Genomic DNA, 87,943 nt, shown 5'->3' with positions numbered 1-87,943 from the left:
GGGCCTGGGGGGGGCCGGCCGGGGGCGGCCACGGGCGGGGGGGGGGGTCGTGGGGGGCGCCGCCCCCCGCCCGCCACTACCGGTGGCGGGCGTGGCAGCAGCCGGCGTTACCCCGCCGGGGTCAGCATCTGCCGCAGCATCGCCTTCAGCCGCCGCCCTTCGAGCTGGAAGTAATCCCGCTCGGCGTGCCACGCCGGGAAACGCTTCTCCACCTCGGCCCAGAAGGCCGGCGAGTGGTTGGCCTGGATCAGGTGGCAGAGCTCGTGCACCAGCACGTACTCGAACGCCGACGGCCGCCCCAGCACCAGGGCCAGATCCAGTGCCATGCTGCCGTCCGGGGCCAGCGAGCCCCATTGCGAGGACATCACCTTGAGCCGCAGCCGCGCCGGTGCGCGCGGCAGCCCCGGCAGGTAGCGCGGCAGCCACTGGCCGACATCGGCACGGGTCTGTGCTTCGTAGAACTCGCGCAGGGCACGGCGCAGCGTGGCGTCGGTGCCCCGGCTGGGCCAGTGCAGGCAGGCGCCGTCGGCGTCGATCGCCATATGCGCATAACGGCTGGTTTCCCAGCGCAGCGGCAGCAGCTCACCGCGCAGCGGCAGCACGCCCGCCTCGCCGATCACCAGCGGCGGCGGCAGGTTGGTCGCCTGGTAGCTGCGCAGCTGTTCGGACAACCAGCCACGGTGCTGCTCCAGGAAGCGCTCGCCCATCACCAGGCTGGCGCGCGGTGGCAGGGTCAGGCGCACGCCGCGCTCATCGACGCTGAGCTTGATCCGGCGCGCGCGCGGATCGCGTACGCGCAGCACATCGATCTCGGCATCCTCCAGGCGCAGCCGTACCGTATCGCGCTGCAGCGTGCTGACAGCCGGCGAAATCAGGCGGCGGAGGAATCCGGACATGGGTACAGCATAGCGCCGGCCGTGACCGGCGCATGACTGGGGACTGATCGGATCCGGTCAGTCCGCCTTGCTGAGCTTGAAGGCCTCTTCCAGCAGCAGGAACAGGCGACGCACTTCGCCGCTCTGCAGGGCGAAACGGGCGTCCAGTTCGGCGCGGCGGCCGTCATCGTCGGCATGCTCGAGCTGGTCCAGCGCGCCATCCAGGAACTTCAGCTTGCGCACGATCAGGTCGTCGCCGAGCACGAAGGACAGGTTGTCCTCGAACACCAGCGCCAGCTTGGTCACCTGCTTGCCGGCATCCAGGTGCTTGTCGATCTCGTCGCAGCGCAGTTCCTGGTGCTGGCACTTGACCACCGCACCGCCCTCGGCCGGGTCCTTCATCTCGCACTCTTCGCCCAGGCTCAGCCCGGTCGGCAGGGGTTCCCCGGCGATCCAGCCGGTGAGGATCGAGCGCGGCGCCACTTCGGCATTCAACGGCATCGCCGGGAAGCTGCCGAGCAGGCCACGGATGTCGGACATCATGTTCTCGCCCTTCTTGCTGCTCGAGCAGTCCACCGCGACGTAGCCGTGGGTCAGGTCGATCAGCGCGTCGGTACGCGAGCTCTTCACGAAGGCACGCGGCATCAGTTCGTGCAGCAGGTCGTCCTTCATGCGCTTGCGCTCGCGGCCGCCGGGCTTGCGGCCTTCCTTCTCTTCGATTTCCTCGAGCTTGCGCGCGAGCAGGTCGTTGACCACCGCGCCCGGCAGGATCTTGTCCTCACCGCCGACGGTGAGCCACAGCGCATCGCCGACGCGGTGCGAGAACACGGCCTTTTCTTCACGGCCGAACGGCGAGATGAAGCCACGGGAATTCATTTCAAGCGGACCGACCGGCTTGAGCAGCACCTGCGGCAGCAGGGTGTCTACGTCGGAGAAATCGGTGGCGGTCGGGAAGCGGAACAGCGTCAGATTGCGAAAGAACATGGACGTCCAGAGTAAGAGCGTGAAAGGGAGGGCGGGCGCGCCGGCGTGGCTCAGGCCGGGCCGGGGGCGTCGCCGGGGTCGTGGGCAGTGCCGGCCCAGGCCGGCGGGTCGGGCAGCGGGGCCGCCGCGGCGCGCCCCAGTGCCATGAAATCGAACAGCGCCGGATCGGCCAGCTGCGAGGGATGGATGTTGCCCAGCGCGCGTGCGATCTGGTCGATGCGGCCGGGCTGGTCGCGCTCCCACTGCTGCAGCATCTGCTCGACCTGGCGGCGCTGCAGGGTGTCCTGGCTGCCGCACAGCGTGCAGGGAATGATCGGGAACGCGCGTGCCTGGGCGTAGGCGCTGATGTCCGCTTCGCTCACGTAGGCCAGCGGGCGGATCACGATGTGCTGGCCGTCGTCGCTGCGCAGCTTGGGCGGCATCGCCGAGAGCTTGGCGTGGTGGAACAGATTGAGGAAGAACGTGGCCACGCTGTCGTCGCGGTGGTGGCCCAGCGCGATCCTGGTGAAGCCGTGTTCGGCCGCATGCCGGTACAGCGCACCCCGGCGCAGGCGCGAGCACAGCGAACACATCGTGCGGCCTTCCGGGATCACCCGGCTGACCACCGAATAGGTGTCCTGCTCGATGATCTGGAACGGCACGCCGATCGAGGCCAGGTAGGTCGGCAGCACCTGCTCGGGAAAGCCGGGCTGCTTCTGGTCCAGGTTCACCGCCACCAGCTCGAACGGCACCGGCGCTTTTTTCTGCAGCTGCAGGAGGATGTCGAGCAGGGTGTAGCTGTCCTTGCCACCGGACAGGCACACCATGACTTTGTCGCCGGCCTCGATCATGCCGAAGTCGGCGATCGCCTGGCCCACCTGGCGGCGCAGCTGCCGCGCCAACCGGTCCTGCACGCCGCCGGGCGCGCGCGGATCGCGGGCGCGCGGGACGGGATCGGGCAGGCGGATGACAGCGCTCATGGGGTTCATTCTACCGGCTCGCACCCGCCGCCACGGAGTCCGTGAGGTGACTGCGTTCACTCCCGGCGGTCATCCGGGATGTGTATGCTCGGAGCCTGTGGAAACCATGACCCCCAGCGATATCAGTGCCCGACTTGCCACGCTCCGGCAGGAGCACCGTGCGCTCGATGACCAGATCCTGCGCATGGCCGCCAACGGCGACGACGAGCTCGAAGCCAAGCGGCTGAAGCGGCGCAAGCTGCAGTTGAAGGACTGCATCGCCAAGCTGGAAGACATGCTGATTCCGGACGAGCCGGCGTAGCCTTGTGCCGCGCTGGCGCGCGGGTACCGACCAACGGTCGGTACCTACGGATTGCTGGCGGACGTGGTGAGATCCGGATACGCCCGGATTGACGACGTGCCGTCGTCAATCCTGGGCTACCGGTTCCTCTGGCTTCGCTGCTTCCGGGCTGACCCGCTCGATGGTGTGGCGCAGTTCGCGGCCGAGGATGAATTTCGCATCCTTGGCCCACGCGTCCAGGCGCGCGTCGAACAGCAGCTTGCTGTTCTCATCCGGCCACACCAGGCGCAGTTCGCGCAGCTTCTGGATGAAGCCGCGGAACAGCGTGCGGTCGAAGAACTCCGGCGCGGCCGGCGCGTAGAGCAGGCTCAGGCGCTGCGCCGCCTGCTGGCAGAGGCTTTCCAGCTCGGCCGCACCCAGCGTACCCGGGCCGTTCTTCACCAGCACCGAGATCGCGATGTAATAGCGCTCGAACGCCTGCTGCAGCGAATGGCCGATCGCACGCAGGCGGAAGACTTCGTCGGTCTGCCCGGTGTTGCGCGCCAGGATGCCACCGTCGTCATCGTTGATGTTCTGCAGCAGCCCTTCGCGCACGAACACGTTGATGGTCTGCTCGATGCGCTGGGCGAACTCGTCTTCCGTCCACGGCAGGAACAGCTCGGCCTGCAGGAACGGGTACACGGTGCGGCCCAGCTGGACCAGCCCGGTGCGGCTCATGCGGCGGTTGTTCTGGAAGCAGCAGGCCACCCACGACGAGGCCGTGAACAGGTGGATGACGTTGTTGCGGAAGTAGCTCAGCAACACCGCGGTGTCGCCGCTGACGCTGAGCACATCGCCCAGCGGGTGCTTGATGCGGGTGAGGACGTTGATCTCCTCGGCGTGCGCGATGATCCGCTCCGGCGAGTGCGGGGTCACCGTCACCCGGTCCGAGTAGGGCATCTCGACCAGCAGGGTCTTGCACAGCTCGATCTGCGCGATCAGGTCCGCCTCGCCCATCGCATGCTTGGGCGTGGACAGCAGCGCCAGCGCGAGCAGGTTGATCGGATTGACGTCGGCCGCGCCGTTGATGTGCACCTGGATGCGTTCGGCCAGGTGATCCACCGTGCCGGACAACCATGAAGGCTTCTCGTCTTCGCCCACCGGCTGGCCATTCCAGTCCGGCGCACGCTGGGCGAGCACGTCGTTGAGCGCGATCGGCTCGCCGAAGTTCACGACCACCTGGCCGTAGTTCTGCTTGAGCACTTTCGGGATCGACCACAGCAGCGACCAGATCGATTCCTTTTCCTTCGGCCGGCCGGACAGTTCGTCCAGGTAGCTGCCGCCTTCCATCAGCTTTTCATAGCCGATGTAGACCGGCTGGAACAGGACCGGCTTGCGCGGCTGGCGCAGGAACGCGCGCAGCGTCATCGAGATCATGCCGCCCTTGGGCTGCAGCAGGCGCCCGGTGCGCGAGCGGCCGCCTTCGACGAAGTACTCGATCGAGTAGCCGCCGGCGACCAGCTGCGCCACGTATTCGCTGAGCACCGCCGAGTACAGCGCGTTGCCGCGGATCGAGCGGCGGATGAAGAACGCACCGCCCTTGCGCAGCAGCGTGCCGACCACCGGCAGGTTGAGATTGATGCCGGCCACGATGTGCGGCGGCACGATGCCGCGGTCGTACAGCAGGTAGGACAGCAGCAGGTAATCCATGTGGCTGCGGTGGCTGGGCACGTAGACCACTTCGTGCCCGGGCGCGGCCGCCTTGAACTTGTCCAGGTGATGGACCAGCACGCCAGCGTAGATGCGGTTCCAGACATGGCTGAGCATGAAGCTGGCCGAGCGCACCACCGGACTGGAGTAATCCGCGGCGATTTCCCACGCGTAGGCGTGGGCTTTCTTCCAGGCATCGGCCGGCTTGGAGTTGTCGCGCTTGGCCTGGGAGGCGATCGCTTCGCGCACGGTGTCCGCGTCCAGCACCTTGTCCACCAGCAGGCGGCGGGTCGACAGGTCAGGACCGATCACCGACTCGCGGATGCGGCGGAAGTGGGTGCGCAGCACGCGCTGCAGCTTGCGCACGGTGCGCTCGGGGTCCAGCCCCTCATCGACCGTGGTGCGCAGCGAGATCGGCGGGGCGAAGCGCACGATCGTGCTGCGGCCGTTGAGCAGCACCGCCAGCAGGCGACGGAAACGACCCACCAGGGCCCAGTTTTCCGAGAACAGCACCGCGAACCAGCCGCTCTGCTTGTCCGGCGCGCGGCCGACGAAGATCGATACCGGCACCAGATGCACGTCCAGCTCACCACGGGCGCGGTGCGCCTGCAGGACCTTGGCCAGCGAGTCCGAGTGGGTCTTGGCGCCGCGCTGCTCGGGGATCAGCGAGTTGCTGCTGCTCCGGCGCGACAGCGCCAGGTAGGCGCGCTTGCGCCCGGTCGGGTCACCCGCGATCGGCACCAGCGGCGAGGGCAGGCCGGCTTCGCGGCAGGCCTTGTCCAGAATCAGCGCGTTGGACAGACCGTAGTCCTCCAGCACGTAGACCACCGGGCGGCCGTCGTTGTACTGGCCAGGGTGTTCGGGCTCGATCTTCAGCGACAGCCACGGCTCGACCAGGCGGCCGAGCAGGCGCGCCCACCACGGCGGGCGGCCACTGGGCGGACGCGTGCCGGGCACGATCGCGGACGGCACGACGGTGGACGGCTCCGCATCGACCGCAACGGCATCCACCGGCGCGCCAGCGACCGGCGGGACCGGGGCAGCGGCACCGTCGGACGGCACGGTAGCGGGCGACGAGGACGTGGCGTCCGGCGTCTTGGGCGGCTCTTCGCCGGGGAAAGGCAGGGGATTCTGGTTCGGCATCGGCTTCATTATGGCTTAGCCGGTGCAGAAGCACCGTCCTTGACCGTCGCGGCGGCCTCTGCTTCGGCCGCCTGCCGGGCGTCATGTTCAGCTTGCGCGGCGTCGGCGGCCTGCAGCAGCGCATCGGTGTCTTCCAGCGTACGGGTCACATACCAGTGGCCCTCGCGGCGGGTCATCCGCACCTGCGCTTCGATCTGCTCACCGGCCAGCGTGTACTGGATGCGCACCACCGCGTCGTCGCCCAGTTCGGAGGTCAGTTCGCCGCGCAGCTCGGTCAACGCGCCGTCCAGCGACAGCCCGTAGCTGGCCAGTGCAGTCTTGAAGGCTTTGATGAAGGGGCCCAGCCGACGCAGGCTCTCTTCCATGCCTGCCGCCTGCAGCTCGGCATCGGTGGACAGCCCGGCGGTGCGCGCGGTGGCGGTGAGCAGGGTGATGGTGGTCTTCGCCCGCTGCTTGTCCGTCAGTGGCGCCGCGGCGGCCCAGCGGCTGAGCGCGTTCACCACCTGGGTGTAGTGGGCGCGCTCGCTGTCGCTGTACTCGCTCTGGTTGCGCAGGTACTGCTCGCCGAACAACCCCATCGAGTGGGCCGCCTGGCGGACCTGGGAGGCCTGGCCGGCGATCTGGGTATCGAACGAGCGCTGCAGCCGCTGTGGCGCATCCGGCCGCGACAGCGCCGCCAGCATCGGCAGCAGCTGCCCATCCAGCGGCAGCTCGGTCAACGGCCAGCGGCTGTGGCCCTGGTTCCAGGCGCCCTGCAGGCGCGCGTACTGGGCCGGTGGCACCGCCGCCTTGGCGTAGCCGACCAGATCATTGTCGGCGACCCGCTGCGCCAGCTGCTGCAGGGCAGCGACCGGCTCGGACGCCGGTGCGTCCGGATCGATCCGCTTGTCCTTGCAGGCACTGAGCAGCACCACCCCGCACAGGGCCAGCGCCAACGCCTGCCCTCGGTACTGCCACGGCTTCAACGACATGGACATGAATTCGGACTCCCCGGACCGGTCCGCATCTTGCGGCCTGTTCAGTGACAGCGGCAAGCCGGCAACCCCGCCGACCTCGCGCCATATGCGCAAGCCGTTGAATGTACAGAAAAACCGGTTGTGACGGGGCAGCTCCGCCCCGTCGTCGCCTCAGCGCGCGGCCAGGGCCTGGGCGATCTCGGCCTGGATGGCGCGCGCGGCGGCCTGCGGGTCGCTGGCCAGCCGGATCGGGCGCCCGACCACGATCGCATCGGCGCCGTCGGCAAAGGCCTGGGCCACGCCGACGGTGCGCTTCTGGTCATCGCCGACCGGGCCGCCGGAGCGGATGCCCGGGCACACGATCGAGAAGCCGGCACCCGTGGCGGCGCGGATCGGCCCGGCCTCCTGGCCGGAGGCGATCACGCCATCGATGCCGGCCGCCTGGGCAGCCAGCGCGCGCTCGACCACCACCTCGACCGGTTCGCGGTCGATGCCCATCCGGGCCAGGTCGCTGCGCCCCATCGAGGTCAGCACGGTCACCGCCAGCAGGCGCATGTCGCTGCCGTTGGCGGCCGCGCAGGCTTCCATCATCGCCGGGTGCCAGCCATGGATGGTGGCGTAGCTCACCGGCCACTGCGACAGGCGCTTGATCACCGCCGCGGCGGTGGCCGGGATGTCGAAGAACTTCAGATCGACGAACACGCGCTTGTCGCGCGCGGCGAGTGCGTCGAGCACGTCGAAGTACTCGCCGGAGGCCAGCAGTTCCATGCCGATCTTGTAGAACGACACGGCATCGCCGAGGCGATCAACCCAGGCCAGCGCGTCGTCGCGGCCGGGCACGTCCAGCGCGAAGATCAGGCGTTCCTCGTCACGCAGCGGCAGCGGCGCGCGGCTCACGGTGCGTAGTCCAGCGCAGCGCGCTTGGCGTCGTGGCGGGCCTGGCGCGACTGGCTGTAATCGTTGTTGAACTGGGCCGGCTCGAAGCCGCCGTAGGTCGGGTTGGGCAGCATCCACCAGCGCTCGCCGAACCAGTCGTGGTACTCCTGCAGCAGCGCGTCACGGCCATCGTTGGTGTTGGCGGTGACTTCCACGAAGTCACCCAGCTGGTCACCGAACTGCATCAGCACGCGGTACTGCTGGCCGGCCAGGCGGCGGCGGCAGTTCTTCTCGCTGCCGGCCTGCTCGCAGCCGTCGACCACGGTGCCCAGGCCGAGGAACACGCTGTCGTCGGCCACCGGCAGGCCCTGCTCGCGCAGGTTGGCAAGCGTGGCGTCCTTGAGGTGCACGGCGCGGTTGGAGATGTACAGCAGGGTGACGCCCTTGGCGTTGGCGGCCTTGGCGAAATCGACCACGCCCGGAATCGCCTTGGCCTTCTTCTCGGCGACCCACTGGTCCCAGCTCAGCTCGTCGTATTCCTTGCCATCGCGCACCAGGCGCGCCTGGTACGGCGAGTTGTCCAGCACGGTTTCATCCACGTCCAGCACCACGGCCGGCTTCAGGCCCTTGGCGGCGTTGCCGCGTTCTTCCGGCACCAGCGCGTCCCAGTTCGGTTCCTTGAGGGCCTTGTCCAGGTGATCGGCGGCGGCGCGGTAGGTCTGCTCGGTGATCGCGCGGTATTCCTGCGCGCGCTGCATCCACAGCACCGCATTGAGGTTGTCATTGGCGGCCACGGCGGCATCGCCGGTGGCAGCCGGGGCGCTCGCCGCGGCAGCGGCTGCCGGCGGGGCGGCATCGGCCGGGGTTTCAGTGCGCTTGCAGGCACTCAGTGCCAGTACGGCACAGGCAAGCACGGACAGGGAAACAGCACTACGACGCATGGCATTCACCGGCAACAGATTCGCGCCAGTTTACCGGCTTGTCCCGCGGCATTCATGTGGCCGGCGGGGCTCGGCTATGCTGCACGCCCCTGAAACACCGCGGAGCGCCCTATGACCGACGACACCCAGACCCCTGCCCTGCCCGTGCTCAGCGCGGCCCAGGCCCGCGCGTTGGGCTGCCTGATCGAGAAGGAGGCGACCACCCCGGACGCCTACCCGCTGACGGTCAACGCTGCGCAGGTGGCCGCCAACCAGAAGACCGCCCGCGAGCCGGTGATGGCCCTGTCGGCCGGCGATGTGCACCACGCGCTGCGTCAGTTGGAGACGCTGGGCCTGGCGCGCCAGCAGTATTCCTCGCGCGCCGAGCGCTACGAGCATCGCGCCGGTGCCGCGCTGGACCTGACCCGCCAGCAGCTGGCCATCCTGGGCCTGTTGCTGCTGCGCGGCCCGCAGACCCTCAATGAGCTGCTGACCCGCAGCGAGCGCCTGGTCCGTTTCCAGGACGTGGACGAACTGCGTCATCACCTGGAGCGCATGATCCAGCGCGATATGGCGGTCCAGCTGCCGCGCGCCAGCGGCCAGCGCGAAGACCGCTACATGCACCTGCTGGCGGGCCCGGTGGACGTGCAGGCCCTGGCGGAGCAGTACAGGTCGGCGCCGTCGGGCGCTGGCGGTGGCGGTGGCGGTGCCGCCCATCCGGCGCTGGAGTCGCGCGTGCAGCAGCTGGAAGCCACCGTGGCCGAGCTGCAGGAGCAGCTGGCGGAGTTGCGCGCGCAGTTGGGGGGGTGAAGTGCAGCCACGCATGGCGTGGCTCTACCTGGTCGGATGGCGTGGCTCTACCGGATCAGACGGCGGGCGCGCCCGGGGTGGCGAACAGCAGCACCACATCGCCGCCATGCGGCGGCGGCAGCAGCAGGTCGCCGCGATCCTCCATGCCGAGCTTGCGCAGCAGCGCGGCCGACCGCACGTTGTCCGGCGAAACGATGCCGTACAGGTCGGTGTAGCCCAGCACGTCGCGCGCGTAGTGCATCACCCCGCGCGCGGCTTCGAACGCGTAGCCGTGGCCCTCGTACTGCGACAGCAGCGCATAGCCGATATCCGGTGCCGGCAGTCCGTCGCGACGGACCAGGCCGGCGTTGCCCAGCCAGGCGCCGTCTTCGCGGCGGATGATCGCGTACATGCCGAAGCCGTTGAGGGTATAGCTGCCCAGCACGCGCTCGGCGGTGTAGTCACGCGCCTGCGCCAGGGTACGCACGCCGCGGTCGGCGATGTTGCGGATGAAGCCGGGCTCGTTGAGCAGGGCCAGCATGTCGGCCGCGTCATGGTCGGGGTCGATCAGGCGCAGGTGCAGGCGGTCGGTCTGGATCACGGCGGACATGCGGGTACCGGCTGAGGAAGATAGCCTGATTGTGCCGTAGAGCCACCCATGGGGTGGCTCTACCTGGCGACGCTCAGTCGAACAGGGCCTGGATCGCCGCCAACCCGGCGCTCGCGCGCTCTTTTTTGCGCGCGGCATCGGCGACCGGATCGGCACCATCGCGCTGCATTTCCTCGGCCGGAATCTCATCGAAGAACCGGCTGGGCTTGAGCCGCACGTGCTCGCCGAACTTGCGGGTGAGCTTGCTGTAGCTCATCCACAGCTGCACCTTGGCGCGGGTGATGCCCACGTACAGCAGGCGCCGCTCTTCCTGCAGGTTGCCTTCGTCCAGGCTGACCTGGTGCGGCAGCACGCCGTCCTCGCAACCGATGATGAACACGTACGGGAATTCCAGGCCCTTGGAGGCGTGCATGGTCATCATGCGCACCTGGTTGCCGCCGTCGTCCTTGTCGTTGCGCGACAGCAACGCCAGCTGCGCGGCCAGATCCGCCGTCGATGCACCCCGCGGGCCGCCTTCGAACCATTGCGCCAGTTCTTCCAGGTTGCCGAGGCGACGCTGGTAGACGGACTCTTCCTTGCACGCGCTGCGCAGGTCCGAGACCAGCCCGGAGTCCTTCACCAGCTTGCGCACCAGGTCGCCGGAGCTGAGCTTGGGCATCTCCGCGCGCAGGTCGCGCAGGATGTCGGTGAAGCGGCTCAGGCCGTTGGCCGCACGCGGTGGCAGCTGCGAGAGTGCGCCGATCGCTTCGGCGGCATGCGCCATCGGCAGGTCTTTTTCCGACGCCAGCTCGGCCAGCTTGGCCAGCGTCCCGGCGCCCACTTCGCGCTTGGGCGACTGCACCGCGCGCATGAAGGCCGTATCGTCGTCCGGGTTCACCAGCAGGCGCAGCCAGGACAGCGTGTCCTTGACTTCCTGCCGTTCCAGGAACGCGGTACCGCCGGTGATGTGGTACGGCGCGCGCACCAGCTGCAGCGCTTTTTCCAGCGGCCGCGACTGGAAATTGCCGCGGAACAGAATGCAGAAATCACTCCACGGAATCTTCTTGGAGGTGGCCAGGAAGGAGATTTCCGCCGCTACTTTTTCGGCCTCGTGCTCGCTGTTGCGGCACTCCCACACGCGGATGCGCTCGCCGTCGGCCTGGTCGCTCCACAGCTTCTTCAGGTGTTCGTGCGGGTTGTTGGCGATCAACGCATTGGCCGCGCGCAGCACGCGGTTGGAGCAGCGGTAGTTCTGCTCCAGCTTGATGATTTCCAGCGCGGGATAATCGCGCGCCATCTGCTGCAGGTTTTCGGGATTCGCACCGCGCCAGGCGTAGATCGACTGATCGTCATCGCCCACGCAGGTGAAGTTGCCCTTGCTGCCGGCCAGCTGCTTGAGCAGCCGGTACTGCGCATCGTTGGTGTCCTGGCATTCGTCGACCAGCAGATAACCGATGCGTTCGCGCCAGGCGATGGCGATCTCGGGATTCTCTTCCAGCACCTGCACCGGCAGCCGGATCAGGTCATCGAAATCGACCGCGTTGAACGCGGTCAGGCGCAGCTGGTAGCGCTCGTAGACGCTGGCCGCTTCCTTCTCGCGCGTGCTGCGCGCGGCCGCCATCGCCTGCTCGGGCGAGAGGCCGGCATTCTTGGCCCGTGAGATCAGGTTCTTCACGTCCTCGATGTCGTCCGGCTTGGCCCCGTACATCAGGTCCTTGACCTGCGCGGTCGAATCGTCGGCATCAAAGATCGAGAACCCGCGCTTGAGCCCCACCGCGGCGTGCTCGATCTGCAGGAACTTCAGGCCCAGCGCGTGGAAGGTACAGATCGTCACTTCATCGGCGTCGTCACCGCGCAGGCGCTTGGCCACGCGCTCGCGCATTTCCTTGGCCGACTTGTTGGTGAAGGTGATCGCCGCGATCCGCCGCGCCGGGTAGCGCTTGCTGGCGATCAGCTGGCCGATCTTCTCCACGATCACGCGCGTCTTGCCGCTGCCCGCGCCCGCAAGCACCAGCAGAGGACCTTCGCAGTGCATCACTGCCGCGTGTTGGGGAGGATTGAGACCGTGCATGCCATCTCCAGGGGAGGGGCATTGTAGCGGGCCGCCCGGCCGGAGCGTGGTGATCGATGGCAGCGGACGAAAGCGTCCGCTGCCATGGGCCCGGCAGCCACGAGAGGCGGCCGGGCGTCTAGAATTGGCCGATGGCCAAGCTCTATTTCTATTATTCGGCGATGAACGCCGGCAAGACCACGACCCTGCTGCAGTCGGCGCACAACTACCGCGAGCGGGGCATGCGCGTGGCCATCCTCACCCCCCGGCTGGATGATCGCGCGGGGCGCGGCGTGGTCGCGTCGCGGATCGGCCTGAAGGCCGACGGCATCGCGTTCCAGCAGGACACCGACCTGCAGCAGCTGATCGCCGACGACATCGGCACGCACGGCCCGTTGGGCTGCGTACTGGTCGATGAAGCGCAGTTCCTGACCCGCAGCCAGGTCTGGCAGCTCAGCGAGGTGGTCGACCAGATGCGCATCCCGGTGCTCTGCTACGGCCTGCGCACCGATTTCCGCGGCGAGCTGTTCGAAGGCAGCCAGTACCTGCTGGCCTGGGCCGACGAGATGCAGGAGATCAAGACCATCTGCCACAGCGGCAAGAAGGCCACGATGACGGTCCGCGTGGACGAGCACGGCCACGCGGTGCAGGACGGCCCGCAGGTGGAGATCGGCGGCAACGAGCGCTACGTGTCGGTGAGCCGCGCGGAGTTCAAGAAGATCACGCGCGGCGAGGGAAGAATCGACCCGGCACAGGTCCCATTGCCGCTTTGATCAGTACAACGTGCGTTCCGGCGCGCCCTTCGGCGGCGGGCTGTACTGGTACAGCCAGGTTTCGGTGAGCGTCTTGCCACCACTGCGCAGGTACAGCCGGATGTCGATCTGCTCGGTCGAGTCATCCGGTGGCACCACGTCGAACATGGCGCGGTAGCCCTTGATCTCGCGCAGCGGGCGCGCCGAGACGATCTCGGTGCGGCCACGGCTGACCTGGACCACGGCTTCCACCTCGCCCTTGTCGATCAACGCCGCCAGCTCGCCGCCTTCGAAATCGACCGCGAAGCGCCATGAGAAATACGCGCGCTTCTTGCCGATCACCCCGCCCAGGCCGGTACGGCTGGCCACGCAGTGCGCCAGCGGCGTGCGGGCCGGCGGCTCGGCGCCCCAGTACAGGCGGTAGCCCAGCAGCAGCTCCTGGCCCGGCTGCGGCTTGGCCTCGGGATTCCAGAACGCCACGATGTTGTCGAAGGTCTCATCCACGGTCGGGATCTCGACCAGCTGCACCGAGCCCTTGCCCCACTGCCCCTTCGGTTCCACCCACAGGCACGGCCGCTTCTCGTAGAAGACGCCGTCGTCCTGGTAGTGATCGAAGTTGCGGTCGCGCTGGAGCAGGCCGAAGCCGCGCGGATTGTTGTCCACGAACATGTTGAAGCGCAGGTTGTACGGGTTGCACAGCGGGCGCCAGATCCATTCCCCGGCCCCGGTCCACATCGACAGGCCGTCGGTATCGTGGATCTCCGGGCGCCAGTCCCAGGCCATGCGGCGGTCGTTCTCGCCCACCTGGTACATGCTGGTGCACGGCGCGATGCCGAGCCGCTCGATCGCCTTGCGCGGGTACAGCGCGCAGTCGATGTCCATCAGCAGCACGTCACCGTTGGTGATCGCGAAGCGGTAGGCGCCGGTGGTGCTCGGCGAATCCAGCAGGGCGTACACCACCAGCGTGTCGGAGTCCGCCGCCGGCTGCTCCAGGTAGTAGGCGATGAAGTCCGGGAATTCCTCGGGCTTGCCCATGCCGGTGTCGATCGCCAGGCCGCGCGCGGACTGGCCGTACTGGCCTTCCTTGCCGACCGCGCGGAAATAGCTGGCACCGAGGAACGCGGCGAAGTCGCGGTTGGTGTCCTTGCGCGTGTTGAGGCGGAAACCGGCGAAGCCGAGGTCGGCCGGCAGGTGGCTGCCCTTCAGGCCGCTCTTGCCGTAATCGAACGCCGCGCCGTCATAGGCCAGCTCCTGCGCCTTGCCGTCGGTCACGTCGAACATCCGCACTGGCGAGTGGAAGTACAGGCCGAGGTGGAAGAACTTGGCCTGGTAGCGGCCGGGCTGGTCGGCCCACAACGCATGGTCCTGGCGGTACTGGATCGACTGGTACTGGTCCCAGTCCAGCGCTTCGACCGGGCCGGGCAGCGTGCGCTTGTGGCTCTGATAAGCGGCCTGGGACAGCGCGCGGGCCTGCCCCTTCAGCGAGGCGAAGTCGAACGGCTGCGGCTGGCCGAGCCGGCGCAGGCCGACCTGGTTGCCCTGCGCGGCGCAGGCCGGCAGTGCGGGCAGGCCGAAGGCGGCCAGGGCCACGGAGGCATTGCGGAGGAAGTCGCGTCGTTGCATGCAGGCAGCGATGGCAGGGAAGGGCCGGCCATCATAGGCACGCAGACGTTAATTCGCCGAGGTGAATACGGCGCAGCGTTCAGCCAGCGCGCTCAGGGAGTGGCGGCTACCTGCGCCGATGCGCAGGCCTGGCGTGCCCGCTCCACCTCCGCGACCAGCTGTCCCCCCTGCGGGAACTGCGTCTTCAGCGTCTGGTGGAGCTGCCCCAGCGCCTCGCGGGCACGCGCCGGTGCACCGCGGCAGTCGAGTTCGGCCATCGCCGCCCGGGCGCGCCAGCGCAGCGCGCGGCTCTCGGGGTCGGCCGTGTCGCCCACCAGCAGGGGCGCCAGCGCGCGGCGGGCTTCCACGGTCTGGCCCATGCGGCCCAGGTTGCGCCCCCAGGCCAGCTGCAGCGCACGCTGCAGGGTCGGGCCGGCGGACCCGGCCCGGTCCACCCGGGGCATGAGCGCGGCCAGCTGCTCCCCGGCCTGGCGCGGGTCGCCGTGCGCGCTGACCAGCTCGGCCATGCGGCGGTCGGCCTGCTGCACCGAGGCATCGTCATCGCCGCGCTGCGCGGCCTGCCACTGCCGCCCCTCATGCAGGGCGGCCAGGGCGGCCTGCCAACGCCCGGCCAGGGCCAAGGCCTCGCCCTGGTCGTACAGGCCCTGCGGCAGCAGTCCCACGCAATCGGGCTGCCGCCAGATCGCCACGGCCCGGGCGAAGTCATCGAGGGCGGTGGCGCTGTCGCCGCGCTCCATGGCCAGCCGACCCAGCGCGTGCCAGCTCAGCCCGGTATCGCGGTGTTGCTCACCCAGCGCCTGCCGGGTGAGGCGATGGATCTGCTGCAGCTCGGCCTGTGCCTGCTCGAGGTCGCCCCGCTGCATCGCCAGCAGGGCGCGCAGGCGGCGGATCGAGAGGGTCTCGGGATGGTCCGGTCCATACAGCGTCACCGCATCGGCAGCTGCCAGCCGCAATGCCTGCTCGGCGGCGTCCAGGTCCCCCTGCGCGGCCAGGCTCTCGCCCATGTGCCGGCGCAGCGCGATCAGCTGCGGGTACCGCATCGTGGCATCGGCCTGCAGCAGCTGCAGCGCCTGCCGGTAACCGGCCAGCGCCGCCGGGGCGCGGCCATCGTCGCTGTCCAGCGCGGCAAGGTCGGCCAGGCTCTCAGCGGTGCCGGGCGTATCGCGGAGGATGTCGCGGCGCAGGACCAGCGCCTGGCCGAAAGCGGCGCGCGCGTTGTCGCGGTAGCCGAGGAGTTGCTGGCAGCGGCCGAGCTGGGTGTGGTACGCGGCCACGGCCGCCGGCAGCCGCAGGCGGTACTCCGTGGCCAGCGACTGCATCGGGGTGAGGTGGGTCACGCAGTCGCGCGAGCGGCCCAGCATGCGCAGCGCACGACCGCGTTGGGTCACGGCCTCCAGCTGCAGCGTCGGCGGGACCTCGCCGACCTCCTCCAGCAGCGCGCGCTGGCGGTCCAGCGTCTGCAGCGCCAGCTGGTAGTCGCCCATGCCGATCCGGAGCCGGCCGATCACCCCTTCCAGCTCGGCCAGCGACAGCGGCTGATCCCGCAGTTCGGCCTCGCCGCGTTGCTGTCCGGTCGCCAGCAGCTGGCGAAGATCGAAGCTGCCGTGGCGCACGCCGGCGGCGCGGTCGAACAACCCCACGGTGAAATCCTGCATGGCCTGGGCCCGCGCGATCTCGCGGCGCGCCTGCTGCATCTGCCACAGCGCGGTCAGCGCCAGGGCAAGCAGGGCCAGCACCGCGACGCTGCCCAGCGCCACGCCCCACCGATGCCGGCCCAGGTATTTGCGCAGCCGGTAGCCCACGTGCTGCGGACGCGCATGGATAGGCCGGCCTTCGAGGAAACGGCGCAGGTCCTGGGCCAGTGCTTCGACCGAGGGGTAGCGCTGCGCCGGCTCCTTCTGCAGGGCTTTGAGCAGGATGGTGTCGAGGTCGCCCCGCAGGCGCCGTGACAGGCGCCGGGCGGCCACCGCGTGCTCGCCACCGGCGGCGGCCAGGCGCGCCATCACCGACGAGGCACGCGGTGCCTGCACCTCCAGGATCGAGCGTTCCCACTCGGCATCGCTGTGCCGGCGCAACCGGTAGGGTTTCTGGCCGGTGATCACTTCGAACAGCACCACACCCAGCGAGTAGACATCGGTGAGCGTGGAGACCGGCTCGCCACGTACCTGTTCCGGCGCGGCATAGTGCAGGGTGAAGGCGCGCGCTTCGGTGGGCGGATGCGCGGGCGGCTTGCCGTCGTCGTCGTCCAGCAGCTTGGCGATGCCGAAGTCCAGCAGCTTCACCTCGCCATCGGCGGTGACCAGGATGTTGGAGGGCTTCAGGTCGCGGTGCACGATCAGGTTGGCGTGCGCGTGGCTGACCACCGCGCACACCTGCAGCATCAGTTGCAGGCGGCGCTCCAGCGGCAGCGCCAGCCGCTGGCAGTGGTCGGTGATCGGCTCGCCTTCGACATAGGCCAGCGCCAGGTATGGTTGCCCCTGCAGGTCCACGCCCGCATCGAACAGCTGGGCCAGGTTGGGATGCTGCAGCCGGGCCAGGATCTCGCGCTCGCGGCTGAAGCGCTGGCGCAGGCCGGGGTCGGCGTAGCCGCTGCGCAGCAGCTTCAGGGCGACCTGGCGCTCGTACAGACCGTCGGCGCGCTCGGCCAGCCAGACCTCGCCCATGCCACCCTCGCCGAGCGGACGCAGCAACCGGTAAGGGCCGACGCGGGTGCCGACCCGGCTGTCTTCGGGCGCGGCGGTCCACAGCGGCTGCGCCAGGAACTCGTGGCTGTCGCGCTCGTGGGCGAGCAGGCGCTCCACGTCGTCGGCCAGGCCGGGATCCTCCGCGCGCAGGCGCAGCAGCCGCTGCTCACGCGCCGGTTCGGGCAGTTCCAGCAATTGATCCAGCAGGCAGGACAGCTGCCGCCAGCGTGACGCCTCCATCGCTCCTCTCCCCGGACGATGCGTGGCTGTTCAGGACTCCCCGACCGAGGCCAGCAGGAACATGCGCGCCTTCTGCCAGTCGCGGCGGATGCTGCGCTCCGAGCGCTGGCACAGATCGGCGATCTCCTGTTCGGAGAGGCCGGCGAAATAACGCAGTTCCACCACCTTGGCCAGGTGCGCATCCACCGCATGCAGTTGTGCCAGCGCGACATCCAGCGCGAGCAGGTCTTCATCCAGGCGCACGCCGCTGCTGCTGTTCTCGGGCAGTTCCACCCGTTTGAGATCGCCGCCGCGCTTGCGGGCCAGCCGGTTGCGTGCGTAATCGACGACCACGCTGCGCATCGCCGAGGCCGCATAGGCGAAGAAGTGCGCACGATCCTCGAAGCGCGCCGCGCCGCGGGAGCCGAGCAGCTTCAGGTACGACTCGTGCACCAGCGAGGTGGCATCCAGGGTGCGTCCCTGCTGCCCGGCCAGCTGCCGGCGGGCCATGCTGTGCAGCTCGTGATAGAGCAGGGTCAGGACCCGGTCGAGCGCGGCGCGGTCGCCCGCCCGGGCCGAATCCAGCCACACGGTGATATCCGGTCCTTCGTCCATCGCACACCCCCGCCGGTGATGTTGGGCGGACTATACCGCCGGGGGAGCGACAGGCGCGCGACGATTCAGCGCTGGCAGTGCCCGCACCAGACGCTGGCACGCTGGCCGATGGTGGCGTGGCGGAGCAGCCGGCCGCACTGGCGGCAGGGCTCGCCTTCACGCCCGTAGACCAGCAGTTCCTGCTCGAAATACCCCGGCGCCCCGTCCGGATTGATGAAATCGCGCAGGGTGGTGCCCCCGCGGGTGATGGCGTGGGTCAGGATCTGCTTCACCGCGTCGGCCAGGCGCTGGTAGCGCTCGCGCGAGATCCGCCCGGCCTCGCGCAGCGGGTTGATCCCGGCCATGAACAGGCTCTCGGCGGCATAGATGTTGCCGACGCCGACCACGATGGCCTGGCCCATCAGGAAGGTCTTCACCGAGGCGCTGCGGCCGCGGCTGCGGGCGAACAGATAGTCGCCGTCGAACGCCTCATCCAGCGGCTCCGGGCCGAGTCCGGCCAGCAGCGGATGGGTCTCCCCGGCGGGCTGCCAGAGCAGGCTGCCGAACCGCCGCGGGTCGTTGAAGCGCAGCAGCCGGCCGTTGTCCAGGCTGATGTCCACGTGGTCGTGCGCCCGCACCGGGGTATCGCCGGGCAGCACCCGCAGGCTGCCGGACATGCCCAGGTGCAGCACGGCGCTGCCGACGGCGGTATCCAGCAGAAGGTATTTGGCGCGGCGGCGCACGCCCTCGATGGCCTGGCCGGGAAGCTGCTCGCTGACTTCCGGCGGGATCGGCCAGCGCAGATCCGGGCGGCGCAGGATCACACCGTGGACGCGACGGCCTTCCAGATGCGGCGCAAGGCCGCGGCGGGTGGTTTCTACTTCGGGGAGCTCGGGCATGGCGCAATTCTAAGGCGTCCCCCGATGAACCGCGGTAGAGCGGCGCGCTGCCCCGCTACGGTCCGAGCGCGAGGCTCAGCGCGGCGGTGCCGCCAGCTCGCGCGCACTCAGATAGCCATCGCCATTGGCATCCTGTTTGTGGAACCGCTGGACCAGCGTCTGCCGCTGCTGCGCCCGCGTGATCGGCGGGCCCTTGCCACCGGGCAGCTCATCGGCGCCGAGCACGCCATCGCCGTTGCGGTCCATGCGATCGAAGGCGTACAGCAGCCACTGCACGTACTCCTCCACACTGACCCGGCCATCGCCGTCGGTGTCCATGCGCTGCAGGTAACTGCCGGTGTCGGTGACCTGCGCCTGTGCCGTCGCGCCGAACAGGCCAACGGCCAGGCCCAGACACGCAGAACGCCGCACAAGGCGGCGTTTCGCGGACACGTTCCCGGGCGGGAGGCGCATCGATCAGTGTGCCGTCAGTGCGTAGCCCTTCAGGCGCGCGGCGTAGTTCTGCAGCGCGGCGATGCCACTGGCTTCGGCTTCGTGGCACCACGCCTGGAGCAGCTTGAGGCGCTCGGCGGCGTCGTTGCCGCGGGCCTCGAGCAGGGCGGCCAGGCGCGCGCGGTGTTCGACCAGCACGCGGATGCGCGGGCGCTGCTCGACCCAGGTGCTGAGCTGGGCGCGGCAATCCGGCTTGAGCCAGCGGCCGTCGTTGACCAGGCCGCGGCGCATCCGACGCGGCAGCAGCTTGCGCAGCTTGGCGCCGGCCATCGCGGCCTCTTCGCGCAGGGCCGGCACGAACACGTTGCGCTGGTAGTCGGTCATTGCCTGGAAGCGGTGCGACAGCAGGGCCTTGAGGGTTTCAGCATCGGGCACGGCGATGTTCGGGCGCACGTCCATGCTCGGTGCCACGCGCAGCACCTTGGCCAGGCGCAGGGCCTGCAGGCCACGGATCACCGCCCAGCCGATATCGAACTCCCAGCGGCGCATCGAGAAGCGCGCCGAGCTCGGGAAGGCGTGGTGGTTGTTGTGCAGTTCTTCACCGCCCACCCAGAACGCCCACGGCGTCAGGTTGGTGGAGGTGTCGGCCGATTCGAAGTTGCGGTAGCCCCACCAGTGGCCCAGGCCATTGATGACGCCGGCGGCCCAGAACGGGATCCACGCCATCTGGATCGCCCAGAGGGCCACGCCGGGCAGGCCGAACAGCACGCTGTTGATGACCAGCAGCGCGACCGGGCCGAGATTGGCGTGCGGCGTGTACAGGTGGCGCTCGATCCAGTCGTCCGGGGCACCGCGGCCGTACTGCTCGATGTCCGCGCGCATCGCGCGGGCCTCGCGGTACAGCTCCACGCCGCGCCAGAAGACCATGCCGATGCCCTTGGTCACCGGGCTGTGCGGGTCTTCATCGGTTTCGACCTTGGCGTGGTGCTTGCGATGGATCGCCACCCACTCCTTGGTGATCATCGAGGTGGTCAGCCAGGTCCAGAAGCGGAAGAAGTGCGCGATGACCGGGTGGAAATCCACGCCCCGGTGCGCCTGGCTGCGGTGCAGATACAGGGTCACGGCGAAGATGGTCAGCTGGGTGAACACCAGCAGCACCAGGCCCATGCCCCACCAGCCGAGGCCGACGACACCGCCGGTCAGGAAGTTGAGGAGCGTATCGAACATCGCAGGACTCCGGGCCGCAGTCGGCCGTCAAGGAAACAGGGCTACCTTCGGACATGATGGGGCCTGACGTTGCAAACTTCATCCCTCTGATGCCATTTTTGCGCAGTCATTCAGTTCTTCCCTTACCTTCGTGAGCATGCCCCCGCATTCATGACAGTCGCAGCCTCGCCGGTGGTGCCGGCCTCCCCCGTCCCCCTGATCGAGCTCGACCGCGCCTGTGTCATCCGCGGCCAGGTCCGGGTCCTGCACGATCTCAGCCTGCGCATCGAACAGGGCCAGCACACCGCCCTGCTCGGCCCCAACGGCTGCGGCAAGTCGTCCTTCATCAAGCTGATCACCCGCGAGCTCTACCCGCTGGCGCATGGCGATGGCACGGTGGCGGTGCGCGTGCTCGGCCAGAACCGCTGGCAGGTCGACCGGCTGCGCTCGCAGCTGGGCATCGTCACCGGCGATCTGAGCAGCAACCTCTCCGACATGCCCGGGCTGACCGTGGAAGAAGCGGTGCTGACCGGCTTCTTCGCCAGCTTCGTGGTGCCGGCCTTCCGTGAAGTGAGCGCGGAGATGCGCGACCGCGCGCGTGAAACCCTGGCCATGACCGGTGCCCTGCCCCTGCTGCAGCGTGGCTATGCCGAGCTGTCTGCCGGGGAAGCCCGGCGCGTGCTGATCGCCCGCGCGCTGGTCAATCGGCCGCAGGCCCTGCTGCTGGATGAGCCCTCCACCGGGCTGGACCTGATCGCCCGCGAGCAGCTGATCGCCACCATGCGTGATCTCGCCCGCCAGGGCATCACCCTGGTGCTGGTGACCCACCACATCGAGGAGATCATTCCCGAGATCGAACGGGTGGTGATGCTGCGCGGCGGCAAGATCCTCGCCGATGGCGCGCGTGCCGAGCTGCTGCGCGATGCGCCGTTGTCCGAGCTGTTCGGCGGCCCGATCCGGGTGGTGGAACAGGCCGGCCGGTTGAGTGCGTTCGCGGGCTGAGCGCTGCCCGAGGGCACGCCATGCCGGATCTGGCCGGATGACGAACGGCCGCTGTCGTTGAAGGATGAAGCTGCGATCATGCCGCTCCCCTCTTCTTCGAGACCTGCCGATGTCCTCGTCCCTGCGCTCCGCTGCCGTTCGCCCGATGCTGGCGACCGCCCTGCTCGCCGCCCTCGCCGGCTGTTCGTCGACGGCTGCGCCGCGCACCACGGCGGTGGAAGCCTCGGTCACCACCAAGGCCGTCGGCTACCTGCAGGGCGCTGCCGTGCCGGCGAGCCTGGCGCTGGTACCGGCGCCGCCGGCCGCCGGCTCGGCCGGCTTCGCGCTGGACGAACAGGTCAGCCGTGAAGCCCGTGCCCTGCGCGGCAGCCCGCGCTTCGAGCAGGCACACCGCGACGCCGAACTCGCCTTCCCGGCGGGTGCCAACCAGTTCTCGTGCGCGATCGATGTCGATGTGGACGCGGTGAAGACGCCGGCCCTGTACCGCCTGCTGGAACGCAGCCGGATCGATGCCAGCGCCGCCACCCGCACCGCGAAGAAGCACTACCAGCGCGCGCGGCCGTTCATGGTCAATGGTGAGCCCACCTGCTCGCCGGAAGACGAGCAGGACCTGCGCGGCAACGGCTCGTATCCCTCCGGCCACACCTCGATCGGCTGGGCGTGGGCGCTGATCCTGTCTGAGATCGTTCCGGACCGCGCCGATGCGATCCAGGCACGCGGCCGCAACTACGGCGAAAGCCGTCTGGTCTGCAACGTGCATTGGCAGAGCGACATCCTGGAAGGCCGTTTCATGGGCGCGGCCGCCGTGGCACGCCTGCATGACAACGCCGCGTTCAACAGCGACCTGCTGGCGGCGCGCAAGGAGATCGCCGCGGCACGCAGGGCGGGGCTGCATTCGGCACGGGATTGCGCGGCTGAAGAAGCGGTGTTGAAGGTGCGGCCGGCGAGCGCGTTGTAAGGCGACACCTGTCGATGGCATGGCATTGTGGGTAGACCCGGCCGCTGGCCGGCTCCTCGCGGTGCCCAACAGGGTGCAGAGCCGGCCAGCGGCCGGCACTACCGATACGGCACTACCGATACGGCGGTACCGATTGGCGATACAGCGGTCGGCGGTCGGCGGTCGGCGCGACGATGGCGGCACACAAGATAACGGCGCGGATTTCTCCGCGCCGTTTTCGTTTCAACAGCGTGCCCACCATCGGTGGGCACCTACCGCATGACGTGCATCAGAACTTTGCGGTGAACTCCAGGCCGAACGTGCGCGGCTCGTTGAGGAAGCCGGTCAGGTTGTTGAAGTCGATCGCGCCGACCACGCGGACCTGGTCGGTCAGGTTGCGGCCGTATACGGCGACGTCGTACTGGCCGTAATCCCAGTTGTAGCCCAGGCGCAGGCCACCTTCCAGCGAGGAGCGGCTGCGGAACTCCGGCGACTCGTACAGGAAGAAGTTCACTTCGCTGCGGTAGGCCCAGTCGGTGTAGACGTAGAACTCGCTGGCATCGTTGACCGGGAAGCCGGCGCGCAGCGTCAGGTTGTGGATCCACTTCGGCGCCTGCGGCAGCGGGTTGCCGTTGACCAGCGCGTAGGTGCCGCCATCGATGACCGTGGTCGGGTCGGTGATGGTGCAGCCACCGCCACAGATCGCCACCGCCAGATCCTTGTCCTTGATCTCGGTGTCGTTGTAGCTGCTGCCCAGGGTCAGCAGGACGTGGTCGGTCAGGTAGGCTTCGAAGTCGAGCTCGGCGCCCTGGCCGAGGGTCTTGTCGGCGTTGAGCAGGGTCGCGGTGTTGTTGGTGCCACCCACGGCGATCAGCTGCTGGCCGTCGACGTTGTAGCGGAACACGTTGAAGCCCAGGCGCGCGCGGCGGTCGAACAGGTCGGCCTTGATGCCGGCCTCGTACGAGATCACCTTCTCCGAATCGGCCTGCGAGACGCCGCCGAAGGCCAGGCGGCCCTGGATCGACGGCGCGCGGAAGCCCTTGGCCACGCGGGCGTACGCGTTGAGGTTGTCGGTGATCTGGTAGACGCCGCTCAGGTCCCAGCTGACGTCGTTGACGTCGGTCTTGGCGATGTACGGGCCGCTGACCGGGGTGCCGAACGGCACGGCCTGCAGCACGCTCGCGCTGAAGTCCTTCTTGTCCTGCGTGTAGCGCACGCCACCGCGCAGCTTGAAGCGCTCGGTCACGTCGAAATCGCCGGAGGCGAAGGCGGCCCACGCCTTGTTGCGCTGCTGCTGCACGGCGTGACCGGTCTGCGGATTGCCCGGGGTCAGCGAGTCGTAGTTGAAGCTGTCGATGGTGACGTCTTCATCGAAGTAGAAGACGCCGGCCTGCCAGTCGAAGCGGCCCCACTCATTGGATTCCACGCGGAATTCCTGGGTCCACTGGCGATGGTGCGGCAGGCCATCGGCCGATTCGGAGGCGAACGGGATGTTGCCCGGGCCGTAGTTGCCGGCGCCCAGGAAGCTGGCACCGTAACCGCCGTCGATGTCGCCGTGGTTCAGCGATTCGGCAGTCTCGTAGCCGGTGATCGAGTGCAGCGTCACGCGGCCCAGGTCCCACTTCAGGCGCGCACTGCCGCCCCAGGTTTCCAGGTCGGAGAAGTTCTGGCCATCGGTCGAGACTTCATCGCGGTCGAAGTTCTCGACCAGCTGGTTGGTACCCGGCTTGAGGATGTTGGCGCGGAACAGGCGCGCGGTGCCGTTGAGCTTGCGCTTGTGCAGGTTGAACAGCGCTTCGACATCATCGCCTTCGTACAGGAACTGCACGCGGGCGGCGGCTTCGTCATAGCCTTCGAAGCCCTGCGCCGGTGCGCCCTGGCGGGTGTTGGTGACCCAGTCGTCGCGGCGCTGGTACAGCGCGGAGACGCGGGCCGACCAGCGGTCGGTCAGCGGGCCGCCGTAGGCGCCCTGCGTGTTCCAGGTGTTGTAGCTGCCGTAGGCGACCTTGATGTACCCGTCGGCATCCTGCGAGGGACGCGCCGAATCGAACTTCACCACGCCGGCCGGGGTATTGCGGCCGAACAGCGTGCCCTGCGGGCCGCGCAACACTTCCACACCGGCCAGGTCGAACAGCGGGAAGCCCTTCAGCAGCGGGCTTTCCTGCACCACGTCGTCATACACCAGCGACACCGGCTGCGAGGCATTGAGGTCGAAATCGGTGTTGCCCAGGCCGCGGATGTAGAAACGCGGGAAGGCACGGCCGTAGGACGATTCGATGTTCAGGCTGGGCACACGCGCCGACAGGAAGCGGATGTCATCGCCGGCCGAACCGAGCACGTCGAGCTTTTCACCCTGGATCGCCGAGATCGAGACCGGCACGTCCTTGGCGTTTTCGACGCGGCGTTGTGCCGTGACCTGCAGCGTATCGAGGGCAACCGGATCCTTGGTGGCGGGGGCATCCTGGGCTGCGGCCGTCAATGGCAGCAGGGCGGCAAGAGCGACAACGAGCGGGTGCACGGACGGGAAACGGCCGTGGGCAGTGCGGTTCGGGAACATGGCGTTTAGGCTGTGTTGGGAGGGGTGGTGGACCGGCGCTACCAGACAATTGTTGCAGTACAGCAACAGAGCCGCAAACAACCGCTATTCATTACCCCCTTCCGGGAGCGCGCGTTGTGACGGCGGTCGCGGCCCGGCATCCCCCGTCACGGCCTGAATGCCCTACTCCGCTGTCCTGCCGGTCCCGACAACGCTTCGGTATGCTGGCGGCCCTCGATGCCCATTCAGTTGCCACGCCGATGACTTCACTGCGCCGTACCCGCCTGACGCTGTCCGTTGCCCTGCTCGGCCTGCTGGCCGGCTGTGGCGGTGATCCCGTGCGCCCGACCCCGCCGCCGGCGGCCGTTCCGGTGACGCCGGCCAAGCCGGTCAAGATCGGCATCGCGCTGGGCGGCGGCGCGGCCAAGGGCTTCGCCCACATCGGCGTGATCAAGATGCTGGAGGCCAACGGCTTCGAGCCGGTGGTGGTGTCCGGCACCAGCGCCGGCAGCGTGGTCGGCGCGCTGTATGCCAGCGGCATGGACGCGTTCCAGATGCAGTCCAGGGCGGTTGCCCTGGATGAAGCCAGCATCCGCGACGTGCGCCTGTTCTCCGGCGGCCTGGTCCAGGGCCAGAAGCTGCAGGACTACGTCAACGCGCAGGTCGACAACCGCCCCGCCGAAAAACTGAGCAAGCCCTTCGCCGCGGTCGCCACCCAGCTGGAAACCGGTGAGCGCACGGTGTTCGTGCGCGGCAATGTCGGCCAGGCGGTGCGTGCGTCCAGCAGCATCCCGGGCGTGTTCGAACCGGTGAAGATCGGCAAATACAACTACATCGACGGCGGCGTGGTCAGCCCGGTGCCGGTCGATGCGGCGCGCCAGCTCGGCGCGGACATCGTGATCGCCGTGGACATCTCCAGCAAGGCCAGCGGCAAGGCGCCGACCGGCATGCTCGGGATCGTCAACCAGTCGATCTCGATCATGGGCCAGCGCCTGGGCGAGCAGGAGCTGGCACGCGCGGACGTGATCATCCGGCCCAAGGTGCTCGACATCGGCGCCGCCGATTTCGGCCAGCGCAACAACGCGATCCTGGAAGGTGAGAAGGCCGCGATGGCGGCGATGCCGCAGATCCGCGCCAAGGTCCAGCAGCTGCAGAAGGCGCGTGCTGCCGCGCTGGCCCCGCCGCCGCCCAAGCCGAAGTGCGATGAGCCTTCGCGCGTGGGCCGGCTGATGGGGCGCAAGGAAAAGTGCGAGGGCTGAAGCCCCGCCACCGGTAGAGCCGACCGTTGGTCGGCTGCTCCTGGCTCTGGTCTCCACGAAGCCGACCAACGGTCGGCTCTACCGTGCGATCGGGAGGGCGATCCGCGTCATTCCAGCTGCGACAACGGCAGCGCGCGGAAGTCCTTTACGGTGCGCAGCACGAAGCTGGAATTGACGTCGGCCACGCCGGCGGCATTGAGCAGCTTGTCGAGCAGGAAGCTGGAGAAGTGCTCCAGGTCGCGCACATAGATGTGCAGCAGGTAGTCCATGTCGCCGGTGAGCGCATGGCAGGCCACCACCTCATCCCAGATCAGCACGCTGTCGGCGAACACGCCGATGGCGTGCTGGTCGTGCTTCTCGAGCTGCACCCGGACGAAGGCCTGCAGGCCGAGGCCGATCTGGCGCGGCTCCAGGCGCGCGCCATACCCGGCGATGACGCCCTCGCTCTCCAGCCGCTGGACGCGCCGCAGGCAGGCCGACGGGGACAGATTCACCCGTGCAGCCAATTCGGCATTGGTCGCGCGGCCGTGTTGCTGGATTTCCGCCAGCAGGCGCAGATCCGTGCGGTCGAACTGGGCAATTCCGGTCATTGCTGCCCCGCAACATGAGGTGGACGCAATGATCTTGCGCCAGAAGGCCATATCCGCGCAACTTTGCAAACCTCTTGCGCGCGCCCTGCCCTAGGATCGTTAGATGACTTCCCAGGAGACCACCACGATGGAAACCGCCACCGCCCCGCGCCGCGTCGAACACCAGCAGACCGACAAGGGATACGTGCCGGTGTATACCACCGCGATCGTGGAACAGCCCTGGGACACCTACACCGCCGACGACCACGCCACCTGGAGCACGCTGTACCAGCGCCAGCGTGCGCTGCTGGAAGGCCGCGCCAGCAAGGAGTTCCTGCACGCGCAGGACGAGATGGGCATGAGCGCGCACATGATTCCGCGCTTCGACCAGCTCAACGAGGTGCTGGGCGCCGCCACCGGTTGGACGCTGGTGGGGGTGGAGGGGTTGCTGCCGGAACTGGATTTCTTCGACCATCTGGCCAACCGCCGCTTCCCGGTGACCTGGTGGATCCGCCGCCCCGACCAGATCGACTACATCGCCGAACCGGACATGTTCCATGACCTGTTCGGGCATGTGCCGCTGCTGATGAACCCGGTGTTCGCCGACTACATGGCCGCTTACGGCCGCGGTGGCGTCAAGGCGCATGCGATCGGCCCCGAGGCGCTGCAGCACCTCACTCGCCTGTACTGGTACACGGTGGAGTTCGGGCTGATCAACACCGACGAAGGCCTGCGCATCTACGGCGCCGGCATCGTGTCGTCCAAGGGCGAATCGCTGTACTCGCTGGAATCGGCCGCGCCCAACCGCATCGGCTTCGACCTGCAGCGGATCATGCGTACCCGCTACCGCATCGATACGTTCCAGAAGACCTACTTCGTCATCGACAGCTTCGAGCAGTTGATGGAGGCGACCGCGCCGGACTTCACCCCGATCTACGCGGCACTGGAGGCCAAGGACCATCTGGCCGCCGGTGACGTGCAGGACGGCGACACGGTGTTCCAGAAGGGCACCGGTGAAGGCTGGGAAGACGGCGGCGACGTCTGATCGGTAGAGCCGACCGTTGGTCGGCTGCCGTTCGCGCGCCATTGCCGCGGGCGGGTTGGATGTGGAGCAGCCGACCAACGGTCGGCTCTACCCGCTGGTGTGGCCTGCTTCAGAAGGAAGCAGGCGAAGGCTGGAAGACGGCGGCGATGCCTGATCGGTGGAGCCGACCGTTGGTCGGCTGCCGTTCGCGCGACAGTGCAGCGGGCGGCATGGATGTGGAGCAGCCGACCAACGGTCGGCTCTACCGGGGGATGGATTGAGCTCTGTTAAGGTCTTGGACCTTCACGTGCCGCTGTCCAACGCCATGCCCCTGTCCGCGTTCCGCATCCAATCCATCCACTTCGACGCCACCCACGTGTACCTGCAGCTGGCAAGCGGCGCGCAGGTGGGTGAGTTCCTCACGCGCAACCCGCGGCTGGAGAAGGCGTCGGCGAAGCAGCGTGCACAGTGGGTGTTGACCGACGACGGCCTCGGCACGAACTGGCCGGCGCTGTCGCCGGCGTCGGCCACCGGCATGGTCTACGTGCTGGACCTGCTGTGGGATGCGCGCTACGAGCACGCGATGCAGCGGCTGCACGCTCTGGACTGGAGACTGGATGCGCTGTCAGCGCAGGACCAGCTGCTGGTGGCGTTGTGGCGGATGGAGGCGGACATCAACAACGGCGGCTTCATGCAGTTCCTGTGCAACTGGGGCGACCCCACCTGCCAGCTGGCCCTGCAGGGGCTGCGTGCCATGGGTGCGGACCAGACCCATGCGGCGCTGGCCGGCATGCGCGGGCTGCTGGATCGTTTTGAGGATGATCCGGCGGTGACCGAGTTGAGCGATCTGTACGAGGCGATGACGCCTGCGGAGCAGGACGCGCTGGAGCAGTTTGAAGAGGCGTACTACGCAGGGCCCGATGACCTGGCCAGGCTCGGCGTGCTGCATTTCGGGCCGGAACCGGATGCAGGCCCGCAGCCGTGAGTACGCCCGGTGCCGACCCCCGGTCGGTACCTACCGGGGATAGGCCAGCAGCACCACCAGGTCATCGTCGCCCACCTGCTGCAGCGCGTGCAGGCTGCCGGTGCGGGTCAGCAGCGCGTCGCCTGCCGCCACGTCGTGTTGTTTGCCGTCCAGCACATAGCTGCCACGCCCGCTGACGATGTAGTAGATCTCGTCCTTGTGCTGCGGGTGCAGGCCGATGCCGGCGCCTTTGTGCAACACGCGCTTGCGCAGCACGAACGGCAGGTCGGTGTCGTCGGCGAAGAACGGATACGCAGTGGTGGGGCCGGCGCCACCATGCGGACCAGGCTGGGTGATCGCGATGTCGCGCTCGTGCACCACGCGCGAGGGTTTGGATGCATCCGCGCCCTGCCCTGCACTGCGCACGTCGCAATCGATATCGCGTTTCAGCGCGGGTTTCAGCGTGGGCTGCGACGCAACCCAGTCGCGCACGACCAGGCATGCCACGGCATCCGCACCGGCGGTGCTGAAGTGCGTGCCATCGGCCTTGTTCTGTTCGGGCACGAACAGGAAGTACGGCCGCGCGCCCTGCTCGCCCAATGCGCGGATCCAGCGCGTGGAGCTGTCGTTGAGGTCGATCAGCGCGACCTGCTCGCGCGTGGCCAGCTGCTTCATCGCCTGGGTGTACAGCGCATGGGTGTCCAGCAGTGAGCCGAAGTCGTACAGCAGGCGCGCAACCGGGGTGATCAGCACCGGCGTGGCGCCCTTGTCGCGGGCCAGCTGCACGTAGCGCAGGAGGTACTGCGGGTACGCACTGCCGGGCTCGGCGTAGCGCGTGGGGTCTTCGAACTTGGCGTCGTTGTGGCCGAACTGGATCAGCAGCACATCGCCGCGCTGGAGCTCGGCGGCGATGGCGTCCAGGCGTTTCTCGTCGATGAAGCTGCGCGTGCTGCGGCCGCCCTTGGCGTGGTTGCGGACCTCCCACACGGTGGGATCGAGATAGGTCTGCAATGCCTGCCCCCAGCCGGCCTGTGGCGCGCGCTCCGGGCCGTACGCGGCGGCGGTGGAATCCCCGGCAATGAAGATGCGGTGTGGCGCGCACAGCGCGCTGGGGGCGGCGAGCAGCAGCGACAGGGACAACAGCAAACGCAGCATGGTCATGCTCCTGGGTGGAGAGCTGCCGGCCAGCGGCCGGCACTACCGGGCAGATGGGGTGCCTGAATGACAGATGGGCGCCCAAGGGCGCCCATCGTCTGCCCGCGTGGGCGCATCGTTCGGTGGTGTCGCTTACCGAGCTAGCCAACCGCCATCAACCGGCAGCACCGCGCCGTTGACGTAATCCGAGGCGCTGGAGGCCAGGAACACGGCGGTGCCGCCCAGGTCTTCCGGGGTGCCCCAGCGTGCGGCCGGGATGCGGTCGAGGATGGACTTGTTGCGGTCCTCATCGGCGCGCAGCGCGGCGGTGTTGTCGGTGGCCATGTAGCCCGGGGCGATCGCGTTGACGTTGATGCCCTTGCTGGCCCATTCGTTGGCGAGCAGTCGGGTGATGCCGGCGATGCCGCTCTTGCTGGCCGTGTACGACGGCACGCGGATACCGCCCTGGAAGGACAGCATCGAGGCGATGTTGATGATCTTGCCGCGGCCCTGGGCGATGAAATGCCGGCCGGCGGCCTGCGAGATGAAGAACGCGGACTTGATGTTGACGTTCATCACGTCGTCCCAGTCCTGCTCGCTGAAATCCACCGCGTCGGCGCGGCGGATCAGGCCGGCGTTGTTGACCAGGATGTCCAGGCCGCCCAGGCCTTCGATGGTTTCGCGGATGACGCGCTCGACCGGCTCGATGCTGATCAGGTTCGCTTCGATCGCCAGGCAGCGGCGGCCCAGCGCGGTGATGGCCGCGATGGTCTCGGTGGGCGGCTGGATGCCGGCCACGGCGACGTCGGCACCGGCCTGCGCCAATGCGACCGCGATGCCCTGGCCCAGGCCGGTGTTGCCACCGGTGACGAGGGCGACCTTGCCTTCCAGACTGAACGGATTAGCCATTGCGTATGTAGTCCTTGTCCAATGCGTAACAGACGCCGACGGCGCGATGCCGACGGCGCGTCGGGGTCACTTGAGCTGGCAGATGTCCAGCACGTGCATGTCGGTGTAATCCAGGTTCTCGCCGCCCATCGCCCAGATGAAGGCGTAGTTGCTGGTGCCGGCGCCCATGTGGATGGACCACGGCGGCGACACGACGGCTTCGTTGTTCTGGATGACGATGTGGCGCTGCGCGTCCGGCTCGCCCATGAAGTGGTACACGCGGTCGTTCTGGCCCAGGTCGAAGTAGAAATAGACTTCGCTGCGGCGGTCGTGCAGGTGCGGCGGCATGGTGTTCCAGACGCTGCCCGGCTTGAGCACGGTCAGGCCCAGCAGCAGCTGCGAGGACTGGCAGGTCGCCGGCACGATGTACTGGTAGATGGTGCGCTCGTTGCTGGTTTCCAGCGCGCCACGGTCCAGGGCCACGGCGTCCTTGATCGACAGCGCCTTGGTCTCGAAGCGCGCATGCGCCGGGGTCGAGGCCAGGTAGAACTGCGCCGGGGTGGCGGCGTCATCGGACGCGAACACAACGTCTTCGCTGCCCATGGCCACGTACAGGCCATCCTTCGGCCCGAGCTTGAACACGGTGCCGTCCACGGTGACGGTGCCGCTGCCGGCGCCGACGTTGATCACGCCCAGCTCGCGGCGCTCCAGGAAGGCATGGCCAGCGGCCGAGGCGGGTTCAGTCTGCTTGGGCAGCGAGACCGGGCCGTTGACCGGGGCCGCACCGCCGAGCACGAAGCGCTCGTAGTGGGTGTACTTCAGGGTCACCGCATCGGCGTTGAACAGACCATCGAGCAGATACAGATCGCGCAGGTCGTCATTGCTGGCGCCCTTGATGGCGTCGGGATGGGTGGCGTAATGGGTCTTGCAGTACATGGCGTCTCCAGAGCAGGGGTGGGGCGATGCGTCGGCCCCGGCACGATTTCAGGTGATTGTAGCCAGTTGGTAAACCGGTGTCATTTTGCAGCGCACGATAGGCCGGGTGGCCCGCGGACGGGAGTCGGGACGGGAGGCGATACGACCGGGGGAGGCGACACCACAGAACAAGGGTGACGACAGAAGAAGCGTCACGACCGAAGAAGCGTCACGACCAACGGTCGTGACCTACCGGGGATTGACGCCTTGGGGGTCAATCCTCGGGCGGCTGGCAGGAATCGCGCACGATCAGGTGCGGGCGCACGCTGGCGTGCTGCATCACGGCCTGGCCATCCGGCTGGATCAGCATCGCGGCGGCGGTCCGGCCGGTGTCGCGGGTATGCCGGCGCACCGAGGTCAGCGATGGCCACAGGCGCGAGGCCAGCGGGCTGTCGTCGTAGCCGATGATCGAGAGCTGGCGCGGGATGTTGATGCCCGCGCGCAGCGCGACCTTGTAGATACCGGCGGCCATTTCATCGTTGCCGGTGAAGATGGCGGTCGGGCGCTGCTTGCCCAGCAGCAGCTTCTCGGCCGCGGCCACACCGGATTCGAAGGTGTAACCGGCCTCGACGATGCGTGCCGGCGGCAGCTCGATGCCGCGCTTGGCGAGCGCATCGATGAAGCCGGCCGTCCGCTCGTGCGCCGAGCGGTACGCGCTCGGGCCGGTCACCAGGGCGATATCGCGGTGGCCCAGCGAGAGCAGGTAGTCGGCTGCTTCGGCGGCACCGTCGCGGTCGTGGGTGACCACCATCTGCGAGGTATCGTCCAGCGGCAGCGAGGCGATGCGGGTGAAGCGGCAGCCGATTTCATCGAGCATGTCGACCAGCGCCTGGTCTTCGGAAGCACGCGGCACCAGGATCACACCGTGCAGCTTCTGCTGCTGCACGAAGCGGCGCACGCCGTCGATGTAGCCGGGGCTGCGCGAATCGCAGGGATGCACGACCAGCTCGAAACTGGAGCCGCGCAACGCATCCAGCGCACCGTACTGCATGTCCACGATGTACTGCGCGGTCGGGTTGTCGTACACCATCCCGATCAGGAACGAGCGCCGGAACGCCAGGCCGCGGGCCAGCGGGTCCGGCGTGTAGCCGACCTCGCGCATCAGTGCTTCGACCTTCTCGCGCGTGTCCTTACGCACCAGCGGCGAGTTGTTGATGATGCGCGAGACGGTCTTCTTGGATACCCCGGACAGACGCGCGATGTCGTTGATCGTGGCGGCCTTGCCTTTGGTCAATCCGTGCGGCGACGGATCGGTTTTGCTGCGCAATGACATGTCGTTCAAACCGGGGATGAGTCAAGGGATTCTAGCGGGGAGCTCAATCGAGGGCGCGGTAGCGGAAATTCCGGAACTGGACCTTGCCGTCACCGGCAGCATAGAGCGCCGGCTTCAGGGCCAGGAACTTGCCCGCGACATTGTGATGGTAGCCGGAGACTTCCATCTGAACCGGGTACTTCTGCCAGGTTCTGCCGTCGGTGCTGGAGTGGATGGTGACGATGTGGCGGTTGTTGGTCACCCGCAGCCACAGCTTGCCGCCGGTGGCGCTGGGGGCAAGCCGGGTGGGGCGCTCCTCGCCGTAGCGGTGCATGATGAACTTCTCGCCATTGCTGCCCACGCCCACGTACAGGCGGTCGCTGTAGTAGAGCAGGGCACCGCCCACCGCGCCCGGGGCGATCTCCATCTCGACCTCGAACTGGTAAGCCTTGTCGCCGGCGATGGCCGTCAGCGGCGAGCTGTCGCGCGGGGTTTCGCCCTTGCCCTGCAGCTCCATGCCCTTGCCGGTGAAGGCCAGGCGCTTGTACTCGTCCTGGGCCGGGTTGAAGAACGACCACTGCGCGCCGAGGGTCTTGCCGCGGAAGTCATCGGACAACGCCATGCCGTGCTGGCCCACCGAGGTACCCGACGGCTTGGCGAGCGGCTGGCCGAGGTCGCCGCCCTTGGCCACGAACCAGCCATCGGCGGTCCATTCGATCGGCTCCAGCAGCGCTTGGCGGCCCAGCGTCCAGTACCCGTTCTCGTAGCCGTGGTACATCATCCACCAGCGCCCGTCGGTGCCTTCGATCACCGTGGCATGGCCGCGCGACCACCACGGCTCGGCGGCCGACCGGGTGCGCATGATCGGGTTGTTCGGCGCATTCACCCACGGGCCGTGGATCGAGCGCGAGCGCGCGGTGATCACCATGTGCCCGGTCGGCGGGCCGGCGGTGCCACCCACGGCGGTGGTCATGTAGTACCAGCCATCGCGGAAGTTGATCTTCGGGCCTTCCTGCGCATAGGCCTCCACATCCCAGCTTTCCGGGTATTTCCAGCCGTCGTAGACGTGCCTGGGCGTGCCGACCACGCTCAGGCCGTCATCGGCCAGCTGCACGTAGTCGCCGCCACTGAGGAACAGGTAACGCTTGCCGTCTTCACCCACCGCGTGGCCCGGGTCGATATAGCCGCCCAGGCTGATGTCGATCGGCTCGCTCCACGGGCCCTTGATGCTGTCGGCCCAGACCACGAAGTTGCTGCGGGTCTCGCCGGTACGGGCGGGGAAATAGATGTAGTAGCGGCTGCCGTGCTTGACGATGTCCGGGGCCCAGATCGCACCGACATTCCTGGTGATGGCATGGCCCAGCGGCTGCCAGTTGACGAGATCGCGCGAGTGCCAGATCGGCAGGCCGGGGTAGGCATCGAACGAGGACAGGGTGAGGTAGTAGTCCTCGCCATCCTTGAGCACCGAAGGGTCCGGGCGATCACCGGCGAACACCGGATTGAGGAAAGTGCCGTTGCCCAGATCGGCCTGGCGCTGGTTCTCGATCCCGCGCTTCCAGTTGGTGGCCGGCTCGGCGGCGTGGCCGGCGCCGGCCAGCAGCAGGCAGGCGGTGGCGAAGCTCGCCAGGGTCTTCCTCAGGTGCATCGTCTCTCTCCCTTGAACGTATCGTGGGCCAGGCGCGCTCAGCGCGCCCCGGTCCCGGCAAGACGCTGTTGCCAGCGTGGGTACTCGGTGGTGATCAGGGCCTGCGGCCAGGTGCCGTACCAGTGGTAGCCGGTGCGGCGCTCGCGCGGAATCTCGTCGAACGTGGCCACGCGCTCACCCTCGCGGTTGGCCAGCAGCACGGCGCTGTCGTGCAGGTCGTGGAAGCGACCCCACAGCAGCGGGGCGCCGGCGTCGGCGACCAGGCGGCGGTCGACCGTGGTGCGGTGGAACTGGAACTGCGCCGGGGTGGTTTCGAAGGTCTCCAGCCGCCACCCGGTCAACGCATGCGCCTGGAACCACGCCATCGCGGCGTTGACCGAGGCGACCACCTCCGGCGCGGGATCCGGGATCGACATCAGGTAGCGGACCACGCCGACACTCTCGTCGGTGACCAGCGCCGGCAGCTCGAACGTCCGGCCCTGCGCGGGCAGCAGGGTGGTGCGGTCGTACTGGCCGGCCCAGATCGTCGGCACGCCGTCCTGGCGCACCTGCAGTCGCAGCAGGCAGGCATCGCCGGCGGTGACGGCGGCGTCCACGCGGGCACGCTGATCGGCAGTGATGAACCCGAACACCGGCTCGCGCTGGATGCGCCGCAGCGTGGTCAGCACGCCACGGGTGACATCGTCGGCGAAGGTGACGTGGCCGTGGTACGAGGTGCGCGACGGCACCGAATGCGGCCAGCCGCCACAGGTCGGGATCTGCTCGGCAAGGATGAAATCCAGGCCACGTACCGCTGCGTCGCGGTAGCGCGCATCGCCGCTGCGCGCGAAGGCCTCGGCCAGGTAGTCGACCTGGGTGTAGACGTTGCGGTTGTCGAAGCTGCCGCCGGGCGTGGCCTGGTCGGCCAGCACCTGTGTCTTGGCGGCATCGTCGAGGATCCGCTGCGGATCCTGGTTGACCGCCCAGCCGCCGCCATGGCGTTGCAGGGCGACCAGGTTGTCGGCGATCTGCCGGTACTGACCGGGGGACCAGCGCGGGTAGTCCGTGCCGTGCCCACTCTGCCAATGGTTGATGCCGTCCTGGAAGCCCCGCAGCGGGATGTCCTGGCCCTGCGCCATGACGGCGCAGGGCAGGGCGATCCACAGCAGGGCTGCCAGCCGCCGCACGCTTACGCGCGCAGCAGGGCGGGCAGCCACAGCGACATTTCCGGGAAGAAGGTGACGATCAGCAGCACGCCCAGCGCGGCGAACCAGAACGGCCAGATCGAGCGCATGCTCTCACCGACGCTGATCTTGCCGATCGCGGTACCGATGAACAGCACCGAGCCCACCGGCGGCGTCACCAGGCCCAGGCCACCGGTCAGCACCAGCACCAGGCCGAAGTGGATCGGATCGATGCCGTAGGCCTTGGCCACGGGCAGGAAGATCGGCGTGCAGATCAGGATCATCGGCGCCAGGTCCATGAAGGTGCCCAGCAGCAACAGCATCACCACGATCATCAGCAGCACCATGAACTGGCTGTGCGCGAACGACTGCAGGAAGTTGACCGCGGCCGACGGCACTTCCAGATACGCCAGCAGCCAGCCGAACACGGCTGCGGTGGCGATCACGAACAGGATCACGCCCGTGCTGCGCGCGGCATGGGTGACCGTGCCGAGGAACTCGCGCCAGTCGAGCTGGCGGTACAGCACGGTGGTCACCAGAAGCGCGTAGACCACGGCGATCGCCGCACTCTCCACCGCGGTGAAGATGCCCGCGCGGATACCGATGAAGATCAGCGCGACCAGGCCGAGGCCGGGCAGGGCCGAGACCAGCCGCAGCAGCACCGCGCGCCAGCCCGGGAATATCTCCACGCCGTAACCGCGGCGGCGTGCCACGAGATAACCGGTGATCATCAGGACGACCGTCATCAGCAGCGCCGGCACGATGCCCGCCGCGAACAGATCGGCGATGGACAGGCCACCACCGGCCGCGGCCGAGAACAGGATCAGGTTGTGCGACGGCGGCACCAGCAGCGCGACCAGCGCGGCGGTGATGCTGACGTTGACCGCGAAGTCACGGTCGTAGCCGCGCTTGACCATCTGCGGGATCATCGTGCCGCCGACCGCCGAGACGTCGGCGATGGCCGAACCGGACACACCGCCGAAGAACAGCGAGGACAGGATCGAGACCTGGCCCAGGCCACCGCGCATGCGCCCGACCAGCGAGGACGCCAGTGAGATCAGCCGTTCGGAGATGCCGCCGCGCATCATGATTTCGCCGGCGAAGATGAACAGTGGAATGGCGATCAGCGAGGCCGAACCGGTGCCGGCGGAAATCTGCTGAACCAGCACCAGCGTCGGCAGATCGAGGTACCACAGGGTGGCCAGGGCGGCGGCGGCGAGCGCGAACGCGACCGGCACGCCGAGCAGCAACAGCACCGCGAACACGGTGAAAAGAATCGTAATACCCATGACTCAGCGATCTCCCTCGGCAACGGCATCGGCCGGCCGTACGGCCAGCGCCATCTGGTTCACGGCGAAGATCGCCATCAGGGCGCCACCGATCGACAGGGGCAGGTAGTTGATGCTCTGCGGCAGGTGGGCGCCGGCGGCCTTGATGTCCAGGCCGTCCATGAGCAGCACGGCTGCCCACCAGGCGATGACCACGCCCAGCACGGCCACCACCAGCGCGGCGAATACATCGACCGCGCGGCGCAGGCCCGGTCCCATGTGCGCGGCCAGCAGGAAGAAGCCGAAGTGGCGGCGGGTATGCACGCCGGTGGCCGCGCCCAGGCTCATCGCGGTGGCGAGCAGCAGCAGCGTGACCGGCTCGGTCCAGCTGGGCGAATCATTGATCACGTAGCGGGCGAACACCTGCCAGCCCTGCACCACCACCAGGCCCAGCAGGGCGATGACGGCAATGTAGATCGCCACATCGGCGATGAGGTTGAGCAGGCGCTGCGGCGCGGTGGGGGTGATGACGGTTTCGGAAGTCGAGTCGGACATCGCGTCGGGGCCTCAGGCGAAGTCGCGGATGCGACGGGTGAGGGCGGCCAGCTCCGGCTGCTGCAGGTAACGCTGCAGCAGCGGGTCGGCGGCCTTGCGGAAGGCCGGCATGTCGACCTCGTTGAACGTGATGCCGAAGTCGGCGACGGCCTGGCGCGCGGTGCTTTCCGAGGCATCCCACTGCTCGCGCATCACCTGCACCGATTCACGCGCGGTCTCGATCACCAGGGTGCGGTCGGCCGGGCTCAGCGCATCGAAGCTCTGCCGCGACATCAGCAGCACGTCCGGCGCGTAGGAGTGATCACTCTGCGACCAATAGTGCGCGGCCTCGAAATGACGGCTGGAATGGAAGCTGCGCATGTTGTTTTCCGCACCGTCGATCATGTGCGTTTCCATGCCCGAGAAGGTATCGCCCAGCGACATCGGGGTCGGGTTGGCACCGAGCAGGCGCATCAGCTGGATGAAGATGTCCGAAGACGCCACGCGCAGCTTGAGGCCGTGCAGGTCCTTGGGTTCCACGATCGGGTGCTTGGTGTTGTAGAAGCAGCGCGCGCCGGAATCGTAGATCGCCAGACCGACCAGATCACGGGTTTCAAAGCCCTGCAGCACCGTATCGGCGACGCCACCATCAAGGGCGCGGCGCATGTGCGCCACCGACTCGAACACGTACGGCAGGCACAGGCCCTGGGTCAGCGGAAACGCGTTGTTGAGCGCGCCGGAGTAGACGCGGGTGATGTCGATGGCGCCAAAGCGGGCCATGTCGATCGCCTCGGACTCACGGCCCAGCTGGCCGGAGTGGTACTGGCGCAGCCGCAGCCGGCCGCCGGTTTTTTCTTCCAGCGTCTGCCCGATCCATTTCACCGCAGTGACGGTGGGGTAATCGGCGACGTGGACGTCGGTGGCGGTCAACAGCTGCGCACCGGCCGGTGCGGCGTTGGACGACCGCGAACAGGCCGTCAGCGCGGGCGCGGCAAGCGCGCCCAGACTGGTAGCCAGGAAACTTCTGCGAGTGAACATCTGCGCCCTCCCAAGCGTGCTCGCCATGTCCGCGCGGTCAACCGGCGGCGATGGCCTTGCAGGTAATGTCGCCGTAACCGACGAAACGGATCAATGCTTCCTGGCCCACGGCGATGTCGTGGATGCCGGTGGCGTTGCCACTGGCGATCAGATCACCCGCCTTCAGCGGTCGGCCACGCTGCGCCGAACGGGCCAACGCGAACGCGTAGGCAGTGCGCAGGCCGCCGGGCAGCAGGGTGGCGCCACCGGTACCGACCACCTGGCCTTCGATGCGGGTCTCCGCACGCAGGTCGGCGTCGTCCAAACGGGTCCAGTCCGCGATTTCGGTGCCCAGCACCAGGCCGTTGTTGTTGCCGAAATCCGACACCACCACGCGCGGGCCGAGCTTGTTGATCGTCGCCAGCGGGCTGCTCGCGACCTCGACGCCGATGAAGAGCCTGGCGGGCAGTGCCTCGGCTTCTTCCGGCGTCCAGTGCAGCTTGTCCGCCGGAGCGTCTTCCTGCAGCTGGATCACATACTCGGCTTCAACCGCGCCGAAGCCACCGACGAACACAGGAATCTCGACTGTTCCACCGGTAGCATTCCAGAGCTGGCGCGCGAAGATCGGGCCCAGCAGGCGGTCATCGCCGGACCCGTCGCGGCGTTCGGCAGCGATGTAGCCGACCTTCCAGCCGACCACCTGGTCGTCCCACAGCGCGATGGCCTGGTCCTGTACCTGATAGGCGGTGACGAGGTCTTCCGGGATGGTTCCCGGGAAATCCGGCAGGGATTGGCCGTGTTGGCGGGCGCTGACGAAGTGCCGGGCGATCTCGCCCAACCCCTGGTCGGGCAGGTCCTGTTTGCCGTGGTCGTTGCTCAAGCGGGTCTCCCGGAAAAATTGTTGCACTGCCAATCGACAGCGGTTGGATGAGCTGTATATGGTAAACCGGTGTCATTGGCAATGTGCAGCGCATCAGAAGCGCTGCCGGTCAGGCACGATGCCTGTTTCCTCTACCGGAAGGACGTCCCCGGATGCGCCGTTGCCTTGTGTTGCCTTCGTTGATCCTCCTGCTGCTGGCCAGCGGCCTGGCGCCTGCGGCCGAGCGCGCCGTCCCGGAGACCGAACCCGCCGCCGGGGCACCGGACCGCATTGCACTGTGGCCGGAGGGCCAGGTGCCGGGCGAATCGGGCCCGGCCACGGTCCCCCACGTGATCGAGCGCAGCACCGATCCCGCACTGCCGGACCGCTACATCGACAACGTCAGTGCGCCTTATCTCGTCGTGTACCGGCCGGCACGCCCGAACGGCAGCGCCCTGCTGGTGGTGCCCGGTGGCGGCTACCAGCGCATCGTGCTGGACAAGGAAGGCACCGCCCTGGTGCCGGCCTTCGTGGAGCAGGGCGGCGTGACCCTGTTCGTACTGCGTTACCGGCTGCCTGCAGGCCGCAGCGATCGGCAAGCGGCACTGGCCGACGCGCAACGCGCGATGCGGGTGATCCGCGCGGATGCCGCCCGCTGGCAGATCGATCCGGCACGCGTCGGGGTCATGGGCTTCTCGGCCGGCGGACACGTCGCCGCGCGGCTGAGCAACGGCTTCGATGCCCCGGTCTATCCCCACCGCGATGCCATCGATGCACTCAGCGCACGCCCGGATGTCGCCCTGCTGATCTACCCGGTGATCGACATGGGCACGCATGCGCATACCGGCTCGCGTGCGCGCCTGCTCGGACCGCATCCGGATGAGGCGCTGCAGCGGCAATTTTCGATGCAGGAGCAGGTCCGCATCGATACGCCGCCGACCTTCCTGGTGCATGCGCAGGACGACAACGTGGTCCCGGTGCACAACAGCCTGGTCTACTACCAGGCGCTGCTGCGCGCCGGCGTCTCCACCGAAATGCATCTGTTCCCGTCCGGCGGCCATGGCTTCGGCGTCCGCATCCCGGCCGGTCTGACCGTCGCGCAGTGGCCCGGGCTGGCCCTGCGCTGGATTCCTTCGCGCCATACGGAGCCTGCGCGCCATGACTGATTCCCCCGCCGATCTGCAACGGCGTCGTTTCCTGCGTGACAGCGCGCGCTATGCCGCGATGCTGGGTGCGGCCAGCCTGCCGCTGCTGCCCGCCTTCGCCGGCGTGCCCGGCCCCCGCCACGATGCCGCGCCGCTGGCACGCGTGCGCAGTGGTCGCGTGCGCGGACAGCTTGAGCAGGGCATCCACGTGTTCCGCGGCATTCCCTACGGCGCCGATACCGCCCCCCGGCGCTTCCAGCCGGCCGTGCAGGAATCGGCCTGGCGGGGCGTGCGTGATGCGCTGGCGTACTGCCATGCCGCGCCGCAGGGCGGCAGCGAAGGGCCGGGCAGCGAAGACTGCCTCTACCTCAATGTGTGGACCCCGGCGCTGCGCGATGGCGGCAAGCGCCCGATCGTGTTCTACATCCACGGCGGCGCCTACAACAACGGCTCCGGCAGCGACCCGCTGTACGACGGCAGCGCGTTGTGCCGGCGCGGCGACGTGGTCGTGGTCACGGTCAACCATCGCCTCAACGTGTTCGGCTATCTGTACCTGGCGCAGCTGGGCGATGCGCGGTTCGCCGATTCCGGCAACGTCGGCCAGCTCGATCTGGTCCAGGCGCTGCAGTGGGTGCGCCAGCATGCACACGAGTTCGGCGGCGATGCGGGCAACATCACCGTGGTCGGCCAATCCGGCGGCGGCGCGAAGATCGCCACGCTGATGGCGATGCCCGTCGCGCGCGGCCTGTTCCAGCGCGCGTGGACCATGAGCGGGCAGCAGGTGACCGCCGCCGGCCCGCGTGCGGCCACCCAGCGCGCGCAGATAGCGATGCAGGCGGTCGGCGCGGCCGACGCCGAGGCGTTGCGCACGATGCCGATGGAAGCGCTGCTGGCCGCCACCCGTGCGCGCGACCCGTCGCGCGTGGAGAACAGCAGCCTCTACGTCGGGCCGGTGCTCGACGGGCGTTCGCTGCCGGTGCATCCGTTCTGGCCGGAGGCGCCCGCGCAGTCCGCCGGGATTCCGATGGTGATCGGCAACACCCACGATGAAACCCGCGCCTTCCTCGGCAACGACCCGGCCAACTTCGCCCTCACCTGGGAGACGCTGCCGGCCAAACTGGAGAAGGAACAGTACGTGGACCTGCTGCCGTCGGTGGTGATCGCCGAGTACCGCCGCCTGTATCCGCACTACACGCCGTCGGAGGTCTTCTTCGCGGCCACCACCGCGGGCCGCTCCTGGCGGGGCGCGGTGGAGGAGCTCGAGGCGCGTGCGCGCCAAGGCGCACCGACCTGGGCCTATCAACTCGATTGGGGCTCGCCGCTGGACGGCGGCAGGTTCGGAGCCTTCCACACGCTGGATATCCCGCTGGTGTTCGACAACACCGACCGCCCCGGTTCGCGCACCGGTGACGGTGAAGAGGCCACGCGCGTGGCGGCCACGATGAGCGAGGCGTTGATCGCCTTTGCCCGCCATGGCGATCCGAATCATGGCGCACTGCCACGCTGGCAGACCTATTCGCTCGCCCGCCGCGAAACGATGGTGTTCGATGCCACGTCGCAGCAGGCCGACGACCCGCGCGGTGGCGAGCGCCGTCTCTATCAGCAGGCCCCCTTCATTCAACGAGGCACGTTCTGATGCGGTGTACTTCCTGGCTGCTGGGCAGCGCGCTGTTCGGCCTGATCAGTGCGGCGCAGGCCGCGGTCGACCCGGCGGTACTGGATCGACCCGCACCGACGCCGATCCGGGCCAGCAAGATCGTGCTGGTCGGCGATTCCACCACCGCCGTGCAGGGCGGCTGGGGCCCGGCGTTCTGCGCGCGGCACGTGACCTCGTTCCTGACCTGCACCAACCTGGCCCGCGGCGGCCGCAGCACCTACAACTACCGTGCCGAAGGATCGTGGGCGTTGGCCGGGGCGGAGATGCGCACGCCCGGCTATGCCACCACCTGGGTGCTGGTCCAGTTCGGCCACAACGACCAGCCCGGCAAGCCGGGCCGCTCCACCGACCTGCAGCGCGAGTTCCCGGACTACCTGCGCCGCTACGTGCGCGAGATCCGTGCCGCCGGTGCGCAACCGGTCCTGCTGACACCGTTGACCCGCCGCCAGTTCGCCGATGGCGTGCTGATCGATGACCTGGCGCCGTGGGCCGAGGCGGTGCGGACGGTGGCGCGCGAGATGGAGGTGCCGCTGGTCGATCTGCACGCGCGCAGCCGTGCGGTGGTGCAGGCGCTGGGGCCGGTCGCCGCCATGCCGCTGGCACAGGCGGCCGCCACACCGGCGCAGGTCAGCGCGGCGCTGGGCGGTACCACCGTGGGTGCGGCGCCCGTGGCGGGCGCACCCGTCGCGCAGAACAACGCGGTCGCCGAGCCGATGGGGCAGGCCAAGCTCGCTTTCGATTACACCCACCTCGGCCCCGACGGCGCGGCGCTGTTCGCCACGCTGGTGACCGAGGAACTGGCCCGGCAGGTCCCGTCGTTGCGGCCGCTGCTGATCCCCTGATCGATAGGCGAACGCGAAGATTTCTTTCGAATGGATTGCTACGTCGGCGATCGTGGGTCGATTGGATGTGATTCAGGTCAAACACGCTGTTCACCAGAATCGCCTAGACTCGAGGCATGCAAGACCAATGCAACCCGTTTCCGCCGTTCCATGGTCGTGATCGATTGATCGCTGCGGTCGACCATGCCGTCCAGCACGAGCACGCGCACCAGATCGCCGCCACGCTGCGGGCGGCGTTGCGCGAAGCAATCGCCGACAGCCGCATCCAGCTACCGGCCTGCGTGCACCACCCGATCGAGGATCACTACGCCCGCCGCGAGCTGTACCGCAGCCCGGTGCACGGCTACAGCATCGTCGCGATGAGCTGGGGACCGGGCCAGGGCACGCCGCTGCACGACCACAGCGGGTTGTGGTGCGTGGAGGGGGTCTGGCTGGGCCAGCTGGAGATCACCCAGTACCAGCTGCTGGAGCGCGACGGCGAGCGCTTCCGTTTCCGCCCGGAGCCGCCCGTGCTGGGCGACTGCGGCAGTGCCGGCAGCCTGATCCCGCCGCACGAGTACCACACCCTCCGCAATACCAGCGATGACGACCTGGCGATCTCGGTGCACGTCTACCAGGGCGAGATGACCCGCAGCGCGATCTTCGAGCCCGAGGCCGACGGCTGGTACCAGCGCCGCGTGCAGGTGATGGAAACCGACGCGGCCTAGCCCTCCGCTCGACCGGGCGGCGGCGTGGCGCGCATCATGCGCGTTCCACCCGTTCCCGATGGTCCGCCATGCCCACGCTGCCGTTCCAACAGGTCAATGTCTTCAGCCAGGATCCACTGCGCGGCAATCCGCTGGCCGTGGTGCTGGAGGCCAAAGGCATCGACGACACGCGGATGGCCGCATTCGCACGCTGGACCAACCTGAGCGAAACGACCTTCCTGCTGCCGCCGACCGATCCCCGGGCGGACTACCGCGTGCGCATCTTCACCACGCTGGAAGAGCTGCCGTTCGCGGGGCATCCCACCCTGGGCAGCTGCCATGCCTGGCTGGCGCATGGCGGCATGCCGAAGGGCGAGGACATCGTGCAGGAGTGCGGGATCGGCCTGGTACGCATCCGGCGCAGCGAGACGGGTCTGGCGTTCCTGGCGCCGCCGCTGCTGCGGGGCGAGGCGTTGACGCCGGACCTGCGCGAGCGCGTCCGGCGCGGCCTGGGCGTGGCGACGGAGGACGTCGTGGATGCGCGCTGGGCGGACAACGGCACCGGCTGGCTCGCGCTGCGGCTGCGTGATCGTGCGGCGGTGCTGGCCGTCCAGCCGGACTATGCGCGGCTGGAAGGCCTGAAGGTCGGTGTGTTCGGACCGTGGCAGCCCAGCGATGGCGAGGAGGCCCAGTACGAGAGCCGCGCCTTCATCGCGGGCGACGGCGCGCCGGAGGACCCGGCCACGGGCAGCCTCAATGCGGGCATCGCGCGCTGGCTGCTGGCCACCGGCGAAGCGCCGGACCGCTATGTGATCAGCCAGGGCACGGCGATCGGCCGCGCCGGGCGGTTGCGGGTGGAGCGCGTGGGCGATGCGCTGTGGATCGGCGGCGACTGCGTGACCTGCATCGAGGGGCAGGTCACGCTGTGAGCCAGGGCGGCCATGCCTGGCATGGTGCTACCGGTCCAGCGTCACCACGTTGTTGCGCTGGGTCACCTCGGCTGCGCCGTCGGCCTGCACGACGCGCACCTGCCAGCCGTTGCGGTTACCGGCCGGCAACGGCAGGCGCACGGTGGCGGTCTTCGGCACCAGATCGCTCGGCGCGGCCAGGCCCGGAATCTCCACCCGGGCCAGCTCACGGCCCCTGGCATCTTCCAGCACCGCCACGCCCACACCGGTGGCGACATGGCCCAGGCTGTGCACGGTCACCTGCACCTGGCCGTCCTCCACGCGCACATCGCCCCGCCCGATGCCGAGGTCGGCACGCTGTTCGACCGGTGTCCCGGCCTGCACCAGCTCGAACTCGAACACCTGGCTCTGGCCCGGCGCGAAGCGCAGCGTGGTGGAGGCACTGCGTTCCAGGGTGAGATCACGCGTGGTGGCCTTGCCGTCGATGGTGTCATCGCCGTCGCGGTCCACGCCGCTGGTCATCCGCCACTGCCCGGCGGTGACATTCCAGGCGCTCATCTCCGCGTCCACCGCGTGCCTGCCCAGGTTGTAGGCGATCACCTTGAAGCGGTCCGGCGAGGGCGCATGCACCAGCAGCGCGACCTGCTCGGCCGCGTCCGGCTGGGCGAAGCGCCAGCTCACGGTGTGGCCCGGCCAGCTCTGGTTGCGTTTCAGCGCGATGCCGCCCAGCCGCGCACGCTGCAGGAATTCGCTGGGCGCTTCGACACGGTCGGACCACCAATGACCCTCGGTGTTCATGTACTCGCGCTGCGCCTTGGCCTGGATGCCGTCGGCGTGCAGGGCTTCCAGGTATTTCTTGTCGCCGGTGGCCTGCCATGCCATCAGGCTGGCGAAGCCGGTGCTGCCACCGTCGGCATCACGGATGAAACGCGGGTTCCACTCGGCACCGCGGCCCAGGGCCTCGACATAGTTCTCGCCCAGGTTGGACAGCGCCCCCGGCCCGCCACGTTCGACGCGGTAATCCAATGCCTTGAGGTACTTGTCATCGCCGGTCCAGCGCCATGCCGCCCAGAAGGTATGCATGATGTCGCCGCTGCCCGAGCCGTTGTTCAACTCACCGCCGCGGGTCTTGCCGGTCGCCCAGTGGATCTCGTTCGGCAGCGCCCAGCGGCCCTTGTCGTCGGTGTAGGCATGGGCGAGGTAGCCATCCGCCAGCCCGGTGACCAGCTTGCGGCCGGTCGGATCGGCGTTGTACTGGCCGATCAGGAACGCCGGGTGCAGCACCGGGAAGGAATACGGCTTCTGCCACTGCCAGTTCGGTTCGCGGTAGACCTTGTTGCCGCCGAACCAGTTGCTGGAGAACAGCAGATGCCCCTGCGGGTTGGGCAGGATGATGCGTTCGTCGAAGGCCTTCACCGTTTCCATCAGGCGCTCGACGGTGAGCGGATCGCCCCAGTTGAGGTAGAGCATCGCGCTGTTGGTATTGATGCCCTCCTCGTAGGAATGCAGCTCATCGGTTTCGATCGTGCTCAGGCCGTTGCTGAACATGCCATTGCGGTAGACCGCATCGGACAGCGCGGTCAGCGAGGCATTGAGCTTGTCCGGCTGCACGCCCATCAGCGCCAGGCCCGGCCACTGCTGGGTCAGGTCGGAGTCGTCGGAGATGCCGCCACCGAAGTCGCCATAGGCGATCTGGCGGTTGTCGATCCACCAGTCGATGAAGCGGCGCACGTACTTGAGGTCTTCGGTCTGCGCGAACGCCCACTGCGGCACGCCCTTGGGGGCCTGCGGCGGGGTGAACGACGGTTTGCCCTGGCTGTTGTAGCTGATGTAGTTCCAGTACAGCCGGCCGAGTTCGTGGTCCGGATCGACCCGCAGCAGGTCGCTGAGATCGGCGTACACGCGCGCGTACAGGCGCTGGCGCTTGGAGGTGGTGTGCTCTTCGACCAGGAAGCCCCAGTTGTCGCGGACCTGGTTGAAGCGATCGGCCAGATGCTCTTTCTTCGCCTCCTCGCGATCCTTGTAGACCATGCGGATCTCGGCACCGTCCAGCGAGGTGGCGTTGAACCCGGGGGCGGCCGAGGCGATGGAGATCCACAGGCTGTCGGCGGCGAGGATGCGGTCGCGCAGGTCCAGCCACAGGGTGCGCTTCTGGCCCGGCTTGACCGAGACCGACACATCGATCATGTCGCGCGCCGGCCAGATCGGATCCTTGATGCGGATGTTGAGCGGGATCAGGCCGTCCTGCGTGGCCGGCAGCTCAAGCGCGGGCAGATCGATCGCCACGCCGTCCAGGCCGTCGTGCATGTTCTCCCAGCTGTGCGCCCAGCTGCGGATCAGCGGCTGCGCGGCCGGTGCGTCGCTCACGCCGGAGGGAATCAGCACGTGCACGATCGGCAGCGGCTGCGCGGGCAGCGTGTCGGCCGTGCGCTTGCGTGAGCCGGCGCCCTTGGGCAGCGCCATCACCGTGCTGCGTTCGGCCGCCGGGTAGCGACCGTCGATGTACGCGCGCAGTGCCGCGATGTTGGTGTAGTCCGGCAGCGCCTGGCTGTCGATCAGGTAGCGCTGCTTGACCGTGCCTTCCGGTTCGGCCGCATCGCTGACCTGGTAGGCCCAGATTTCCTGGATCGGGGTTTCCTGCGCCGTGTTGCGGAAGTGCAGCACGCCGCCCGCCTGCGCGGGAATCGCGTTGACGCTGCGGACGACGCCCTGCGGACGCTCGAACAGCGCCTGCGCCGGCTGGCCATCCACGCTGTGGCTGAGCCCGCCGAAGGCGGCGCCGCGCACTTCGATGCGGTTGACGGTCTCACCGGCCGGCAGGGTCAGGTCGAGCTGCTGGCCGCCGTCGACATAGGTGTTCCAGTCCGGCAGCTGGAAGTAATCATTGCGCCCCGGCAGGCGCGAGCGGTTGTAGACGCCCGGCCAAGTCGTTTCGGCGATGCCGTCGGTGGCCTTCCACATCCACTGCTTGTGGTCCTTGGTATCGGCGAACTCGACCTTGCGGATCGTGGTGATCGGTGCGCTCAACGCCGGCGGCGGGGCAGCGTCCCAGCCGTGGCGATGGCGCCAGGCGCGCATCGGGTCCGGCCCGGCCACGGCGGTGGTGGGGGCGGCATTGCGGGCCAGTGCGGCCATGCCGGCCGGATCGAGCAGGCGGTCGTAGACGCGGATCTCGTCGAAATCGCTGCCGCGCAGGAAGTTGTAGCGGCTCTGCACCTGGTAGGGCGCCATCACGCGCGCGGCCAGGCCGAGCTGGTCGAGCGCGGCGTCGTAGTCGGCCGTGGTCTCCTGGCGGGCGACCTCCCTGCCGTCCACGTAGAGGCGCACGCCGTGGTTTTCGTCCCAGCCGAAGGCGATGTGCTGCCACTGCTGCGGGGAGGGGTTCTTATCGAGTTTGAACGACACGCGCGTGCGCGCCAGGTTGGCATCGGTGACGAAGGCATCGAAGCCGTGGCCGTTCCAGTCGATGCGCAGCCAGGCCATGTCCCAGCTGCTGTGGTCGGCATAACCGACCCGGAAGATCACGAACGGCGCTTCACCCACCGCGTAGCGCGCGCGCCAGAAGAAGCCGAGCGTGCCGCGCTGGGCCTGGATGTTGCCCGGTGCGTTCCAGGACAGCACGCCGTCGTCGGCCCATTCGATCGCACTGCCGTGGGCGCCGTCGGGCACCCGCTTCACCTTGTCCACGAAGTTCGGGACCGGGTCGCCCGCGGCAGTATCGGCCTGCAGGCCCTGGTCGGCCGACACGTGGAACAGCAGCTGCGGCGCGGTCTGCGCCCAAGCGGTGCCACTGCCCGCGAGCAGCAGCGCCAGCAGGCTGGCGGACAGGCGGGAGGGGCGGATCGAGGCGGCGACAACGCGATGCATGAGACCTTCCTTTCGACAGCAGAAACAGTACAGCGGAACCAGCAGCGGGGGTCAGCCGCTCACGGTGGCCTTCCGCCCCGGCACCGCGCCCGCCATCCCGGAGAGAAGGACGGGGACGGGCCCGATGGCGGTGGCGGAAGACGCAGCACGGTCAGAACTTGTAGCGCAGGCCGAGGTAGTACTGGCGGCCGGTGTGGGTGTAGCGGTCCGGCAGCGACAACGCCGAATCGACATAGCGCTCATCGGCGGTGTCGAGCAGGTTGATCGCCTCGAAGGTCAGCGAGAGATTCTTGTTGACCTTGTAGGACATGTTGAAGTCCACGTTCTCCACGCTGTACTTGCCCTGCACATCGGCGGTGGCGAGCGGGTTGCCGTCCAGGTCCCACACGTTCTCCTGCGAGAGGATGGTGCTGATGTATGCGTCGCGGTAGCTGGTGGAGACACGGGCGCTGAAACGGCCGTCGTCGTAGTACAGCGTGGCGTTGTACGAGTTCGGCGAGAGATTCAGCAGGTCGTTCTCGGTGTACGTGGTGACGATCGTGCTGCCGGTGCCGGAGCTGAACATGTACTTGATCTTCGACTCGACGTGCGTGTAGTTCAGCTGCACGCCGAAGTTCTTCCAGAAGCCGGGCAGGAAGCTGAAGGGCTGCTGGTAGGACACCTCATAGCCCTTGAGTGGGCCGCCCGGGGTGTTGAAGTAGCTCTGCACGTTGAACACGGTGTCCGGGCTGAAGCCGGTCGGCAGCAGATCCAGCGAGTAGCCCATGTCCGCCCACGTGGTGAGCAGGCGGGTACGCTGGACGTAGCTCTCGATGTCCTTGTAGAACAACGCCGCCGACAGCAGCGCGCCTTCGTCGAAATACCACTCCGCGCTCAGGTCGTAGTTGGTCGAGCGGAACGGGTCCAGCTTGGGGTTGCCCAGGTTGATCGAGTAGCTGCGGTCGTCATCGAAATGCGCGGTGGGACCACCGCTGACGCTCGGCGACAGGTTGGACAGGGTCGGGCGGGCCATGGTCTTGGCCGCGCCGAAGCGCAGCACGAAGGTATCGCTCAGATCCCAGGCCAGGTTCAACGAGGGCAGCCAGTCGTCGTACTTGTGGCCGACCCGGGTGCCGACCTGCAGGCGCTCGCCGGGATCGGCGGTGGCGCTGGCCACCCCGAAGAATGGTTCGCAGGCCGAGGACAGATCGTTCGCGTTGGTGGCGGTACACGGCGCATAGCCATCGGCGGTGATGCGGGTCTGCACGTAGCGCACGCCCAGGTTGCCGCGGAACGCGCGGCCCAGCAGGTCGGTGTTGAAGTCCAGCTGCAGGTAGCTGCCGTAGCTCTTCTCGTTGACGTCGAAGTTGTTGTTGGACGCACCGAAATGGCCGACGCTGGCCAGGCGGTAGTCGCCGCCCAGCGCACCGGTGTCGCAGTTGCAGTAGATGTCCAGCAGCTTGGCGATCTGGTTGAAGTCCGGCACCAGCCAGGCGTTGGGCAGGTTGCCGTCCATGCCCTTGCCGAAGCCGCTCAGCGTATCGCTCAGGTCCCCCACGGTCACACCGCCCGGCAGTGCCTGCGACAGGCGCCCGTAACTGATGTTGCGGTATTCCTGCGTGCTCATGTCGTAGTCCTTGTAGGCCAGACCGCCGCGCAGGGTGAAGGTGGGATTGATGTCGAAGGTCAGGTCGACCTTGGCCGTGTCGAAGGCGTTGTCGACGTACTGCGGGTTCAAGCGCACTTCGCTGATGTTGCCGCCGCGCGCGGTGCCGTTGGCATTGACCGGGGTGCTGCCGTAGCCCAGCCACTTCCAGTTGTCGACCGCATTGAGATCGAACGGGAAGGACATCGCCGGCACCTTGCCGTTGCGCATGTCCAGCACGAAGCCATCCAGGTTGCTGTTGTCGAAGCTGACCATCGAGAAGACCGGCCGCTCGTAGTTGGACTCGGAATGGCCGACCACCGCATCCAGGCGCACCGCATCGTTGAAGCGGTGTTCCAGGTTCAGGCTGAACTGCTTGAACTCGGTGCTCTCTTCGATCGCGGTGGATTCGGTGCGGAAGTCGACGTTGTCGAACACGCCGTAGGTGAGGCGGTTCTGCTCATCGGCCTGCGCCTCGCGGACCACGATCTGGGTCTTGCCGCCGTACTGCGCGGTGCGGTGCAGGTTGGCGCCGATCGAGTCTTCGCGCACGTTCTTGTCGAGCTTGGAATACAGCATGTCCAGGTTCAACTGCGTGTCGTCGCTGACCTTGAACTGCAGCGCGCCGGTGACGCCCAGCCGCTCGATCTCGTGTTCGGTGCGGATGTAGCGCGGGTAGCGCGGAATCCACGCGTTGGTCGCGGTCTCGTAGGCGGCGATGTTCCCGGCGGTCGCCGCGGGGCGATCCAGGCCGGGGCCGCAGTGGGTCGCATCGATGCCATAGCTGCCCCAGCCGTTGCTGCGCGCCTGGTTGGCGGCGCTGCCGACACCGGCAGCGGTTTCATTGGCCAGCGGATTACGCGGGGTCTGCGGGTCGTAGCCGGCCGGGCTGCAGAAGCCGTAGGTGCCGTTGTTGGCCGCGGTGCTCTGATTGGAGTTGCGGTAGTTGCCGTGCTCCCAGCGGACCGGGTTGTAGCCTTCTTCGAAGATGGTGCGCTTGCTGTAGGCCACCGACATCAGCGCGCCGACCCGGCCATCGGCCCAGGTGTTGCTGATCAGGCCGGAGATGCGCGGGTCCTTGTTCCTGGACAGCTCGTTGTAACCGTACTGGCCACCGAGCGAGGCCTGGAAGCCCTCGAAATCGAACGGGCGCGAACCGCGCAGATCGACCGTGGCGCCCAGCGAACCCTCGTCGGTCTGCGCCGACTGGGTCTTGTTGATCTTGACCCGGCTGAACAGCTCCGAGGCGAAGGTGTTGAAGTCGAAGCCGCGGCTGCGGTTGACCCCGGTGGTGCCGCTGCCGGCGGTGGAGAGTGCTTCCAGGCCGTTGATGCGCACGCGGGTGAAGTCCGAGCCCAGGCCGCGTACCGAGATCTGCTGGCCTTCGCCGCCTTCGCGGTCGATCGAGACGCCGGCGATGCGCTGCATCGACTCGGCCAGGTTCAGATCAGGGAACTTGCCGATGTCCTCGGCGTAGATCGCATCGACCTGCTCGACGCTGTAGCGCTTTTCATCCAGCGACTGCTGCAGGCTTTCGCGGTAGGTCGCTTTGACTTCGACCTTGTCCAGGTCCACCGCGTTGAGCGCGGCAGCCTGTTCGGGTGTCTGCTGGGCAGCGGCGCTGCCGGCCGCGCCCTGCAGCGCGAAGGCGATCGAAACCGCGAGTAAGGTAACCGGTGTCTTCCTGCGGATGTCCTGTCGTTCCATCGTGTGTAAGCCCCTCCCAGGGTTCGCCGCCATGCGACCGTGATGTTGATGAGTCATGACGTCCGGCCTCCTCCGGAGCGTCCATCGCGCGTGGCCGCGGTGACACCGCTGGTCATCCGAAACGTAACAAACCCTTCACGCGGCGGCATCTTGCGCCGCAGCAGCGCGTGCATGTGTTGGCGAGGGTCGGGATGGCAACGATGGCGTCGCGCGCGCAGCCGGCGGCGTGATTGCTCACGCCGCCGGTGGGTACTGCCGTTGAATCAGAACTTGTAGCGCACGCCGAGCAGGAACTGGCGGCCGGTTTCGGTGTACTGCAGCGGCAGCTGACCGGTCGCCGGCGAGTAGACCCACTCGTCGGAGGCTTCGTTGGTCAGGTTGATGCCTTCCAGGCTCAGCTCGAGCTGATCGCTGATCGTGTAGCGGATCGACGCATCCAGGACCGTGGTGCCGGTCATGCCGTGGTAGCCATCGATGTTGAAGCCGGTTTCGGTACCCGGTGCCTGGGTCAGGTAGTCATCGCGGTTGGTCGCCGAGACGCGGCCGGAGAAGACCTTCCCTTCGTAGAACAGGGTGGCGTTCCAGGACGACTTGGACAGACCGGTCAGGTCGGTCTTCATCACCGGCTGGCCGGCAGCATTGAGGTACTGGATCTGCGATTCCACCCAGGTGTAGTTCAACTGCACACCGAGATTGGACCACTTGCCCGGCAGGAAGGTGAAGGGCTGGGTGTAGTTGGCTTCCACGCCGTGCAGTTCGCCACCGGGGGTATTGACCGGTCGGCTGTAGGTGAAGTCATCGGCCGGCGAGGCACCGGTGCCGATCAGCAGCGAGGCGGGCAGGCCGCTGTCGGAGTACGGACGCACTTCGCGGGTGGTCTGCACGAAGCTCTCGATGTCCTTGTAGAACAGGCCGATGCCGGCCATCGCGCCTTCGGCGAAGTACCACTCGAAGCCGAGGTCGACGTTGGTCGCGCGGATCGGTTCCAGGTCCGGGTTGCCGCTGGAGATGGTGCGTGCACCACCGGCCACGGCCACCGTGGCGCCAGGCGTCAGGCTGCCCAGGCCCGGGCGGCTCATCACCTTGGCCGCGCCGAGGCGGATCAGGAAGTCCGGGCTGACTTCGGCCACCAGGTTGAACGAGGGCAGGGTGTCGTTGTAGGTGCGGTTCTCCGTGGTGGAGACCGTGCCGGTGGCCAGCGTGGACAGGCCGGTGGAGCTCTGCTTGGTGCGCACGTACCGCACGCCCACGTTGCCCGACAACGGCAGCGCGCCGATCTCGGTGGAGAACTCGCCCATCAGGTAGGCGCCGCGGTCCTTTTCTTCGACGCTGCGGACGTTGTTGGCGCGCGGGGCGACGGCGAAGATGCCGCTGTTGCTGTAGATGTCGAACTGATCGGCGATCGCGTTCAGATCCGGCACCACCCAGTTGGACGGGCTGCCGTTGATGCCCTTCAGGCCGGCCTGCTCGGTCATGTCCACCGGCACGATCTTGGTGCCGTCGGCGAAGTTGGGCACGGCCAGTTCGCTGGCGCGGCGCAGTTCGGTGGTCTTGAAGGTGTAGTCCTTGGCGAGCACGCCGCCCTTCAGGCGGAAGCCGGGGCTGATGTTCCAGTTGAAGTCGATCTGGCCGGTATCGAAGTCATTGTCCACGTACTGCGGACGCAGGCGGATTTCCGCCAGTTCCCAGCCCGCGGGGTTGGTCGGGTCGATGCCGTAGTTCAGCGTCGGGAACCGGCTGTTGCCCCGGTAGTCGTAGCTGTAATTGTCGACGTCGTACTTGTCCATGATGATCGTGGTCTGCACCGGGTTCTCGTGCTTGGAGCGCGAGATGCCGACCTTGCCGGACAAGGTGAAATCATCACCGAAGCGGTGCTGGCCGTTCAGGCTGAGCTGCTTGAACTCGGTGCTCCACTCGTCATGGCGGTTTTCGGTGCGGATATCGACGTTGTCGAACTCGCCGTAGACCAGTGCGTTGTTCTCGATCACGCCGTTCTTGACGATCATCGCCGGCTTGCCGACCAGGCGCGGCGTGGTGCTGGTGCCACGGCTGAAGGAGATCGCCTCGATGTAGTGCTCGTCGCGGGTGGCGTCGATCTTCGAGTACAGCGCGTCCAGCGAGATCTCGGTGGCGTCGCTCGGCTTCCACTGCAGGGTGCCGGTCACGCCCAGGCGCTTCTGCTCATGCTCCATCTGCACATAGCGCGGGAAGCGCGGGTGGTAGACGTCGGCCGAGCGCGCGGCGGCGAACGGCGAGGCGGCGTTGAAGTTGCCGTTGCTCGGGCCGTTGGCCCAGCGGCCGGTGTTGGAGCCTTCTTCCAGCGCCTGGCGCTCGGAATAGGCGACCGACAGCAACGCACCGAAGGTGCCGTCTGCAAAGGTATTGGAGATCAGTGCGGCCATGCGCGGGTCGGCCTTCTCGGCCATCGCGTTGTAGCCGGCCTGGCCGCTGGCGGCAAAGGTGAAGCCGTCATAGTCGAACGGGCGCGCGGTGCGCAGGTCGACCGTGGCACCCAGCGAGCCTTCCTCGACGTCCGCCGAGGCGGTCTTGCGCACCATCAGCTGCGAGAACAGGTCCGAGGCGAACACGTTGAAGTCGAAGCCACGGCCACGGTTGGTGCCGCCGCTCTGGTCGCCGGCGCCGACGGTGGTCAGCGCTTCCATGCCGTTGATGCGCACGCGGGTGAAATCCGGGCCCAGGCCGCGCACCGAGATGTTGCGGCCTTCGCCGGCTTCGCGGGTAATGACCACGCCGGGGATGCGCTGCAGCGACTCGGCCAGGTTCAGATCCGGGAACTTGCCGATATCCTCGGCGACGATGGCGTCGACCACGCCGGCTTCGCCACGCTTGATGTCCAGCGCCTTCTCGACACTGGCGCGGTAGCCGGTGACGGTGACGGTATCCAGCTCGGTGGGGTTGGTGGTGCCCGCATCCTGGGCCAGCGCGGTACCACTCAGCGCCAGGCCGATCGACAATGCGAGCAAGGTAACCGGTGTCTTTTTCTGCGTGTTCTGGACTTGCATGTTTTCCCTCTCCCAAGGTGCTACATGAAACAGCTATCCAACGACATGTCAGTGCAATGACACCGCTGGTCAGGGCGGACGTTAACAGCCCGTTACTGATCCGGCATCTTGCACCGCAGCAGACTTTCAATGTCCCGCAGACGCTTGCAGGACAGTGGTTCCGACATTCGGGACAGGTGGACGGGGCGACGTCCATCGCTAGAATGACACCGCTAGCCATTGCTGCTGGACGTCCTCGCGGCGTCCGCGGCCCTCACAAGGATCCAGGACCATGAGTCGTGTTGTCTGTTTCGGAGAGTTGTTGCTGCGCATGAGCGCCCCCGGCCGTGAGCTGCTGCTGCAGCACCCGCAGTTGATGGTCCACGCCGGTGGCGCGGAAGCCAACGTCGGTGTCTCGCTGGCCCACCTCGGGCATGCGGTATCGGCGGTCAGCACGGTGCCGGCCAACCCGCTGGGCGAGTACGCACTGGGCGAACTGCGCCGGCATGGCGTGGACACCACGGCGGTGCGCCGCACCGACGGCCGCATGGGGCTCTATTTCCTGACCACCGGTGCGGTCCAGCGCGCGAGCGAAGTGGTCTACGACCGCGCCGACTCGGCCTTCGCCAACAGCAGCGCCGCCGATTACGACTGGGACACGCTGCTGGCCGGCGCCGACTGGCTGCACCTGTCCGGGGTCAGCCCGGCGCTCAACCCGGCCATGGCCCAGGCCACGCTGGCGGCGGCGCGTGCCGCCTGCGCGCGGGGCGTGAAGGTGTCGTTCGACGGCAACTTCCGGCCGTCGCTGTGGGCGCGCTGGCAGGGCGATGCGCCCGGCATCCTGCGCGAACTGTTCGCCTGCGCCGATCTGCTGTTCGCCGATTACCGCGACATCGGCGTGGTGCTCGGCGGCGAGTTCGAGCAGGCCGATGTGCGTGAGCGTGTCGATGCGGCCGCCGCACAGGCCTTCGCCGCGTTCCCGCGTCTGCAGTGGATGGCCTGCACCCAGCGCACCCCGCACAGCGTGGACAACCATGCACTCGGGGCGATGCTGGTCGGCCGCGATGGCACCCGCGCCGTGGCGCCGACCCGCGAGATGATCGGCATCGTGGACCGCATCGGCGGGGGCGATGCCTTCGCCGCCGGCATCCTGCATGGCATGATGCGCGGCTTCGCGCCGGACATGATCGTGCGCTTCGGCCTGGCCGCAGGCTGCCTGAAGCACTCGATCCCCGGCGACTTCAACCCTGTCAGCGAGGCTGACATCATGGCCCTCACGGGCGAGGAGCGATTCGATGTCCGGCGCTGATCCGCGCGTACGCGCAGTCCTGAAACTGGCCCCGGTGATTCCGGTGTTCACCCCGGAAAGCGTCGAGGACGCCGTCGAGGTCGCGCGTGCACTGTTCAACGGCGGCCTGCCGGTGATCGAAGTGACGCTGCGCACGCCGATGGCGATGGACGCGATCCAGGCGATGGTCGAGGCCGTGCCCGATGCCGTGGTCGGCGCCGGCACCGTGCTGACCGCCGCGCAGATGGAGAAGGTCAAGCAGGTGGGCGGGCGCTTCGCGGTGTCGCCCGGCGCGACGCCGCGGTTGTACGCGGCCGCACGCGATACCGACCTGCCGTTCCTGCCGGGCGTGGCGACCTCCTCGGAGCTGATGCTCGGCCTGGAGCACGGCCTGGATACGTTCAAGTTCTTCCCGGCGGTGCAGGCCGGCGGCGCGGCCATGCTGTCGGCCTGGAACGGCCCGTTCGGCGATGTGCGGTTCTGTCCGACCGGCGGCATCAGCGCGCAGACCGCGCGCGATTTCCTGCACCTGCCCAACGTGCTGTGCGTGGGCGGTTCCTGGCTGACCACGCGGGCGCTGCTGCAGGCCCGGGACTGGGCCGGCATCGAGCGGCTCGCGCGCGATTCGGCCGCGCTGGTCGGCTGAGTCCGCATCGCCTGCCGCCTCAGTGGCGGCGGGCGGTCGCGCCGACGCGGCGATACAGGGTGCTGCGGCTGATGCCCAGCGCGCGTGCCGCCTGGGCAACATTCCCATGGCTGGCCCGCAGCGCGTCGCGCATCGCGGTTTCCGTCATCGCCTCCAGGCCCTCGGCCGTGGACGGCAGCACCGGCGCGCGCACGGTCTGCAGATAGGCGGGCAGCATCCCGTGCCGGATCTGCTCACCTGGGTCACTCAGCGCCACCAGGGTACGCAGGCAGGAACACAGCTGCCGCACATTGCCCGGCCACGTGTAACCCGCCAGCGCGTCGAGCGCGGCGGCCTCCAGCTGCCGGCCCTGGCCGAGCCTGTGCCACAGACCACGCACCAGTGCCGCACGGTCGGCGTGCTCGCGCACGGCAGGCAGACGCACGCTGTGGTCGGCGATGCGGTAGTACAGGTCGCTGCGGAATTCACCGGCGTCCATGGCCTGGTCGAGATCGCGGTGGGTGGCGCAGATCAGGGCGAAATCCAGCTGTACCGGTTTGCCGCCGCCCAGCGGTGACAGCGTGCGCTCCTGCAGTACCCGTAGCAGGCGCGGCTGCAGCGCCAGCGGCATGTCGCCGATTTCATCCAGGAACAGCACGCCGCCTTGGGCCTGCCGCAGCAGGCCGGTGTTGCCGCTCTTGCGCGCACCGGTGAAGGCACCTTCCTCGTAACCGAACAGTTCGGCTTCGATCAGGCCTTCGGGCAGCGCCGCGCAGTTCACCGCGACGAACGGCTTGTCGGCGCGTGCACTGCGCCGGTGCAGCTCACGCGCGAAGACCTCCTTGCCGGTGCCGGTCTCACCCTGCAGCAGCACGGGCAGCTGTGCGTCCAGCACGCGGCAGGCGCGGTCGAGCACCTGCTGCTGGGCCGCGTCGAACAGGGGCGTGGCATCGGCACGCACGGCGGCGGCGGCGGCACGGCCAGGGGCTGCCGGTGTCGGGCGGGCAGGCAGGGCCGAACGCACGCGGGTGCCGCCCGCCGGCCCCAGGTGCCCGTACAGCGCGCGCCCCTGGCGATCGACCAGCGCACCGTCATCGTGCAGCCGCGACAGCGGACCATCGAACAGCGCCTCGTAAGGCGCCCTGCCGATGTCGCCGTGGTCCAGACCGAACAGGGCCAGCCCGGCGCGGTTGGCGGCCACCAGGCGGCCATTGCGGAAGCCCAGCACCCCTTCGCGCGCGGTGCCGAGCAGGCCGGCGTCATGATGCAGGCGCACGACCTCGCAATCGCCCAGCCCCGCCTCGAAATAGCGGTGCTCGATATGCGCCACCGCCTGCCGCGCCAGCACGCGTGCATGCAGGTGCTGCTGGCGCGCGTCGCCGGAGATGTCGAGCACGCCGACGCGCTGCCCGTAGGGATCGAAGATCGGCGTCGCCGAACAGGTCAGGATCGCGTGCGGGGCGAAGTAGTGCTCGCCGCCCCGGACCTCCACCGAGCGGCCTTCGACGATGGCGGTGCCGATCGCATTGGTACCCACCGTGGTTTCATCCCAGCGCACCCCCGGCATCAGCGCCACGCGCCCGGCCTTGTCGAGAAATCCCGGGTTGCCCTCGGCATCCAGGATCCAGCCGGCCTCGTCGGTCAGCAGCGCGATGCTGCCGGTCGCCGCGATGTCGGCCGCCAGCCCGTCCAGCTCCGGCCGCGCCAGCCGCCACAGCGTTTCCTGGCGCTGGCGCAGCTCGCGCAGGCGTGCGTCCGGCAGCGGCTCGACCTCCGGCTGCGCGTCCACCGACAGCCCGCCGCGCTGGCAGCGCTGCCAGGACTGCAGGATGGTGTCGGGCACGATCCCGACCGGCGCCGCGCCACGCTCGAAGAACGAGCGTCGCGCAGTGCCGACACGGTGCTGGAGCGGACGCTGGGACACCTGGATTCTCCAGTGTCGCAATCTGCGACAGTTGTAGCGGGGCCTGTTCCGATAAACACCACACCCGGCGTTACCGCGCAATGACCTGCCGTGGTGCACCGCATCAGTTTGCGGCCCGCTTTCCAATCGGCGCGCCGGGTCATGCCTTGCCGCACTGCACCACACCGAACCTGGCATCGTCCTTGCGGCAGGGGACAGACCCTTACCGGGCCTGTCCACTGCCATCCGGAGATGCACCCATGAATGCCGTCACGTCCGCCAAGCCGCACGCCACCGATCCGCAGTCCATCTTCAAGCCGCGCTACGGCAACTACATCGGCGGGGAGTGGGTGGCGCCGCGCAGCGGCCAGTACTTCGAGAACACCACCCCGGTGACCGGCAAGGTGTTCACCGAGGTCGCCCGCTCCAACGCCGAGGACATCGAAGCGGCGCTGGACGCTGCTCACGCGGCCAAGACCGCCTGGGGCCAGACCTCGACCACCGAGCGCGCCAACATCCTCAACAGGATCGCCGACCGCATCGAGGAGAACCTCGAGCTGCTCGCCCATGCCGAAACCTGGGACAACGGCAAGCCAATCCGCGAAACGCTCAACGCCGACGTGCCGCTGATGGCCGATCACTTCCGCTACTTCGCCGGTGCGGTGCGCGCGCAGGAAGGCAGCCTGTCGGAGATCGACAAGGACACCATCGCCTACCATTTCCACGAACCGCTCGGCGTGGTCGGGCAGATCATCCCGTGGAATTTCCCGATGCTGATGGCGGCGTGGAAGCTGGCGCCCGCGCTGGCCGCCGGCAACTGCGTGGTGCTCAAGCCGGCCGAGCAGACACCGGCCTCGATCCTGGTGCTGATGGAAGTGATCGGCGACCTGCTGCCCAAGGGTGTGCTCAACGTGGTCAACGGCTTCGGCGTGGAGGCCGGCAAGCCGCTGGCCTCCAACCCGCGCATCGCCAAGATCGCCTTCACCGGCGAGACCACCACCGGCCGCCTGATCATGCAGTACGCCAGCCAGAACCTGATTCCGGTGACGCTGGAACTCGGCGGCAAATCGCCGAACATCTTCTTCGCCGACGTGATGGCCGAGGACGATGATTTCCTCGACAAGGCCGTGGAAGGTTTCGTGCTGTTTGCCTTCAACCAGGGCGAGGTGTGTACCTGCCCCTCGCGCGCGCTGATCCAGGAATCGATCTACGATGAATTCATGGAACGTGCGCTCAAGCGCGTGGCCGCGATCAAGCAGGGCAATCCGCTCGATCCCACCACCATGGTCGGTGCGCAGGCCTCCTCCGAGCAGCTGGAGAAGATCCTCTCCTACTTCGACATCGGCCGGCAGGAAGGCGCCGAGGTACTGATCGGCGGCGAGCAGGCCATGCTCGAGGGCGACCTGGCTGGCGGCTTCTACGTGAAGCCGACCGTGTTCAAGGGCCACAACAGGATGCGCGTGTTCCAGGAAGAGATCTTCGGGCCGGTGGTCTCGGTGACCACGTTCAAGACCGAGGAAGAAGCCCTGGAGCTCGCCAACGACACGCTGTACGGCCTCGGTGCCGGCGTGTGGAGCCGGGATGCCTCGCGCCTGTACCGCATGGGCCGTGGCATCCAGGCCGGGCGCGTGTGGACCAACTGCTACCACGCCTATCCGGCCCATGCCGCCTTTGGTGGCTACAAGCAGTCGGGCATCGGCCGCGAGAACCACAAGATGATGCTCGACCACTACCAGCAGACCAAGAACCTGCTGGTCAGCTACTCGCCCAAAAAGCTGGGCTTCTTCTGAGCCCCGGGCTTGATCCCGATCAAGGCGCCGGCATGCAGCCGGCGCCACAGTGCAGTCATTGGCAATCCACGGAGATCCACGCATGAACAAGACCATGAAGGCCGCTGTCGTCCGCGAATTCGGAAAGCCGTTGCGCATCGAGGAAGTCGAGGTGCCGCGTCCCGGCCCGGGCGACATCCTGGTGAAGATCGAAGCCTGTGGCGTGTGCCACACCGACCTGCATGCGGTTGACGGGGACTGGCCGGTCAAGCCCAACCCGCCCTTCATTCCCGGCCATGAAGGGGTCGGCCACGTGGTTGCGGTGGGTGCGGGTGTCAGCCACATCCGCGAAGGCGACCGCGTCGGCATCCCGTGGCTGTACTCGGCCTGTGGCTATTGCGAGCACTGCCTGGGCGGCTGGGAGACCCTTTGCGAGGCGCAGCAGAACACCGGCTACTCGGTGAACGGTGGTTTCGCCGAGTACGCCCTGGCCAACGCGGCGTACGTCGGGCTGCTGCCCAAGAGCGTGGGCTTCATTGAGGTCGCGCCGATCCTGTGCGCCGGCGTCACTGTCTACAAGGGCCTGAAGGTCACCGATACGAAGCCGGGCCAGTGGGTGGTGATTTCCGGCATCGGCGGGCTGGGCCACATGGCCGTGCAGTACGCCAAGGCGATGGGCCTGAACGTGGCCGCGGTGGATATCGACGACGGCAAGCTCGCCCTGGCCGAGCGGCTGGGTGCGACGATCACCGTCAACGCGCGCAACACCGATCCGGCCGCGTTCCTGAAGAAGGAGATCGGCGGGGCGCATGGCGCACTGGTCACCGCCGTCTCGCCGAAGGCCTTCGAGCAGGCACTGGGCATGGTCCGCCGCGGTGGCACGGTCTCGTTGAACGGCCTGCCGCCGGGCAACTTCCCGCTGGATATCTTCGGCATGGTGCTCAACGGCATCACCGTGCGTGGCTCGATCGTCGGCACCCGCCTGGACCTGCAGGAATCGCTGGAGTTCGCCGAGCAGGGCAAGGTGGCCGCCACGGTCACCAGCGATTCGCTGGAGAACATCAACGACATCTTCGCGCGCATGCAGGCCGGCAAGATCGAAGGCCGCGTGGTGCTGGACATGAGCGCGTAAACGGCGCCGCGTTGCCGTCCTGCGCCGCTTCCCCTCTCCCGGTGGCAGCAGGACGGCAGCGCCGGTTCTTCCGTCCTGCCGGCCACTCGCCGGCGCCCAGGGTGCCCCCGATCATGACCGACCTACCGCTCCAGGTAATGGCCACGCTCCCGGCCCTGCAGCTGATCGAGACACTGCAGGCCCGCCACGGCGATCTGCTGTTCCACCAGTCCGGTGGCTGCTGCGACGGCTCCTCGCCGATGTGTTTCGCCCAGGGCGATTTCATCGTCGGCGACCGTGACGTGCGCATGGGCGAGATCGGCGGGGCGCCGTTCTACATCAGCCCCTCGCAGTTCGAGTACTGGAAGCACACCCAGCTGATCATCGACGTGGTGCCCGGCCGCGGCGGCATGTTCTCGCTGGAGAACGGCGAGGGCGTGCGCTTCCTGGTCCGCTCGCGGCTGTTCAGTGATGACGAGTTCGCCCAGCTCAAGGCGGCCGGCCGGGTCTGAAACACGCCGCGGCAACCCGTCCATAATGGCGGCTCTCCTGCCGTGATGTCGCCGCCATGCCTGTGTGGTCCGCCCTGAAGAATCCGCTGCTGTCCGTGCTCGCCGTCCTGTTCGCGTTCGCGGTGATGGTGCTGGTCAACAGCGTCGGTTCCTGGCTGGTGCCGTTGCTGCGCATTCCACCGGGCGGCGAGCCGCAGCTGGCCTGGGACCTGGCCTGGACGATCCTCAGCGGCATCGCTGCGATCGCCTTCGCCAGCCGTTATGCGCCCACCTGGCCGCGTGTGCACGGCGGCGTGGTGTGGTCGGTGATCGCGGCCGCATCGATCTACACCGCCTGGGATTTCGGAAGCGATTTCCCGTTCTGGTTCGTGGTGATCCTGCTGGTCTCGCTGCCGGTGCAGGCCCTGCTCGGCCTGTGGCTGGGCACACGGTTCCGGCCAGAGCGCGCCTGATCAGCTGCCGGGCAGCACCTGCTTCACCTGCCCGATGCCTGCCCACGGATCCTGCTTCAACCGCTCCGCGCGCTGCAGCGCCTTCGCCAGCGGGAAAGCGTCCGGTGCCGCGATGCGGCCCAGCTCTTCCCAGCGCAGCGGCACCGCTACGCCGGCACCCGGCCGCGCCCGCAGCGACCACGAACTCACACTGGTGGCGCCGCGCGCATTGCGCAGCCAATCAATGAAGATCACTCCATCGCGCTTGGCCTTGCTCATCGTCGCCACGTAGCGGTCCGGTGCCTGGGTGGCCATGGCCTGCGCGAAGGCCTCGCAGAAGTCCTTGGCCTGCGCCCAGTCGGCCTTGGGCTGCAAGGGCACCACCACGTGCACACCCTTGCCGCCGGAGAGCCGGACGAAACTCTCCAATCCGGCTTCCTGCAGGCGCGCGCGCACGTCGCGTGCGGCGGCCTTGATCTGCGTCCAGTTCACGCCTTCACCCGGATCCAGATCGAACACCAGCCGGTCCGGATGTTCGGGGTCATCGACGGTCGCGCCCCAGGGATGCAGCTCCAGGGTGTTCATCTGCACCAGCTGCAGCAGCCCCTCCACATCCTCGATGTAGAGGTAATCCTCGCGCCCGCTTTTCTGTTCCAGCGGGATCGCCTTGACCGCGCCGCCCAGGCCGGTGCCATGGTGTTTCTGGAAGAAGCAGGGCTTGTCCACGCCGTCCGGGCAGCGCAGTACCGACAGTGGACGGTGCGCGACCTCGGGCAGTATCCAGCGCGCCATGCGGCGGTAGTAGTCGGCCACCTCGCCCTTGGTGATCTTCGCCTTGGCGAACACCACGCGTTCGGGGTGGCTGATCGTCACGGTGCTCTCTTCCTTCGCAGCTGCGGCCTGCTTCCGGCCGCTGGTTTTCGCCGCCGGGGCGGAGGCGGACGCAGCGGCGGTCGTGACGTTGGCTGCCGCGCCCAGATCCTTCGGCTGTTTGTCTTCGCGCAGGCGCTTGAAGCTGGCCTGGCGCAGCAGGCCTTCCTTCGCCCAGCCTCGGAAGGCGACTTCCGCGACCAGCACCGGCTTCACCCAGTGCACGCTGCGCGCGGTGAACGGCACGTGCGAGGGCAGTTCGACCACCGCGTCCTTCACGGTCAGCGGCGTCAGTTGCTTCGTCAGCGCGCGCAGCGCCGCATCATCGAAACCTGTGCCGACGCGGCCGACATAGCGCAACCCGCCGTTGTCCGGCGTGGCCATCAGCAGCGAGCCGAAGCCACTGCGCGATCCCTTGGGCTCGGTGTAGCCGACAATGAGGAACTCATCGGTGTTCTCGTGCTTGATCTTGATCCAGTCGCGCGAGCGCGCGTTGACATAGGGCGCGTCGATCCGCTTGCTGATGATGCCTTCGAAGCCGGCCTCGCCACTGGCGGCGAACACCGCCGGGCCGTGGTCGCGCACATGGTCGCTGTAGGCCAGGGTGTCCGGCTTGCTGCCCAGCAGGTCCTTGAGCAGCGCCTTGCGCTCCAGCAGGGGCACGCGGCTGACATCCACCCCGGCGATGCCGGGCATGTCGAACACCACGTAGCGCAGCGGCTGCTTCGCGGTGCCGTCGATGACCTTCTGCAACGCGGTGAAATCACTGCGGCCCTGCGCATCCAGGACCACCAGTTCACCGTCCAGGCGCAGATCGCGCACCGGCAGCCGCTCGATCGCCTGCACCACTTCCGGGAAATCGTCCGTCCAGTTGAGGCCACCGCGCGAGCGCAGCGCAACCACGCCCTCGCGCACATCGGCGAGCAGGCGGTAGCCGTCCCATTTGATCTCGTGCAGCCACTGCTCGCCGTCCGGCGCGCTGGCACGGTGATCGGTCAGCTGCGGCTTGAAGTCGTGCGGGTAGGCCCTCTCGCGTGCGCCTTCAAGCGCGAGCGCGCGTTTGGACCAGCGCGCGTCGGCCTTGCGTGCGGCGCCGTTCCTCACAGGCTTGGCGGGTGCGGTCTTCTTTGCCGGGGTCGCCTTCTTTGTGTTGGCCGCGGCGGCCTTCTTCGTGCCCGCGCGCTTGGCCGCTGTCGGCGGCCCCTCCAGCAGATCATCGGCCTCCATGTCCCTCGCCTCATCGTCATCGCGTTTGATCAGCAGCCACTGGTGCTGCTTGCCCTTCATCGCGGTGCGCACCAGCTTCCAGCCGCCTTTCAGCCGCTCGCCGTGCAGCACGAAGTCCACCTTGCCAGCCGCGATCGCCTCCAGCGGATCGCCATCGCAGGCCCAGGTACCGTGGTCGTAGACATCCACGTGCCCCGCACCGTAATGACCGCTGGGGATATCACCGACAAACGTGGCATAGGACAGGGGATGGTCCTCCACCTCCACCGCGAGCCGCTTCTCGCCGACACGCAGCGAGGGGCCCTTCGGCACCGCCCAGCTCTTGAGCACGCCGTCGGCTTCCAGCCGGAAGTCGTAGTGGCGCGAGCTGGCATGGTGCAGCTGCACGACGAAGATCGGTCGCCGCGCCGGTGCACCGCGACGCTCGGCGTCCGGCTCGGGAGTGCCGTCGAAGCGGCGTTTGCGGCGGTACTCCTGCAGGGACATGCGCGCTTACCCGGCTTTGCGCGCGGGCGCGCGCTTGGTGGTCTTTTTGGCTGCCTTGCCCGCTGTCTTGGTCGCCTTCTTCGCGGCAGTGGGTTTGGCGACCTTGGCCGTGGCCTTCTTCGCCGGTGTCTTCCCGGCCGCCGGCGTGCGCTTCTTGGCATCCAGGCTCTTCTGCAGCAGCGACATGAAATCGACCACGTTGGTCGCATCATCCTCGCGCGGAACCGGCTCTTCCTCCACCTTGGTGGTGCCGCCCTTGGCCTTGATCCGCTTCTTCAGCAGCGTGTGCAGGCGCTCGCGGAACTCATCGTGGTACTCGTCCGGCTTCCATTCGCCGGACATCGACTCGATCAGCTGCTCGGCCATGGCGGTTTCCTTGCTGTTGATGCGGTACTCGGACAGGCTGCCACTGGGCAGCTTGTAGTCTTCCGGGTCCACCAGTTCCTGCGGATAGCGCAGGATCATCAGCACCAGCGCATCGCCATGCGGCATCACCGCACACAGGTACTCGCGCGTACGCACCACCACCCGCGCGATGCCGACCTTGCCGGTGCTGCGCAGCGTCTCACGCAGCAACACGTAGCCTTTCTCGGCTTTCTTGGCGGGTACCAGCAGGTAGGGCTTCTCGTAGTAGCGCGGATCGATCGTGCCGGCATCGACGAAGGTCTCTACCTCGACCGCCTCATGGCTCTCCGGCGCGGCCGAGCGGATATCGTCTTCCTCCAGCACGACGTAGCTGCCCTTGTCGTATTCGTAGGCTTTGACGATGTCCTTCCACGGCACTTCCTCGCCGGTGTCGGCGTTGACGCGCTCGAAGCGGATCGGTTTGCGGTCGCGCGAATCGAGCATCCGGAAGTGCAGATCGACGTTGCGTTCGCCGGACATCAGCGACACCGGGACATTGAGCAGCCCGAATGACAGCGTGCCGGTCCAGATCGGTCGGGCCATGGTGGCGCCACTCCAACACTACAGGGAGGGCAGCTGTACCGCGCGGCACGTGAAACGCCCGTGTCCGGCCTGTGCAGGCCGGCTGCACGGCACTGCTACTGCAGCAGGCCGTGCACCGCCGCCGCCGGCATGTGGTCCAGCGCCAGCCAGGCATCCTCGACCACCGCCCGCGCCTGCGGCCAGCCCAGCCGGGATTGGCCGCGCATCTGCTCCCAGTGCTCGGCCAACTCGCCATCGGTGTCGTCGGCGCCGCGCGGCCAATCGGCGTAATGCGTGGTCAGCGCGAAGGCATAGGCCGGGTAGAGGTCGCGCCAGCTGCGGCGGCCATGGCTGCGGCGCTGCTCGTAGTCGCTGCGCATGTACTGCAGGTAGTCCTGTGCGATCGCCTGCGCGTCCTCGGCGCGGTCGCGGCGCGCACGGCGCCCGCTCCGTTCCGGCTGCAGGTAGGCGTTGAACAACGCGGGTGCGGCACGGCGGTCCAGGCGGGGCATGACACGACTCCGACAGCGGTGGGGCAGGCAGGAATAGACCCGCCGCCGTTATCCAGCCGTGACAGATTCGTTGCTGCGACGGGATTCGCGGCGACTTCACCCGCCGCGCGCTGTAGTGGAGCGCACCGTTACTGGAGAACTCCCATGCCACGCGATCCCCTGCGCGACGCCACCGCCCCGGTCCCCGGCGAGCAGCGCGCCAAACATGACAACCAGGACGCCGAAGACCGCGGCGCCGGCATGTCCGTGCCCGACGACACACCCGATCACCTGCCGGTGGCGGTCACCCCGGACCCCGTCCCGCGCGACCGCAAGGATTCGGCCGCCGGTGAGAAGGGCCCGGCCGGTCATCACCGCCGCGAAGATGAATACCAGCGCCGCCAGCGCAAGGAACACGCCAGCGACAACCAGGACGAGGCGCTGGAAGAGACCTTCCCGGCGAGCGACCCGACCTCACCGTTCGTGCCGGCCAAGCCGCCCCGTTAGGTCACGGCGCCCACTGCCACTGCAGCCCCACGTTGTAGCGGCGGTCCGGGCCCGGTTCGAAGAAGCGCTGGTTGCCGTCGTTGACGATCACCGAGCCGATGTAACGCTGGTCCAGCGCATTGTCGATCCGCGCGAAGGCCCGCAGCGTGCCCTGCGCGGTGGTCCAGCGCCGCGACAGTTCCAGATTCAGCAGCGCGTAGCCCGGTGCGCTGTCGGTGGCCAGGTCGTTGACCACGGTGTCGCTGGAGGCCACGACCTCGGCCGCCCACTGCCACGGGCCCGGCCGGTACTGCACCCGCGCGTTCCACTGCTGCCTGGGCACGCCCGGCAGGCGTGAGCCGGCCGTCACCGTGTTGCAGCCCGTGGCCGCGCACAGCGCATACGGGTCGCGTACGGTGGCCTCGATCCAGGTGTAGGCCAGCGACAGATCCGCCTGCGCGCCGAGCGGCTGCACGACACTGGCCTCCGCGCCCTGGCGGCGGGTGCGGCCGATGTTGCGGTACGTGCTGCGGCCGCCGCTGTTGCTGGCCACGGCCAGCTCGTCATCGGTATCGGCGCGGAACAGCGCGGCCTCGACCTGCGCGCCACTCTGCCCATGCCATTTGCTGCCGACTTCCAGGTTGCGGCTGCGGGCCGCCGAGAGATCCAGCGCCAGCCCGGCCTGGCCATCGGCGCGATAACCCAGCTCGTTGAAGGTGGGGGTCTCGAAGCCACGCCCTGCCGAGGCGTACAGCCGCCACGCATCGCTGGCGCGGAACACTACCCCGGCCACCGGCGTGGTCGCCTCGTAACGCCGTGAGCCGCTGTCGTCCGGATTTCCTGCGGTGATGTAGTGGTCGCTGGAACGGAAGCGGACTGTGCTGTGGCGCACACCGAGCAGCAACGACCAGCGCGGCGCCCACTGCCACCACGCCTGCGCGAACTGGTCCACGTTCTCGACCCGGTCGCTCTGGTCACGGCGCAGGCGGCCCTTGATGCCCACCTGGTCGCCCACGAAGTTCTCGTAACCGTTGCGATCCTGCTGCTGACGGTCGGCATTGGCGCCGATCACCACGTCCAGCGGGCGCCCGACCCAGTCGCCGCGCCAGGCCCAGCGCGCGTCGACACCGCCGTAGGCCCCGTCCAGGTCGATCACCCCGCCGGCATGCAGCGGGTTGGCCTGCGGCCCCGGCGGGATCGCCAGGTATTGCTCCACGCTGCGCTGACCGGCATAGCCCATCGCACGCAACGTCTGCGCGCCTTCCGTTCGGGTGAACACCAGCCCGGCCTGGGCCTGGCGCACGGATTTGCGGGTGTTGTACTGGGTCGCCACGGCGGTGGCCTGGCGCGGGTTTTCGCGCACCTGGGCGCGGGTCAGGCCGAGCGGATCCTGCGCGTCGGGCGCATCGAAGTAGTTCAGGACCAGATCCAGCTGGCCGCCACCGACATCCGTGCCGAGCCGGGCGTTGACCGACTCGCGCCGGGCCTGGCTGTGATCGCGCCAGCCATCGGTGCGGAAGTGGTTGGCGGCCACGTTGTAGCGGATCGGCCCCTGCACGCCGCGCAGCTGGGCGCCGGCGCTCACGGTGTTGTCGCTGCCGGTATCCACCCGCAGGCGCCATGGGTCGCCTTCGGCGCCGCCCGCGCTCCAGACCTGGACCACGCCGCCGGAGGAGTTGCCGTACAGCGCCGAGAACGGCCCGCGCAGCACTTCCACGCGCTGCGCCGAGAGCAGGCTGGCGTGGGAGAGCTGGCCCTGGCCGTCGGGCATGGTGGCCGGTACGCCGTCCACCAGCACGCGCACGCCGCGCACGCCGAAGGTCGAGCGCGCGCCGAAGCCGCGGATCGAGAGCTGGGTGTCCTGCGCGTAGTTCTGACGATCGCGGGCAACCACCCCGGGAATGCCGTTGAGCGCTTCGGAGAGCTGGGCCAGCGGCCCGGTACGGTCCTCGTCCACCCAGACCGTGGTCAGCGAGGCCGGCAGGTCGATATCGGCCACCTGTGCCACGCGCGCGGCCTGGACCTGCACGGTGGGCAGCCGCTCGACCGGCGCGGGCGGGGCGGGGGTGTTCTGGGCCTGCGCCAGCGATGGCAGCAACACGGCCGAGGCCAGCGCACAGTGGCGGGCCAGCGGGGTAAGACGGAGCATGCGGGGCGGGATCCTCGGTGAATGGGCGTGCCGCACGCCATGGTACGGAAGCGGACGTGACGACAGCCTCGGCGCCCTCGGCGGGGCTTTGTTACGATGGGTCGGTTTTGGCTGATTCTGCCGCCAGATCCGCGTCGCGCCACCCTCCCCCTTCCGTCATCCGAATGAGTACCGCCGTGTCCTTCTTTGCAAATGTGGAACTGGTCCCAGGCGACCCGATCCTGGGCCTGACCGAGGCTTACAACGCCGACAGCCGCCCGATCAAGGTCAACCTGGGCGTGGGCATCTATTACGACGAGAGCGGCCGCATCCCGCTGCTCCGCGCCGTGAACACGATCGAACAGCAGCTGGCCAATGACGCCAAACCGCGCGGCTACCTGCCGATCGACGGCCTGCCGGCCTACAACCAGGCCACCCGTGAGCTGGTCTTCGGCAAGGATTCGCCGCTGCTGGCCGCCGGCCGCGTGGCCACCTCGCAGACCATCGGCGGCAGCGGTGCGCTGCGCGTCGGCGCGGACCTGCTGCACAAGCTGCTGCCGCACGCCACCATCGCGATCAGCAACCCGAGCTGGGAAAACCATCGCGCGGTGTTCGGCGCGGCCGGCTTCGACGTAGTCGATTACACCTACTTCGATGCCGCCACCCATGGCGTGGACTTCGACGGCATGCTGGCCGACCTCGGCAAGCTGCAGCCGGGCACCGTGGTGCTGCTGCACGCGTGCTGCCACAACCCGACCGGTGCCGACCTCACCGTCGCGCAGTGGAAGCAGGTGGCCGAGCTGTTGAAGGACCGCCAGCTGTTCCCGTTCATCGACATGGCCTACCAGGGCTTCGACAAGGGCATCAGCGAAGACGGCGCCGCCGTGCGCATCATCGCCGAGGCCGGCATCGACAGCTTCGTGGTCGCCAACTCGTACTCCAAGTCGTTCTCGCTGTATGGCGAGCGCATTGGCGCACTGTCGGTGGTCGCCCCGGACGCGAACGCGGCCAAGGCCGTGCAGTCGCAGGTCAAGCGCATCATCCGCACGATCTACTCCAGCCCGTCCAACCACGGTGCGGCACTGGTGTCCGGCGTGCTCAACAGCGTCGAGCTGCGCCAGGTGTGGGAAGCGGAACTGACCGAGATGCGTGAGCGCATCCACGCCCTGCGCCATGGCCTGGTGGAGAACCTGGTCGCCGCCGGCGCACCGGAGTACGCCTTCATCAACGACCAGGCCGGCATGTTCTCGTACTCGGGCCTGAGCCGCGCCCAGGTGGACCGCCTGCGCGACGAGTTCGCGATCTACGCCGTCGGCACCGGCCGCATCTGCGTGGCCGCACTCAACCAGGGCAACCTGGAGTACGTGGCCAAGGCCGTGGCGACCGTCAGCAAGGGCTGAGCGATATCGCCCCTGTGAAGCAGAACGGCCGCCCTGCGCGGCCGTTCTGCCATGTGGCGCTGCCCGCGCCTCGTAATGGCTCCGGCGAAGGGCGACAATAGGCGCTTCTCCTCTGAAGGCCGCCTGATTCCATGTCCCAGACGTCGCTGACCCGCTATCTGATCGAAGAGCAACATGCCGGCCGCATCAACGCCGATCTGCGCCAGCTGATCGCTGTCGTCGCCCGCGCCTGCACCAGCATCTCCATCGCGGTCAGCAAGGGCGCGCTGGGCGGTGTGCTCGGCGAAGCCGGTACCGGCAACGTGCAGGGCGAGGCGCAGAAGAAGCTGGACGTGATCAGCAACGAGATCCTGCTGGAAGCCAACGCCTGGGGCGGCCACCTGGCCGCCTGCGCCTCGGAAGAGATGGATCACTGCCAGCCGGTGCCCGACACCTACCCGCGCGGTGACTTCCTGCTGCTGTTCGATCCCCTCGATGGCAGCTCCAACATCGACGTCAACGTCTCGGTCGGCACCATCTTCTCGGTGCTGCGCTGCCCGCCGGGCACCGAGCAGCCCAACGATGCCAGCTTCCTGCAGCCGGGCACCGCGCAGGTCGCGGCCGGCTACTGCATCTATGGACCGAGCACGCAGATGGTGCTCACCGTCGGCCACGGCACGCATGCGTTCACCCTGGACCGCGAGAAAGGCGAGTTCGTGCTGACCACGCCGGACATGCAGATCCCGGCGGACACCCAGGAGTTCGCGATCAACATGTCCAACCAGCGGCATTGGGAAACCCCGATGCAGGGCTATGTGCAGGATCTGCTGGCCGGCAAGGAAGGCGCGCGCGGCAAGAACTTCAACATGCGCTGGATCGCCAGCATGGTGGCCGACGTGCACCGCATCCTGACCCGCGGCGGCATCTTCATCTATCCGTGGGACACGAAGGATCCGTCCAAGGCCGGCAAGCTGCGCCTGATGTACGAAGCCAACCCGATGGGCCTGCTGGTCGAGCAGGCCGGTGGCGCCGCCACCACCGGCCGCGAGCGCATCCTCGACATCCAGCCCGACCAGTTGCACCAGCGCGTGCCGGTGTTCCTCGGCTCGCGCAACGAGGTGGAAGAAGCCACCCGTTACCACCGCGAACACGACAGCGCGGCGGGTTGATTTCCTACACAGGGCTGGCCGATCGGTCAGCCCTGTTGTTACGTGGGAACGGCGTGACATCGGCCACGGCAGCGGTCACCATCGGCCACTCGTGCCCACGGACGATCCCATGACTGCCGACGCGCCGCTCGATTTCATCGAAGTAATCCACAACGCCGTCCCCAACGAGGTCTGCGCGGCCCTGCGGGCCCAGATGCGATCCAGTGCGCAGTTGCAGCCGGGCGAAGTGGGCAGCGGCGTGTTCCCGGAACTCAAGCACAGCAAGGATCTGCGGATCAGCGGGCGCCCCGAGTGGCGGCAGGCGGAAGCGGTGCTGCAGCAGGCGGTTTTCAAGGGTTTGCTGACTTATCTACGCCGTTATCCACAGGCCCTGATCTCGCCGTTGATGTTGCAGATCCAGGACAGCCAGGGCCAGCCGCGCCGGTTGGCGGCCGAGGATTTCCCCGACATGGACGACGCCGCGTTGTCCGATCTGGCCCGCACCTGCCTGCGCCCGGGTGCCATCAATCTGCAATGGTATGCAGCGGGCGAGGGCGGCTATCCGTACTGGCACTGCGAGCTGTATCCGCGCGATCCGGCCGGCGAAACGCTGCACCGCCACCTGCTGTGGACGCTCTACCTCAACGACGACTTCGACGCTGGCGAAACCGAGTTCCTCTTCCAGGGCCGCAAGGTCGCGCCGCGCACGGGCAGCCTGTTGATCGCACCGACCGCGTTTACCCACACGCATCGGGGCAACCGGCCGCAGGGCGGGGACAAGTTCATTGCGACGAGCTGGATTCTTTTCCAGAGTGCGCAGAAATTGTTTGGTGGGAATTGAGCGCCCTGGCTGGTGCTCGCCTCTTGCCGCGTTCAATCATCTTTACGCAGCATCGTCATGACGGTGACGACACTCAGGAATAGAGTGAACACGCCAAAGAAAGCCAGCGCGTACTGGTGCACGCCGGTAAATTTTCCGTCTGCAATCCTGCAGAGAGCATTCACTCCCGTCCCAATCGTGATCAGGACGAATACCACGAGATTCACCATCCTCCAGTGATGGTCCAGCATGTGCCTCCTCCTTGGCTTGAGTTCAACGTGTCGATCAACGCCTTCCACTCTATCCGTTCAAATGCTTGCCGATTGAGCAAAGGTTCGCTCTATCCCGTGTCATCGATCAGCGGGCGTATCGGAACGACTCACGCGGCCTCGGCGAGTCCAAACCGTCGCTCCCACGGTTCCAAGGATCGCCAACGACAACCCGACCAGCTCCTGTTCGCCTAGAGGAACACGGTAGGCAATTTTCAGCCCCGTAAGTACCACGAAGTTCACTGGGAGCATCCACAGGAAGGCGATCCCAAGTCGATGAATCCATTTCATCCCAACGCGATCTCCTTGCAGTCACGGGCACCGGGTGACACGGGCGACCCATGCGTTACCACGTCGCCAGCACCACCACTACGGCTGCGACCAGCACGGCCAACACCATCACCGTGATCAGCACATTGCGGCCGGTGCGCTTCGCTTTCGCCTTCAACCCGGCCAGCACGTCCAGATCCAGATAGAGACGATCAGCGCCCGCGTCGCGGATGACGCCGTTGTCGCGGTAGTACTTCAGTGGCGCATGGAGTGCAGGGTCGATGCTGTCCGCCGCGATCGCGCTCTGTGGAGACAGTGCCTGATGGCCGGTGAAGTGTGCGATCAACGCGTCGCGCTGCTGCTGCACCGCTGCGGTGATGGCGGCATTGATCGCGATGCTGGCCGCGTTGGACGCGGCCGAGGTGGCTGCCGATGACATGTGGTTCCCCCTGGATGTCCGATGTGGACGTCAGACCACCGCGGCGCGGTGCCTGGGCCGATTGTTGGGCGGACGCGTCCCAAAGTCCATCGGGGCGCGGGTCAGAACAGCGAGCCTTGGGGTGAGTCCACCCGCGGCGGCAGCGGCCGCAGGAAGCGGGTGCAGTCCAGTTTCGGCCAGTGGCTGTTCTGCGCGTCGAAGCCCAGGCGCTTGCGGGCCAGCTTGAAGCGGTTGGACAGCAGATCCGCGTACACGCCTTCACCGCGCATGCGCGTGCCGAACTGGCTGTTGTAGTCCTTGCCGCCGCGCAGCTGGTTGATGGTGCTCATCACGTGCGTGGCGCGGTCCGGATGGTGGGTGTCGAGCCAATCGCGGAACAACGGTGCCACTTCCAGCGGCAGGCGCAGCAGCACGTAGCCGGCAGTGGACGCACCGGCGTCGCGGGCAGCCTCGAGCACGGCTTCCAGTTCGGCATCGTTGATCCACGGGATCACCGGCGCGACCATCACCCCGACCGGGATGCCGGCATCGCTCAGGCGACGCATCGCGCGCAGGCGTGCATGCGGAGCCGAGGCACGGGGTTCCAGCCGGGCGGACAGGTGCGGATCCAGCGAGGTCACCGAGAAGTGCACGCTGACCAGCTGCTTTTCGGCCAGCGGCGCAAGCAGGTCGATGTCACGCTCGACCAGCGCGTTCTTGGTGATCAGCGAGAACGGGTGCTGGGTCTCCAGCATCACCTCGATCAGCTGGCGCGTCAGTTTGAGCTTGCGCTCGATCGGCTGGTAGGCATCGGTATTGATACCCAGCGCGATCGGCTGCGGCACGTACCCGGGCCGCGAGAACTCCTTGCGCAGCAGCTGCGGCGCGTTGGTCTTGGCGAACAGCTTGGTCTCGAAGTCCAGCCCGGGCGACAGATTGAGATAGGCGTGCGAGGGCCGGGCGAAGCAGTACGAACAGCCATGCTCGCAGCCTCGATAGGGATTGACCGACTGGCTGAAGCCGACATCCGGCGACTTGTTGCGGCTGATGATGCTGCGCGCGGTTTCGGCGCGTACTTCGGTGCGCAGCCGCGGCGCGGCGAACTCCTCGCTCTCGTCCGGCGCCCAGCCGTCGTCCATCGCTTCGCTGACGGTGACCTCGAAGCGGCCCGCCAGGTGCGTGCTGGAGCCCCGGCCTTTGATCGCAATACCCATGGTCAAAGGCTATCGCCGCGAGGTCTCAGGGAATGAGACGTCGCGGCGTCGGAACGGCGGAGATAGGAGATTTCCATGGTTAGTAGTATTACTAACCACAGGGGCAATGGGAAGTGAAACCCGCGCCGTGCAAGGGTCGCCGGGGGTGGGGGCCGAATTGATCCCCAAAATTATCCACAGGGTCTGGGCGGGTGCCTGGCGTGCCATGTCACCAGGCGGCTGAGCCGACCAACGGTCGGCTCCTACCGGATGCGGGGCCCTTACGCGGCGGGAATACGCGCCGCATCAGAGCAGCCGCAGATATCCCTTCACCGTGGCATCCAGCCCGGCGTACAGCGCCTCGCTGATCAGGGCATGGCCAATGGAAACCTCCAACACGTCGGGCACCGCCTGCAGGAACGCCGCCAGGTTGTCCTGCGACAGGTCGTGCCCGGCGTTGACGCCCAGGCCGGCCGCCTGCGCGCGGCGGGCCGCATCCGCGAACAGCGCCAGCATGGCCGTGGCGTCGCCGGCGGCATGCGCCTCGGCGTAGGGGCCGGTGTAGAGCTCCACGCGGTCGGCACCGATCGCCGCAGCCTGGGCGATGTCGGGGTTTCCCGCATCCACGAACAGGCTGACCCGGCAGCCATACGTCTTCAACTCGGCAATCAGCGGGCGCAGGCGCTGCGCATCACGGCCGAAATCAAAGCCGTGGTCGGAAGTGAGCTGGCCGTCGCCATCGGGCACCAGAGTGGCCTGGGCGGGGCGGGTCTGCGCGCACAGCGGCAGCAGGCCCGGGTAGCCCTCGCGCGGGGGCGCGAACGGGTTGCCCTCGATGTTGAATTCCACGCCGCGCTCGGCCGTCAGCGCGGACAGGGCCAGCACGTCCTCGGCGTGGATGTGGCGACGGTCCGGGCGCGGGTGCACGGTGATGCCGTGCGCGCCCGCGTCCAGGCAGGCACGGGCGGCCTGCAGCACGTCCGGGTCCGCACCGCCGCGCGAGTTGCGCAGGACGGCGATCTTGTTCACGTTGACGCTGAGTTGGGTCATGGCACTACGAGGGGTCGGATTCACCCTGAGCGGTCGGGGTGCGCGCCTGGAGGGCGAGCTCCCGCAGCCGACGGAGTTCGTTGGGATCGGTGATGGCCGCACGGGTGGGCTGCACATCACCGAAGCGGGCCACGTAGAGGCCGCGGACCCACGCCAGCAGGAACACCAGGGTGCCCAGCAGCGACAGCGCCATCAGCCCCATGTGGGGGGTCTTGAGCGCCATGCCGAAACAGGCCAGCGCGAACAGCAGAAAGAGCCAGTACATGTCGTTCTCCCCGATTGACCGGGCCAGTGTAGCGCTGGCGCCCGGTGTGGTTCCACGGGGAGCGGCGGCTACAGCAGCGGCGAGGCCAGCCGCGCGAACGCCTCTGGGACGCGGTGCCGCCACAGCGAGCGCTGGCGGTCGTTGCGCACCGGCGAAGCGCTGCTGTACTCCGCAAGCAGGATCTCGGCCAGCGCGGCCACCCGGCCGGTATCGCTGATCATCATCGAGAGCTCGAAGTTGAGCCGGAAACTGCGGTGATCGAAGTTGGCACTGCCGACGATGCAGACGTCGTCATCGGCGATGAACGCCTTGGTGTGCAGCATGCGCGGGCCATACTCGTAGATCTTGACGCCTGCCTGCAGCAGCTCGTCGAAGTAGGAGCGCGCGGCCTGGGTGACGAACCAGGAGTCGCTCATCTTGGGCACCAGCAGCCGCACGTCCAACCCACCGAGCGCGGCCGAGGTCAGTGCCATGCGTGCGGCTTCGCCCGGGACGAAGTAGGGCGTCACCAGCCAGACCCGCTCCTTCGCTTCGTGGATCGCTGCCACGTGCAACCGGTGGATGGTCTCCCACGACGAATCCGGACCGGACACCAGCACCTGCGCATTGATGCTGCCCTCGCTGCGGCTGGGCATCGTCTCCGGCCACAGCTGGGCAATGTTGAAGCGCGCCGGCTCCTGGCCGGTGGCGTAGATCCAGTCCTCGATGAAGACCAGCTGCAGGCTGCGCACCACGTGGCCCCGCAGCCGCATGTGCAGGTCGCGATACGCATCCGCGCGGACGCTCTCGTCTTCCTCGTCGGTGATGTTGATGCCACCGGTGAACGCCTGCAGGCCGTCGATGATCACCAGCTTGCGGTGCGTGCGCAGATTCAACCACGGCCGCTTGAACGGCTTGAGCAGCTGGCGCGGATGGAACCAGACCACTTCGGCACCGGCATCCAGCAGCGGCTGCAGGAAGCGCTTGCGGAGGGACGACGAGCCGACCGCATCCAGCAGCAGGCGCACGCGCACGCCGGCCGCCGCACGCTCGGTCAGCACATCGCGCAGCGCGGTGCCGGCGTGGTCCGGGTTGAAGATGTAGTACTCCAGATGCAGATGGTCCTTGGCCGTGGCCACTGCGGCGAGCAGCGCGCTGTAGGTGGCCGCACCATCGACCAGCCACTCCACTTCGGTGGCCGAGCTCGGCGACAGACCGGTGGTGGCCTGGGCGATCTTGGCCAGCTCCGTGCAGTCGGCATCGGGGGGGCAGACGCTGCTGTAGTGCTCCATGCCGGAGCGCGAACGGCCACGGCGTAGCCGCTGCCGTTTCACCTTCTGCGGGCCGAGCAGGTAATAGATGAAGAGGCCCAGATAGGGCAGGGCGGCCAGCGAGAGGATCCAGCTCAGCGTGGCGACCGGCTCGCGTTTCTGCAGCATGATCCAGCCGATCAGCCACAGCAGATAGAGAATGTAGGCCGCCACCATCAGGGGGCGCAGGTGGGGGATGGCATCGAGCCAGTCCCCGAAGACGTCGAAGGTTGCGAGCATGGCCGGATGATAGCGGGCGGCGTGCCGCTGGCGCGTATCCACGGCCGGCGGCACAAAAAAAACGCCCCTGTTTCCAGGGGCGTTTTCCAGTCGCGTCATGACTGCGTCTTGCGTATTACTGCTGCACGAAGCCGATCTTCTTCATCTGAGCATTCTTCGCGGCAGCCAACACCTTGGCCATCACGTCGTACTCGGAGTCCGGGCTGGCATCGATGCGCAGTTCCGGCTGGTTGGTCGGATCACGCTGGACTTCCTGCTCCATGCGCTGCTGCAGTTCGCCCACAGCCACAGGGCTGTTGTTCCACGAGACCTGGTTGCTGGCGTCCACCTTCAGCTCGATCGGCGGCGGCGGTTCGACAGTCACCGGCGGTGGGTTGAGCACGCGCTGCGGCAGGTCCACGGCGATCGGGTACGTCATGATCGGCGCGGTGACGATGAAGATGATCAGCAGCACCAGCATCACGTCCACGAGGGGCGTGACGTTGATGTCGGCCATGGGGCCGCGGCTACCACCAGTACTGAATGCCATGGCTTACTGCCCCTTCTCTTTGGTGGCGACGAAGCCCACGTCGAGCATGCCCTGTTCCTGCGCGATCTTCGTCATCTCGTTGATGACGCGCATCTTGGTGGTGCGGTCACCACGCAGGTTGAGGGGCGGCTGCGGGGTCTGCTGGGCGGCGGTCGCCAAGCGAGACTCGAGCGTCTGCTTGTCGATTTCCTCGTCGTTCCAGTAGATCGAGCCGTCTTCCTTGACTGCCAAGGTGATCGGGCTCGCCCGCTTTTCAGCGTCTTCCGGATTCTGCACCAGGTTGGCCTCAGGCAGATCCACCTTGACCTTGTGGGACATCAGGGGCGCCGTGATGATGAAGATGATCAGCAGCACCAGCATCACGTCCACGAGGGGCGTAACGTTGATGTCGGCCATGGGGCCGCCGCTGTTACCACTACTGAAAGCCATAACGGGCTCCGTCTAGATCGTGTTGACTACGTTCTCGCTGGGTGACGCGCGTCGCTATTAGCGAACGCGCGAACCGGTGGCGAAGAAGTCGTGCAGGTCGTGAGCGAACGTATCGAACTTGCTGATCGTGGCGCTGTTGATCTTGCTGAAGAAGTTGAAGGCGAACACGGCCGGGATAGCCACGAACAGACCGATGGCGGTCATGATCAGTGCTTCACCCACCGGGCCGGCAACGGCGTCGATCGAGGCGGAACCGGTGGCACCGATCTTGATCAGCGCGCCGTAGATGCCCCACACGGTACCGAGCAGACCCACGAACGGAGCGGTTGCGCCGACGGTGGCCAGCAGGGTCATGCCCGACTGCAGGTTGTTGCTTTCGCGGGTCACGGCCTGACGCAGGGCGCGATCGACGAACTCCGAACGGCTCAGGTTTTCACCCAGGCCACCCGAGGTGCCGCCTTCCGAACGCTGGTGGTGCGCAGCAGCCTGTGCAGCGTCCAGAGCGATCTTGGAGAAGGGCTCCGAAGCCGGCTGTTCTTCCATCGCACGGATGGCGTCCTGCGCGTTCGGGGTATCCCAGAACAGGCTGGTGACCTTGTCAGCGGCGGCCTTCAGACGGGCAGCGCGGAAGATGTTGATGACGGTCCAGTACCAGGACATGGCCGACATGATGATGAGGGTCAGCAGCACGACCCAGGAGACAGCGAAGTCACCCGGCTGGGTGGTCATCTCGTGGATCAGGTGCTCGAAGCCCATCTGCGACAGGGCGTTGGAGTTGCCCCCGGCAGCAGCGGCGATGAAAAGTTCCTGCAGCATGACGCTTACCTTTGTTGTGTGTGGTGATAAAGGGTATTGCTAGAAATAACCGCTAGAGGCGGTGGCCGGCGGGCCACCGGCCACTATCAGTTCAGCGCAAAGTTGACCGGGACGCGAACGCGACCTGCGACCTTCTTCCCGCCCGATTCCGCGGAACGGAAGCTCCACTTGCGAGCTGCGTCCATGGCGGCGCGATCGAGGTCACGGTTACGGCTGGACTTCTCGACCGACACATTGGTGACGTTGCCATTGGCATCGACGTCAATGATCAGGATGACTTCACCCTGGATACCAGCACGGAACGCTGCCGGCGGGTAACGCGGGGGGTTCATGTTCTTCGACGAGATGTCGACGCTTGCCTCGATGGTGCTCGGGGGCTGCGGCGGCGACGGCGGCGAAGGCGGCGTGACGATGTCGGTCGGACGCGGGTCCGGGATATCGACCACAGGAGCCTGCGGCGGCGGCGGAACCGGGGACGGCTTCGGCGGCGACAGGTTCTTTACCGGCGGCGGCGGGGTGTCATCCGGCGGCGGCGGCGGCGGCGGCGGTGGGGGCGGCGGCGGAGCGTCGACCAGGGTCACCATGATGTTGCGTTCTTTCTCCGCCACGGCCTTGGGAGCCACAGCCGGGATCAGAAGCATCATGAAGGCGGCGAGATGCAGTGCGATTACAAAAGCGATACCCACGATACGCGGCCAGGAGAGGCCGGTGTCATCGCGTTGTTCGTACCTGTGAACGACTAGTTGTTCCGTCATGCGCCAAGAGCTCATTAGTGGGGCCGGGATACCCGGGGACAGGTAGCCCATGATCAGCGGTGCATGACACCGCAGGAACCTCCAAGCTTATACCAATCCTGAGCGCCTGCGCATCACTTCTGCAGGCATTCAGGCGTTATTCCTACTTACTTCAGGTTGATGATTTTCTTGGCATCCGCCTGGTTCTTCACACCCTTCGCCAGCGCTTGCTGGGCGGCCTGCTTGGCCTCCGGAATGCGACCTTCCGAATGCAGCACGCGTGCCAGATTCAGGTAGGTCTCGCCGTCCTTGGAAAGCGGGGCAGCCTTCTGCCACGCCTCGATCGCCTTGTCCGTCTGCTGCGGGTCGGAGTAGTAGTACGCCTGGGCCAGTGCCAGGTATACCTGATAATCCGGCTTCAGGATGTTTTTCTGCAGGCCATCATTGATAACGGCAATGAGTTCCTTTTCTTTGTTCTCGCTGTTGGCGTAGATCGAGTACAGCTGCTTGTACTCGCGCTCGTCGGTCAGCTGGCCGGCGCTGTAGAGCTTGCCCATCACGGCGCCGGCCTTGTCCATCTGGTCGGCCTGCATGTACATGCTGGCCAGGTTCAGCTGGGCTTTCTTGTCGTTCGGGTTCTTGGCGGCCAGGGCCTCGGCCTGCTTGACCGCTTCACCGGTCTGGCCGCCTTCGGCCATGGCAGCCATCAGCAGCTGGTTCCAGCTGTCCTTCGGCTCCGGCGAGCCGGCGATGGCCTGCTGCAGCACCGGGATGGCCTCGGCGTAACGCTCGGCCTGGTACAGCGCCTGGCCCTTGGCGATCAGCTCTTCGGGCTTGTTCGACTTGGTCTCGGCGAAGTACTTGTCCAGCGTGGCCAGGCCTTCGTTGGTCTGGTCGTCCTGCAGCTGCAGCTGGCCGAGCATCAGCATCGACTGGTAGTGGCCGTTGTTGTCCAGCCCACCGAGCTGCAGCACCTGCTCGAGGTACTTCTTGGCGGCGGCGCTGTCGTCGAGCTGGTAGGCGGCCTGCGAGGCCAGCTGCGCGGCGAGCGACTTGTCGTAGTTGTTCGCGGCCGGGTTGGCCAGGATTTCTTCGGCCTGCGCGCGGGTTTCCGGGAACTTCTGATCGTTGTAGCTGTCAATCAGCTTCTGCAGCTTCGGGCCGACCTTGGCCGAGGACTTCTGCTCCGGCTCCTGGCGGGTTGCGTTCGGGTAGAGCACTTCGGCCTTGGCCTGCTTCTTCCCACCGCGGGCACCGCGCTCGGACGAGCGGGCCTGGGCAAAGGCATCGGTGATCATGGCGCCACTTACAGCGGTCGCGATGAGGACGGAAAGGACGGCTTGCTTGTGGTTGCTGAAAATCATCTTTCACCTCGATCGAACCGCCGCAGCGGCATCAAAACGGACTGTCAGAAAAATCTGAGCCGCCAAACGTATCAGAAACTGATGGCGTGAGAAATCGTTTCCGATGCTGCAATACAGCATCTTTTGGTCGTATACGGGAGCGTCAACCGCACTTCGGCCGCCGTCCGGCCGCCTGGGCCTGTTGGTATACACCACTCAGGGACGGCGCGTCTCGCTGCAATTCGCGGATGCGGTTGGCCGGATCGGGGTGGGTGGACAACCACTGCGGTGATCGGCCGCCACTGGCCGCCATCATGTTCTGCCACAGATCGACCGCCTGGGCCGGGTTGAAACCGGCCTCGGCCATCAGCCGCTGGCCGACGATATCGGCCTCGCTTTCCTGGGTGCGCGACCCCGGCAGCAGGAAGGCTGCCTGGGCACCAGCGCCGCCGAGCTGGTTGACCGTGCTGGCCGCCCCCTCACCGTACGCCGCGCCCGCGAGCGCACCGAGCACCGACAGGCCGGTCTGCGCGCCCATCTGCCGGGTGATGCGTTCTTCGTGGTGGCGCGAGATGACGTGCCCGATCTCGTGGCCGATCACCGCGGCCAGCTGATCCTGGTTCTTGGCGACGGTGAAGATGCCGGTGTTGACCCCGACCTTGCCGCCGGGCAGGGCGAATGCATTGGGTTCCTTGTCGACCATCAGCGCTGTTTCCCACCGTACGCCACGGTACTGTTGGGGCAGCTGGGCGACCAGCGCGTTCACCACGCACTGCACGTAGGCCGTCTGCTTCGGATCCTTGCTGAGCGTGCCTTTGGACTTGGTTTCGGTGAACGCCTGCGCGCCGAGCTGGTCCAGTTCGGCCTGCGACACCCCGCCGACCATCTGGCGGCGGCCGGTCGGCGACGTCGTGGTGGCGCACGCGCTCACCAGCATGGCGATGGCAATTCCCAACAGCACTGGTTTCATGTGCGATCCCCCGTGTTCATGTGCGCAGTGTGGAACGCGGCGACGTAAATTTTCGTCAAGCCGCGCATCGATCATTGGATGCCCAGGAACATCAGCGCCACCAGCGCGATGCCGTTGTTCAACCCATGTGCGGCGATCGGGGCCCAGAGGGTACCGGTGCGCTGGTACAACCAGGCGAAGGCCGCGCCCATGCTGCCGTAGACGAGCCACAGCTGGGCGATTTCCCACGGGCCGTTGGCACTGGTGCCGGGGATTTCATGCACGAGCGCGAAGGCCAGGCTGCTCAGGACGATGCCCAGCACCGGGCGGCCGGCCTGCCACAGGCGACCGAACAGGACACGGCGGAACAGCAGCTCTTCGTAAGCCGGCGCGAGCACGACGGCAAACAGAGCGAGGAACCACGGGAAGCGCGTGACCGCCTGTTCCATCAGCGCAAGATTGGTGGGCACCGGCTCGATGCCGGCCTGTTTGGCCAGCCAGGCGATCAGGTTGCTGCCGATGATCACAGCGGTGGCGACCAGCAGCGTCCAACCCCATGTCGAGGGGCGACGCGCGGCCTGGAAGGACAGTGCACGTTCGGCGGGCGTGGCCCGGCGACGGAAGAAGTACAGCACCAGCGCCGCGCCACCGGTGGCGCCCAGTGCCATCAGGATCTGGGCAAGTGCACCCGGTTGGCCCAGCTGTTGGGCCAGATCCGCCACGGCGGACGCATCCGCGCCGTCGCGGGCGGCTTGGTAACCCACGGTCGCGCCGCGATACAACCCCCAGATCAGCCCGCCGATCAGGCTCAGCGACAGCAGGACCGCTGCGCCGATGCCCAGATCGATGAAGAACCCCGCGAGCGGAGAACCTGGCGCGCGCGGTGAAGAGGGGACGACGGGGGGCAGCGGAGGCGTCATGGACGCCGGGGTGGTTGCGGACATCGGATTCCTGGCATCGGGGGGCGATGGCCGGCCAGGGTGCAGGTCGCACCCGGCCGGCCCGTCCCCGATTGTGTCAGATATCCAGGTTGGCGACCTTCAGCGCATTGTCTTCGATGAAGTCGCGGCGCGGTTCGACCACGTCGCCCATCAGCGTGCTGAAGATCTGGTCGGCAGCCACGGCATCCTCGATGCGCACCTGGAGCAGGCGACGGGTATCGGGATTGACCGTGGTGTCCCACAGCTGCTCGGGATTCATTTCACCCAGACCCTTGAATCGCTGGATCTGGCGGCCCTTCTTCGCTTCGTCCAGCAGCCAGTTGCGCGCTTCCGCGAAGCTGGCCACCTCGGCCGACTTGGCGCCGCGGCTGATCTTGGCTCCGGTGCGGACCAGGCCATGCAGCAGCAGCGAGGACTGGTGCAGCGCACGCAGTTCGCCTGTTTCGAACGCGGCCAGCGGCAACACCTGGATCATCTGTTCGCCCATGTGGCGACGCGTGACCAGCACAGCGGCCGGACGCTCGTCGGTGGGTTCCTGCAGTTCCAGCGTGTAGCGCGGCGAGCCGAGGCTGCCCTGGTTGAGACGGGTTGCCAGCGCGGCCAGGCCTTCGTCGGCACCGGCCTTGCGCAGGTGTTCCAGATCCATCGGGGTGAAATCGATGAGCGCTTCGAGCACCTGGCGGTCATAGCGATGGCCGTTGCGCGCAATGGTTTCCTGGGCCGAGGCATAGGAGAGCAGCAGCTTCTCCAGGGCCACGCCTTCGATGCCCGGTTCGCTTTCGGCCGGAATCAGCGAGGCGTTTTCCACCGCGCTGCTGGCCAGGTACGCGTCCAGTGCCGGGTCGTCCTTCAGGTACAGCTCCTGCTTGCCCTGCTTGATCTTGTACAGCGGCGGCAGGCCGATGTAGATGTGGCCGCGCTCGATCAGCTCCGGCATCTGACGGTAGAAGAACGTCAACAGCAGCGTACGGATGTGCGCGCCGTCGACGTCGGCGTCGGTCATGATGATGATGCGGTGGTAGCGCAGCTTGTCCGGGTTGTATTCGTCCCGGCCGATGCCGGTGCCCAGCGCGGTGATCAGCGTACCGACCTGATCCGAGGCCAGCATGCGGTCGAAGCGCGCGCGTTCCACGTTGAGGATCTTGCCGCGCAGCGGCAGCACCGCCTGGTTCTTGCGGTTGCGGCCCTGCTTGGCCGAGCCACCTGCCGAGTCACCCTCGACGATGAACAGTTCGGACAGCGCCGGATCCTTTTCCTGGCAGTCAGCCAGCTTGCCCGGCAGGCCGGCGATATCCAGCGCGCCCTTGCGGCGGGTCAGATCGCGCGCTTTGCGCGCCGCTTCACGGGCACGCGCGGCGTCCACGATCTTGCCGGCGATCGCCTTGGCTTCGTTCGGGTTTTCCTGCAGGAACTCTTCCAGGCGCTGGCCGAAGGCACTTTCCACGGCCGGGCGCACGTCCGAGCTGACCAGCTTTTCCTTGGTCTGGCTGGAGAAGCTCGGGTCCGGCACCTTCACCGACAGTACCGCGATCATGCCTTCGCGCATGTCATCGCCGGTCAGGTTGATCTTGGCCTGCTTGGCGATGCCGTTCTGCTCGATGTAGTTGTTGAGCACACGGGTCAGCGCACCGCGGAAGCCGGCCAAATGGGTACCGCCGTCCTTCTGCGGAATGTTGTTGGTGAAGCAGTACATCGTTTCCTGGTAGGAATCGGTCCACTGCAGCGCCACGTCCACGACGATGCCGTTGGACTCGCCCGTCACCGAGATCACGTTCGGGTGCAGCGGCGTCTTCAACTGCGCCAGATGCTCCACGAAGCTGCGGATGCCGCCTTCGTAATGGAAGTCGTCACGGCGGCCATCGCCGCGCTCGTCGACCAGCACGATCTTGACGCCGGAATTGAGGAAGGACAGTTCGCGCAGGCGGCGGGCCAGGATGTCGTAGTGGAACTCCACGTTGTCGTGGAACGCCTTCACCGACGGCCAGAAGCGCAGGGTGGTGCCGCGCTTGCTGCTGGCTTCGACCTGCTTCAGCGAGTTGACCGCCGCACCGTCCGCGAATTCCTGCTGGTAGTGGAAGCCGCCCTGGTAGATATCGAGCAGCAGCCTCTGGGACAGCGCGTTGACCACGCTGACGCCGACGCCGTGCAGGCCGCCTGAAACCTTGTAGCTGTTGTCGTCGAACTTGCCGCCGGCATGCAGGACCGTCATCACGACTTCGGCCGCGGAGACTTCGCGGTCGAGCTTCTTGCTCATCTGCTCGTGCTTGCCGGTCGGGATGCCACGGCCGTTGTCCGACACCGAGACCGAGCCATCGGCATGGATGATGACCGAGACATTGTCCGCGTGACCGGCCAAGGCTTCGTCGATGGAGTTGTCGACAACCTCGAACACCATGTGGTGCAGACCGGTGCCGTCATGGACGTCGCCGATGTACATACCAGGACGCTTGCGGACAGCCTCGAGGCCTTCCAGGGCGGTGATGCTGTTGGCGTCGTAGTTGCCGCTGTTTGCGGGGATGTTCTGTTCTTCAGTCATTGCGCTTGCCGTAGGCTCCGCAGGTCGGGCCACCGCCGTGAGGCGGGGCGCCGGGTAATAAGGGGTTGCAACAGCAATTATACCAGCCGGGCACCGTGGCCCCTGGGGGACCACTATGGCACAGGCTGGACCTGTCCATGTTCCACGTGGAACCGGGTGATATCCGGTGCGTCCACCAGGGCCGCCGGGACTTCGGTGGCGGTGATGAAGATCTGCGCCGGGCCCGCCTTCAACCGCTCCAGCACCCGCGCCTGGTGGTGGCGATCCAGTTCGGAAGAAAGATCGTCCAGCGCGATGACCGGCCATTCCCCGCGCTGTTCCGCGTAGTCCTCGGCCTGGGCCAGCAGGCAGGTGAGGGCGGTCAGTTTGGCCTGTCCGCGCGAAAGCGCATCCCGCCCGGGGATGGTCTCGAACACGACACTCCAGTCGGCCCGGTGCGGACCCACCGAGGTGTAGCCGGCCATCCGGTCGCGCTCGCGGGCCAGGAGCAGGGCGTCGGAAAGGGACAGCTCCTGTTTGCGCCAGCCAGGGCTGAGGTTCAACGACTGGATGCCCAGATTGGGCGCCAGTACGGCGGCCAGTTCCACGGTCCGCTCCTGCAGCCGCTCCAGGTAGTGCTGGCGGCGGGTCGTCAGTGGCTCGCCCGCTTCGGCCAGTTCCCGATCCCATGCGTCCAGGGCATGCGGGTGCCCGCCCTGCTTGAGCAGGGCATTGCGCTGCTTCAGGGCCCGTGAGTACCGCCGCCACAGCCCCATGAAGTCTGGTTCCACGTGGAACAAGCCCCAATCGAGGAACCGCCGGCGGGGCTCACCGCCGCCACTGACCAGGGCGTGGCTGCCAGGTTCGAAGGTCACCACGGCCAGTGCTGCACACAGCGTGCCCAGCTGGGCGACGTCTTCCCCGTCCAGCCGCCCTTTCCACTCCTGGCCGCTGTGGCGAAGCCCCGCCTTTCGACGGGTCGGTGTATCGGCGCCTTCGCGCTGCTCGTCCCATTCGACGAACACATCCAGCGCCTCCCGCCCCTGACGTACCAGGCCATCCCGCACCCGGCCGCGGAAACTGCGGCCATACGCCATCACATGCAGCGCCTCCAGGACACTGGTCTTGCCGGCGCCATTGTCACCGGTGATCAGATTGATGCCCGGTTTCGGCGCCAGTTCGACGGTATCGAAGCGGCGGACCTGGTGCAGGGACAGACGGCGGATGTGCATGCGGACGATCAACGCCGCACGGGGCGGCAGACGGGTAGGGGGAATCGATCAGCTTACTGCATTGCCCTGGTTCCACGTGGGACACCGCCTCGCGCAGAGTGGACCGCAGTGGAGATGTCGACTCTTCCTGCAGGATGTCTGGGCCCGAAAGGCATCCGGCCCCCAACGGCATCCATCCGAGGGCGCGAGCCACCACGAGAGACCGGTCGCTGCGGTACCGCCGCCCAGGCCGAGTTGGGCATATGCGGTGCGCCACGTGGAACATGTCACTGGATGAGCGTGATCACGACGCGGAAACCCGCTGAATTTCTTCAAATCTGAGGCGTGCGCAGCAGGGAGGCCCTGCAGATTTCAAGAAATTCGCGCTGATTTCCACCCGTCAGGACGGCTCGATCTGAGCCGGCAGCCCATTTCTTTGAATTCTGCGAGACGGAGGTGGAGACGGCTGTCCAGAATCCAACGGACGCCACGCAGACCCAAACGAGACTGTCCACATCCCCCATGTATGACTTATGCACAACCCATGGGCAATCTGTGGATAAAAAGCACCCCTCGGAGGGGCTTGAAAGATATCCACAGGATCACCCCCAGGCTTAGACCCTGTTTTACCGGGGGTTTCGAGGCTATATTTCCCTTTCAAACCAACCACTTAACCTACTTTTCAACCAAATCTGGCCCTACCACCACCACCTAGCTTTAGATTTATATACAGTTTTTAAAAGCTTAGAGCTGTGATTCAGCCGTTCAAAAGCAGGCCGCCGCCGCGCTCCAAGGCAAGAGGAAAATCCAGCTCATTCACGACGCTGGATCTTCGGGAATCGACCACGGCGGGAGCGGGCAATCGACTGGATCGGATGATCGCCTCCAGGTCGATGGC

73 protein-coding genes are annotated in these 87,943 nt (G+C 67.5%); 23 read left to right on the top strand and 50 right to left on the bottom strand.

Annotated features, from left to right (window positions below; all coding sequences use genetic code 11):
* Window positions 1-107: 107 nt before the first annotated feature.
* Genes ABE434_RS12185 through ttcA form a run of 3 tightly spaced genes read right to left on the bottom strand, consistent with a single transcriptional unit; the run spans window position 108 to window position 2,818 of the window.
* Entirely contained in the window at window positions 108-896 is a 789-nt protein-coding gene (locus tag ABE434_RS12185) for a SprT family zinc-dependent metalloprotease (protein ID WP_346479010.1), read from the bottom strand.
* Window positions 897-953: 57 nt separating this feature from the next.
* A complete protein-coding gene (locus ABE434_RS12180; RefSeq protein WP_019184123.1) occupies window positions 954-1,859 on the bottom strand; it encodes a recombination-associated protein RdgC in 906 nt (301 codons plus the stop codon).
* A gap of 50 nt (window positions 1,860-1,909) precedes the next feature.
* The gene (gene ttcA, locus ABE434_RS12175) at window positions 1,910-2,818 is read right to left on the bottom strand and encodes a tRNA 2-thiocytidine(32) synthetase TtcA (RefSeq protein ID WP_346479009.1); all 909 of its coding nucleotides are present in this window, start codon (window positions 2,816-2,818) and stop codon (window positions 1,910-1,912) included.
* Window positions 2,819-2,915: 97 nt separating this feature from the next.
* Here ttcA and ABE434_RS12170 point away from each other — a divergent pair, with 97 nt between their 5' ends.
* Window positions 2,916-3,119 carry a DUF465 domain-containing protein gene (locus ABE434_RS12170; RefSeq protein WP_176990288.1) on the top strand — a complete coding sequence of 68 codons (204 nt, stop codon included), beginning with the start codon at window positions 2,916-2,918 and terminating at the stop codon, window positions 3,117-3,119.
* 105 nt (window positions 3,120-3,224) lie between these two features.
* On the opposite strand, the gene plsB is transcribed toward ABE434_RS12170, so the two are convergent.
* The 4 genes from plsB to ABE434_RS12150 form a co-directional block, all read right to left on the bottom strand.
* Window positions 3,225-5,939: a glycerol-3-phosphate 1-O-acyltransferase PlsB gene (gene plsB / locus ABE434_RS12165; protein WP_346479008.1), complete on the bottom strand. Its 2,715-nt coding sequence runs from the start codon at window positions 5,937-5,939 to the stop codon at window positions 3,225-3,227.
* Complete coding sequence (locus tag ABE434_RS12160) at window positions 5,939-6,907, bottom strand: hypothetical protein (protein ID WP_346479007.1); 969 nt, start codon at window positions 6,905-6,907, stop codon at window positions 5,939-5,941. Before ABE434_RS12160 ends, plsB begins: the two co-directional genes overlap by 1 nt.
* A 150-nt stretch (window positions 6,908-7,057) precedes the next feature.
* Window positions 7,058-7,783: an orotidine-5'-phosphate decarboxylase gene (gene pyrF / locus ABE434_RS12155; protein ID WP_346479006.1), complete on the bottom strand. Its 726-nt coding sequence runs from the start codon at window positions 7,781-7,783 to the stop codon at window positions 7,058-7,060.
* Window positions 7,780-8,703 carry a 5'-nucleotidase, lipoprotein e(P4) family gene (locus ABE434_RS12150; protein WP_346479005.1) on the bottom strand — a complete coding sequence of 308 codons (924 nt, stop codon included), beginning with the start codon at window positions 8,701-8,703 and terminating at the stop codon, window positions 7,780-7,782. Before ABE434_RS12150 ends, pyrF begins: the two co-directional genes overlap by 4 nt.
* 111 nt (window positions 8,704-8,814) lie before the next feature.
* Between ABE434_RS12150 and ABE434_RS12145 the strand changes: the two genes are divergently transcribed.
* The gene (locus ABE434_RS12145; protein ID WP_346479004.1) at window positions 8,815-9,492 is read left to right on the top strand and encodes a DUF480 domain-containing protein; all 678 of its coding nucleotides are present in this window, start codon (window positions 8,815-8,817) and stop codon (window positions 9,490-9,492) included.
* 55 nt (window positions 9,493-9,547) lie between these two features.
* On the opposite strand, the gene ABE434_RS12140 is transcribed toward ABE434_RS12145, so the two are convergent.
* Window positions 9,548-10,081, bottom strand: coding sequence for a GNAT family N-acetyltransferase (locus ABE434_RS12140; RefSeq protein ID WP_346479003.1), 534 nt, complete (start codon window positions 10,079-10,081; stop codon window positions 9,548-9,550).
* Between the two features lie 73 nt (window positions 10,082-10,154).
* Entirely contained in the window at window positions 10,155-12,131 is a 1,977-nt protein-coding gene (locus ABE434_RS12135) for a UvrD-helicase domain-containing protein (protein ID WP_176990295.1), read from the bottom strand.
* Between the two features lie 131 nt (window positions 12,132-12,262).
* On the opposite strand from ABE434_RS12135, the gene ABE434_RS12130 reads away from it, so the two are divergent.
* Window positions 12,263-12,883, top strand: a complete 621-nt coding sequence (locus ABE434_RS12130) for a thymidine kinase (RefSeq protein ID WP_176990296.1) — start codon at window positions 12,263-12,265, stop codon at window positions 12,881-12,883.
* Here ABE434_RS12130 and ABE434_RS12125 read toward each other — a convergent pair whose 3' ends face one another.
* The 6 genes from ABE434_RS12125 to ABE434_RS12100 all read right to left on the bottom strand — a co-directional run bounded on the left by ABE434_RS12125 (window position 12,884) and on the right by ABE434_RS12100 (window position 20,540).
* Complete coding sequence (locus tag ABE434_RS12125) at window positions 12,884-14,485, bottom strand: glucan biosynthesis protein D (RefSeq protein WP_346479002.1); 1,602 nt, start codon at window positions 14,483-14,485, stop codon at window positions 12,884-12,886. It lies immediately after the preceding gene.
* A gap of 92 nt (window positions 14,486-14,577) precedes the next feature.
* Window positions 14,578-17,409 carry a protein kinase gene (locus ABE434_RS12120; protein ID WP_346479001.1) on the bottom strand — a complete coding sequence of 944 codons (2,832 nt, stop codon included), beginning with the start codon at window positions 17,407-17,409 and terminating at the stop codon, window positions 14,578-14,580.
* Between the two features lie 30 nt (window positions 17,410-17,439).
* Window positions 17,440-18,003, bottom strand: a complete 564-nt coding sequence (locus ABE434_RS12115) for an ECF-type sigma factor (RefSeq protein ID WP_176990299.1) — start codon at window positions 18,001-18,003, stop codon at window positions 17,440-17,442.
* A 65-nt stretch (window positions 18,004-18,068) separates the two neighbouring features.
* Window positions 18,069-18,881 (bottom strand): bifunctional DNA-formamidopyrimidine glycosylase/DNA-(apurinic or apyrimidinic site) lyase, encoded by an 813-nt coding sequence (gene mutM, locus ABE434_RS12110; RefSeq protein ID WP_346479000.1) that lies wholly within the window; start codon window positions 18,879-18,881, stop codon window positions 18,069-18,071.
* 75 nt (window positions 18,882-18,956) lie between these two features.
* Entirely contained in the window at window positions 18,957-19,334 is a 378-nt protein-coding gene (locus tag ABE434_RS12105) for a hypothetical protein (protein WP_346478999.1), read from the bottom strand.
* Between the two features lie 3 nt (window positions 19,335-19,337).
* Complete coding sequence (locus ABE434_RS12100) at window positions 19,338-20,540, bottom strand: fatty acid desaturase (RefSeq protein WP_176990302.1); 1,203 nt, start codon at window positions 20,538-20,540, stop codon at window positions 19,338-19,340.
* Window positions 20,541-20,690: 150 nt separating this feature from the next.
* Here ABE434_RS12100 and ABE434_RS12095 point away from each other — a divergent pair, with 150 nt between their 5' ends.
* Window positions 20,691-21,521 (top strand): ATP-binding cassette domain-containing protein, encoded by an 831-nt coding sequence (locus tag ABE434_RS12095; protein WP_346478998.1) that lies wholly within the window; start codon window positions 20,691-20,693, stop codon window positions 21,519-21,521.
* A gap of 109 nt (window positions 21,522-21,630) precedes the next feature.
* A complete protein-coding gene (locus ABE434_RS12090) occupies window positions 21,631-22,479 on the top strand; it encodes a phosphatase PAP2 family protein (protein WP_346478997.1) in 849 nt (282 codons plus the stop codon).
* 268 nt (window positions 22,480-22,747) lie between these two features.
* On the opposite strand, the gene ABE434_RS12085 is transcribed toward ABE434_RS12090, so the two are convergent.
* Window positions 22,748-25,015 carry a TonB-dependent receptor gene (locus ABE434_RS12085; protein WP_179460615.1) on the bottom strand — a complete coding sequence of 756 codons (2,268 nt, stop codon included), beginning with the start codon at window positions 25,013-25,015 and terminating at the stop codon, window positions 22,748-22,750.
* 239 nt (window positions 25,016-25,254) lie between these two features.
* Here ABE434_RS12085 and ABE434_RS12080 point away from each other — a divergent pair, with 239 nt between their 5' ends.
* Window positions 25,255-26,253 (top strand): patatin-like phospholipase family protein, encoded by a 999-nt coding sequence (locus ABE434_RS12080; protein WP_346478996.1) that lies wholly within the window; start codon window positions 25,255-25,257, stop codon window positions 26,251-26,253.
* A gap of 107 nt (window positions 26,254-26,360) precedes the next feature.
* On the opposite strand, the gene ABE434_RS12075 is transcribed toward ABE434_RS12080, so the two are convergent.
* Window positions 26,361-26,843 (bottom strand): Lrp/AsnC family transcriptional regulator, encoded by a 483-nt coding sequence (locus ABE434_RS12075; protein WP_123730980.1) that lies wholly within the window; start codon window positions 26,841-26,843, stop codon window positions 26,361-26,363.
* A 127-nt stretch (window positions 26,844-26,970) separates the two neighbouring features.
* On the opposite strand from ABE434_RS12075, the gene phhA reads away from it, so the two are divergent.
* Window positions 26,971-27,867 carry a phenylalanine 4-monooxygenase gene (gene phhA, locus ABE434_RS12070; protein ID WP_346479012.1) on the top strand — a complete coding sequence of 299 codons (897 nt, stop codon included), beginning with the start codon at window positions 26,971-26,973 and terminating at the stop codon, window positions 27,865-27,867.
* Window positions 27,868-28,153: 286 nt separating this feature from the next.
* Window positions 28,154-28,831 (top strand): DUF4375 domain-containing protein, encoded by a 678-nt coding sequence (locus ABE434_RS12065; protein WP_346478995.1) that lies wholly within the window; start codon window positions 28,154-28,156, stop codon window positions 28,829-28,831.
* A gap of 30 nt (window positions 28,832-28,861) precedes the next feature.
* Here the strand turns inward: ABE434_RS12065 and ABE434_RS12060 are convergent, their stop codons facing one another.
* The 10 genes from ABE434_RS12060 to ABE434_RS12015 all read right to left on the bottom strand — a co-directional run bounded on the left by ABE434_RS12060 (window position 28,862) and on the right by ABE434_RS12015 (window position 39,566).
* The gene (locus ABE434_RS12060) at window positions 28,862-29,965 is read right to left on the bottom strand and encodes a GDSL-type esterase/lipase family protein (RefSeq protein WP_346478994.1); all 1,104 of its coding nucleotides are present in this window, start codon (window positions 29,963-29,965) and stop codon (window positions 28,862-28,864) included.
* Window positions 29,966-30,097: 132 nt separating this feature from the next.
* Window positions 30,098-30,853 (bottom strand): 2-dehydro-3-deoxy-D-gluconate 5-dehydrogenase KduD, encoded by a 756-nt coding sequence (gene kduD, locus ABE434_RS12055; RefSeq protein WP_128095343.1) that lies wholly within the window; start codon window positions 30,851-30,853, stop codon window positions 30,098-30,100.
* 66 nt (window positions 30,854-30,919) lie between these two features.
* Entirely contained in the window at window positions 30,920-31,768 is an 849-nt protein-coding gene (gene kduI / locus ABE434_RS12050) for a 5-dehydro-4-deoxy-D-glucuronate isomerase (protein WP_176990787.1), read from the bottom strand.
* Window positions 31,769-32,021: 253 nt separating this feature from the next.
* Entirely contained in the window at window positions 32,022-33,080 is a 1,059-nt protein-coding gene (locus ABE434_RS12045; protein WP_121044030.1) for a LacI family DNA-binding transcriptional regulator, read from the bottom strand.
* Between the two features lie 43 nt (window positions 33,081-33,123).
* Window positions 33,124-34,704, bottom strand: coding sequence for a family 43 glycosylhydrolase (locus tag ABE434_RS12040; protein ID WP_346478993.1), 1,581 nt, complete (start codon window positions 34,702-34,704; stop codon window positions 33,124-33,126).
* A 38-nt stretch (window positions 34,705-34,742) separates the two neighbouring features.
* Window positions 34,743-35,900, bottom strand: a complete 1,158-nt coding sequence (pelA, locus tag ABE434_RS12035) for a pectate lyase (protein ID WP_346478992.1) — start codon at window positions 35,898-35,900, stop codon at window positions 34,743-34,745.
* Complete coding sequence (locus ABE434_RS12030; protein WP_121043820.1) at window positions 35,873-37,156, bottom strand: TRAP transporter large permease; 1,284 nt, start codon at window positions 37,154-37,156, stop codon at window positions 35,873-35,875. The genes pelA and ABE434_RS12030 overlap by 28 nt, the downstream gene beginning before the upstream one ends.
* A gap of 3 nt (window positions 37,157-37,159) precedes the next feature.
* Window positions 37,160-37,690 (bottom strand): TRAP transporter small permease, encoded by a 531-nt coding sequence (locus ABE434_RS12025; protein ID WP_176990784.1) that lies wholly within the window; start codon window positions 37,688-37,690, stop codon window positions 37,160-37,162.
* A 12-nt stretch (window positions 37,691-37,702) separates the two neighbouring features.
* On the bottom strand, window positions 37,703-38,707 hold the full coding sequence (locus ABE434_RS12020) for a TRAP transporter substrate-binding protein (RefSeq protein ID WP_176990783.1): 1,005 nt from the start codon (window positions 38,705-38,707) through the stop codon (window positions 37,703-37,705).
* Between the two features lie 37 nt (window positions 38,708-38,744).
* Window positions 38,745-39,566 carry a 2-keto-4-pentenoate hydratase gene (locus tag ABE434_RS12015; RefSeq protein ID WP_176990782.1) on the bottom strand — a complete coding sequence of 274 codons (822 nt, stop codon included), beginning with the start codon at window positions 39,564-39,566 and terminating at the stop codon, window positions 38,745-38,747.
* Between the two features lie 152 nt (window positions 39,567-39,718).
* Between ABE434_RS12015 and ABE434_RS12010 the strand changes: the two genes are divergently transcribed.
* The 5 genes from ABE434_RS12010 (at window position 39,719) to ABE434_RS11990 (ending at window position 44,804) form a co-directional block, all read left to right on the top strand.
* A complete protein-coding gene (locus ABE434_RS12010; protein WP_346478991.1) occupies window positions 39,719-40,711 on the top strand; it encodes an alpha/beta hydrolase in 993 nt (330 codons plus the stop codon).
* Complete coding sequence (locus ABE434_RS12005) at window positions 40,704-42,326, top strand: carboxylesterase/lipase family protein (protein ID WP_346478990.1); 1,623 nt, start codon at window positions 40,704-40,706, stop codon at window positions 42,324-42,326. Before ABE434_RS12010 ends, ABE434_RS12005 begins: the two co-directional genes overlap by 8 nt.
* Entirely contained in the window at window positions 42,326-43,189 is an 864-nt protein-coding gene (locus ABE434_RS12000; protein ID WP_346478989.1) for a rhamnogalacturonan acetylesterase, read from the top strand. The genes ABE434_RS12005 and ABE434_RS12000 overlap by 1 nt, the downstream gene beginning before the upstream one ends.
* Before the next feature lie 116 nt (window positions 43,190-43,305).
* Window positions 43,306-43,896, top strand: a complete 591-nt coding sequence (locus tag ABE434_RS11995) for a cysteine dioxygenase family protein (RefSeq protein WP_176990778.1) — start codon at window positions 43,306-43,308, stop codon at window positions 43,894-43,896.
* Window positions 43,897-43,964: 68 nt separating this feature from the next.
* Entirely contained in the window at window positions 43,965-44,804 is an 840-nt protein-coding gene (locus tag ABE434_RS11990) for a PhzF family phenazine biosynthesis protein (protein ID WP_346478988.1), read from the top strand.
* Window positions 44,805-44,831: 27 nt separating this feature from the next.
* On the opposite strand, the gene ABE434_RS11985 is transcribed toward ABE434_RS11990, so the two are convergent.
* The 3 genes from ABE434_RS11985 to ABE434_RS11975 form a co-directional block, all read right to left on the bottom strand.
* Window positions 44,832-48,650, bottom strand: coding sequence for a LamG-like jellyroll fold domain-containing protein (locus ABE434_RS11985; RefSeq protein WP_346478987.1), 3,819 nt, complete (start codon window positions 48,648-48,650; stop codon window positions 44,832-44,834).
* 151 nt (window positions 48,651-48,801) lie between these two features.
* Window positions 48,802-51,981: a TonB-dependent receptor gene (locus ABE434_RS11980; RefSeq protein ID WP_346478986.1), complete on the bottom strand. Its 3,180-nt coding sequence runs from the start codon at window positions 51,979-51,981 to the stop codon at window positions 48,802-48,804.
* Window positions 51,982-52,244: 263 nt separating this feature from the next.
* A complete protein-coding gene (locus tag ABE434_RS11975) occupies window positions 52,245-55,004 on the bottom strand; it encodes a TonB-dependent receptor (RefSeq protein ID WP_346478985.1) in 2,760 nt (919 codons plus the stop codon).
* Window positions 55,005-55,275: 271 nt separating this feature from the next.
* Here ABE434_RS11975 and ABE434_RS11970 point away from each other — a divergent pair, with 271 nt between their 5' ends.
* Entirely contained in the window at window positions 55,276-56,292 is a 1,017-nt protein-coding gene (locus ABE434_RS11970) for a sugar kinase (RefSeq protein ID WP_346478984.1), read from the top strand.
* A complete protein-coding gene (gene eda / locus ABE434_RS11965) occupies window positions 56,279-56,917 on the top strand; it encodes a bifunctional 4-hydroxy-2-oxoglutarate aldolase/2-dehydro-3-deoxy-phosphogluconate aldolase (protein ID WP_346478983.1) in 639 nt (212 codons plus the stop codon). Before ABE434_RS11970 ends, eda begins: the two co-directional genes overlap by 14 nt.
* A 19-nt stretch (window positions 56,918-56,936) precedes the next feature.
* On the opposite strand, the gene ABE434_RS11960 is transcribed toward eda, so the two are convergent.
* Window positions 56,937-58,820: a sigma-54-dependent Fis family transcriptional regulator gene (locus ABE434_RS11960; RefSeq protein WP_346478982.1), complete on the bottom strand. Its 1,884-nt coding sequence runs from the start codon at window positions 58,818-58,820 to the stop codon at window positions 56,937-56,939.
* Between the two features lie 239 nt (window positions 58,821-59,059).
* Here ABE434_RS11960 and adh point away from each other — a divergent pair, with 239 nt between their 5' ends.
* From adh to ABE434_RS11940, 4 genes are all read left to right on the top strand, one after another.
* Window positions 59,060-60,589 (top strand): aldehyde dehydrogenase, encoded by a 1,530-nt coding sequence (gene adh / locus ABE434_RS11955; protein ID WP_346478981.1) that lies wholly within the window; start codon window positions 59,060-59,062, stop codon window positions 60,587-60,589.
* 82 nt (window positions 60,590-60,671) lie between these two features.
* Window positions 60,672-61,700 (top strand): alcohol dehydrogenase AdhP, encoded by a 1,029-nt coding sequence (gene adhP, locus ABE434_RS11950; RefSeq protein ID WP_176990769.1) that lies wholly within the window; start codon window positions 60,672-60,674, stop codon window positions 61,698-61,700.
* A gap of 113 nt (window positions 61,701-61,813) precedes the next feature.
* Complete coding sequence (locus tag ABE434_RS11945) at window positions 61,814-62,191, top strand: DUF779 domain-containing protein (RefSeq protein WP_176990768.1); 378 nt, start codon at window positions 61,814-61,816, stop codon at window positions 62,189-62,191.
* Window positions 62,192-62,247: 56 nt separating this feature from the next.
* Window positions 62,248-62,643 carry a hypothetical protein gene (locus tag ABE434_RS11940; protein WP_346478980.1) on the top strand — a complete coding sequence of 132 codons (396 nt, stop codon included), beginning with the start codon at window positions 62,248-62,250 and terminating at the stop codon, window positions 62,641-62,643.
* Here ABE434_RS11940 and ligD read toward each other — a convergent pair whose 3' ends face one another.
* From ligD to ABE434_RS11925, 3 genes are all read right to left on the bottom strand, one after another.
* On the bottom strand, window positions 62,644-65,205 hold the full coding sequence (ligD, locus tag ABE434_RS11935) for a DNA ligase D (protein WP_346478979.1): 2,562 nt from the start codon (window positions 65,203-65,205) through the stop codon (window positions 62,644-62,646). It lies immediately after the preceding gene.
* Between the two features lie 6 nt (window positions 65,206-65,211).
* On the bottom strand, window positions 65,212-66,153 hold the full coding sequence (locus ABE434_RS11930) for a Ku protein (protein WP_346478978.1): 942 nt from the start codon (window positions 66,151-66,153) through the stop codon (window positions 65,212-65,214).
* A 95-nt stretch (window positions 66,154-66,248) separates the two neighbouring features.
* Entirely contained in the window at window positions 66,249-66,644 is a 396-nt protein-coding gene (locus ABE434_RS11925) for a hypothetical protein (protein WP_176990764.1), read from the bottom strand.
* Window positions 66,645-66,788: 144 nt separating this feature from the next.
* Between ABE434_RS11925 and ABE434_RS11920 the strand changes: the two genes are divergently transcribed.
* Window positions 66,789-67,130, top strand: a complete 342-nt coding sequence (locus ABE434_RS11920) for a hypothetical protein (RefSeq protein WP_179460643.1) — start codon at window positions 66,789-66,791, stop codon at window positions 67,128-67,130.
* A 1-nt stretch (window position 67,131) separates the two neighbouring features.
* On the opposite strand, the gene ABE434_RS11915 is transcribed toward ABE434_RS11920, so the two are convergent.
* Window positions 67,132-69,258: a TonB-dependent receptor gene (locus tag ABE434_RS11915; RefSeq protein ID WP_346478977.1), complete on the bottom strand. Its 2,127-nt coding sequence runs from the start codon at window positions 69,256-69,258 to the stop codon at window positions 67,132-67,134.
* Window positions 69,259-69,434: 176 nt separating this feature from the next.
* Here ABE434_RS11915 and ABE434_RS11910 point away from each other — a divergent pair, with 176 nt between their 5' ends.
* The 3 genes from ABE434_RS11910 (at window position 69,435) to ABE434_RS11900 (ending at window position 72,605) form a co-directional block, all read left to right on the top strand.
* Window positions 69,435-70,637: an amino acid aminotransferase gene (locus ABE434_RS11910; protein WP_346478976.1), complete on the top strand. Its 1,203-nt coding sequence runs from the start codon at window positions 69,435-69,437 to the stop codon at window positions 70,635-70,637.
* A gap of 131 nt (window positions 70,638-70,768) precedes the next feature.
* A complete protein-coding gene (locus tag ABE434_RS11905; RefSeq protein WP_046272251.1) occupies window positions 70,769-71,785 on the top strand; it encodes a class 1 fructose-bisphosphatase in 1,017 nt (338 codons plus the stop codon).
* A gap of 109 nt (window positions 71,786-71,894) precedes the next feature.
* Window positions 71,895-72,605 (top strand): 2OG-Fe(II) oxygenase, encoded by a 711-nt coding sequence (locus tag ABE434_RS11900; RefSeq protein WP_346478975.1) that lies wholly within the window; start codon window positions 71,895-71,897, stop codon window positions 72,603-72,605.
* Window positions 72,606-72,637: 32 nt separating this feature from the next.
* Here ABE434_RS11900 and ABE434_RS11895 read toward each other — a convergent pair whose 3' ends face one another.
* The 15 genes from ABE434_RS11895 to recF all read right to left on the bottom strand — a co-directional run bounded on the left by ABE434_RS11895 (window position 72,638) and on the right by recF (window position 87,066).
* Window positions 72,638-72,835, bottom strand: a complete 198-nt coding sequence (locus ABE434_RS11895) for a hypothetical protein (RefSeq protein ID WP_346478974.1) — start codon at window positions 72,833-72,835, stop codon at window positions 72,638-72,640.
* Between the two features lie 364 nt (window positions 72,836-73,199).
* The gene (locus ABE434_RS11890; protein WP_346478973.1) at window positions 73,200-73,562 is read right to left on the bottom strand and encodes a hypothetical protein; all 363 of its coding nucleotides are present in this window, start codon (window positions 73,560-73,562) and stop codon (window positions 73,200-73,202) included.
* A gap of 101 nt (window positions 73,563-73,663) precedes the next feature.
* Window positions 73,664-74,755 (bottom strand): PA0069 family radical SAM protein, encoded by a 1,092-nt coding sequence (locus tag ABE434_RS11885; RefSeq protein ID WP_176990757.1) that lies wholly within the window; start codon window positions 74,753-74,755, stop codon window positions 73,664-73,666.
* 285 nt (window positions 74,756-75,040) lie between these two features.
* On the bottom strand, window positions 75,041-75,784 hold the full coding sequence (locus ABE434_RS11880; protein ID WP_346478972.1) for a pyridoxine 5'-phosphate synthase: 744 nt from the start codon (window positions 75,782-75,784) through the stop codon (window positions 75,041-75,043).
* Window positions 75,785-75,788: 4 nt separating this feature from the next.
* Window positions 75,789-76,049 carry a hypothetical protein gene (locus ABE434_RS11875; protein WP_019184059.1) on the bottom strand — a complete coding sequence of 87 codons (261 nt, stop codon included), beginning with the start codon at window positions 76,047-76,049 and terminating at the stop codon, window positions 75,789-75,791.
* Window positions 76,050-76,117: 68 nt separating this feature from the next.
* The gene (gene cls / locus ABE434_RS11870) at window positions 76,118-77,578 is read right to left on the bottom strand and encodes a cardiolipin synthase (RefSeq protein ID WP_346478971.1); all 1,461 of its coding nucleotides are present in this window, start codon (window positions 77,576-77,578) and stop codon (window positions 76,118-76,120) included.
* A gap of 115 nt (window positions 77,579-77,693) precedes the next feature.
* Window positions 77,694-78,107: a biopolymer transporter ExbD gene (locus ABE434_RS11865; RefSeq protein WP_176990754.1), complete on the bottom strand. Its 414-nt coding sequence runs from the start codon at window positions 78,105-78,107 to the stop codon at window positions 77,694-77,696.
* Window positions 78,108-78,110: 3 nt separating this feature from the next.
* Window positions 78,111-78,536: a biopolymer transporter ExbD gene (locus ABE434_RS11860; protein ID WP_176990753.1), complete on the bottom strand. Its 426-nt coding sequence runs from the start codon at window positions 78,534-78,536 to the stop codon at window positions 78,111-78,113.
* A gap of 57 nt (window positions 78,537-78,593) precedes the next feature.
* Window positions 78,594-79,352 (bottom strand): TonB-system energizer ExbB, encoded by a 759-nt coding sequence (gene exbB, locus ABE434_RS11855; RefSeq protein WP_176990752.1) that lies wholly within the window; start codon window positions 79,350-79,352, stop codon window positions 78,594-78,596.
* A gap of 86 nt (window positions 79,353-79,438) precedes the next feature.
* Window positions 79,439-79,996 carry an energy transducer TonB gene (locus ABE434_RS11850; protein WP_172407616.1) on the bottom strand — a complete coding sequence of 186 codons (558 nt, stop codon included), beginning with the start codon at window positions 79,994-79,996 and terminating at the stop codon, window positions 79,439-79,441.
* Window positions 79,997-80,253: 257 nt separating this feature from the next.
* Window positions 80,254-81,450 carry a tetratricopeptide repeat protein gene (locus ABE434_RS11845; RefSeq protein WP_319214325.1) on the bottom strand — a complete coding sequence of 399 codons (1,197 nt, stop codon included), beginning with the start codon at window positions 81,448-81,450 and terminating at the stop codon, window positions 80,254-80,256.
* A gap of 142 nt (window positions 81,451-81,592) precedes the next feature.
* Window positions 81,593-82,399: a M48 family metallopeptidase gene (locus tag ABE434_RS11840; RefSeq protein ID WP_176990750.1), complete on the bottom strand. Its 807-nt coding sequence runs from the start codon at window positions 82,397-82,399 to the stop codon at window positions 81,593-81,595.
* A 71-nt stretch (window positions 82,400-82,470) separates the two neighbouring features.
* A complete protein-coding gene (locus tag ABE434_RS11835) occupies window positions 82,471-83,322 on the bottom strand; it encodes a CPBP family intramembrane glutamic endopeptidase (protein ID WP_346478970.1) in 852 nt (283 codons plus the stop codon).
* 73 nt (window positions 83,323-83,395) lie between these two features.
* Window positions 83,396-85,855: a DNA topoisomerase (ATP-hydrolyzing) subunit B gene (gene gyrB / locus ABE434_RS11830; RefSeq protein WP_346478969.1), complete on the bottom strand. Its 2,460-nt coding sequence runs from the start codon at window positions 85,853-85,855 to the stop codon at window positions 83,396-83,398.
* Between the two features lie 113 nt (window positions 85,856-85,968).
* Window positions 85,969-87,066 carry a DNA replication/repair protein RecF gene (gene recF / locus ABE434_RS11825; RefSeq protein WP_346478968.1) on the bottom strand — a complete coding sequence of 366 codons (1,098 nt, stop codon included), beginning with the start codon at window positions 87,064-87,066 and terminating at the stop codon, window positions 85,969-85,971.
* Window positions 87,067-87,943: the final 877 nt, after the last annotated feature.

This window comes from Stenotrophomonas sp. TWI1183, assembly GCF_039673115.1.
Classification (GTDB): Bacteria; Pseudomonadota; Gammaproteobacteria; order Xanthomonadales; family Xanthomonadaceae; genus Stenotrophomonas; species Stenotrophomonas maltophilia_AA.
This window is presented reverse-complemented; position numbering and strand designations above follow the sequence as displayed.

Bases quoted from the DNA above. Each gene is read 5' to 3' on its own strand.
- ABE434_RS12185 (WP_346479010.1), bottom strand. From the start codon at position 896: ATGTCCGGATTCCTCCGCCGCCTGATTTCGCCGGCTGTCAGCACGCTG.
- ABE434_RS12180 (WP_019184123.1), bottom strand. From the start codon at position 1,859: ATGTTCTTTCGCAATCTGACGCTGTTCCGCTTCCCGACCGCCACCGAT.
- ttcA (WP_346479009.1), bottom strand. From the start codon at position 2,818: ATGAGCGCTGTCATCCGCCTGCCCGATCCCGTCCCGCGCGCCCGCGAT.
- plsB (WP_346479008.1), bottom strand. From the start codon at position 5,939: ATGAAGCCGATGCCGAACCAGAATCCCCTGCCTTTCCCCGGCGAAGAG.
- ABE434_RS12160 (WP_346479007.1), bottom strand. From the start codon at position 6,907: ATGTCCATGTCGTTGAAGCCGTGGCAGTACCGAGGGCAGGCGTTGGCG.
- ABE434_RS12150 (WP_346479005.1), bottom strand. From the start codon at position 8,703: ATGCGTCGTAGTGCTGTTTCCCTGTCCGTGCTTGCCTGTGCCGTACTG.
- ABE434_RS12145 (WP_346479004.1), top strand. From the start codon at position 8,815: ATGACCGACGACACCCAGACCCCTGCCCTGCCCGTGCTCAGCGCGGCC.
- ABE434_RS12140 (WP_346479003.1), bottom strand. From the start codon at position 10,081: ATGTCCGCCGTGATCCAGACCGACCGCCTGCACCTGCGCCTGATCGAC.
- ABE434_RS12135 (WP_176990295.1), bottom strand. From the start codon at position 12,131: ATGCACGGTCTCAATCCTCCCCAACACGCGGCAGTGATGCACTGCGAA.
- ABE434_RS12130 (WP_176990296.1), top strand. From the start codon at position 12,263: ATGGCCAAGCTCTATTTCTATTATTCGGCGATGAACGCCGGCAAGACC.
- ABE434_RS12125 (WP_346479002.1), bottom strand. From the start codon at position 14,485: ATGCAACGACGCGACTTCCTCCGCAATGCCTCCGTGGCCCTGGCCGCC.
- ABE434_RS12120 (WP_346479001.1), bottom strand. From the start codon at position 17,409: ATGGAGGCGTCACGCTGGCGGCAGCTGTCCTGCCTGCTGGATCAATTG.
- ABE434_RS12115 (WP_176990299.1), bottom strand. From the start codon at position 18,003: ATGGACGAAGGACCGGATATCACCGTGTGGCTGGATTCGGCCCGGGCG.
- mutM (WP_346479000.1), bottom strand. From the start codon at position 18,881: ATGCCCGAGCTCCCCGAAGTAGAAACCACCCGCCGCGGCCTTGCGCCG.
- ABE434_RS12105 (WP_346478999.1), bottom strand. From the start codon at position 19,334: ATGCGCCTCCCGCCCGGGAACGTGTCCGCGAAACGCCGCCTTGTGCGG.
- ABE434_RS12100 (WP_176990302.1), bottom strand. From the start codon at position 20,540: ATGTTCGATACGCTCCTCAACTTCCTGACCGGCGGTGTCGTCGGCCTC.
- ABE434_RS12095 (WP_346478998.1), top strand. From the start codon at position 20,691: ATGACAGTCGCAGCCTCGCCGGTGGTGCCGGCCTCCCCCGTCCCCCTG.
- ABE434_RS12090 (WP_346478997.1), top strand. From the start codon at position 21,631: ATGTCCTCGTCCCTGCGCTCCGCTGCCGTTCGCCCGATGCTGGCGACC.
- ABE434_RS12085 (WP_179460615.1), bottom strand. From the start codon at position 25,015: ATGTTCCCGAACCGCACTGCCCACGGCCGTTTCCCGTCCGTGCACCCG.
- ABE434_RS12080 (WP_346478996.1), top strand. From the start codon at position 25,255: ATGACTTCACTGCGCCGTACCCGCCTGACGCTGTCCGTTGCCCTGCTC.
- ABE434_RS12075 (WP_123730980.1), bottom strand. From the start codon at position 26,843: ATGACCGGAATTGCCCAGTTCGACCGCACGGATCTGCGCCTGCTGGCG.
- phhA (WP_346479012.1), top strand. From the start codon at position 26,971: ATGGAAACCGCCACCGCCCCGCGCCGCGTCGAACACCAGCAGACCGAC.
- ABE434_RS12060 (WP_346478994.1), bottom strand. From the start codon at position 29,965: ATGCTGCGTTTGCTGTTGTCCCTGTCGCTGCTGCTCGCCGCCCCCAGC.
- kduD (WP_128095343.1), bottom strand. From the start codon at position 30,853: ATGGCTAATCCGTTCAGTCTGGAAGGCAAGGTCGCCCTCGTCACCGGT.
- kduI (WP_176990787.1), bottom strand. From the start codon at position 31,768: ATGTACTGCAAGACCCATTACGCCACCCATCCCGACGCCATCAAGGGC.
- ABE434_RS12045 (WP_121044030.1), bottom strand. From the start codon at position 33,080: ATGTCATTGCGCAGCAAAACCGATCCGTCGCCGCACGGATTGACCAAA.
- ABE434_RS12040 (WP_346478993.1), bottom strand. From the start codon at position 34,704: ATGCACCTGAGGAAGACCCTGGCGAGCTTCGCCACCGCCTGCCTGCTG.
- ABE434_RS12030 (WP_121043820.1), bottom strand. From the start codon at position 37,156: ATGGGTATTACGATTCTTTTCACCGTGTTCGCGGTGCTGTTGCTGCTC.
- ABE434_RS12025 (WP_176990784.1), bottom strand. From the start codon at position 37,690: ATGTCCGACTCGACTTCCGAAACCGTCATCACCCCCACCGCGCCGCAG.
- ABE434_RS12020 (WP_176990783.1), bottom strand. From the start codon at position 38,707: ATGTTCACTCGCAGAAGTTTCCTGGCTACCAGTCTGGGCGCGCTTGCC.
- ABE434_RS12010 (WP_346478991.1), top strand. From the start codon at position 39,719: ATGCGCCGTTGCCTTGTGTTGCCTTCGTTGATCCTCCTGCTGCTGGCC.
- ABE434_RS12005 (WP_346478990.1), top strand. From the start codon at position 40,704: ATGACTGATTCCCCCGCCGATCTGCAACGGCGTCGTTTCCTGCGTGAC.
- ABE434_RS12000 (WP_346478989.1), top strand. From the start codon at position 42,326: ATGCGGTGTACTTCCTGGCTGCTGGGCAGCGCGCTGTTCGGCCTGATC.
- ABE434_RS11995 (WP_176990778.1), top strand. From the start codon at position 43,306: ATGCAAGACCAATGCAACCCGTTTCCGCCGTTCCATGGTCGTGATCGA.
- ABE434_RS11990 (WP_346478988.1), top strand. From the start codon at position 43,965: ATGCCCACGCTGCCGTTCCAACAGGTCAATGTCTTCAGCCAGGATCCA.
- ABE434_RS11985 (WP_346478987.1), bottom strand. From the start codon at position 48,650: ATGCATCGCGTTGTCGCCGCCTCGATCCGCCCCTCCCGCCTGTCCGCC.
- ABE434_RS11980 (WP_346478986.1), bottom strand. From the start codon at position 51,981: ATGGAACGACAGGACATCCGCAGGAAGACACCGGTTACCTTACTCGCG.
- ABE434_RS11975 (WP_346478985.1), bottom strand. From the start codon at position 55,004: ATGCAAGTCCAGAACACGCAGAAAAAGACACCGGTTACCTTGCTCGCA.
- ABE434_RS11970 (WP_346478984.1), top strand. From the start codon at position 55,276: ATGAGTCGTGTTGTCTGTTTCGGAGAGTTGTTGCTGCGCATGAGCGCC.
- eda (WP_346478983.1), top strand. From the start codon at position 56,279: ATGTCCGGCGCTGATCCGCGCGTACGCGCAGTCCTGAAACTGGCCCCG.
- adh (WP_346478981.1), top strand. From the start codon at position 59,060: ATGAATGCCGTCACGTCCGCCAAGCCGCACGCCACCGATCCGCAGTCC.
- adhP (WP_176990769.1), top strand. From the start codon at position 60,672: ATGAACAAGACCATGAAGGCCGCTGTCGTCCGCGAATTCGGAAAGCCG.
- ABE434_RS11945 (WP_176990768.1), top strand. From the start codon at position 61,814: ATGACCGACCTACCGCTCCAGGTAATGGCCACGCTCCCGGCCCTGCAG.
- ABE434_RS11940 (WP_346478980.1), top strand. From the start codon at position 62,248: ATGCCTGTGTGGTCCGCCCTGAAGAATCCGCTGCTGTCCGTGCTCGCC.
- ligD (WP_346478979.1), bottom strand. From the start codon at position 65,205: ATGTCCCTGCAGGAGTACCGCCGCAAACGCCGCTTCGACGGCACTCCC.
- ABE434_RS11930 (WP_346478978.1), bottom strand. From the start codon at position 66,153: ATGGCCCGACCGATCTGGACCGGCACGCTGTCATTCGGGCTGCTCAAT.
- ABE434_RS11925 (WP_176990764.1), bottom strand. From the start codon at position 66,644: ATGCCCCGCCTGGACCGCCGTGCCGCACCCGCGTTGTTCAACGCCTAC.
- ABE434_RS11920 (WP_179460643.1), top strand. From the start codon at position 66,789: ATGCCACGCGATCCCCTGCGCGACGCCACCGCCCCGGTCCCCGGCGAG.
- ABE434_RS11915 (WP_346478977.1), bottom strand. From the start codon at position 69,258: ATGCTCCGTCTTACCCCGCTGGCCCGCCACTGTGCGCTGGCCTCGGCC.
- ABE434_RS11905 (WP_046272251.1), top strand. From the start codon at position 70,769: ATGTCCCAGACGTCGCTGACCCGCTATCTGATCGAAGAGCAACATGCC.
- ABE434_RS11900 (WP_346478975.1), top strand. From the start codon at position 71,895: ATGACTGCCGACGCGCCGCTCGATTTCATCGAAGTAATCCACAACGCC.
- ABE434_RS11895 (WP_346478974.1), bottom strand. From the start codon at position 72,835: ATGCTGGACCATCACTGGAGGATGGTGAATCTCGTGGTATTCGTCCTG.
- ABE434_RS11890 (WP_346478973.1), bottom strand. From the start codon at position 73,562: ATGTCATCGGCAGCCACCTCGGCCGCGTCCAACGCGGCCAGCATCGCG.
- ABE434_RS11885 (WP_176990757.1), bottom strand. From the start codon at position 74,755: ATGGGTATTGCGATCAAAGGCCGGGGCTCCAGCACGCACCTGGCGGGC.
- ABE434_RS11880 (WP_346478972.1), bottom strand. From the start codon at position 75,784: ATGACCCAACTCAGCGTCAACGTGAACAAGATCGCCGTCCTGCGCAAC.
- ABE434_RS11875 (WP_019184059.1), bottom strand. From the start codon at position 76,049: ATGTACTGGCTCTTTCTGCTGTTCGCGCTGGCCTGTTTCGGCATGGCG.
- cls (WP_346478971.1), bottom strand. From the start codon at position 77,578: ATGCTCGCAACCTTCGACGTCTTCGGGGACTGGCTCGATGCCATCCCC.
- ABE434_RS11865 (WP_176990754.1), bottom strand. From the start codon at position 78,107: ATGGCATTCAGTACTGGTGGTAGCCGCGGCCCCATGGCCGACATCAAC.
- ABE434_RS11860 (WP_176990753.1), bottom strand. From the start codon at position 78,536: ATGGCTTTCAGTAGTGGTAACAGCGGCGGCCCCATGGCCGACATCAAC.
- exbB (WP_176990752.1), bottom strand. From the start codon at position 79,352: ATGCTGCAGGAACTTTTCATCGCCGCTGCTGCCGGGGGCAACTCCAAC.
- ABE434_RS11850 (WP_172407616.1), bottom strand. From the start codon at position 79,996: ATGATGCTTCTGATCCCGGCTGTGGCTCCCAAGGCCGTGGCGGAGAAA.
- ABE434_RS11845 (WP_319214325.1), bottom strand. From the start codon at position 81,450: ATGATTTTCAGCAACCACAAGCAAGCCGTCCTTTCCGTCCTCATCGCG.
- ABE434_RS11840 (WP_176990750.1), bottom strand. From the start codon at position 82,399: ATGAAACCAGTGCTGTTGGGAATTGCCATCGCCATGCTGGTGAGCGCG.
- ABE434_RS11835 (WP_346478970.1), bottom strand. From the start codon at position 83,322: ATGTCCGCAACCACCCCGGCGTCCATGACGCCTCCGCTGCCCCCCGTC.
- gyrB (WP_346478969.1), bottom strand. From the start codon at position 85,855: ATGACTGAAGAACAGAACATCCCCGCAAACAGCGGCAACTACGACGCC.
- recF (WP_346478968.1), bottom strand. From the start codon at position 87,066: ATGCACATCCGCCGTCTGTCCCTGCACCAGGTCCGCCGCTTCGATACC.